The sequence below is a fragment of the Kitasatospora herbaricolor genome, assembly GCF_030813695.1.
Lineage (GTDB): Bacteria > Actinomycetota > Actinomycetes > Streptomycetales > Streptomycetaceae > Kitasatospora > Kitasatospora herbaricolor.
This window is the reverse complement of sequence record NZ_JAUSVA010000002.1, coordinates 7,573,226-7,685,361: the sequence shown is the minus strand read 5'-3', so window position 1 is coordinate 7,685,361 and position 112,136 is coordinate 7,573,226. Positions and strand designations below refer to the sequence as shown.

Annotated in this window: 103 protein-coding genes, 7 tRNA genes, 1 pseudogene and 1 riboswitch (2 of these 112 running past the window's edge); of the genes and pseudogenes, 31 read left to right on the top strand and 80 right to left on the bottom strand. The window is 73.8% G+C overall.

What is annotated here, in order from left to right; translation table 11 throughout:
- Together J2S46_RS33425 and pyrR are read right to left on the bottom strand one after the other, a co-directional pair.
- On the bottom strand, nt 1-42 hold the start of the coding sequence (locus J2S46_RS33425) for an aspartate carbamoyltransferase catalytic subunit (protein ID WP_191288216.1). Its footprint begins 960 nt before the window's first position; 42 of the gene's 1,002 nt are visible here — the first part of the coding sequence; its start codon is at nt 40-42; its stop codon lies beyond the left edge, outside the window.
- 4 nt (nt 43-46) lie between these two features.
- The gene (gene pyrR / locus J2S46_RS33420) at nt 47-679 is read right to left on the bottom strand and encodes a bifunctional pyr operon transcriptional regulator/uracil phosphoribosyltransferase PyrR (RefSeq protein WP_191288215.1); all 633 of its coding nucleotides are present in this window, start codon (nt 677-679) and stop codon (nt 47-49) included.
- A 374-nt stretch (nt 680-1,053) separates the two neighbouring features.
- Here pyrR and bldD point away from each other — a divergent pair, with 374 nt between their 5' ends.
- Nucleotides 1,054-1,557 (top strand): transcriptional regulator BldD, encoded by a 504-nt coding sequence (gene bldD, locus J2S46_RS33415; RefSeq protein WP_030056198.1) that lies wholly within the window; start codon nt 1,054-1,056, stop codon nt 1,555-1,557.
- 89 nt (nt 1,558-1,646) lie between these two features.
- Here the strand turns inward: bldD and J2S46_RS33410 are convergent, their stop codons facing one another.
- The 5 genes from J2S46_RS33410 to J2S46_RS33390 all read right to left on the bottom strand — a co-directional run bounded on the left by J2S46_RS33410 (nt 1,647) and on the right by J2S46_RS33390 (nt 6,064).
- Nucleotides 1,647-2,594: a DUF8829 domain-containing protein gene (locus tag J2S46_RS33410; RefSeq protein WP_191288214.1), complete on the bottom strand. Its 948-nt coding sequence runs from the start codon at nt 2,592-2,594 to the stop codon at nt 1,647-1,649.
- Nucleotides 2,595-2,880: 286 nt separating this feature from the next.
- Nucleotides 2,881-3,723 (bottom strand): thioesterase family protein, encoded by an 843-nt coding sequence (locus J2S46_RS33405; RefSeq protein WP_191288213.1) that lies wholly within the window; start codon nt 3,721-3,723, stop codon nt 2,881-2,883.
- A 138-nt stretch (nt 3,724-3,861) separates the two neighbouring features.
- Nucleotides 3,862-4,302: a transcription antitermination factor NusB gene (gene nusB / locus J2S46_RS33400; protein WP_190212449.1), complete on the bottom strand. Its 441-nt coding sequence runs from the start codon at nt 4,300-4,302 to the stop codon at nt 3,862-3,864.
- A 4-nt stretch (nt 4,303-4,306) separates the two neighbouring features.
- A complete protein-coding gene (gene efp / locus J2S46_RS33395) occupies nt 4,307-4,870 on the bottom strand; it encodes an elongation factor P (protein ID WP_073921457.1) in 564 nt (187 codons plus the stop codon).
- Between the two features lie 87 nt (nt 4,871-4,957).
- Nucleotides 4,958-6,064, bottom strand: a complete 1,107-nt coding sequence (locus tag J2S46_RS33390) for a M24 family metallopeptidase (protein ID WP_191288212.1) — start codon at nt 6,062-6,064, stop codon at nt 4,958-4,960.
- A 257-nt stretch (nt 6,065-6,321) separates the two neighbouring features.
- On the opposite strand from J2S46_RS33390, the gene rpmG reads away from it, so the two are divergent.
- Nucleotides 6,322-6,486: a 50S ribosomal protein L33 gene (rpmG, locus tag J2S46_RS33385; RefSeq protein ID WP_073921459.1), complete on the top strand. Its 165-nt coding sequence runs from the start codon at nt 6,322-6,324 to the stop codon at nt 6,484-6,486.
- A 96-nt stretch (nt 6,487-6,582) separates the two neighbouring features.
- Nucleotides 6,583-6,852, top strand: a complete 270-nt coding sequence (locus J2S46_RS33380; RefSeq protein ID WP_191288211.1) for a type B 50S ribosomal protein L31 — start codon at nt 6,583-6,585, stop codon at nt 6,850-6,852.
- A 70-nt stretch (nt 6,853-6,922) separates the two neighbouring features.
- Here J2S46_RS33380 and J2S46_RS33375 read toward each other — a convergent pair whose 3' ends face one another.
- Nucleotides 6,923-7,495, bottom strand: a complete 573-nt coding sequence (locus J2S46_RS33375; protein WP_191288210.1) for a helix-turn-helix domain-containing protein — start codon at nt 7,493-7,495, stop codon at nt 6,923-6,925.
- Between the two features lie 172 nt (nt 7,496-7,667).
- Between J2S46_RS33375 and J2S46_RS33370 the strand changes: the two genes are divergently transcribed.
- On the top strand, nt 7,668-8,522 hold the full coding sequence (locus J2S46_RS33370; RefSeq protein ID WP_191288209.1) for an EamA family transporter: 855 nt from the start codon (nt 7,668-7,670) through the stop codon (nt 8,520-8,522).
- 43 nt (nt 8,523-8,565) lie between these two features.
- Here J2S46_RS33370 and nicT read toward each other — a convergent pair whose 3' ends face one another.
- Entirely contained in the window at nt 8,566-9,684 is a 1,119-nt protein-coding gene (nicT, locus tag J2S46_RS33365) for a Nickel transporter NicT (RefSeq protein WP_191288208.1), read from the bottom strand.
- 28 nt (nt 9,685-9,712) lie between these two features.
- A riboswitch (cobalamin riboswitch) is annotated at nt 9,713-9,951 on the bottom strand.
- A gap of 86 nt (nt 9,952-10,037) precedes the next feature.
- Here nicT and J2S46_RS33360 point away from each other — a divergent pair.
- On the top strand, nt 10,038-10,421 hold the full coding sequence (locus tag J2S46_RS33360) for an ArsR/SmtB family transcription factor (protein WP_191288207.1): 384 nt from the start codon (nt 10,038-10,040) through the stop codon (nt 10,419-10,421).
- On the opposite strand, the gene J2S46_RS33355 is transcribed toward J2S46_RS33360, so the two are convergent.
- Nucleotides 10,414-11,343, bottom strand: coding sequence for a quinone oxidoreductase family protein (locus tag J2S46_RS33355; protein ID WP_191288206.1), 930 nt, complete (start codon nt 11,341-11,343; stop codon nt 10,414-10,416). The two genes, J2S46_RS33360 and J2S46_RS33355, sit on opposite strands and share 8 nt — an antisense overlap.
- A gap of 102 nt (nt 11,344-11,445) precedes the next feature.
- Between J2S46_RS33355 and J2S46_RS33350 the strand changes: the two genes are divergently transcribed.
- Entirely contained in the window at nt 11,446-11,886 is a 441-nt protein-coding gene (locus tag J2S46_RS33350) for a MarR family winged helix-turn-helix transcriptional regulator (protein ID WP_191288205.1), read from the top strand.
- 67 nt (nt 11,887-11,953) lie between these two features.
- On the opposite strand, the gene J2S46_RS33345 is transcribed toward J2S46_RS33350, so the two are convergent.
- From J2S46_RS33345 to J2S46_RS33285, 13 genes are all read right to left on the bottom strand, one after another.
- Nucleotides 11,954-12,763 carry an Fpg/Nei family DNA glycosylase gene (locus J2S46_RS33345; protein ID WP_191288204.1) on the bottom strand — a complete coding sequence of 270 codons (810 nt, stop codon included), beginning with the start codon at nt 12,761-12,763 and terminating at the stop codon, nt 11,954-11,956.
- A gap of 103 nt (nt 12,764-12,866) precedes the next feature.
- The gene (locus tag J2S46_RS33340; protein ID WP_329499814.1) at nt 12,867-13,679 is read right to left on the bottom strand and encodes an AAA family ATPase; all 813 of its coding nucleotides are present in this window, start codon (nt 13,677-13,679) and stop codon (nt 12,867-12,869) included.
- Between the two features lie 336 nt (nt 13,680-14,015).
- Nucleotides 14,016-14,444 (bottom strand): type II 3-dehydroquinate dehydratase, encoded by a 429-nt coding sequence (gene aroQ, locus J2S46_RS33335; RefSeq protein ID WP_191288334.1) that lies wholly within the window; start codon nt 14,442-14,444, stop codon nt 14,016-14,018.
- Nucleotides 14,445-14,452: 8 nt separating this feature from the next.
- Complete coding sequence (gene aroB / locus J2S46_RS33330) at nt 14,453-15,541, bottom strand: 3-dehydroquinate synthase (RefSeq protein WP_191288203.1); 1,089 nt, start codon at nt 15,539-15,541, stop codon at nt 14,453-14,455.
- A gap of 14 nt (nt 15,542-15,555) precedes the next feature.
- On the bottom strand, nt 15,556-16,071 hold the full coding sequence (locus J2S46_RS33325; RefSeq protein WP_191288202.1) for a shikimate kinase: 516 nt from the start codon (nt 16,069-16,071) through the stop codon (nt 15,556-15,558).
- Nucleotides 16,068-17,252 carry a chorismate synthase gene (gene aroC / locus J2S46_RS33320; RefSeq protein ID WP_191288201.1) on the bottom strand — a complete coding sequence of 395 codons (1,185 nt, stop codon included), beginning with the start codon at nt 17,250-17,252 and terminating at the stop codon, nt 16,068-16,070. The genes J2S46_RS33325 and aroC overlap by 4 nt, the downstream gene beginning before the upstream one ends.
- A 231-nt stretch (nt 17,253-17,483) precedes the next feature.
- The gene (locus J2S46_RS33315) at nt 17,484-18,314 is read right to left on the bottom strand and encodes a shikimate dehydrogenase (RefSeq protein WP_191288200.1); all 831 of its coding nucleotides are present in this window, start codon (nt 18,312-18,314) and stop codon (nt 17,484-17,486) included.
- Between the two features lie 46 nt (nt 18,315-18,360).
- Nucleotides 18,361-20,304, bottom strand: a complete 1,944-nt coding sequence (mltG, locus tag J2S46_RS33310) for an endolytic transglycosylase MltG (RefSeq protein WP_191288199.1) — start codon at nt 20,302-20,304, stop codon at nt 18,361-18,363.
- A gap of 152 nt (nt 20,305-20,456) precedes the next feature.
- Nucleotides 20,457-21,647, bottom strand: a complete 1,191-nt coding sequence (mltG, locus tag J2S46_RS33305; protein ID WP_191288198.1) for an endolytic transglycosylase MltG — start codon at nt 21,645-21,647, stop codon at nt 20,457-20,459.
- A 122-nt stretch (nt 21,648-21,769) separates the two neighbouring features.
- Complete coding sequence (ruvX, locus tag J2S46_RS33300; RefSeq protein WP_191288197.1) at nt 21,770-22,291, bottom strand: Holliday junction resolvase RuvX; 522 nt, start codon at nt 22,289-22,291, stop codon at nt 21,770-21,772.
- Nucleotides 22,291-24,960, bottom strand: coding sequence for an alanine--tRNA ligase (gene alaS / locus J2S46_RS33295; protein ID WP_191288196.1), 2,670 nt, complete (start codon nt 24,958-24,960; stop codon nt 22,291-22,293). The genes ruvX and alaS overlap by 1 nt, the downstream gene beginning before the upstream one ends.
- A complete protein-coding gene (locus tag J2S46_RS33290; RefSeq protein WP_191288195.1) occupies nt 24,960-25,382 on the bottom strand; it encodes a DUF6167 family protein in 423 nt (140 codons plus the stop codon). The genes alaS and J2S46_RS33290 overlap by 1 nt, the downstream gene beginning before the upstream one ends.
- 4 nt (nt 25,383-25,386) lie before the next feature.
- The gene (locus tag J2S46_RS33285) at nt 25,387-25,863 is read right to left on the bottom strand and encodes a DUF948 domain-containing protein (RefSeq protein WP_191288194.1); all 477 of its coding nucleotides are present in this window, start codon (nt 25,861-25,863) and stop codon (nt 25,387-25,389) included.
- 345 nt (nt 25,864-26,208) lie between these two features.
- Between J2S46_RS33285 and J2S46_RS33280 the strand changes: the two genes are divergently transcribed.
- Entirely contained in the window at nt 26,209-28,449 is a 2,241-nt protein-coding gene (locus J2S46_RS33280) for an ATP-binding protein (protein WP_229912092.1), read from the top strand.
- A 118-nt stretch (nt 28,450-28,567) separates the two neighbouring features.
- Entirely contained in the window at nt 28,568-28,897 is a 330-nt protein-coding gene (locus J2S46_RS33275) for a tetratricopeptide repeat protein (RefSeq protein ID WP_191288332.1), read from the top strand.
- 162 nt (nt 28,898-29,059) lie between these two features.
- Here the strand turns inward: J2S46_RS33275 and rpsD are convergent, their stop codons facing one another.
- The 3 genes from rpsD to ppk2 form a co-directional block, all read right to left on the bottom strand.
- Nucleotides 29,060-29,674, bottom strand: coding sequence for a 30S ribosomal protein S4 (gene rpsD, locus J2S46_RS33270; protein ID WP_190212468.1), 615 nt, complete (start codon nt 29,672-29,674; stop codon nt 29,060-29,062).
- 310 nt (nt 29,675-29,984) lie between these two features.
- Nucleotides 29,985-31,511 (bottom strand): replication-associated recombination protein A, encoded by a 1,527-nt coding sequence (locus tag J2S46_RS33265; protein WP_229912090.1) that lies wholly within the window; start codon nt 31,509-31,511, stop codon nt 29,985-29,987.
- 76 nt (nt 31,512-31,587) lie between these two features.
- Entirely contained in the window at nt 31,588-32,400 is an 813-nt protein-coding gene (ppk2, locus tag J2S46_RS33260) for a polyphosphate kinase 2 (protein WP_191288193.1), read from the bottom strand.
- Between the two features lie 412 nt (nt 32,401-32,812).
- On the opposite strand from ppk2, the gene J2S46_RS33255 reads away from it, so the two are divergent.
- On the top strand, nt 32,813-33,754 hold the full coding sequence (locus J2S46_RS33255; RefSeq protein ID WP_191288192.1) for a LysR family transcriptional regulator: 942 nt from the start codon (nt 32,813-32,815) through the stop codon (nt 33,752-33,754).
- Here the strand turns inward: J2S46_RS33255 and J2S46_RS33250 are convergent.
- The 4 genes from J2S46_RS33250 to J2S46_RS33235 form a co-directional block, all read right to left on the bottom strand.
- Entirely contained in the window at nt 33,727-34,233 is a 507-nt protein-coding gene (locus tag J2S46_RS33250) for a GNAT family N-acetyltransferase (RefSeq protein WP_073921480.1), read from the bottom strand. The two genes, J2S46_RS33255 and J2S46_RS33250, sit on opposite strands and share 28 nt — an antisense overlap.
- Before the next feature lie 100 nt (nt 34,234-34,333).
- Complete coding sequence (aspS, locus tag J2S46_RS33245; RefSeq protein WP_191288191.1) at nt 34,334-36,130, bottom strand: aspartate--tRNA ligase; 1,797 nt, start codon at nt 36,128-36,130, stop codon at nt 34,334-34,336.
- Entirely contained in the window at nt 36,127-37,389 is a 1,263-nt protein-coding gene (gene hisS, locus J2S46_RS33240) for a histidine--tRNA ligase (RefSeq protein WP_190212473.1), read from the bottom strand. Before hisS ends, aspS begins: the two co-directional genes overlap by 4 nt.
- A gap of 11 nt (nt 37,390-37,400) precedes the next feature.
- A complete protein-coding gene (locus J2S46_RS33235) occupies nt 37,401-38,108 on the bottom strand; it encodes an MBL fold metallo-hydrolase (RefSeq protein ID WP_191288190.1) in 708 nt (235 codons plus the stop codon).
- Nucleotides 38,109-38,418: 310 nt separating this feature from the next.
- On the opposite strand from J2S46_RS33235, the gene J2S46_RS33230 reads away from it, so the two are divergent.
- On the top strand, nt 38,419-39,237 hold the full coding sequence (locus J2S46_RS33230; protein WP_191288189.1) for a peptidylprolyl isomerase: 819 nt from the start codon (nt 38,419-38,421) through the stop codon (nt 39,235-39,237).
- Between the two features lie 262 nt (nt 39,238-39,499).
- Nucleotides 39,500-40,729 (top strand): DUF349 domain-containing protein, encoded by a 1,230-nt coding sequence (locus tag J2S46_RS33225; RefSeq protein ID WP_191288188.1) that lies wholly within the window; start codon nt 39,500-39,502, stop codon nt 40,727-40,729.
- A 65-nt stretch (nt 40,730-40,794) separates the two neighbouring features.
- Here the strand turns inward: J2S46_RS33225 and J2S46_RS33220 are convergent, their stop codons facing one another.
- From J2S46_RS33220 to pgsA, 16 genes are all read right to left on the bottom strand, one after another.
- Nucleotides 40,795-43,290 carry a RelA/SpoT family protein gene (locus J2S46_RS33220; protein WP_370882273.1) on the bottom strand — a complete coding sequence of 832 codons (2,496 nt, stop codon included), beginning with the start codon at nt 43,288-43,290 and terminating at the stop codon, nt 40,795-40,797.
- 119 nt (nt 43,291-43,409) lie between these two features.
- Nucleotides 43,410-43,961, bottom strand: coding sequence for an adenine phosphoribosyltransferase (locus tag J2S46_RS33215; RefSeq protein ID WP_191288186.1), 552 nt, complete (start codon nt 43,959-43,961; stop codon nt 43,410-43,412).
- A 25-nt stretch (nt 43,962-43,986) separates the two neighbouring features.
- The gene (gene secF / locus J2S46_RS33210; protein ID WP_191288185.1) at nt 43,987-45,099 is read right to left on the bottom strand and encodes a protein translocase subunit SecF; all 1,113 of its coding nucleotides are present in this window, start codon (nt 45,097-45,099) and stop codon (nt 43,987-43,989) included.
- A 4-nt stretch (nt 45,100-45,103) separates the two neighbouring features.
- A complete protein-coding gene (gene secD, locus J2S46_RS33205; RefSeq protein ID WP_370882272.1) occupies nt 45,104-46,930 on the bottom strand; it encodes a protein translocase subunit SecD in 1,827 nt (608 codons plus the stop codon).
- A 147-nt stretch (nt 46,931-47,077) separates the two neighbouring features.
- The gene (gene yajC, locus J2S46_RS33200) at nt 47,078-47,497 is read right to left on the bottom strand and encodes a preprotein translocase subunit YajC (protein WP_190212479.1); all 420 of its coding nucleotides are present in this window, start codon (nt 47,495-47,497) and stop codon (nt 47,078-47,080) included.
- A gap of 167 nt (nt 47,498-47,664) precedes the next feature.
- Complete coding sequence (gene ruvB / locus J2S46_RS33195) at nt 47,665-48,777, bottom strand: Holliday junction branch migration DNA helicase RuvB (protein WP_229912088.1); 1,113 nt, start codon at nt 48,775-48,777, stop codon at nt 47,665-47,667.
- 185 nt (nt 48,778-48,962) lie between these two features.
- On the bottom strand, nt 48,963-49,574 hold the full coding sequence (gene ruvA, locus J2S46_RS33190) for a Holliday junction branch migration protein RuvA (protein ID WP_191288184.1): 612 nt from the start codon (nt 49,572-49,574) through the stop codon (nt 48,963-48,965).
- On the bottom strand, nt 49,571-50,152 hold the full coding sequence (ruvC, locus tag J2S46_RS33185; protein WP_191288183.1) for a crossover junction endodeoxyribonuclease RuvC: 582 nt from the start codon (nt 50,150-50,152) through the stop codon (nt 49,571-49,573). Before ruvC ends, ruvA begins: the two co-directional genes overlap by 4 nt.
- A 144-nt stretch (nt 50,153-50,296) precedes the next feature.
- A complete protein-coding gene (locus J2S46_RS33180) occupies nt 50,297-51,055 on the bottom strand; it encodes a YebC/PmpR family DNA-binding transcriptional regulator (RefSeq protein WP_191288182.1) in 759 nt (252 codons plus the stop codon).
- Between the two features lie 79 nt (nt 51,056-51,134).
- Complete coding sequence (gene pdxT / locus J2S46_RS33175; protein ID WP_191288181.1) at nt 51,135-51,767, bottom strand: pyridoxal 5'-phosphate synthase glutaminase subunit PdxT; 633 nt, start codon at nt 51,765-51,767, stop codon at nt 51,135-51,137.
- Between the two features lie 89 nt (nt 51,768-51,856).
- Nucleotides 51,857-52,768 (bottom strand): pyridoxal 5'-phosphate synthase lyase subunit PdxS, encoded by a 912-nt coding sequence (gene pdxS / locus J2S46_RS33170; protein ID WP_073921495.1) that lies wholly within the window; start codon nt 52,766-52,768, stop codon nt 51,857-51,859.
- Between the two features lie 136 nt (nt 52,769-52,904).
- Nucleotides 52,905-53,405 carry a hypothetical protein gene (locus tag J2S46_RS33165; protein WP_073921496.1) on the bottom strand — a complete coding sequence of 167 codons (501 nt, stop codon included), beginning with the start codon at nt 53,403-53,405 and terminating at the stop codon, nt 52,905-52,907.
- Nucleotides 53,406-53,479: 74 nt separating this feature from the next.
- A complete protein-coding gene (locus tag J2S46_RS33160) occupies nt 53,480-53,848 on the bottom strand; it encodes a 5-carboxymethyl-2-hydroxymuconate Delta-isomerase (protein WP_191288180.1) in 369 nt (122 codons plus the stop codon).
- A 151-nt stretch (nt 53,849-53,999) separates the two neighbouring features.
- A complete protein-coding gene (locus J2S46_RS33155) occupies nt 54,000-55,187 on the bottom strand; it encodes a glycosyltransferase family 4 protein (protein ID WP_191288179.1) in 1,188 nt (395 codons plus the stop codon).
- A gap of 20 nt (nt 55,188-55,207) precedes the next feature.
- Nucleotides 55,208-56,164, bottom strand: coding sequence for a phosphatidylinositol mannoside acyltransferase (locus J2S46_RS33150; protein ID WP_191288330.1), 957 nt, complete (start codon nt 56,162-56,164; stop codon nt 55,208-55,210).
- Between the two features lie 8 nt (nt 56,165-56,172).
- Nucleotides 56,173-56,832: a phosphatidylinositol phosphate synthase gene (gene pgsA, locus J2S46_RS33145; protein WP_073921817.1), complete on the bottom strand. Its 660-nt coding sequence runs from the start codon at nt 56,830-56,832 to the stop codon at nt 56,173-56,175.
- Nucleotides 56,833-57,107: 275 nt separating this feature from the next.
- On the opposite strand from pgsA, the gene J2S46_RS33140 reads away from it, so the two are divergent.
- Together J2S46_RS33140 and J2S46_RS33135 are read left to right on the top strand one after the other, a co-directional pair.
- Entirely contained in the window at nt 57,108-59,171 is a 2,064-nt protein-coding gene (locus tag J2S46_RS33140) for an elongation factor G-like protein EF-G2 (protein WP_191288178.1), read from the top strand.
- Nucleotides 59,172-59,388: 217 nt separating this feature from the next.
- Nucleotides 59,389-60,165, top strand: a complete 777-nt coding sequence (locus J2S46_RS33135) for a hypothetical protein (RefSeq protein ID WP_191288177.1) — start codon at nt 59,389-59,391, stop codon at nt 60,163-60,165.
- A gap of 75 nt (nt 60,166-60,240) precedes the next feature.
- Here J2S46_RS33135 and J2S46_RS33130 read toward each other — a convergent pair whose 3' ends face one another.
- On the bottom strand, nt 60,241-60,678 hold the full coding sequence (locus tag J2S46_RS33130) for a thiol-disulfide oxidoreductase DCC family protein (protein ID WP_191288176.1): 438 nt from the start codon (nt 60,676-60,678) through the stop codon (nt 60,241-60,243).
- 195 nt (nt 60,679-60,873) lie between these two features.
- On the opposite strand from J2S46_RS33130, the gene J2S46_RS33125 reads away from it, so the two are divergent.
- Entirely contained in the window at nt 60,874-62,523 is a 1,650-nt protein-coding gene (locus J2S46_RS33125; protein ID WP_191288175.1) for an AbeC-like domain-containing protein, read from the top strand.
- 86 nt (nt 62,524-62,609) lie between these two features.
- Here J2S46_RS33125 and J2S46_RS33120 read toward each other — a convergent pair whose 3' ends face one another.
- The 4 genes from J2S46_RS33120 to J2S46_RS33105 all read right to left on the bottom strand — a co-directional run bounded on the left by J2S46_RS33120 (nt 62,610) and on the right by J2S46_RS33105 (nt 67,177).
- On the bottom strand, nt 62,610-63,170 hold the full coding sequence (locus J2S46_RS33120) for an HIT family protein (protein ID WP_073921501.1): 561 nt from the start codon (nt 63,168-63,170) through the stop codon (nt 62,610-62,612).
- A 91-nt stretch (nt 63,171-63,261) separates the two neighbouring features.
- On the bottom strand, nt 63,262-65,238 hold the full coding sequence (gene thrS / locus J2S46_RS33115; RefSeq protein ID WP_191288174.1) for a threonine--tRNA ligase: 1,977 nt from the start codon (nt 65,236-65,238) through the stop codon (nt 63,262-63,264).
- Nucleotides 65,239-65,394: 156 nt separating this feature from the next.
- Nucleotides 65,395-66,552: a hypothetical protein gene (locus J2S46_RS33110; RefSeq protein WP_229912085.1), complete on the bottom strand. Its 1,158-nt coding sequence runs from the start codon at nt 66,550-66,552 to the stop codon at nt 65,395-65,397.
- Between the two features lie 34 nt (nt 66,553-66,586).
- Nucleotides 66,587-67,177 carry a DUF4365 domain-containing protein gene (locus tag J2S46_RS33105; protein ID WP_229912084.1) on the bottom strand — a complete coding sequence of 197 codons (591 nt, stop codon included), beginning with the start codon at nt 67,175-67,177 and terminating at the stop codon, nt 66,587-66,589.
- 236 nt (nt 67,178-67,413) lie between these two features.
- Here J2S46_RS33105 and J2S46_RS33100 point away from each other — a divergent pair, with 236 nt between their 5' ends.
- Nucleotides 67,414-68,181: a 3'-5' exonuclease gene (locus J2S46_RS33100; protein WP_191288172.1), complete on the top strand. Its 768-nt coding sequence runs from the start codon at nt 67,414-67,416 to the stop codon at nt 68,179-68,181.
- Between the two features lie 126 nt (nt 68,182-68,307).
- Here the strand turns inward: J2S46_RS33100 and J2S46_RS33095 are convergent.
- The 3 genes from J2S46_RS33095 to J2S46_RS33085 form a co-directional block, all read right to left on the bottom strand.
- Nucleotides 68,308-68,379: transfer RNA gene (locus J2S46_RS33095), tRNA-Val, on the bottom strand.
- Nucleotides 68,380-68,589: 210 nt separating this feature from the next.
- Nucleotides 68,590-68,661: transfer RNA gene (locus J2S46_RS33090), tRNA-Val, on the bottom strand.
- A gap of 75 nt (nt 68,662-68,736) precedes the next feature.
- A complete protein-coding gene (locus J2S46_RS33085; RefSeq protein WP_191288171.1) occupies nt 68,737-69,237 on the bottom strand; it encodes a TIGR02611 family protein in 501 nt (166 codons plus the stop codon).
- Nucleotides 69,238-69,432: 195 nt separating this feature from the next.
- Between J2S46_RS33085 and J2S46_RS33080 the strand changes: the two genes are divergently transcribed.
- Nucleotides 69,433-69,846, top strand: a complete 414-nt coding sequence (locus J2S46_RS33080) for an SsgA family sporulation/cell division regulator (RefSeq protein ID WP_030056266.1) — start codon at nt 69,433-69,435, stop codon at nt 69,844-69,846.
- Nucleotides 69,847-70,196: 350 nt separating this feature from the next.
- Nucleotides 70,197-70,766, top strand: coding sequence for a CGNR zinc finger domain-containing protein (locus J2S46_RS33075; protein ID WP_191288170.1), 570 nt, complete (start codon nt 70,197-70,199; stop codon nt 70,764-70,766).
- 73 nt (nt 70,767-70,839) lie between these two features.
- Here the strand turns inward: J2S46_RS33075 and J2S46_RS33070 are convergent, their stop codons facing one another.
- On the bottom strand, nt 70,840-71,274 hold the full coding sequence (locus tag J2S46_RS33070) for a hypothetical protein (RefSeq protein WP_307352062.1): 435 nt from the start codon (nt 71,272-71,274) through the stop codon (nt 70,840-70,842).
- A 156-nt stretch (nt 71,275-71,430) separates the two neighbouring features.
- Between J2S46_RS33070 and J2S46_RS33065 the strand changes: the two genes are divergently transcribed.
- Nucleotides 71,431-71,931 carry a DsbA family protein gene (locus J2S46_RS33065; protein ID WP_191288168.1) on the top strand — a complete coding sequence of 167 codons (501 nt, stop codon included), beginning with the start codon at nt 71,431-71,433 and terminating at the stop codon, nt 71,929-71,931.
- 7 nt (nt 71,932-71,938) lie between these two features.
- Here J2S46_RS33065 and J2S46_RS33060 read toward each other — a convergent pair whose 3' ends face one another.
- From J2S46_RS33060 to J2S46_RS33050, 3 genes are all read right to left on the bottom strand, one after another.
- Nucleotides 71,939-72,781 (bottom strand): GNAT family N-acetyltransferase, encoded by an 843-nt coding sequence (locus J2S46_RS33060; RefSeq protein ID WP_191288167.1) that lies wholly within the window; start codon nt 72,779-72,781, stop codon nt 71,939-71,941.
- Between the two features lie 120 nt (nt 72,782-72,901).
- Nucleotides 72,902-73,717, bottom strand: a complete 816-nt coding sequence (locus J2S46_RS33055; protein ID WP_191288166.1) for an aminotransferase class IV — start codon at nt 73,715-73,717, stop codon at nt 72,902-72,904.
- A gap of 191 nt (nt 73,718-73,908) precedes the next feature.
- The gene (locus tag J2S46_RS33050) at nt 73,909-74,958 is read right to left on the bottom strand and encodes a chorismate-binding protein (RefSeq protein ID WP_191288165.1); all 1,050 of its coding nucleotides are present in this window, start codon (nt 74,956-74,958) and stop codon (nt 73,909-73,911) included.
- 318 nt (nt 74,959-75,276) lie between these two features.
- Here J2S46_RS33050 and J2S46_RS33045 point away from each other — a divergent pair.
- From J2S46_RS33045 to J2S46_RS33025, 5 genes are all read left to right on the top strand, one after another.
- A tRNA-Gly gene (locus tag J2S46_RS33045) sits at nt 75,277-75,349 on the top strand.
- A 40-nt stretch (nt 75,350-75,389) separates the two neighbouring features.
- A tRNA-Cys gene (locus J2S46_RS33040) sits at nt 75,390-75,463 on the top strand.
- A gap of 33 nt (nt 75,464-75,496) precedes the next feature.
- Nucleotides 75,497-75,568: transfer RNA gene (locus J2S46_RS33035), tRNA-Val, on the top strand.
- 40 nt (nt 75,569-75,608) lie between these two features.
- Nucleotides 75,609-75,680: transfer RNA gene (locus tag J2S46_RS33030), tRNA-Val, on the top strand.
- Nucleotides 75,681-75,720: 40 nt separating this feature from the next.
- A tRNA-Val gene (locus tag J2S46_RS33025) sits at nt 75,721-75,792 on the top strand.
- A gap of 245 nt (nt 75,793-76,037) precedes the next feature.
- Here J2S46_RS33025 and J2S46_RS33020 read toward each other — a convergent pair.
- Nucleotides 76,038-76,229 carry a hypothetical protein gene (locus J2S46_RS33020; RefSeq protein ID WP_073921511.1) on the bottom strand — a complete coding sequence of 64 codons (192 nt, stop codon included), beginning with the start codon at nt 76,227-76,229 and terminating at the stop codon, nt 76,038-76,040.
- Between the two features lie 641 nt (nt 76,230-76,870).
- Here J2S46_RS33020 and J2S46_RS33015 point away from each other — a divergent pair.
- Nucleotides 76,871-78,082 (top strand): annotated as a pseudogene (locus J2S46_RS33015) (serine/threonine-protein kinase); the annotation flags it as partial.
- A 742-nt stretch (nt 78,083-78,824) separates the two neighbouring features.
- On the opposite strand, the gene J2S46_RS33010 reads toward J2S46_RS33015, so the two are convergent.
- Nucleotides 78,825-79,631: a TrmH family RNA methyltransferase gene (locus tag J2S46_RS33010; RefSeq protein ID WP_191288164.1), complete on the bottom strand. Its 807-nt coding sequence runs from the start codon at nt 79,629-79,631 to the stop codon at nt 78,825-78,827.
- Nucleotides 79,632-79,863: 232 nt separating this feature from the next.
- Here J2S46_RS33010 and J2S46_RS33005 point away from each other — a divergent pair, with 232 nt between their 5' ends.
- Nucleotides 79,864-82,638, top strand: a complete 2,775-nt coding sequence (locus tag J2S46_RS33005) for a SpoIIE family protein phosphatase (protein WP_191288163.1) — start codon at nt 79,864-79,866, stop codon at nt 82,636-82,638.
- A gap of 38 nt (nt 82,639-82,676) precedes the next feature.
- On the opposite strand, the gene cobA is transcribed toward J2S46_RS33005, so the two are convergent.
- The 16 genes from cobA to argC form a co-directional block, all read right to left on the bottom strand.
- The gene (gene cobA / locus J2S46_RS33000; protein ID WP_191288162.1) at nt 82,677-83,933 is read right to left on the bottom strand and encodes a uroporphyrinogen-III C-methyltransferase; all 1,257 of its coding nucleotides are present in this window, start codon (nt 83,931-83,933) and stop codon (nt 82,677-82,679) included.
- A 97-nt stretch (nt 83,934-84,030) separates the two neighbouring features.
- Nucleotides 84,031-87,891 carry a nicotinate-nucleotide--dimethylbenzimidazole phosphoribosyltransferase gene (gene cobT, locus J2S46_RS32995; protein WP_191288161.1) on the bottom strand — a complete coding sequence of 1,287 codons (3,861 nt, stop codon included), beginning with the start codon at nt 87,889-87,891 and terminating at the stop codon, nt 84,031-84,033.
- 461 nt (nt 87,892-88,352) lie between these two features.
- Nucleotides 88,353-89,714: a precorrin-6y C5,15-methyltransferase (decarboxylating) subunit CbiE gene (gene cbiE / locus J2S46_RS32990; RefSeq protein ID WP_191288160.1), complete on the bottom strand. Its 1,362-nt coding sequence runs from the start codon at nt 89,712-89,714 to the stop codon at nt 88,353-88,355.
- Between the two features lie 162 nt (nt 89,715-89,876).
- A complete protein-coding gene (locus J2S46_RS32985; protein ID WP_191288159.1) occupies nt 89,877-90,587 on the bottom strand; it encodes a GNAT family N-acetyltransferase in 711 nt (236 codons plus the stop codon).
- A 197-nt stretch (nt 90,588-90,784) separates the two neighbouring features.
- Entirely contained in the window at nt 90,785-91,621 is an 837-nt protein-coding gene (locus J2S46_RS32980; RefSeq protein ID WP_191288158.1) for a MetQ/NlpA family ABC transporter substrate-binding protein, read from the bottom strand.
- A 100-nt stretch (nt 91,622-91,721) separates the two neighbouring features.
- Nucleotides 91,722-92,456 carry a methionine ABC transporter permease gene (locus J2S46_RS32975; protein ID WP_191288328.1) on the bottom strand — a complete coding sequence of 245 codons (735 nt, stop codon included), beginning with the start codon at nt 92,454-92,456 and terminating at the stop codon, nt 91,722-91,724.
- Between the two features lie 8 nt (nt 92,457-92,464).
- Complete coding sequence (locus J2S46_RS32970; protein ID WP_073921517.1) at nt 92,465-93,490, bottom strand: methionine ABC transporter ATP-binding protein; 1,026 nt, start codon at nt 93,488-93,490, stop codon at nt 92,465-92,467.
- Between the two features lie 527 nt (nt 93,491-94,017).
- Nucleotides 94,018-94,518 (bottom strand): GNAT family N-acetyltransferase, encoded by a 501-nt coding sequence (locus tag J2S46_RS32965; RefSeq protein ID WP_191288327.1) that lies wholly within the window; start codon nt 94,516-94,518, stop codon nt 94,018-94,020.
- Nucleotides 94,519-94,792: 274 nt separating this feature from the next.
- Nucleotides 94,793-95,269, bottom strand: coding sequence for an RNA polymerase sigma factor (locus J2S46_RS32960; RefSeq protein ID WP_191288157.1), 477 nt, complete (start codon nt 95,267-95,269; stop codon nt 94,793-94,795).
- A 294-nt stretch (nt 95,270-95,563) separates the two neighbouring features.
- Nucleotides 95,564-96,988, bottom strand: a complete 1,425-nt coding sequence (argH, locus tag J2S46_RS32955) for an argininosuccinate lyase (RefSeq protein WP_191288156.1) — start codon at nt 96,986-96,988, stop codon at nt 95,564-95,566.
- Nucleotides 96,989-97,075: 87 nt separating this feature from the next.
- Entirely contained in the window at nt 97,076-98,269 is a 1,194-nt protein-coding gene (locus tag J2S46_RS32950; RefSeq protein ID WP_191288155.1) for an argininosuccinate synthase, read from the bottom strand.
- A gap of 258 nt (nt 98,270-98,527) precedes the next feature.
- Nucleotides 98,528-99,076, bottom strand: a complete 549-nt coding sequence (locus tag J2S46_RS32945; RefSeq protein ID WP_073921522.1) for an arginine repressor — start codon at nt 99,074-99,076, stop codon at nt 98,528-98,530.
- A gap of 18 nt (nt 99,077-99,094) precedes the next feature.
- Complete coding sequence (locus tag J2S46_RS32940) at nt 99,095-100,303, bottom strand: acetylornithine transaminase (protein WP_191288154.1); 1,209 nt, start codon at nt 100,301-100,303, stop codon at nt 99,095-99,097.
- A complete protein-coding gene (gene argB / locus J2S46_RS32935; RefSeq protein WP_191288153.1) occupies nt 100,300-101,232 on the bottom strand; it encodes an acetylglutamate kinase in 933 nt (310 codons plus the stop codon). The genes J2S46_RS32940 and argB overlap by 4 nt, the downstream gene beginning before the upstream one ends.
- Nucleotides 101,233-101,303: 71 nt before the next feature.
- Complete coding sequence (gene argJ, locus J2S46_RS32930; RefSeq protein ID WP_191288326.1) at nt 101,304-102,458, bottom strand: bifunctional glutamate N-acetyltransferase/amino-acid acetyltransferase ArgJ; 1,155 nt, start codon at nt 102,456-102,458, stop codon at nt 101,304-101,306.
- A gap of 14 nt (nt 102,459-102,472) precedes the next feature.
- Nucleotides 102,473-103,501 (bottom strand): N-acetyl-gamma-glutamyl-phosphate reductase, encoded by a 1,029-nt coding sequence (gene argC / locus J2S46_RS32925; protein WP_073921524.1) that lies wholly within the window; start codon nt 103,499-103,501, stop codon nt 102,473-102,475.
- A 284-nt stretch (nt 103,502-103,785) separates the two neighbouring features.
- On the opposite strand from argC, the gene J2S46_RS32920 reads away from it, so the two are divergent.
- Entirely contained in the window at nt 103,786-104,157 is a 372-nt protein-coding gene (locus J2S46_RS32920) for a VOC family protein (protein WP_191288152.1), read from the top strand.
- On the opposite strand, the gene J2S46_RS32915 is transcribed toward J2S46_RS32920, so the two are convergent.
- Nucleotides 104,144-105,133, bottom strand: coding sequence for an ADP-ribosylglycohydrolase family protein (locus J2S46_RS32915; protein WP_191288151.1), 990 nt, complete (start codon nt 105,131-105,133; stop codon nt 104,144-104,146). The genes J2S46_RS32920 and J2S46_RS32915 overlap by 14 nt on opposite strands.
- A gap of 126 nt (nt 105,134-105,259) precedes the next feature.
- Between J2S46_RS32915 and J2S46_RS32910 the strand changes: the two genes are divergently transcribed.
- Nucleotides 105,260-105,631, top strand: coding sequence for an RNA-binding S4 domain-containing protein (locus J2S46_RS32910; protein WP_191288150.1), 372 nt, complete (start codon nt 105,260-105,262; stop codon nt 105,629-105,631).
- Nucleotides 105,632-105,659: 28 nt separating this feature from the next.
- Here J2S46_RS32910 and J2S46_RS32905 read toward each other — a convergent pair whose 3' ends face one another.
- Together J2S46_RS32905 and J2S46_RS32900 are read right to left on the bottom strand one after the other, a co-directional pair.
- Entirely contained in the window at nt 105,660-106,169 is a 510-nt protein-coding gene (locus J2S46_RS32905) for an FBP domain-containing protein (protein ID WP_191288149.1), read from the bottom strand.
- 155 nt (nt 106,170-106,324) lie between these two features.
- Nucleotides 106,325-107,260, bottom strand: coding sequence for an SAM-dependent methyltransferase (locus J2S46_RS32900; RefSeq protein WP_191288148.1), 936 nt, complete (start codon nt 107,258-107,260; stop codon nt 106,325-106,327).
- Between the two features lie 129 nt (nt 107,261-107,389).
- Between J2S46_RS32900 and J2S46_RS32895 the strand changes: the two genes are divergently transcribed.
- Both J2S46_RS32895 and J2S46_RS32890 read left to right on the top strand, forming a co-directional pair.
- Nucleotides 107,390-108,271, top strand: a complete 882-nt coding sequence (locus tag J2S46_RS32895; RefSeq protein ID WP_191288147.1) for a polysaccharide deacetylase family protein — start codon at nt 107,390-107,392, stop codon at nt 108,269-108,271.
- A gap of 73 nt (nt 108,272-108,344) precedes the next feature.
- Nucleotides 108,345-109,364 carry a ketopantoate reductase family protein gene (locus J2S46_RS32890; protein WP_191288146.1) on the top strand — a complete coding sequence of 340 codons (1,020 nt, stop codon included), beginning with the start codon at nt 108,345-108,347 and terminating at the stop codon, nt 109,362-109,364.
- Nucleotides 109,365-109,460: 96 nt separating this feature from the next.
- Here the strand turns inward: J2S46_RS32890 and J2S46_RS32885 are convergent, their stop codons facing one another.
- A complete protein-coding gene (locus tag J2S46_RS32885) occupies nt 109,461-110,279 on the bottom strand; it encodes an SDR family NAD(P)-dependent oxidoreductase (protein ID WP_191288145.1) in 819 nt (272 codons plus the stop codon).
- Between the two features lie 232 nt (nt 110,280-110,511).
- On the opposite strand from J2S46_RS32885, the gene J2S46_RS32880 reads away from it, so the two are divergent.
- Complete coding sequence (locus tag J2S46_RS32880) at nt 110,512-111,381, top strand: 3-hydroxybutyryl-CoA dehydrogenase (protein ID WP_073921531.1); 870 nt, start codon at nt 110,512-110,514, stop codon at nt 111,379-111,381.
- A 222-nt stretch (nt 111,382-111,603) separates the two neighbouring features.
- Nucleotides 111,604-112,136, top strand: partial view of a TSUP family transporter gene (locus J2S46_RS32875; RefSeq protein ID WP_307352040.1) — the 5' portion only. Its footprint extends 205 nt past the window's final position; 533 of the gene's 738 nt are visible here — the first part of the coding sequence; it begins with the start codon at nt 111,604-111,606; its stop codon lies off the right edge, out of view.

Here is a 112,136-nt window from a genome sequence, read left to right as displayed (position 1 = left end):
GTCGCGGGTGAGGTCGGCGGCGGAGACGAGGTGGCGCTTCACGCGATTACTCCGGGAGGGGCTGGTCGGCGGGCGGCTGGGCGGCGAGGGCCTGCGAGGAGCGGGCCGCGTAGTCGCGGTCGCCGACCAGGACGGCGTCCCGGCCGTCGGTGTCGGACAGCTGGACCTGGACGGCCTCGCGCAGCGAGGTGGGCAGGTTCTTGCCCACGTAGTCGGCGCGGATGGGCAGCTCGCGGTGGCCACGGTCGACCAGGACGGCCAGCTGGACGGCGCGCGGGCGGCCGATGTCGCTGAGCGCGTCGAGCGCGGCGCGGATGGTGCGGCCGGAGAAGAGCACGTCGTCGACCAGGATGACGAGCTTGCCGTCGATGCCGCCGCCCGGGATCTCGGTGTGCTCCAGGGCGCGGGCGGGCTTCAGCCGCAGGTCGTCCCGGTACATCGTGATGTCCAGGGTGCCGAGCGGGATCTCGCGCCCGGTGATCTGGGTGAGCTTGGCGTGCAGCCGGCGGGCCAGGTGGACGCCGCGGGTGTGGATGCCGAGCAGGACGACGTCCTCGGCGCCCTTCGCGCGCTCCACGATCTCGTGGGCGATCCGGGTCACCACCCGGGCGATGTCGGTGGCGTCGAGCACCTGGTGCGGCGGGCGCGGTGCGGAGGATGAATCTCTCACTGTGGTCATGCCGAAGCCGACCTCCTTCCCCGCCTCACAGGACGGGCCATTAAAGGATGTCTGGTAGGGCCTCCCCGGTCGCGGCGGAAGCCTGGGCCATCCTAACAGCGTGTTCGGCTGCGATCCGGTGGTGGTTCGCTCCGCTTCGCGACACCGCAGGTCAACCACGGCGCACCGGCGTGGTTCATGCTCCGGACGCGAGCCATTCGCACGACTGCCCCATTCGGCTTGACGCAGCTACCTCACTCTACGTAACCTCACAGTGAGTTACGAGACGCACGTCGAACCCACCGGTAGGGCGTGCCGGGCAGTTGTCGGCCGCACAGCCGGCGGCCGGTCGTGGCTCACCACTCAACGCGAAGCAATCTCGTCCGGGGAGACCAATGTCCAGCGACTACGCGAAGCAACTCGGGGGCAAGCTCCGAGCGATCCGCACTCAGCAGGGTCTCTCCCTGCACGGTGTCGAGGAGAAGTCCCAGGGGCGCTGGAAGGCAGTCGTCGTCGGTTCGTACGAGCGCGGCGACCGCGCGGTCACCGTGCAGCGGCTGGCCGAGCTGGCGGAGTTCTACGGCGTCCCGGTCCAGGAGCTGCTGCCCGGAGGGACTCCGGGCGGCGCGGCCGAGCCGCCGCCGCGCCTGGTCCTCGACCTGGAGAGACTGACCCAGGTGCCGTCCGAGAAGGCCGGTCCGCTGCAGCGCTACGCGGCGACCATCCAGAGCCAGCGCGGCGACTACAACGGCAAGGTGCTCTCGATCCGCCAGGACGACCTGCGCACGCTGGCCGTGATCTACGACCAGTCGCCGTCGATCCTCACCGAGCAGCTGATCTCCTGGGGCGTGCTGAACCCCGACGCGCGCCGGGCGGTGCGCGAGGAGGACGCGAGCTGACGCTCCCCGCCTGCAGAAACGTCACGGCGTGGCACTCCCGGTCCTCCGGGGGAGCCGCGCCGTCGGCGTTCCCCGGGCCGGGCCGGGCCTCAGCACACCGTGCCGAGGCTGAAGCCCGGCGCCGCCGCGATGCCGGACAGCACGGCCCCGCCGGCGGCCGGCGTCCAGTCCTGGCCGCCGCTCGCCCAGGCCCAGGCCACCTCCCGGTACTCCCCGCAGTCGGCGGCCGCCCCCTGCGAGCCGTGCAGCAGCGCGGCGCCCGGCAGCTCGCGGGCCAGCCCCGCGCAGAGCACGGCGCAGACCAGGTCCAGGTCCTCGTCGTTGATCCGCACCACTCCGTCCTCCCAGTGCAGGACCCGGGCCGCCGCCTCCAGCCGCCCGCCCGGTGCGTCCACCGTGCAGCGGAACTCGTACACCCCGAAGCCGGCGCCGACCAGGATCCGGCGCAGCACCTCCGCGCCCCGCTGGTAGGCGTCCCGGACCGCACGCTGCTCCCGGCCGTAGAGGCCGCCGTCCAGCAGCAGGTCGACATGGCGCAGCGTCAGGCCGCTCTCGCGGGCCCGGACCAGGCGCGGGACGAAGTCCCCCGCGAGGTCCTCGCCCTGGTAGGGCAGCAGCTGGGTCTGCAGCGGCGGGTTCACCAGGTAGCGGTCCCGGGCGGCGGGTTCGGCCGGGTCGAGCCGGTGCAGCAGGCAGAACTCCTCGAAGTCGACCGGGTGGAACATCCTGGCCCGGACCACCTCGAAGGTGCGGTGCGCCTCGGTGAGCAGGGCCGCGGTGTCCAGCAGGTAGCCGTCGTAGTCGTCGGCGTCGGCCACACCCCAGGCGCGGGCCCGCTCGAAGTCCTCACGGCTGGTCAGGATGCCGGTGATGAAGGCCTGTTCGCTGCGCCGCCCCGACTCCGGCGCGCCCCCCGGGCGCGGGACCAGGCCGGCGGGCAGGTCCTGGTCCGCGGTGCGGGCGGCCGGCAGGTGCCCCCGGGCCGGCAGCCGGCAGGAGGGGGGTGCGGTGCGGCGGGGGCGGCCGTTGCGGGGCATCGGGGGCTCCTGGGGGCGGGGGAATCGGGGGCGGCGGGGGTGCCGACACCCTCTTCCTCCCCACCCTCAGGAGTCGCACACGCACGGCGTGTCACAGCCCTGTAACCAACAGTGAGCCGTCGGCCACGCCCGGCGTCCGGCGCTCCGCACCGGGGCACGCCGACCCGCCCGCTCCGGTGCGGCCGGCCCGCACGCGGGCGCGCGGGGCGAGGCACCGGAGCGGGCGGACAGGCCGGGCAGCGACCCACGGCGTGCGAGGGGCCGGGTCGCGCGGGCGTACGGCGGGTCAGGCGGGGCGCGGGGCCCGGGCGAGCTGCCGGGACTGCGCCACCAGGCGACCGGACTCGTCCCAGATCTCGGCGTCCTCCTCGAAGTGGCCGCCGGCCAGGTTGCGGGTGGAGTGGACGACCCGCAGCCAGCCGGGGACGGGTCTGGCCCGCAGGTGGACGGTCAGCTCGATGGTCGGCGCCCAGCCGGGCAGCCCCAGGTCGAAGGTGACCGGCGGCAGCGCGTCGGCGACCAGCAGGAGCAGCAGCGGGTCGGGATCGCGGCCGTCGGCGAGTCTGAACCAGCCCTGGATCCGGCCGTTCTTCGACGGCTGTCCGAGCGCCCAGCCGACCGTGGCCGGGTCGAGCCGCAGGTCGAACCGCTCCAGCAGGGCGGCCTGTTCGATCAGCTGCGGGGGCGCGTGCTCCATCCCGATGCACTGGTCCGGCGGCGGCAGCCGCGGCGGCTCGGCGCTGGTGCGCACCTCGCCCTCGGCCGCGCCGAGGTCGCCGAAGCTGGCGAGCACCCGGAGCCGCTCGACGGAGCGGCCCCGCTCGTCGGTCTGGCTCAGCGAGGCGGTGCCGGTGGAGAGGCTGCGGCCGCCGCGGATCACCTCGGCGCTGACGGTGGCCGGGCCGGGCCGCGAGGCGGAGAGGTAGTACCCGCTGATGGACATCGGGTCCGGGTGCTCGGGATGCTGCAGGGACAGCGCGTGGCCGGCCACCGCGAGCAGCAGCCCGCCGTTGATGCCGCCGCCGATCTGCCAGCCGGCGCCGAGCTCACCGTCGTACAGGCCGGGCCCGCCGGGGCGCGGGGTCAGGGCGATGCCCTGGTCGAACTCGCTGCGAATCGCCGTGGTCATGAGTGGTGCGCCCTCCGCTGATGAGTGGCCCGGTCGGCGAGTTACTCGCCGGTAGCAGACCCTACTCCACCACTGTGAACGCGCGAAGGCCGCCGGACAGGTGTCCGGCGGCCTTCGCGGGGTTCGCGGTCGACTGCGTCAGTCGCGGCGGATCGTGGGCTTCAGCTCCATGAACCGCGCGAGCAGGCCGTTGACGAACGCCGGGGAGTCGTCGGTGGAGAACTCCTTGGCGATCTCGACGGCCTCGTCCAGGACGACGGCGTCCGGGACACCGTCCTCCCAGATCAGCTCGTAGGCGCCGAGCCGCAGGACGTTGCGGTCCGCGATCGGCATCCGGTCGAGGGTCCAGCCCACCGAGTAGGTGGAGATGAGCTCGTCGATGCGACGCGCGTGCTGGACGTACCCCTCGATCAGCTGCATGGTGTACTCGCCGATCTGCGGGGTGCCCTCGTCCGGCTTGGGCTCCCGGGCGCGGGCCACCCAGTCGGCGAGGACGCGCTGCGGGTCGACGTCCCGGTGGTCGGCCTCGAAGAGGATCTGGAAGGCTCGCGTACGGGCCTTGCTACGGGCGGCCGACACGGACTTACTTCACCCGGCCGAGGTAGCTGCCGTCGCGGGTGTCGACCTTGATCTTCTCGCCGGTGACGATGAAGAGCGGGACGGCGATCTCGGCGCCGGTCTCCAGCGTGGCCGGCTTGGAGCCACCGGTGGAGCGGTCGCCCTGGACGCCCGGCTCGGTGTGCTGGATGAGCAGCTCGACCGAGGCCGGGAGCTCGATGTAGAGCGGGGAGCCCTCGTACATCGCCACGACGGCCTCGAAGCCCTCGAGCAGGTACTTGGCGGCGTCGCCGACGACGGCGGGCTCGATGATCACCTGGTCGTAGGTGTCCGTGTCCATGAACACGAAGTTCGAGCCGTCCTTGTACGAGAACTGCATGCCGCGCTTGTCGACGCTGGCGGTCTCGACCTTGGTGCCCGCGTTGAAGGTCTTGTCCACGACCTTGCCGGTCAGGACCTCCTTGAGCTTGGTGCGCACGAAGGCGGGGCCCTTGCCCGGCTTGACGTGCTGGAACTCTACGACGGACCAGAGCTTGCCACCGTCGAGCTTGAGGACCATGCCGTTCTTGAGATCGTTCGTGGAAGCCACGGGCGCACTTACTCCTGGATATAGCTGTCAAGGAACCAAGGGGGCGCGTCCTGGCCCCCGCCGCGTCAAGGCGACGCGGCGACGGGACTACAGGGCGAGGAGCTCCTTGGTGGTGATGGTGAGCAGCTCGGGCCCGCCCTCTTCGAGGGGGCGTACCACGAGCGTGTCCTCGATCCGGACCCCGCCCTTTCCCGGGAGATGAACCCCGGGGCCGACGGTGACCGGCACGCGATTGTCCAGTTTACCCATGTCTGCGGGACCGAGACGCGGCGCCTCCCGGATCTCCAGCCCGATGCCGTGCCCGACGGGGTGCGGCGAGGCCTCGGAATGACCGGCGGCCTGCAGGATCTCCCGCGCCGCCAGGTCGGGTACGCAGCTTTCGACCCCCGGGCCGAGCGCCTCCCGGCCGGCCCGCTGGGCTCGGAAGACCAGCCGGTGGAGCTCCACCTGCCAGGGCGCCGGGGAGGCGCCGATGACGAAGGTCCGGGCGGTGGAGACGCCGTAGCCGCGGTACTGGGCGCCGAGCACGACGGTCAGGAAGTCCCCCTCCTCCACCCGCCGGTCGGTGGGCCGGTGGTTCTCCTGCCCGGAGTGGCTGCCGGTGCCGACGGAGACCGGGAAGGCCGCCTTGTCCGCCCCGTGGTCGATCATGCGGCGCTCCAGCTCCATCGCCAGGTGTCGTTCGGTCCGCCCGACCAGGATCGATTCGAGCAGTTCGCTCAGGGCCTGGTCGGCGATCTCGGCGGCGATCCGCAGGTCGGCGATCTCGTGCTCGTCCTTGACCACCCGCATCCGCTCGACCGCCCGACCCAGGTCCGCCAGGCGTACGCCCTCGGCGAGGCCGGACACCGCGCGGTGCCGGGCGACGGTCAGGTCGTGCTCCTCGACCACCAGATCGCCTACCCGCAGCTGGGCTGCGGCCTCGGCGGCCGCGAACGCGGTGTCGACGCCGGCCGTCACCAGCAGCTGACTGAGGTCCTCGCCGAGCAGGTGCTCACCGGTGTCGTCCGGCGGCAGGTCGTCCGGCAGCGCCAGCAGCGCGCGCTCCCGGGTGAGCAGCAGGGTGGCACCGCACGGGCCGCAGCCGGTGAGGTAGCGGACGTTCGACGGCCGGGTGATCAGCGCCGCGTCCGCCCCCTTCGCGCTGCAGTTCTCCCTCAGACGCTCCCGCCGGCCCGCGTACGCATCAGACATGGGTCGAGCGTACGGAGAGCGGCGGCGGTTCGCCCGGCGAGCGATCCGGACGGCGGCACCCGGCGGTCTCCGGGCCGGGCGGGGGCGGCACGGAGAACGGCACGGAAGGCGGCCGGGAACGCGCCGGGGCGCCGGGGAATGCACCGGCGGGCGGACGTGTTGGAGGAGTCACTGGTGGAAATGACATCCATTTCACCACCTGCTCCACCTGCTCGACGCGCTCCACCGCACCGCCCGCGACACCGAAGGAGAGTCCCATGGCCCGCAACGAACTGCGCCCGGTCGTCCGACTGCGCTCCACGGCCGGCACCGGCTACACGTACGTGACCCGGCTGAACCGGCGCAACGACCCCGACCGGATGGCGCTGCGCAAGTACGACCCGGTCGCGCGGCAGCACGTGCTGTTCCGCGAGGAGCGCTGACACCTCCCGCACCGACACCGCCCGCCGCCGCGACAGCGCCGGCGAACCCCCGGACCGGCACCCGGCCCGCGCCCGACACCCCCGAGGAGTACTCCGATGCAGACCGGCATCCACCCCGCGTACCGCCCCGTCGTCTTCCGCGACCGCAGCGGCGACCTGGCCTTCCTCACCCGATCGACCATCGGCACCGGCACCGGCACCGGCACCGGGCGGACCGTCGAGTGGGAGGACGGCAACAGCTACCCCGTGGTCGACGTCGAGGTCTCCTCGGCGAGCCACCCCTTCCACACCGGTCGGGCCCGGGTGCTGGACGGCGCCGGCCGGGTCGAGGCCTTCCACCGCCGCTACGGCAGGCGGCACGGCTGACCGGACGGGTCCGGCCGGGGCGGCGCCACCCCTGGACGGGCGGCGCCGCCCCGGTGCGTCCGGGCGGCCCTCAGCGCGGCGGCGGCACCGACACGACCATGGTCAGCCGTACCGGCACGGCGCCGTCGTTGCGGTAGCCGTGCGACTCGGAGGCCTCGAAGGAGGCGGTGCTGCCGGCCGGCACCGCATGGTCGCGGTCGCCGTGCGAGAGGGTCAGCTCGCCGGTCTCCACCCGGACGATCTCGACCGTGCCGGCCGGGTGCGCCTCGGAGCTGTAGCCCTCGCCGGGTTCGAGGCGCCAGGCCCAGAGTTCCAGCGGCCCGGGCGCCTCCACGCCGCTGAGCAGCGTGCCGCTGCCGCCGGCCGGGCCGCTCCAGAGCGGGACGGCCTGGTCGGCGGTGACGATCCGCACCGCGGCGCTCTCGTCGTAGTCGAGCAGCCGGGCGATCGAGGCGCCGAGCGCATCGGCGAGCCGCACCACCGAGGCGACGCTGGGATTGGTCCGCGCCTGCTCGATCTGCACGATCATCCCCCGGCTGACGCCGGCCCGGGCGGCCAGGGCGTCCAGGGTGTAGCCGCGCTCGGTGCGCAGCCGTTTGAGGTTCCGGGCGAGCGCCTGGGTGACGAGATCGGGATCCGGCACGGGACAGTCCAATGAATTGATTCGGATAGTTCACTATGTTGCACTACGCTGCGGTCCGGACAAGAAGTCCACCCGACTGTACTGCGGAGGCCACTGTGCTGTCCCACGTTCACCCGCCGGCCGGGCGCGCGCCCGCCCCGCACACCCCCGCCGGCCAGCCGGCCGCCTCCCGATGAGCGCCCTGCTCGCGCTCAGCGCCAGCCTGCTCTGGGGCCTGGCCGACTTCGGCGGCGGAGCCCTCACCCGGCGGCTGCCGGCCCTGTCGGTGGTGGTCGCCTCCCAGCTGGCGGCCGCCGTGGTGCTGGTGGTCGCCGTGCTCGCCACCGGCGGCCTCGCGGACGCCTCCCCGATGCTCTGGTACGCCGTCGCGGCCGGCGTGATCGGCCCGTTCGCGATGCTGGCCTTCTACCGGGCACTGGCACTGGGCCCGATGGGGGTGGTCTCGCCGCTGGCCACCGTCGGGGTGGCCGTCCCGGTCGGCGTCGGGCTGGTGCTCGGCGAGCGCCCCGGTCTCCTCCAGGCGGCCGGGATCGCGGTGGCGGTGGTCGGCGTCGCCCTGGCCGGCGGCCCGGAGCGCGGCGGGCGGTCCGCCGGCCGGACGGTCCTGCTGCTCACCCTGGGCGCAGCCTTCGGCTTCGGCGCCGTGATGGCCCTGGTCGCGCATGCCTCCGGCGAGGGCAGGCTGCTGCTGACCCTCTGCGTGCAGCGGCTCTGCAACATCGCCGTCGGCGGCGCCGCGCTCGCCCCGATGCTGCGCCCGGCCGGAGCCCGCCGGGCCCTCGGCCGGGAGCTGCGCGGGCGGATGCCCGCACTGACCGCGATCGGCGTGGCCGACGTGGCGGCGAACGGCACCTACGCGACGGCCTCGCACAGCGGGTCGGCGGCCGCGGCCGCCGTGCTCGCCTCGCTCTTCCCGGTGGTCACCGCCTTGATGGCGCGCGGCCTGCTGAAGGAGCGGCTGCGCCCCGTCCAGGTGCTGGGCGCCGGCCTGGCGGTGGCCGGGACCTTGCTGCTCGCCGCCGCCTGAGCCCGGCCGGCCCCGCCCGCGCGCCGACCCGGGGCGGGGCCGGTCAGGGGCGGGCGGCCCAGCGCTGCTCGACCCGGCCCAGTCGCCAGTACGCGATCGCCGCCGCCCAGACCACCACGAACAGGCCGACGATCACGTACCCGACGTTGTCGAGCGAGAGGCCGGCGATCCAGCCGCTGACCGGGTCGGTCAGGTCCAGCTTCTCGTGCAGCACGCCGACCAGTTCGATGGTGCCGATGATGAAGGCGACCGCGATCGACAGCCCGGTGATGGTCAGGTTGTAGTACACCTTGCGCACCGGGTTGGAGAACGCCCACTGGTAGGCGAAGTTCATGAACGTCCCGTCCAGCGTGTCGAACAGGCTCATCCCGGCGGCGAACAGCAGCGGCAGGCAGACGATCGCGTACCAGGGCAGGCCCGCCGCGGCGCCGCTGCCGGCCATCACCATCAGGGTCACCTCGGTCGCGGTGTCGAAGCCGAGGCCCAGCACCATGCCGACCGGGAACATCTGGCCGGGCCGGGTGATCGAGCGGGTGGCCCGGCTCAGCACCCGGTTGAACAGGCCCCGGGAGTTGAGGTGCTCCTCCAGCTCCGCCTCGTCGTAGCGCCCGTCCCGCATCGCCCGGAAGACCCGAAGGATGCCGAAGAGCGCGGCCAGGTTGAGCGCGCCGATCAGGTAGAGGAAGGCCCCGGACGCGCTGGTGCCCAGCACCCCGAGCCACTGGTGGGTGACCGAGTCCTCGTCCATCAGGGTGTTGGCCAGCTGGGCGCCGCCCGCCACCAGGGCCGCCATCAGCACGACCATCGAGGAGTGCCCGAGCGCGAACCAGAAGCCCACCGACACCGGGCGCCGGCCGTCCGCCATCAGCTTGCGGGTGGTGTTGTCGATCACCGCGATGTGGTCGGCGTCGAAGGCGTGCCGCATCCCCAGGGTGTAGGCGGTGATGCCCAGGCCAACCCCGAAGACCTGGGTACCGACCGCGTACTCGTGCGGTGCGACCAGGAAGAACAGCGTCCCGAACGCCAGCACGTGCATGGCCAGGATCACCACCATCAGCCCGGCCGTCCGTACGGTGTCCTCGCGCCGCCAGCGGAAGGCGGGGAGCGCGGGATCGACCGCGGGCGCCGCCGTTCGGGCAGCACCGATTTCGGGCAGGGTCATCCGGTCACGCTCCAGCACCTCGTGGATCACTTCGTGAGATGCCGTGGCCGGTCTCCTGGCTTCGGGGCACACCCGGCCGCGAAGCGGCGGTGGGTGCTGCGCGACCGCACCAGGCCTTCCCGGACGCCTCGGCGTCCAGTGACCACCCGCCCGGGGGGCGGGTACGGTGCGGAGACTTCCCGTTCACAGTGGCGAGGGCCGCTCCGGAATGGGACCTCTGAAGGTCCGTCACCGGTCTTCCCGAACACCACGGCGGGCCACACCGTACGGGGCGTCAGGTCACTTGTGCAAGGCTGCGCACCTGCGCAGGTGTTCAGGATCACAGTCAGTCCCCCGGCTGCGACAATGCCCGCATGCATCTCGTACCGGCCGAGCGCGCGGACCACCGGACCATCGACGGGCACCGGGTCTGCGAGGCCATCGCCGCCATCGGCGACACCGCCCGGGTGCGCGCCTGGGCCGAGCGCTTCTCGCTGCTCGCCGACCCCGGCCGGCTCGCGCTGCTGGTCGCCCTGCACCGGGCCGGGCCGCTCGCCGTCAGCGACCTCGCGGTGGCCACCGGCATGCGCGACCCGGCCGTCTCGCAGGCGCTCCGGCTGCTGCGCACCGCCGGCGTGGTGGCCGGGGAGCGGGACGGCCGGGTGGTGCGCTACCGGGTCGTCGACCAGGAGCTCGGCGCCCTGCTGGGCCCCTGCGCGGCGGCCGAGCACGTGGGCCCGGAGCCGGCCGTCAGCTGATCCGCAGGACCACCTTGCCGAGGTTGGCCCGGCGCTCCAGCAGGCCGAACGCCTCGGCCGCCGCGGTGACCGGGAACTCCGTGCAGACCGGCCGGAGCGCTCCCCGCCCGAGCAGCTCCCAGAGCTCCTGGCGCCACTCGTCGAGCAGCCCGGGGCGGTGCCGGGCCAGCACGGCCATCGACAGACCGGTCACCGTCCGCATCCCGCCCAGCAGTTCGCCGGCGTCGAGCGTGCCGCCCGCGCCGCCGAGGGCGACCAGCCGGCCGAACGGCGCCAGCGCGTCGAGCGCCCTGGGCAGCACCTCGCCCCCGACACCGTCCAGGACGAGGTCCACCGGCGCGCCCCAGCTTCCGTCCTGGTAGCGGAACACCTCGTCCGCGCCGAGCCCCCGCACGAAGCCGGCCTTCTCCCCGGCGCCCACGGCCGCGATCACCCGGCCCGCGCCGAGCGCCCGGGCCAGCTGGACGGCCAGGTGTCCCACCCCGCCGCCCGCCGCCGTGACCAGGACCGACTCGCCGGCCCGCAGGCCGCCCACCCGCAGCGCGCCGAGGGCGACCAGCCCGCTGCGCAGCACCGCCAGCGCGTCACCGGCGGCCGGCGCACCGGGCACGGCGACGGCGAGCCCCGCCGGGGCGGCCACCAGCTCGGCGTGCACCGCCGGGGCGATCCCGCCGACCCGGTCGCCGGGCGCGAAGCCGGTGACGCCCTCGCCGGCCGCGACCACCCGGCCGAGGTACTCGCCGCCCGGGCCGGCCGGGGCCTGCGGGGCTCCTCGCCCCCGCAACTGCCTGAGCGCGGGCAGCGTGACGCCGGCCAGCTCCGGCCGGACCAGCAGCTCCCCCGGGCCGGCCACGGGCTCGGCCACCTCGTCGAGCCGGAGCGCCGCCGGGCCGTCGTACGTGTGGAACCTGAGTGCGCGCACGGGCGTCCCCCTTCTCCCCCAGCGGAGGGATTTCATTGGATACCCCAACGGTAGGGACGAATTCATGGGGATGTCCAACGAATATCCGGATAGACTGCCCCCATGTCCGAGACCCCGCTCGCCCACCTGCAGACCCTGCCAAGCTGGCTGCTCGGACGGGCCTCCGCCCTCGGGCACCGCCTGGTGGCCGATCAGTTCGCGCGTGAGGGCGTCCGTCTGCCGCACCACGCGGTGCTCTGCGGCGTGGCCGAGCACGGTCCGCTCGCCCAGGCGGACCTCGCCAGGATCGTGCGGATCGACCCCAAGGACCTGGTCGCCGTCCTCGACGACCTCCAGTCCAGGGAGTTCGTGACCCGCGCACCGGACCCGAAGGACCGACGGAAGAACACCGTCGCGCTCTCCCCCGCCGGCCACGACCTGCTGGCCCGGCTGCGGATCCTCGGCGACCGGGCAAACGCCGCGCTGCTGGCGCCGCTCGACCCCGAGGAGCGCACCCGGCTGGTGGAGCTGCTCGCCCGGGTCGTCGCCGCCCCGCGGGACTGAGGCCCGGTCGTCGCCGCCCCGCGGAACTGAGGCCCGGGGCCCGGCCCGGCGCCCGGCCCGGGCCGCCTCAGGCCTGCTGGCAGGAGGGGCACCAGAAGAGGTTGCGGGCGGCGTGCTCCTCGGTGCGGACGTCCGTCCCGCAGACCAGGCAGGGCATCGCCGCACGGCGGTAGACGTAGACCTCGCCGCCGTGGTCGTCCACCCGCGGCGGGCGGCCCATCGCCTCCGGGGTGTGCTCGGGGCGGACGGTGTCGATCCGGCCCGCGCCGACGCCCTCGTGCATCAGGCCCACCAGATCGGCCCAGACGGCGTCCCACTCGGCGCGGGTGAGGTCCCGGCCCGCCCGGTGCGGGCTGATGCCGAGCCGGAACAGCACCTCGGCGCGGTAGACGTTGCCGACCCCGGCCAGCACCTTCTGGTCCATCAGCAGCGCGGCGACCGTCGTCCGGCTGGCGGAGATCCGCCGCCAGGCCAGGTCGGGGTCGGCGTCCGCGCGCAGCGGGTCGGGGCCGAGGCGGGCGTGCACGGCGGCCTTCTCGGCGGCGGTCAGCAGCTCGCAGGTGGTGGGGCCGCGCAGATCCGCGTACGCGTCGTCGTTCTCCAGGCGCAGCCGCACCACGCCGACCGGCGCGGGGGCCCGGCCCTCGCCGAAGGTGAAGCCGCCGTAGAGGCCGAGGTGGACGTGCAGCCAGGCGCCCTCCTCGAAGCCGAGGAAGAGGTGCTTGCCGGTGGCCTCGGCGGTGGCCAGCAGCTGCCCGTCGATCAGCTTGGCGCCGTCGGCGAACCGCCCCTGCGGGCTGGAGACCCGGACGGGGCGGCCGCCGAAGGTCTTGAGGTTCTCGGCGGCGAGGCGGTGGATGATGTGGCCTTCGGGCACGGACTCGGCTCCCCCGGTGGATCAGCAGGACGGGTCCATCATCCCAGCCGGCACTGACAGCCGGCAGGGACGCCGGACGCCGGCCTGACCCGGAAAGGCGTGGTCAGCGCACCGGCCGGCCCAGCAGCCGGGCCAGGATGACCTGGTCCAGGGCGGCGGCGGTGGCCGCGACGTCCAGCTGCGAGTTGTCGATGATCGGCAGCCCGGAGTTGTACCAGCCGGCCATCCGGCCGTGGATCCGGGCGACCTCCTCGTCGCTGAGGCGACGGTTGCCGCTGCGGCGGGCGTTGCGGGCGAGGACGGAGTCCAGGCCGGGGAGCAGCACCACAGGGATCATGCCGGGGCCGATGTGGCGCTTCCAGCCGCCGAGGCCGATCGCCGGGCGGTCGGGGAAGACCGCGTCGTCGATGATGCAGGAGATGCCGTTGGCGAGGTAGTTGCGGCAGGCGAAGCCGCAGGTGCGGCGGGCCAGCCGGTACTGGGCCTCGGAGGCGTTGTTCCAGCCGGACTGCGGGTTGGCGAAGCCGGACTGCACCCACTCGCGGACGTCGTCCAGGCTGATGTGCGCGGTCGGGGACGGGCGGCGCTCGGCCCAGTGCCGGGCGACGGTCGTCTTGCCGGCGCCGGCCGGGCCGATCAGCAGGACGGCGATGGGGCCGGTGGGGGCGTGCTGCTGCGGGTGCGCCGGGAGCTGCACGGGCGCGCCGGACGGCAGCAGGAAGTGCCCGGTCGCACCGGCGGGAACCGGCCGGCCCGGCGGGCCGGGGGCTCCGTGCGCGCGCAGGGCCGGGTTCCCGTACGGGTGCTGGGGGGCGGGGTGGCCGGGGGGCGGTCCCGCGGCGCTGCCGCTGACGAAGAGCGGGGTCGCGGTCATGGCGGCCGGCGCGGGGGCGGCGGCCGCGGGCACCACCGGCATGAGGGGGACGGTGGGCGGGCCCGGTTCGGCGGGTGCCGGCGGGTGAGCGGCGGGTGCGGCCGGGGGCCCTGCGGGTGCCGGGCCGGCGGGCGCGGGCGGCCCGGGGGCGGCGACGGCGGGGCCGGTGGGCACGGGGCCGGTGGCCGTGGGGCCGCTGCCCGTGAGACCCGTGACCATGGAACCGGCGGGCGCGGCCGGCGGGACCACCGGCCGGGGCGGCAGCTGACCTCCCCCTGTGTACTGCGTCACGGTCACCTCCCGACACCGTCTCCGACGGGGACACTACACGTCGGCCCGGTGGCGGGCACAGTCCGCCACCGGGCCGATGATCTTGCGTCAGCGTGTGGTGAGCTGCTCCGCCAGGGCGCGCAGGGCCAGCTCGTACGAGCCGAGGCCGAAGCCCGCGACGGTGCCGGAGGCCACCGCGGCGATCACCGAGTTGTGCCGGAACTCCTCGCGCGCGTACGGGTTGGAGATGTGCACCTCGATCAGCGGCGCCGTCCGCTGGGCGGCGGCGTCGCGCATCGCGTACGAGTAGTGCGTGAAGGCACCCGGGTTGATCACCACCGGCACCTGGCCGTCGGCCGCCTCGTGCAGCCACTCGACCATCTGCTGCTCGGAGTTGGTCTCGTGCACATCGACCTCGAAGCCGAACTCCTTGCCCAGCGCGGTGCAGCGCTCGACCAGTCCGGCGTACGACGTGGCGCCGTAGACGTCGGGCTCCCGGCTGCCGAGCCGGCCGAGGTTGGGGCCGTTGAGGACCATCACCCTGGTCACGCGGAGACCTCCGCGTAGGCGGCGACCAGCAGCGACGGGTCGGGGCCCTCCAGCACGGAGGTCTTGGCCAGGCCGTCGAGGACGATGAAGCGCAGCAGGTCGCCGCGCGACTTCTTGTCGATCTTCATGGCGTCCAGCAGCTTGGGCCAGGCGTCGCCGCGGTAGGTGAGCGGCAGGCCGACCGAGGCCAGCACGGTGCGGTGCCGGTCGGCCGTCTCGTCGTCCAACCGCCCGGCGAGCCGGCCGAGTTCGGCGGCGAAGACCATGCCGACCGAGACCGCCGCGCCGTGCCGCCACTTGTAGCGCTCGTTGCGCTCGATGGCGTGCGCGAGGGTGTGCCCGTAGTTGAGGATCTCGCGGCGGCCGCTCTCCTTGAGGTCGCCGGACACCACGTCGGCCTTGACCTGGATGGCCCGCCGGATCAGCTCCAGGGTGTGCGGGCCGGCCGGGGTCCTGGCCCCCTCGGGGTCGGCCTCCACCAGGTCGAGGATGGCCGGGTCGGCGATGAAGCCGGCCTTGATGACCTCGGCGAGACCGGAGATGTAGTCGTGCTTCGGCACCGTCTCCAGGGTGTCCAGGTCGGCGAGCACGCCGGCCGGGGGGTGGAAGGCCCCGACCATGTTCTTGCCCTCGGCGATGTTGATGCCGGTCTTGCCGCCCACGGCCGCGTCGACCATACCGAGCAGCGTGGTGGGCATGGAGACCCAGCGCACCCCGCGCAGCCAGGTGGCGGCGACGAAGCCGGCCAGGTCGGTGGTGGCACCGCCGCCGAGGCCGACGATCACGTCGCTGCGGGTGAACCCGGTCTGGCCGAGCACCGACCAGCAGTAGGCGGCGACCTCGGCGCTCTTGGCGTCCTCGGCGTTGGGCACCTGGAGGGCGATCGCCTCGTAGCCCTCGGCCGCGAGGTCCTCGCGGATCGCGTCGCCGGTGGCCTCCAGGGCCTCCGGGTGGATGATCGCGACCCGGCGCGCCTTGGTGCCGATCAGCTTGCCCAGCTCGCCCAGCAGCTGGCGGCCGATCAGCACGTCGTACGGGTCGTGGCCGGCGCTGCCACCGACGTGGATGGTCACGGTGTCAGTCATGCGCCCCTGCTCGTTCATTTCGGCTGCAGCTCCAGTGCTTCGAGTACGGCGTCGGCGACCTGCTCCGGGGTGAGCCCCTCGGTGGCGACGACGGCGGTCGCGACCTCCAGGTACAGCGGACGCCGGGCCTCCATCAGGTCGCGCCAGCTGGCCCGCGGGTTGACCGCGAGCAGCGGGCGCGGCGCGTCCAGGCCGACCCGCTTGACGGCGTCGGCCAGGGCGACCTCCAGGAACACCACGGGGAGGTCCGCCAGCAGGGCGCGGGTGGCCTCGGCCAGCACCGCGCCGCCGCCGAGGGCGAGCACGCCGGGGTGGCCGGCGGTGGCGGCGCGGACGGCGGCCACCTCCAGCTCCCGGAAGTGCGGTTCGCCCTCGTCGATGAAGATCTCCGGGATCGGCTTGCCGGCCAGCGCCTCGATGTCGGCGTCGGTGTCGCGGAAGCCGACCCCGAGCCGCGCGGCCAGCTCCCGCCCGACGGTGGTCTTGCCACTGCCGGGCGGGCCGACCAGCACGAGGACCGGTGCGGTCATCGGACGATCAGGTTGTCGAGGTAGCCCCGCACGTTGCGGCGGGTCTCGGAGACGTTGTCGCCGCCGAACTTCTCGCTCACCGCGTCGGCCAGCACCAGCGCCACCATCGCCTCGGCCACGATGCCCGCGGCCGGCACGGCACAGACGTCGGACCGCTGGTGGTGCGCCTTGGCCGGCTCGCCGGTGCGCACGTCCAGGGTCTGCAGGGCGCGGGGCACGGTGGCGATCGGCTTCATCGCGGCGCGCACGCGCAGCAGCTCGCCGGTGGACAGGCCGCCCTCGGTGCCCCCCGAACGGCCGGAGGTGCGGCGGACGCCCTCCGGGGTCGGGACGATCTCGTCGTGCGCCTGCGAGCCCGGGATCCGGGCCAGCTCGAAGCCGTCGCCGACCTCGACGCCCTTGATCGCCTGGATGCCCATCAGCGCGGCGGCCAGCCTGGCGTCCAGCCGGCGGTCCCAGTGGACGTGCGAGCCGAGGCCCGGCGGCAGGCCGTAGGCGAGCACCTCGACCACACCACCGAGGGTGTCGCCGTCCTTGTGGGCCTGGTCGATCTCGGCGACCATCCGCTTGGAGGCGTCGGCGTCCAGGCAGCGCACCGGGTCCTCGTCGAGGCGGGCCTCGTCCGAGGGCAGCGGCAGCACGCCGGCCGGGGCCTTGGCGGCGGCCAGCTCCACGACGTGCGAGACCAGCTCGATGCCGCAGGTCTCCTTGAGGTACGAACGGGCGACCGCGCCCAGCGCCACCCGGGCGGCCGTCTCGCGGGCGCTGGCGCGCTCCAGGATCGGCCGGGCCTCGTCGATGGAGTACTTCTGCATGCCCGCCAGGTCGGCGTGGCCGGGGCGGGGGCGGGTGAGCGCCTCGTTGCGGGCCAGGCCGGCCAGGATCTCCGGGTCGACCGGGTCGGCCGACATGACCTGCTCCCACTTGGGCCACTCGGTGTTGCCGACCATGACCGCCACCGGGCTGCCCATGGTCAGACCGTGCCGCACGCCGCCGAGGAAGGTCACCTCGTCCTGCTCGAACTTCATCCGGGCACCGCGGCCGTAGCCGAGCCGGCGGCGGGCCAGCGCGTCGGCGACGAGCTCGGTGGTCACCGGTACGCCGGCGGGCAGGCCCTCCAGCGTCGCGACGAGTGCGGGGCCGTGCGACTCCCCCGCGGTCAGCCAGCGCAACGTACCCAACGGAGCTCCTTCGTCAGCGGACCGGCCGCTGCGCGCACCGCGCGGGCCGACCGGGCATTCCTTCCGCGGGCCCCAGGTCGTACCGGTCCCGCGTCTCTCCCCCGAATCCTTTCATGCCCGGGCGGCCACCGGACGCACGGTCCGCGTTGCGGACAGTGGCCGCCACCGACCGAGACGCACCGGCCGGGTGGTGGCCCGGCCGCCCGCGCCGCGCCGGGCGGCGGCCGCGGCTCAGCCGCCGGCGAGGGCCGCCTCGCCGGCCTCGCGCATCGCCGCCAGCGGCCCGGGGGTGATCCCGGTGAACGCCTCGCTCTGCAGCACCGCCTGGTGCACCAGCAGGTCCAGCCCGCCCAGCACGGTGGCGCCGCGCTCCGCGCAGGCCGCGACCAGCTTGGTCGGCCACGGGTGGTAGAGCACGTCGAAGAGCGCGCCGGGCCCGGCGGGCAGCCCGTCGGCGAACCCGTCGGTGGCCCCGGCCGGGGTGGTGGAGACGGTCAGCGGACGCTCCAGCGCCTCGGCCCCGCGCTCCCAGTCGGCGGTGCGCAGGTCCAGCCCGAGCCGCTCGCCCAGCTCGGCCATCTCGCGGGCCCGCTCGGCGCTGCGGACGTAGACCGTCACCTCACCGGTGCAGATCTGGGCCAGCGCGGCCAGCGCGGAGGAGGCGGTGGCCCCGGCGCCGAGCACGGCGGCGGCCGGGACGCTCTCGACGCCCCGCTCGCGCAGCGCGTTCACCAGGCCGGGGACGTCGGTGTTGTCGCCGGTCCGGCGCCCGTCCGGGTGGAACAGCACCGTGTTGACGGCGTCCACCGACCGGGCGGTGGCGCTGACCTCGTCCAGCAGCGGGATGATCGCCCGCTTGAGCGGCATGGTGAGGGAGAGCCCGGCCCACTCGGCCTCGTCCAGCCCGGCGACGAGGCCGGGCAGCCCGGCCTCGTCCACCTCGAAGCGCTGATAGCTCCACCGCGCCAGGCCGAGCGCCCGGAACGCCGCCCGGTGCAGCACGGGTGAGAGCGAGTGCGCGATCGGCGAGCCGAGCACGGCCGCCCTGTGCTTGCTGTCCACGTTCCTTCGTCCTGCTCGTCCCGGATGTCGGTGCCCGGTGCCGCGGCTACTTGGTGACGCAGTGGCCGCGGGCCTTGTCGAAGCCCTGACCCGCCGCGGTGCAGTACTCCTGCACGTTGACCAGGTGCTGGGCGTAGGTGTCGGCGAACCGGGTCTCGGTCGGGGACATGGCGATGAAGAACAGCCACTTCCCCTCCGGCGGGTTGAGCACCGCCTTCAGCGCGTCCGCGCCGGGGTTGGCGATCGGCGTCGGAGGCAGGCCCGCGTTCAGGTAGGTGTTGTACTTGTTGGACGCGTCGTCCATCTCCTTCTCGGTCAGGTTCTTGCGACCGAGGGAGTACTGGAGCGTGGTGTCCATGCCGAGGCGGTGCTGCGTCTGCGCCTCGTCGGCCAGGCGGTTCTGGATGGTGCGGGCCATCTTGCCGAAGTCCGCCGCGTTGTTGCCCTCCTTCTGGAGGATGCTCGCCTCGATGACCACCTCGTAGGCGTTCTTCAGCCCGATCTTCTGCGCTCCCGCGTCCAGGTTCAGGGCCTGGTACTGCTCGGTCGCCTTGGCGACCATCTGCTTGAGCAGTTCCACCGGCTTCATGTCCTTGGCGATGGCGTACCGGGTCGGGAAGAGGAATCCCTCCGGGTTGCCGCCCGCGAAGGCGGGCAGGCCGAGCTCGGCGACCTGGGCCTTGGCGACGCCGGCCGTGGTGCCCTTGGGCTGCTTCAGCTTGTCGTCGATCTTGGCGTAGATCTCCGCCGCGCTGAGGCCCTCCTGGAGGATCAGGTTCTCGCCGCCCGCCGAGTCGATCAGGATCTTCAGCGCGGCCGCGGCCGACATCTCGCGCTTGAGGGTGAAGAAGCCGGGCTGGATGCCCTGGGACTTCGGGTCCTTGCCGAAGGCGTCGGTGAAGGCCTCGACGCTCTTGACGACGCCCGCCGCCTTGAGCGCCTGGCCCATCTGGCCGCCCGAGGAGCCCAGCTTGATCTCGACCTGGACGGTCGTGGTGCCGTCGCCCGCGAAGTCGGCGGGCGGCCCGAAGTGGCTCTGGTAGAAGCCGTAACCCCACCAGCCGCCGCCGGCCACGCCGCCGAGCAGCACCAGGGCCACCAGCAGGCAGGCGCCGCCGTTGCGGCGGCCGGACTTCTTGCCCTTCTCCTTGCGCTTGCGCTTGGCCTCGCGGGAGTCGTCCAGGTCGCCGAGGAAGGAGCCCTGCTCCTCCTCCTGCTCGTCCTGGAGCTCGTCCTGCGGGCCGTCCCACTGCTCGGCGTCCGGCTCGGCCTCGGCCGGGGCGGCGCCCGATTCCAGCGCCGCGGCCTCCGCCTCCCAGTCGATGCCGTCCGGGCCGGGGCCGGCCGGCTCGGCCGGCTGCGCGCGGCGGCCCTGCTGGACCGGCCGCGACTGCTGGCCGAACGGCGGCTGCTGCCGGCCGGGGAAGTTCTGCTGCTGCTGGCCCTGCTGCTGGCCGTGCTGCTGGCCCTGCTGCTGGCCCTGCTGGGGCGGCAGCTGGCCCGGCGCCTGCGGTCCGCCCTGCTGCTGGTAGCCCTGCTGGCCGAACTGCTGCTGGCCCTGGACGTACTGCTGGCCCTGCTGCATCGGGTTCGGCTGCATCGGGTTCGGCTGCTGCTGGTAGCCCTGCTGGCCGAACTGCTGCTGGCCCTGGACGTACTGCTGGCCCTGCTGCATCGGGTTCGGCTGCATCGGGTTCGGCTGCTGCTGGTAGCCCTGCTGCCCGTACTGCGCCTGCTGGCCGTACCCCTGCTGGCCGTACTGCTGCTGGCCCTGGAACGGATCCTGCTGCTGGTGCGACTGCTGGGGGTAGCCCTGCTGGCCGTACTGCTGCTGGCCCTGACCGAACGGATCGGGCTGCTGGACCGGGTTCTGCTGCCAGCCGCCGTCCTCCTGGCCGGGGACCGGCTGCTGCTGACCGCCGTACACCGGATCACCGGGGCGCCACGGCTCGGAGCCCTGGGAGCCGTAGCCCCGACCCAGATCAGTCATCGATCCCCTTATGCCGACGGAGACGACCGACGGATCCGACCGGTCGTCCGGGACGGCGTCCCGGCAAGTAACTCGAACCGGCGTGCTACCGCAACGCCTGAAGGGAGACGTTACCGTACCGCAGAACACCGATCGGCTCCCGGCGGACCTCCTCAGTGCTTGTCCGCCCCCGGCGACGGACTCCCCTGGGCGGCCCGCAGTGCGTTGAACTCGGCCACGTTGCGGCCGTGTTGCTCAAGGCTGTCGGTGAACCGGGTGTCGCCGGGCTTGACCGTGACGAAGTAGAGCCAGTCCCCCGCCGCAGGCTCCGCGGCGGCCCGGATCGCCTGCCGTCCCGGGTTGGAGATCGGCGTCGGCGGCAACCCCTGGTGCAGGTAGGTGTTGTAGGGGGAGTCGAGCTTGGTGTCGGTGACGGTGGTGTCGAGGGTGCTCCGCCCGAGCGCGTAGTTGATGGTCGAGTCCAGCTGCAGCGGCATCTTCTGGGCCAGCCGGTTGTAGATCACCCGGGCCACCTTGGCCATGTCCTCCGAGTTGTCCGCCTCGCCCTGGACGAGGCTGGCGACCGTCAGCACTCCGTAAGGGGTCTGGCCCATGGTGGCCGCGACCGTCTCGACGTCCTCGCTGGCGAAGTCCTTGCCGGCCTGCTGGACCATCTGCTTGAGCAGGTCGATCGGCTTGGTGTCCCCGGTGACGCTGTAGGTCGCGGGGAAGAGATAGCCCTCCGGCCGGCCGTTGGTGATCTCGGGCAGGCCCAGCTCGGCGACCTGGTCCTGGGCGGCGCGCTCGGTGGTGCCCTTCGGCAGTTTGAGCTTCTCGTCGATCGCCGCGTAGACCTGGCTGCCGCGCCAGCCCTCCGGGATGGTCAGGCCGTTGGCGTTCGCCGGGTCGATCAGGACGGCCAGCGCCGAGGCCGCCGACATCCTCAGACGCAGCGTGTAGGTGCCCGCCTGGATCCGCCCGGCCGCCGACCCGCTGCCCGCCGCCGCCTTGGTGAAGGCCTGCGAGCTGGCCACCACGCCCTTGCGCACCAGCGTGCCGGCGATCTGGATCAGGCCCGCGCCCTGCGGGACGGAGATCTCCACCACGCCGGTCCCGCTGCCGGCGAAATCGGCGGTCGGGTGCTTGCGCTGGCCCTGCCACCACGAGTAGCCGGTCAGGCCGGCCCCGCCGATCAGCACGACCAGGGCCAGCGCGGTCAGCGCGCAGGCGAGGCGGGTGCGCAGCCGCTCGGGGTCCGGCGGCTCGTGCAGCGGGCCCTGGCCGGGCGGGCGGCCCTCCGGCTCGTTCGGCGGCGCCCCGAGGTGCCCGGGGGTGAGCCCGGGGGTGAAGTCCTGATCGGTCATGGCGGTGCCCCCTCGGCTGTCCCGGACGAGCTTGGAGGTGCCCGAACGCGCTGGGAATGGAGGAGGGGCCCGTGCGGACGCGTCCGCACGGGCCCCTCGTCAGGGACGTTAGTCCAAGCCGATCAGATGACCGGTTCGACGCTCTCACCAGGAGGTCTGCCGCTCACCCGTTCGGCCTCCAGGGCACTCTGCAGGATCACCACGGCGGCGGCCTGGTCGACCACCGAACGGCCCTTCTTGGCCTTCACGCCCGAGGCGCGCAGCCCGTGCGTCGCCGTCACGGTGGACATCCGCTCGTCCACCAGCCGCACCGGCACCGGCGCGAGCCTGACCGCCAGCTGCCCGGCGTACAGCCGGACCTTGGCGGCCGCCGGGCCCTCCTTGCCGCTGAGCGAGCGCGGCAGGCCGACGATCACCTCGATCGCGTCGTACTCCTCCGCGATGGCGAGGATCCTGGCCTGCGAACGCCCGCCGGCCGGGACGGTCTCCACGGGCGTCGCGATCATCCCGTCGGGGTCGCAGGACGCGACCCCGATCCGGGCGTCACCGACGTCGACGGCGATCCGCCGACCCCGGCGCCAGGCCGGGCGGCCGTCCGACTGCGGCTCGCCCTCGTGCGAAACGTCCCTGTCCCGGTCGTTCATCAGGAGGCGCGCTCCGCGACCAGGGCGCGGACCGCGGCGATCGCCTCGTCCACGGCGGACGGGTCGGTGCCGCCGCCCTGGGCGACGTCGTCCTTGCCGCCACCGCCGCCGCCGAGGGTCTTGGCCGCCGTGCGGACCAGCTCGCCGGCCTTCACGCCGCAGGCGCGGGCGTCCTCGTTGGTGGCGATCACGGTCAGCGGGCGGCCGTTCGCCACGGTGAAGGCCGCGACCACGGCCGGGCGCGAGCCGAGCCGGTTGCGGACGTCCAGCACCAGCTTGCGCAACTCGTCCGCGCCCACGCCGTCGCTGACCCGGGCGGCGACCAGGGCGACGCCCCGGACGTCCTCGGCGGCGTCCGCCAGACCGGAGGCGGCGGCCAGCACCTTCTCGGCGCGGAACCGCTCGATCTCCTTCTCGGCGTCCTTGAGCTTGGCGAGCATGCCGGAGATCTTCTCCGGCAGCTCCTCCGGGCGGCCCTTGACCAGCTCGGTGAGCTGGGCGACCACCGTGTGCTCACGGGCCAGGAACTTGTAGGCGTCCACGCCGACCAGCGCCTCGACCCGGCGCACGCCGGAGCCGATCGAGGACTCGCCGAGCAGCTTCACCAGGCCCAGCTGGGCGGTGTTGCCGACGTGGGTGCCGCCGCACAGCTCCTTGGAGAAGTCGCCGATGGTGACGACCCGGACGGCGTCGCCGTACTTCTCGCCGAACATCGCGATGGCGCCGGCCTTGCGGGCCTGGTCCATCGTCATGACCTCGGCGGTGACGTCCAGTTCGCGGACCAGCACCTCGTTGATCTTCTGCTCGACGTCGGTCAGCACGCTGCCGGGCACGGCGGCGGGCGAGCCGAAGTCGAAGCGGAAGCGGCCCGGCGCGTTCTCGGAGCCGGCCTGGGCGGCCGTCGGGCCGAGCGCGTCGCGCAGCGCCTGGTGGGTCAGGTGGGTGGCCGAGTGGGCGCGCGAGACGGCCCGGCGGCGGTCCACGTCGATGCTGGCGTACGCCGAGGCACCGAGCACGACCTCGCCGAACAGCACCCCGCCGGAGTGCACGGTCACGCCCGGCACCGGCTGCTGCACGTCGCGGATCTCGACGACCGCGCCGGAGTCCAGCCGGATCCGGCCGTGGTCGGCGAGCTGGCCGCCGCCCTCGGCGTAGAACGGCGTGCGGTCGAGGATGATCTCGACCTCGTCGCCCTCGGTCGCGGCCGGCGCCGGCACGCCGTCCACCAGCAGGCCCACCACGGTGGCCTCGCCCTCGGTGGCGGTGTAGCCGGTGAAGACGGACGCGCCGGCCTGGTCGGCGACCTCGCGGTACGCGGCGACGTCGGCGTGGCCCATCTTCTTGGCCTTGGCGTCCGCCTTGGCGCGGTCCCGCTGCTCCTGCATCAGACGGCGGAAGCCGGCCTCGTCGACCTGGAGCCCCTGCTCCTCGGCCATCTCCAGGGTCAGGTCGATCGGGAAGCCGTAGGTGTCGTGCAGCTTGAACGCCTGGTCGCCGGAGAGCACGGCGCCGCCGGACTGCTTGGTCTCGGTGACCGCCGCGTCCAGCAGGTTCGTGCCGCTGCGCAGGGTCTGCAGGAAGGCGGTCTCCTCGGCCACCACGACCGTCTCGATCCGCTTGCGGTCGCTCTCCAGTTCGGCGTACTGCGGGGCCATCGCCTTGATGGTGATGTCCGTCAGCTCCTTGGCCACCGTCCCGGTGGCGCCGAGCAGGCGCATGTTGCGGATGGCGCGGCGCAGGATGCGGCGCAGCACGTAGCCGCGGCCCTCGTTGCCGGGGGTGACGCCGTCGCCGACCAGCATGACCGCGGTGCGGAAGTGGTCGGTGACCACGCGCAGCGAGACGTCCGACTTGTGGTCGGCGCCGTAGGTGTGGCCGGTGAGCTCGGCGGCGCGGTCCAGGATCAGCCGGCTGGTGTCGATCTCGAAGAGGTTGTCGACGTCCTGCAGGATCGCGGCGAGGCGCTCCAGGCCGAGACCGGTGTCGATGTTCTTGCTCGGCAGGTCGCCGAGGATCTCGAAGCCGTCCTTGCCGTCGCCGTGGCCGCGCTCGTACTGCATGAAGACCAGGTTCCAGATCTCCAGGTAGCGCTCGCCGTTGACGGCCGGGCCGCCCTCCTCGCCGTACGCGGGGCCGCGGTCGTAGTTGATCTCCGAGCACGGGCCGCACGGGCCGGGGACGCCCATCGACCAGAAGTTGTCCTTCATGCCGAGGCGCTGGATGCGCTCGGACGGCACGCCGATGACGTCACGCCAGATCTGCTCGGCCTCGTCGTCGTCCTTGTAGACGGTGATCCAGAGCTTCTCCTTCTCCAGGCCGTAGCCGCCGTCCGCGACGGAGCTGGTGAGCAGCTCCCACGCGAACTTGATGGCCCCTTCCTTGAAGTAGTCGCCGAAGGAGAAGTTGCCGCACATCTGGAAGAACGAGCCGTGCCGGGTGGTCTTGCCGACCTCTTCGATGTCCAGCGTGCGCACGCACTTCTGGACGCTGGTGGCACGCGAGTACTGCGGCTTCACCTCGCCGAGGAAGTACGGCTTGAAGGGCACCATGCCGGCGTTGACCAGCAGCAGGGTGGGGTCGTCGGCGACCAGGGACGCCGACGGAACGACGGTGTGACCGCGCTCCTCGAAGAAGCGCAGCCAGCGGCGGCGGATCTCTGCCGACTCCATTATTGGTCCTTCCGGTTCGGGGTACTGCCCCGCGGCGAAAGCGGCCGGCGGGGCGTCGGTTCGATGGCTCTGGGGGTGGGACGGGCACTGCTGGACGGAGGCAGGGCGGCGGCCGGACTGCCGGGCGCCGCCGAGATAGCTCGGTACTCGGGCTCGCCGCGCAGCGCCCGGTGCCGCCGGGGCTCGACCACGGCGGTGCCGTCCAGGCCCAGCTCGGCGCGCAGTTGCTCCTCGCGCTCGGCCATGCCGGCGCGGACGTCGCCGGCGAAGCGCTTCGCCGCGTCGCCCAGGTGCAGCGCGCCGCGGGCGGCGGTGCCCGAAAGACTGTCAGGGGTGAGCCGGTGGACGGCCTCGTTGGCCTTGTTCATGGCCCAGACGGTGGCGCCGGCGCCGACCGCCATCCAGAAGATGCGCCGAACCATGCCGTCAGCCCCTCACCGCGCGCCGGACCCTGGCGAGCAGGCCGCCGCGCGGCGCCGTCGCGGCGCGCACCTCGGCCCGGACCAGCCGGGCCAGTGCCTCGCGCTCGCCCGGCTGCTGCGGCAGGCCCGCGGTGCCGTTCTGTTTGGCGACCGCCTTGCGGACGCCGTAGCTGAAGGCCGCGACCTTGACCAGCGGGCCGCCGAAGGTGGCGGCGACCGTGGAGGAGAGGGCGTTGGCGTTGGCGGCGGCGTCCTGCACGTTGGCGGTGATCTCGTCCACCCGGGCCAGCTGCTCGTTGGCGCTGCGCACCGCGCTGCCCGCGTCGACCAGCAGCGGGACGGCCTGCTCGGTGACGGCGGACACCAGCGCCGCGGCCTCCCTGAGCACCCGTGAGAGCCGTACCAGGACGACCGCGAGCAGGGTGACCAGCACCGCCCAGAACACGGCGACGAGCAGGCCGGCCAGCTCTCCCACGGACACCTTGCGCGCTCCCTCGCCTTGTCGGGTTCCCCCTCAGGGGGAACCCTATCGCGACCGCGGCCGGTTTCCGGACCGGGTTACGGGCAGCCGCGCGGCGCCCCACCTGCGGGCACGGTCGCCCCCGGGCCGTCCGGCGGCGGACCGGGCCGGGCCCGGGGCGGCCGCCGGCGACAGGGGTGTCCGACGCCGTCCGCGCGTAACCTACCCGCCGGTCACCTCGTTGGGCCGGTGGGCCGGTCGCGCCGGCCCGCGCGGGCGCCCGGCCGGTTGGGCGCGCGGGCCACCGGGCGCGGGCCGCAAGGACGCGGACCGTGCGGCGCGGACCACGGAACGGGGAGCGGCGGGTTGTCCAGCGAGTCAGCAGCAGGGCGGCGGGGGGCGGCGGCCGGCGGCCTCCCGGCCGAGGTGACCAGCTTCGTCGGCCGACGGGAGGAGCTGACGGCGCTGGCCGGACTGCTGGCCCGGGCCCGCCTGGTGACGGTGACAGGACCGGGCGGGGTCGGCAAGAGCCGGCTGGCCGTCCGCGCGGCGGCGCGGGCGGCCCGGAGCTTCCCGGACGGCGTCCGACTGGTCGAGGTGGCCGAGGTGCAGGACGCGCTCCTGCTGGGCCACGCCGTGCTGGAGGCGCTGGGGCTGACCGACTCGACGGCCCGGCCGCCGCTGGACGTCCTGGTCGAGCAGCTGGCCGGGTGCCGGCTGCTGCTGGTGCTGGACGGCTGCGAACACCTGGTGGCCGCCTGCGCCGAACTGGTGGACGCGCTGCTGCGGGCGCTGCCGGGCCTGCGGGTGCTGGCGACCAGCCGGGAGTCCCTGCAGTCGACCGGCGAGCACCTGCTGGCGGTCGCGCCGCTGCCGGTGGCGTCCGGCCCGGCCGGACTCCCCGACGCGGTGCAGCTGTTCGCCGACCGGGCCCGGGCGGTGCTGCCCGGCTTCACCCTCGGCCCCGCCGACGAGCCCGATATCACCCAGCTCTGCCGTCGCCTGGACGGCATCCCGCTGGCGGTGGAGCTGGCCGCGGGACGGTTGCGCGCGCTGTCGGTGGAGCAGATCGCCGCCCGGCTGGACGACCGCTTCAAGCTGCTCACCGGCGGCTCTCGCGGCGCCCTGCCGCGCCATCAGACCCTGCGGACGACCATCGGCTGGAGTCATGAACTCTGCACGGTGCAGGAACGTTTACTCTGGGCCCGCCTCTCGGTCTTCGCGGGGAGCTTCGAGCTGGAGGCCGCCGAGTACGTCTGCGCCGGTGACGGCATCGAGGCCGACGAGATGCTCGACCTGATCGGCGACCTGATCAACAAGTCCGTGCTGCTGCGGGTGTCCGAGCCCGCCGGCCGGCCGGGCGGGCCGCGCCGGCCGGCCCGGTGGAGCAGCGGCGCCGGAGCCGTGCGGTACCGGATGCTCGACACCCTGCGCGAGTACGGCGGCCAGTGGCTGCGTGCCACCGGCGACGAGCAGCGGCTGCTGCGCCGCCACCGCGACTGGTACCTGGGGGTGGCCACCTGGGGCGAGGTGGAGTGGTTCGGCCCGCGACAGGCGGAGACCGCCGAGCGCACCGAGCTGGCGCACCCCAACCTCCGGGCGGCGCTGGAGTTCTGCCTGGCCGAGCCGGGCGAGGAGCAGATCGCGCTGCTGATGGCCGGCACCCTCTGGTTCTACTGGGTCGGCTGCGGACACCTGGGCGAGGGCCGGCACTGGCTGGACCGCGCCCTCGCGCTCGCCCCCGAACCGACCGAGGCCCGGGCGAAGGCCCTCTGGGTCACCGGCTACATGGCCACCCTGCAGGGGGACCTGCACCGGGCGGCGCCCGCCCTGGAGGAGTGCCGGCGCCAGGCACTGGCCACCGGGGACGACCGCGCCCTCGCCTACGCCCTGCACCGGCAGGGCTGCGCGGCGCTGATCGGCGACGAGCCGGGCCGGGCCACCGAGCTGTTCGAGGAGGCGCTCTGGCACTACAACACCATCGGCGAGCTCAACAGCAACGTGCTGATGGCGATGTTCGAGCTGGGCGTCGCCCACCTCTTCCAGGGCGACCGGGAGACCGGCGAACTCTGGTTCGGCCGGGTCCGCGAGCTCTGCGAGGAGCACGGTGAGCAGTGGGCGTACGCCTACGGGCTCTACGCGATGGCGTACGCGCAGTGGCTGGCCGGGGACGTCCGGCTGGCGCGGGCGTACGCGCGCGAGTGCGTCCGGCTCAACTACCTCTTCCGGGACCTGCTGGGGATCGTGCTGGGGGTGGAGGTGCTCGCGCTGCTGGAGACCGAGCCGGCGGGGCCCGGCGAGGACTGCGACCTGGTCGAGGCACGGGTGCTGCAGGGCGCGGCGCACCGGATCTGGCAGGGCGTGGGCAAGCCGTTCTTCGGCTCGCGGATCTTCAACGGCGCGCACCAGGAGTGCGAGGCGCGGGCCCGGGCCGGGCTGACCGAGCAGGAGTTCCTGGAGGCCTTCGAGCTGGGCGCCGTCCTGGACCTGGACGCGGCGGTCGGCCGGGCGCTCGGGGACGAGGAGCGGCCCGGCGGGCCGGGACGGCTGCCGGGGCCCCGGCCGTCACCGCGCTCGCCGTCGCCCTCGCCGGTGCGCAACCCGTGAGGCGGAGCGGCGGGACGCGGGCGTCGGGGGCCGCGGAATAGTTGAAGCTTCATCATTGCTGTGGCCGGCGGCAACCGCGAGAGGAGCACCCGCCATGACATCCGCGACGACCCCGGTCATGACCACCGGCCACGACAGCTCCAGGGAGTACGCCCTGGCGCGGTTCCACTTCGACGCGAAGGCGTACACCGACGCCGCCCGCCTGCTGGAGGGCGTGCTGGCCGAGGAGCCGGGCAACCTCTCCGTCCGGCTGCTGCTCGCCCGCAGCCTGTACCACTCCGCGCAGCTCTCCCGGGCCGCCGACGAGCTGCGCCGGATCCTGGAGCAGGACCCGGCGGAGGACTACGCCCGGCTGATGCTCGGCCGTACCCTCCAGCGCCAGGGCCGCCCCGACGAGGCCCGGGTCCACCTGCGGCTGGCGGCCGCGATGGGCACCGGGACGGTCTGACGGCACCGGGCCGCCCGACGGCCCGACGGAGAAGGCCGGCGCCGCACAGCAGAACACCGGCGCCGACGCCGGACAAGAGAACGAGCCCCCACCGCCTCGAAGGGCGGTGGGGGCTCGTCCGGGTCCTGCTGCCGGCGACGCGGGGACGCCGACGCTCGCGGGTCAGCGCGAGTAGTACTCGACGACCAGCTGCTCGTCGCAGATCACGGGGATCTCACGACGCTGCGGGGCGCGGTCCAGGCGGAAGGCCAGGGCCTTGAGGTTGACCTCGAGGTACTTCGGGGTCTGGCCCTCACCCGCGTAGCCACCCTCACGGGCGACCTGGAACGGGACCTTCTCCTTGCTACGGTCGCGAACGGTCACGACGTAGCCCGGCTTCAGCTGGAACGAGGGCTTGTTGACCTTGCGGCCGTTGACCTCGATGTGGCCGTGAACGACCATCTGGCGAGCCTGGTAGATGGTGCGGGCGATGCCCGAACGCAGCACCAGGGAGTCGAGGCGCACCTCCAGGTCGGCGACGAGCGCCTCACCGGTCTTGCCCTCGGCCTTCTTCGCGCGGTCGAACGCGCGGGCCATCTGGGTCTCGCTCAGGTCGTACTGCGCGCGCAGACGCTGCTTCTCGAGCAGACGGACCTTGTAGTCCGAGTTCTGCTTGCGGCCGCGGCCGTGCTGGCCGGGCGGGTACGGGCGGGCCTCGAAGTACTTGACGGACTTCGGGGTCAGCGGGATACCCAGCGCACGGGCAATCTTGACCTTGGGACGCTTCTGGTTCGCCATGAACCAAACCTTCCTTGCTCTTCCAATACGGCTTCACCAGGTGTTGACGGAGGTCGCTCCTCGCGACCCGGAGAAAAACCACCCCGAGGGGTGATCAGCCGCTCTCCGGAGCCGGGCACGGAAGTGCTTGCACACGAGTGGCCCACCGACGCGTACGTGGTGGGCTGCCCGCGACACCGAAACGGTGCGCGACGCTCCTGGAGGCCCCGTGAGGAGCCTCGGGCCGATGCCCCGCTGGTGCGGCCGGTCAATCAGGGTCACCCCTGCTGCCGTCCCGGGACATGGCACTCCGACCGAGTATACCCGGCGATCACTCGCCCTTTTCCCCGGTGCCCTTTCCCGCCGTACCGCCCTCGGCGCCGCTCCCCTGCTCGGCGCCGCCGTCGGCGTCCCCCGCCGCCGCTGCCGGTGCAGGCGCGGGCGCGGGCGCGACGGCCGGGCCCTTCCGCACCGGCTCCCGGGGGCCCTTCTCACGGGCCGGACCGGCCGGTGCGCCGGCCAGCCGGCCCCTGGTCCACTCCACCACGTCGGCGTAGCGGGCCTCGCCGCCGTGCCGGGTCGGCCGGTAGTAGACCTTGCCGTGCACCGAGTCCGGCGCGTACTGCTGGGCGGCGATGCCGCCGGGCAGGTCGTGCGGGTACTGGTACCCCTGGCCGTGGCCGAGCTTCCCCGCGCCGCCGTAGTGCGCGTCCCGCAGGTGCGGCGGCACGGCGCCGGCCAGACCCTGCCGGACGTCCGCGAGGGCCGCGTCGATGGCCAGGTAGGCGGCGTTCGACTTGGCCGCCAGGGCCAGTGCGATGGCCGCCTGGGAGAGGATGATCCGCGCCTCCGGGAAGCCGATCAGCGCCACCGCCTGGGCGGCCGCCACGGCCGTCTGCAGGGCGGTCGGGTCGGCCAGGCCGATGTCCTCGCTGGCGGAGATCATCAGCCGGCGGGCGATGAACCGCGGGTCCTCCCCCGCCTCGATCATCCTGGCCAGGTAGTGCAGGGTGGCGTCCACGTCGCTGCCGCGGATCGACTTGATCAGCGCGCTGGCGACGTCGTAGTGCTGGTCGCCGTCCTTGTCGTAGCGCACCGCCGCCTTGTTGACGGCCGTCTCGGTGGTCGCCAGGGTGATGGCCGGCTCGGACTTCTCCAGTGCCGCCCCGGCCGCGGCCTCCAGCGTGGTGAGCGCCCGCCGGGCGTCCCCGCCGGCCAGCCGGACGAGGTGGTCCTCGGCCTCCGCGGTGAGCTCCAGCGCCCCGCCGAGCCCGCGCTCGTCGGCCACCGCCCGGTGCAGCAGGGCCCGGACGTCGTCGTCGGTGAGCGACTCCAGGGTGAGCAGCAGCGAGCGGGAGAGCAGCGGGGAGATCACCGAGAAGTACGGGTTCTCGGTGGTGGCGGCGATCAGAGTGACCCAGCGGTTCTCGACGGCCGGCAGCAGCGAGTCCTGCTGCGCCTTGGAGAAGCGGTGGATCTCGTCCAGGAAGAGCACCGTCTCCTTGCCGCTCATGCCGACGGCCCGGCGGGCCCCCTCGATGACGGCCCGGACCTCCTTGACGCCGGCGGTGATCGCGGACAGCTCGACGAAGCGGCCCTCCACGGCCTGGCTGATCACGTGCGCCAGGGTGGTCTTGCCCGTCCCGGGCGGCCCCCAGAGGATCACCGAGCTGGTCGCGGCCGGGCCGCGCGAGCCGCTGACCAGGCGGCGCAGCGGTGAGCCGTCCTTGAGCAGCTGGCGCTGGCCGGCGACCTCGTCCAGGGTGCGCGGGCGCATCCGCACGGCGAGCGGGGCCCGCCCGGGCTCCTTGGCCTGGCGTTCCTCGGCGGCTGCGGTGAAGAGGTCCGGTTCGTCCACACCGGCAGCCTATGCGAGGGCGCCGACAGCCCGGCGCCGGCGACCGGGCGGGGACGGCAGGGGCCGGGCCCCGGGGTCAGCCCTCCAGGGTGGCCGCGTGGTCGGGGACGTACTTCTGCAGGTCGCGCGGCGGGCGGCGGTAGCCCTCGGACGGCGGGCGGGCCGGCAGCCCGATCTCGGGCCGGACCACGTCGCGGTACGGGACGACCGACAGCAGGTGGGCGATCATGTTGATCCGGGCCCGGCGCTTGTCGTCGCTCTCCACCACGTGCCAGGGCGACTCGGGGGTGTCGGTGTGGACGAACATCGCGTCCTTGGCCCGGGAGTACTCCTCCCACCGGGTGATCGACTCGGTGTCCATCGGGGAGAGCTTCCAGCGCCGCATCGGGTCCTCCAGACGGCCCCGGAACCGGCGCTCCTGCTCGGTGTCGCTGACCGAGAACCAGTACTTGCGCAGCAGGATGCCCGACTCGATCAGCATCCGCTCGAAGGTCGGGCACTGGTTCAGGAACTGCCAGTACTCCTCCTCGGTGCAGAAGCCCATCACCTTCTCCACGCCGGCCCGGTTGTACCAGCTGCGGTCGAACAGCACGATCTCGCCGGCGGCCGGCAGGTGCTCGACGTACCGCTGGAAGTACCACTGGGTGCGCTGGCGCTCGGTCGGGGTGGGGAGGGCGGCGACCCGGGCGATGCGGGGGTTCAGGTACTCGGTGACCCGCTTGATCGCGCCGCCCTTGCCGGCGGCGTCGCGGCCCTCGAAGACGACCACCAGCCGGGCACCCTCGGCGCGCACCCACTCCTGGAGCTTCACCAGCTCGGCCTGCAGGCGCAGCAGCTCCCGCTCGTAGGGCTTCCTCGCGAGGCGTTCGTCTCCGGACCTGCCTGCCATCTGGGTGCCCTCCCGCGCGAAGTCCCGCCCGGGGAGGTCCGGGAGGTGCCGACGAGGACTCACGCTAGGCCGGATCGGGGGCGGGCGCAGGTCATGTCCGGTGTCGACGGCGTGGCGCGGGCCCGCGGAGCGTCGCGGGCGGGCCGCACGGGCGGTCGCCTCCGGTGGGCCGGAGGCCCAGGGGCCTCGGGCCCGGTGGGGGTGGGGGCGGGGCGGACCGGGCGTTGGAAACCGGCCCCCCGTCCGACTCCCAACGCCACCGCCCCCGTTCGCCCGGTGCAAGCCCCCCACGGCGCGCCGGGCAGCCGGCAGGCGGCCCGGATCCCCCCTGGCCGCCGTCCCCCGTCCGGCTGGCCAACTCTGGCCCAGACCCGCCCGACGGGTCCAATTCCTCGTTCCATAACCTGGCGGCATGGACATCGACACCCGCCTGCTGCGCTCCTTCGCCGTGGTCTGCGAAGAGGGGCAGCTCACCGCGGCCGCGGCCCGGCTGCGGGTGTCCCAGCCGGCGCTCACCAAGCAGATCCGGCAGTTGGAGGAGCGGGTCGGCGCTGAGCTGTTCCGGCGTTCGCGGGCCGGGATGACCCCGACGGCCGCCGGCAACGCGCTGGCCGCGCACGCGGGCGAGCTGCTCGGCTCCTGGGACGACGCGCTGCGGGCCACCCGGGACGCGGCGGCACAGGGCGGGGCCACGCTCCGGGTGGGCTTCGAGGGCGGCACGATCAACCTGATCGGCCGGCAGACCGTGACGGACTTCACCACCAGGATGCCGGGCTGGCAGGTCGAGATACGGCAGAACAGCTGGTTCGACCCGGCCGCCGGGCTCACCGCCGGCGAGGTGGACCTCGCGCTGTGGCACGCGCCGCCGTGGATGGCCGAGCGCTACGCCACCAGCCTGCTGGGGACGGACCGGCGGTGCATCGCCCTGGCGGCCGGCCACCGGCTGGCCGGCGAGACCCTGATCGACTTCGCCGAGCTGCTGGAGGAGCCGTTCGTGGCGATGCCCGCCGAGGCCGGCCACTGGCGGGAGTACTGGCTGGGGGCGCAGGAGCGCGGCGGGCGGCCGGCCCGGATCGGGGCGGTCGCGCACAACGCGGACGAGTGGCTGGCGGCGGTGGCCTGCGGCCAGGGCATCGGCATCGCGCCGGAGACCATCAGCCGGCTGAGCACCCGGCCCGGCGTGGTGTACCGGCCGGTCCGGGGGCTCGGCCCGGGGCAGGTCGGGCTGTACTGGCCCCGGGAGCGGCCGTGCACGCCGGCGATGACCGCCTTCATCCGCAGCTGCCGCGCGACGGTGGAGATCGGCGGCCCGGCCGCCGCCGGGCCTCAGACCGAGTCGAAGGGCTCCGGGTAGCGACAGAGCCCGCGCGGGCCGCCGTCGTACGCGGAGAGGGTGAGTGCCTGGAAGTAGCTGTCCGGCACCTCGAACGGGCCGGTCAGATCGTGCTCGACGGCCGGGGCGAACCCGAACCGGCCGTAGTAGTCGGGGTCGCCCAGCACCACCACCACCCGCTCCCCCGCCTCGTCGGCGGCGGTCAGCGCGGCCCGCACCACCAGCTCGCCGACGCCCTTGCGCTGCCACTCGGGCGCCACCGCGACCGGGGCGAGCGCCAGGCCGTCCCCGTCGCCGACCCGGAGCCGGGTCAGCAGTGCGTGGCCGATCACGAGTCCGCCCTTGTCGACCGCCACCAGGGACAGTTCGGGCAGCCAGGCCGGGTCGCGGCGCAGCGCGTCGACGAGGTCCGCCTCGTCCGGCCCGGGGAAGGCCGCCATGTGGACCCGCCGGGTGGCCGGGGCGTCCTCAGGGGTCTCAACTCTCGTACGCAGGGTCATTCCCCGCTCCTTCGGTGTCGCACGCCATTGTGGACCGGCCCCGGCCCGGACGCGTCGTCCGCGTCCGTTCCGGGGCCGTGAAGGTATACCAGACCGGGCGTCAGGCCTGCTGCTCGGTCTCGCCCTTGGGCTTCGCTTCCTCACGAACCTTGGGCTGCGCGTCGACGCCCGCCTCGCGGCGCTGCGCCGGGGTGATCGCCGTGGGGGCACCGGTCAGCGGGTCACCGCCGGTGGACGTCTTCGGGAACGCGATGACGTCCCGGATGGTGTCGTACCCGCCCAGCAGCGTGACGATGCGGTCCAGGCCGAAGGCGACCCCGCCGTGCGGCGGCGGGCCGTAGTTGAAGGCGTCGAGCAGGAAGCCGAACTGCGACTGCGCCTCCTCCTCGGAGAGGCCGATCGCGTCGAACGCCCGCTTCTGCACGTCGCGCTGGTGGATACGGATCGAACCGCCGCCCAGCTCCGAGCCGTTGAGCACCAGGTCGTACGCGTTGGAGAGCGCGCTGCCCGGGTCGGTGTCGAAGGTGGCGAGCGACTCGGCGGTCGGCGCGGTGAAGGGGTGGTGGACGGCGTGCCAGCCCTGGAACTGCCCCTTGTCGTCCTCGATCGGCTCGAACATCGGGAAGTCGACCACCCAGAGGAAGGCCCACTGCGACTCGTCGATCAGGTCGCAGCGGCGGCCGATCTCCAGGCGGGCCGCGCCGAGCAGCTCCTGCGAGGCGGTCTTCCTGCCGGCCGCGAAGAAGATCGCGTCACCGTTCTTCGCCCCGGCGGCGGCGGCGAGGCCGGCCAGGTGCTCCTCGCTGAGGTTCTTGGCGACCGGGCCGCGCAGCTCGCCGGTCTCGGCGTCGATGACGACGTACGCGAGACCGCGGGCGCCGCGCGCCTTGGCCCAGTCCTGCCAGGCGTCGAGCTGCTTGCGCGGCTGCGAGGCGCCGCCGGGCATGACGACCGCGCCGACGTACGGGGCCTGGAAGACCCGGAACTCGGTGCCCTTGAAGTACTCGGTGAGGTCGGTGAGTTCCTGGCCGAAGCGGACGTCCGGCTTGTCGGAGCCGTAGCGGTTCATGGCGTCCGCGTAGGTCATCCGGGGCAGCGGGTTCGGGATCTCGTACCCGTGCACCTCGCGCCAGATGGCGGCGACGGTCTTCTCGCCCAGGGCCAGGATGTCCTCCTGGTCGACGAAGGAGGCCTCGATGTCCAGCTGGGTGAACTCCGGCTGCCGGTCGGCGCGGAAGTCCTCGTCCCGGAAGCAGCGGGCGATCTGGTAGTACTTCTCCATCCCGGCCACCATCAGCAGCTGCTTGAACAGCTGCGGCGACTGCGGCAGGGCGTACCAGTGCCCCGGCTGCAGGCGGACCGGGACGAGGAAGTCGCGGGCGCCCTCGGGGGTGGAGCGGGTGAGGTACGGCGTCTCGATGTCGAGGAAGCCGTTCTCCTCCATCACCGTGCGGATGACGTGGTTGACCTTGGAGCGCAGGCGCAGCGCGCGGGCCGGGCCCTCGCGGCGCAGGTCCAGGTAGCGGTACCGGAGGCGGACCTCCTCGTTGACCGTGCCCGGCTCGTACTCGGCGACCGGGAAGGGCAGCGGGGCGGCCTCGGAGAGCACCTCGATCTCGCTGACGACGACCTCGACGGCGCCGGTCGCGATCTCGGTGTTCTCGTTGCCCTCGGGGCGGATCCGGACGTCGCCGGTGACCTTGACGCAGTACTCGGCGCGCAGGCCGTGCACGGAGTCCAGGTCGCGCACCACGATCTGCACGGTGCCGGAGGCGTCGCGCAGGTCGATGAAGGCGACGCCGCCGTGGTCGCGGCGGCGGGCGACCCAGCCGGCCAGGGTGATGGTGGTGCCGGCGTGCTCCGCGCGGAGCGTGCCCGCGTCGTGCGTGCGGATCACTGCTGCTTCTCCTTCAGGGTGGTGACGAGTGCGTCCAGGGCGACGGGGTTCTGCTCGCCGGTGGTCATGTCCTTGAGCTGGACGACGCCTTCGGCGAGGTCGCGGTCGCCCGCGATCAGTGCGAAGCGGGCGCCGGAGCGGTCGGCGGACTTCATGGCGTTCTTGATGCCCTTGACGCCGAACGCCAGGTCGGTGGCGACGCCGGCCCGGCGCAGCTCGACGACCTTGGCGAACAGGACGTTCTTGGCCTCCTCGCCGAGCGCGACGGCGTAGACGGAGGTGGTGGCGGGCAGGTCGAGGACGATGCCCTCGGCCTCCATCGCCAGGAAGGTGCGGTCCACGCCGAGGCCCCAGCCGACGGACGGCAGCGCGGGGCCGCCGAGCATCTCGGAGAGGCCGTCGTAGCGGCCGCCGCCGCCGATCGCGGACTGGGCGCCGAGGCCGTTGTGCACGAACTCGAAGGTGGTGCGGGTGTAGTAGTCCAGGCCGCGGACCAGCTTGGGGTCGTCCACGAAGGCGACGCCGGCGGCGGTGAGCAGCTCGCGGACCTGCTCGTCGTAGGCCTTGCAGTCCTCGCAGAGGAAGTCGCGCAGCTTGGGCGCGTCGGTCAGCTGGGCCTGCACGCTCTCGCGCTTGTCGTCCAGCACGCGCAGCGGGTTGATGCCGGCCCGGCGGCGGGTGTCCTCGTCGAGGTCCAGGCCGTCCAGGAACTCGACCAGGGCGGCGCGGTAGACCGGGCGGCACTGCTTGTCGCCGAGGCTGTTGAGCAGCAGCGAGTAGTCGCGCAGGCCGAGCGAGCGGAAGGCGTCGTCGGCGAGGATGATCACCTCGGCGTCGAGCGCCGGGTCCTCGGTGCCGATCGCCTCGGCGCCGATCTGGGCGAACTGGCGGTAGCGGCCCTTCTGGGCCCGCTCGTAGCGGTAGAAGGAGCCGGAGTACCAGAGCTTGACCGGCAGGTTGCCGAGCTTGTGCAGGTTGGCCTGGAGGGCCGCCCGGACGACGGAGGCGGTGCCCTCGGGGCGCAGCGCGAGCTCGTCGCCGCCCTTGGTGGTGAGGGTGTACATCTCCTTGTTGACGATGTCGGTGGACTCGCCGACACCGCGGGAGAAGAGCTTGACGTCCTCGAAGACCGGGGTCTCGATGTAGCCGTAGCCGGCCCGGCGCAGCGGCGCGGAGAGGCGCTCGCGGATCGCCAGGTAGGTCGCGGAGCTCGGCGGCAGCAGGTCGTAGGTGCCCTTGGGGGCGGTGAAGGTGCTCAACTTCTCTTCCGTCACATTCCTCGTCGCGGGAAGCCGGGCGCGCCCTGCGCACCGGCTGCCTGCTGGAGGTAGGGGTTGGTGGCGCGCTCGCGGCCGATGGTGGTCTGGGTGCCGTGGCCGGAGAGGACCACGGTGGCGTCGTCGAGGGGCAGGCAGACCCGGGCCAGCGAGCGCATGATCGCGTCGCCGTCGCCGCCCGGGAGGTCCGTGCGCCCGATGGAGCCGGCGAAGAGCAGGTCGCCCGAGAACAGCACCGGAGGGAGGTCCGCTGCCGCCGGCGTCCTGAAGGTCACCGACCCCTTGGTAAGGCCCGGGGCGTGGTCGACGGTGAGCTGCAGCCCGGCCAGGTCGAGGACGCTGCCGTCCTTGAGCTCGCGGACGTCGTCGGGCTCGCCGACGGTGATGGAGCCCATCAGCTGCTGTCCGAGCGAACGGCCGAGCGCCCGCTCCGGGTCCGCCAGCATGTAGCGGTCCTCGGGGTGGATCCAGGCCGGGACGCCGCGGGCGCCGCAGACCGGGACCACGGAGGCGACGTGGTCGATGTGCCCGTGGGTGAGGACGACCGCGACCGGCTTCAGCCGGTGCTCGCGGATGAGGTCCTCGACGCCCTGGGTGGCCTCGTGGCCCGGGTCGACGATCACGCACTCCTCACCGGGAGCGGGCGCGACCAGGTAGCAGTTGGTGCCCCAGGCTCCCGCGGGGAATCCGGCGATGAACACGCGAGTCCTCTGTGGTCGGCCGTCGGTCGGATGGCGCTTCTGTACAAGTCTCCATGCAGCCTACCGGCGCCGCGGCACCGGTTGCGAACCAGATAGGCGCCGCCGCCCCGGCTCGTCCACGGACCACCCGGGCCGCGCCGACGGGGCGGGCGGCGGCGCCTCACCTCCGTCTTACACGCGAGGTCCCTACACTTGGCCGCCAATGGGTGCGATGATCCGCAGGCGGCACCCTCAGCCACAGCAACCCAGAGTCCCTCCTCGTCCGCCAGTGGGCGGGGGGCCCACAGCGCATATGTAGGAGACACGGCCGGTGGTCACCAGCGAACAGCGGCGGCGGCAGCTCGCCCGCGAGAAGTACGAGCGTCAGGCCGAGCGCCGGGCCGAGGCCCAGAAGAAGGCCCGTCGTCGCAACACCGTCGTCGGCGCCGCGCTCGCGGTCGTCGTGCTCGCCGGCGGCGGCGCCGTGATCGGCGGGGCGTTCGACTCGGGCGACAAGAAGGACAAGACGGCCCAGGCCGCCCCCACCCCGACCGTCGCCGACCCGACGGCCGCGCCGACCCGCAAGCCCGTCGAGGGCTGCGCCGCCCCGGCGGACGGCAAGCCGGGCGGCAAGCAGTGGACGGCCGAGCCGGCCCTGACGGTCGACACCAAGGCCGCGTACACCGCGACCCTGGACACCAACTGCGGCAAGGTGACGATCGCGCTGGACGCCGCCAAGGCGCCGCACACCGTCAACTCCTTCGCGTTCCTCTCCGGGGAGCAGTACTTCGACCACGTGAAGTGCCACCGGCTCACCACCGACGGCATCTTCGTGCTGCAGTGCGGCGACCCGACCGGCAGCGGATCCGGCGGCCCGGGCTACAAGTTCGCCGACGAGAACCTGACCGGCGCCACCTACCCGGCGGGCACCGTGGCGATGGCCAACGCCGGCGCGGGGACCAACGGCAGCCAGTTCTTCCTGGTCTACAAGGACACCCAGCTGCCGCCGAACTACACCCCGTTCGGCAAGATCACCGGCGGCCTGGACACCCTCCAGAAGATCGCCGCGGCGGGCACCCTGGACGGTGGCTCGGACGGCGCGCCGATGGCCGACGTCACCCTCAACTCGGTGGTCACCGCGAAGGGTTGATCCATTGCGTGCCGCGCGGCCGGTACCCTGCGGGGACCGCCGCGCGGCGCGTGGACGAAATCGCCCGGCCGGGTATGCGGACAGCACCCGCCCCGGTCGCCTATGTTGGCGTTGTATAGGGTGCCCAGACCCGTCGGCCGTCACCCTCGGCATCAGTACACGACGGACGGGACGGCGGACTCATCGGTCCGCCGCACATCAACTGTGGACGACGGACGCGTGCCGCCCCGGCGCGGGCGCGACGTCATGTGGAGGACGCGCTATGAGCAGCGACCCGTGGGGCCGTGTCGACGAGCAGGGGACCGTCTATGTCAGGACGGCGGACGGCGAACGCGTCGTCGGCTCCTGGCAGGCCGGCTCCCCCGAGGAGGCCCTCGCCTACTTCGAGCGCAAGTACCAGGGCATCGCCGTGGAGATCGGCCTGCTGGAGAAGCGGGTACGGACCACCGACCTTGCGGCCAAGGACGCCCAGGCGGCCCTGGAGCACCTGCGTGCCCAGGTCGTCGAGGCGCACGCGGTGGGTGACCTGGACGCGCTGGCCAAGCGCCTGGACGCGCTGGGTGCCGACATCGAGACCCGCCGTGAGGAGCGCAAGGCCGCCCGTGCCAAGGCACAGGACGAGACCCGCGCCGCCAAGGACAAGCTGGTCGCCGAGGCCGAGCAGCTCGCCGAGTCCACCCAGTGGCGGGAGGCCGGCGACCGGCTGCGCGCCCTGGTGGACACCTGGAAGGCGCTGCCGCGCCTGGACCGCAAGAGCGACGACGAGCTGTGGCACCGCTTCTCGCACGCCCGGTCGGTCTTCTCCAAGCACCGCAAGGCGCACTTCGCGACCCTGGACGCCGAGCGTGACCACGCCCGCGCGGCCAAGGAGAAGCTGGTCGCCGAGGCCGAGGCGCTCTCCGGCTCGACCGAGTGGGGCGACACCGCGGCCAAGTACCGCGACCTGATGACCCGCTGGAAGGCCGCCGGCCGCGCCCAGCGCGACATCGAGGACGAGCTGTGGGCGCGGTTCCGCGGCGCGCAGGACGTCTTCTTCCAGGCCCGCTCCGCCGTGTTCAGCGAGCGCGACGCCGAGCAGGTCGAGAACCAGAAGCTCAAGGAGGTCCTCGCGACCGAGGCGGAGACGCTGCTGCCGATCGGTGACCTCAAGGCGGCCAAGGCGGCGCTGCGCGACATCAGCGAGCGCTGGGAGGCCATCGGCCACGTCCCGCGCGACGCCCGCCCGAAGCTGGACGGCCGTCTGGGCGCGGTCGAGCGGGCGATCCGCGAGGCCGAGGACGCCGAGTGGCAGCGCTCCAACCCGGAGGCCAAGGCCCGCGCGGCCGGCATGGCCGGTCTGCTCCAGGGCAAGGCCGACAAGCTGAACGCCGACCTGGAGAAGGCCCGCGCGGCCGGCAACGCCTCCCGGGTGGCCAAGCTGGAGGGCGAGCTGGCGGGCCTGCAGACGCTGCTCGACCAGGCCCAGAAGAGCCTGGAGGAGTTCAGCGGCTGATCCGCCGCGCTCCGCGCAGGAGGGGCCCCACCGCCGCGGCGGTGGGGCCCCTCCTGCGTCGCCGCCTACTTGTTGCGGGCCGAGGTGACCCGGTAGACGTCGTAGACGCCCTCGACGCCGCGGACGGCCTTCAGCACGTGCCCCAGGTGCTTGGGGTCACCCATCTCGAAGGTGAAGCGGCTCATCGCCACCCGGTCGCGGGAGGTCTGCACCGCCGCCGACAGGATGTTGACGTGCTGGTCGGACAGCACCCGGGTGACGTCCGAGAGCAGCCGCGAGCGGTCCAGCGCCTCGACCTGGATGGCGACCAGGAACACCGAGGACTGGGTGGCCGCCCACTCGACCTCGATCATCCGCTCGGGCTGCTGGCTCAGCGACTCCACGTTGACGCAGTCCGCGCGGTGCACCGAGACGCCGTTGCCCCGGGTCACGAAGCCGACGATCGGGTCGCCGGGCACCGGGGTGCAGCAGCGCGCGAGCTTGACCCAGAGGTCCTCCACGCCCTTCACGATGATGCCCGGGTCGCCCTTGGCCCGGCGCCGCATGGTGCGGCCGCCGTCGTGCGTCGGGGTGGCCGTCTCGGCGAGGTCCTCGGTGGCGCCCTCCTCGCCGCCGAGCGCCTGCACCAGCTTCTGGACGATGTTCTGGGCCGAGACGTGGCCCTCGCCGATCGCCGCGTACAGCGAGGAGATGTCGGGGTAGCGCATCTCGTGCGCCAGCGTGACCAGCGAGTCCCCGGTGAGGATCCGCTGGATCGGCAGCCCCTGCTTGCGCATCGCGCGGGCGATGGCCTCCTTGCCCTGCTCGATCGCCTCCTCGCGGCGCTCCTTGGAGAACCAGGCCTTGATCTTGTTGCGGGCGCGCGGGGACTTGACGAAGCCCAGCCAGTCCCGGGAGGGTCCGGCGTTCTCCGCCTTGGAGGTGAACACCTCGACGGTGTCACCGTTCTCCAGGGTGGACTCCAGCGGCACCAGCCGGCCGTTGACCCGGGCCCCTATGCAGCGGTACCCGACCTCGGTGTGCACCGCGAAGGCGAAGTCCACCGGCGTGGCCTGCGCGGGCAGCGCTATCACGTCGCCCTTGGGGGTGAAGACGAAGACCTCGTTGTTGGAGAGGTCGAAGCGCAGCGACTCCAGGAACTCGCTCGGGTCCTCGGTCTCCTTCTGCCAGTCCAGCAGCTGACGCAGCCAGGCCATCTCGTTGACGGCGCCGGCCTTGTCGTCCTTGCGGGTCTGCGAGGGCGTGTCGGTGCGCACCTTGGAGGCGCCGGCCACCGCGCGCTGCTTGTACTTCCAGTGCGCCGCGATGCCGTACTCGGCCCGCCGGTGCATGTCGAAGGTCCGGATCTGCAGCTCGACGGGCTTGCCGCCGGGGCCGATCACCGTGGTGTGCAGCGACTGGTACATGTTGAACTTGGGCATCGCGATGTAGTCCTTGAACCGCCCCGGCACCGGGTTCCACCGCGCGTGGATGGTGCCCAGCGCCGCGTAGCAGTCGCGGACGGTGTCGACCAGGACCCGGATGCCCACCAGGTCGTAGATCTCGGCGAAGTCGCGGCCCCGCACGATCATCTTCTGGTAGACCGAGTAGTAGTGCTTCGGCCGGCCGGTGACGGAGGCGGTGATCCGCGCGCCGCGCAGGTCGCCCTGCACCTGGTCGATGACGGTGGCCAGGTACTCGTCCCGCTTGGGGGCGCGCTCGGCGACCAGCCGCACGATCTCGTCGTACATCTTGGGGTAGAGGATCGCGAAGGCGAGGTCCTCCAGCTCCCACTTGATGGTGTTCATGCCCAGGCGGTGCGCCAGCGGGGCGTAGATCTCCAGCGTCTCGCGGGCCTTCGCCTCCTGCTTCTCCCGCTTGAGGTAGCGCATGGTGCGCATGTTGTGCAGCCGGTCGGCGAGCTTGATCACCAGGACCCGCGGGTCCTTGGCCATCGCCACGACCATCTTGCGGACCGTCTCGGCCTGCGCGGCCTCGCCGAACTTCACCCGGTCGAGCTTGGTGACGCCGTCGACCAGCAGGGCCACCGAGTCGCCGAAGTCCTTGCGCAGGGTCTCCAGGCCGTAGTCGGTGTCCTCGACGGTGTCGTGCAGCAGCCCGGCCATCAGCGTCGCGGCGTCCATGCCCAGCTCGGCCAGGATGGTGGAGACGGCCAGCGGGTGGGTGATGTACGGGTCGCCGCTCTTGCGCTTCTGCCCGCGGTGCCACTTCTCGGCCACCGCGTAGGCCCGCTCGATGTCCCGCAGCAGGGCCGGGTCGGCCTTCGGGTCGTTGGCCCGGATGCTGCGGAAGAGCGGCTCCAGCACCGGGTTGAGCACCGTGCTGCGCTGGCCGCCGAGCCGGGCCAGCCGGGCCCGCATGCCGCTCGCCGAGGTCGGGCGGGCGGCCGGCGCCACCGGTCGAGGCGAGGGTGCGGCCGGGCGTGCCGGGGCGGCCCCCGCGGGCGCGGGCTCGTTCTCGGGGGCGGCCGGTGCGGCCGTGGGCACAACCTCGTCGGGCAAGGACACTCCTCGGGGCGCGGGGGCCGACCCCTCGCACGAGCGGCAAGGGTGAATCTTCATGGTACCGAGCCTGGCGGGCCGGTGTTCCGCCGCGCCCCCGCACGTGTCGGCCCCGGCACGCGCCGAGGGCGGTGGCCGCGACCGCGACCACCGCCCTCGACTGCTGACGCAGGTGACTCTCAGACCACGACCAGCGTCTCCAGCGGAGCGCCGTCGAGGTGCGCCGCCAGGCGCTCCCGGCCGTCCAGGAAGCCCAGCTCCATCAGGACGACCACACCGGCGAGCTCGGCACCGGCCCGCCGGACGAGGTCCAGCGAGGCCCCGATGGTGCCACCGGTCGCCAGTACGTCGTCGACCACCAGCACCCGCTCACCCGGGGTGAAGGCGTCGCACTGGACCTCCAGCGTCGCCGAGCCGTACTCCAGGTCGTAGGACTGCGCGTGCACCTCGCCGGGCAGCTTGCCCTTCTTGCGGATCGGCACGAAGCCGAGCCCGGCCGCGAAGGCCGCCGGGGCCGCCAGCACGAAGCCGCGCGCCTCCAGGCCCACCACCTTGGTCGCCCCGAGCGCCGTGGCCCGCTCCGCCAGCGCCCGGGTGAGGGCCGCGAAGGCCTCGGCGTCGGCGAGCAGCGGCGCGATGTCCTTGAACAGCACGCCGGGCTTCGGGTAGTCCGGAACATCGCGGATCCTGCTGCTCAGCAGGCCGGCGAGGTCGGTGGCGGGGGAGGTCACGAGCAGTCCTTACGACGGGGAGGGGTCAGCGCTTGCCGGTCGGGCGGCCCTTGGCGCGGGAGCGCCCGGGTGCCTGGCCACGCTGACCGACCATACCGGCCGGCAGGTCCTCGTCGGCGAACTCCTCGCCCTCGGGGGTGCCCTCGCCGGCCGCCTCGGCGGCGGCCTTGGCCTCCGAGGCGCGCCGCTGCGCGACCCGCTTGGCCAGCGCCTTCATCTCGGGCTGCTCCTCCTTGAGCTGCGCGAGCAGCGGGGTGGCGACGCAGATCGAGGAGTAGGCACCGGCGGCGAGGCCGATGAAGAGCGCGAGCGAGATGTCGTTCAGGGTGCCGGCGCCCAGCAGGCCGCCGCCGATGAAGAGCAGCGCGGCGACCGGCAGCAGGGCGACCACGGTGGTGTTGATGGACCGCACCAGGGTCTGGTTGAGGCCCGCGTTGGCCGCCTCGCTGTAGGTGAGCTTGCTCTGCTTGGTGAGCCCCTTGGTGTTCTCCTTCACGGTGTCGAAGACGACGACCGTGTCGTAGAGCGAGTAACCGAGGATGGTCAGGAAGCCGATCACCGTACCGGGGGTGACCTCGAAGCCCACCAGGGCGTAGACGCCGATGGTGATCAGGAGGTCGTGGATGAGGGCGACCAGGGCGGCCACCGCCATCCGCCACTCGAAGGCGATGGCCATGTAGACCGTCACCAGGACCATGAAGATGACCAGGCCGAGCAGCGCCTTGTGGGAGATCTGCTCACCCCAGCTGGGGCCGATCACCTGGCTGTCGATCTCGGCGACCGGAACGCTCAGCTCCTTGGCGAGACCGCTGCGGATGCTGTCCGGGGACTGCTCGACCTCGGAGCTGATCTGGATCCGGACCTTGCCGTTGTCCGTGGACTGCACCAGTGCGGTGGTGCCGTGGGTCACGTCGTTGACGGCGGTCTGCGCCTGGGAGACGGTCAGGCCGGACTTCTGGACGGTGTAGACCGAGCCGCCCTTGAACTCGATGCCCAGGTGCAGGCCCATGGCCAGACCGATGGCCGCGACCAGCACGATGACGCCGGAGATGCTGTACCAGAGCTTGCGGCGCCCGACGAAGTCGAAGCTGACCTCGCCCTGGTAGAGCCGGTGGCCCAGATTGGAGAAGCGTGACATTGCGTCAGGCCTCCTTCGTGGCGGCGGGAGCGGAGTTCCGGCGACGGGTGCCGCGGATCGGCGGGCGGGCGCCCAGGCGCTTCGGGTCCAGGCCGGACCACGGGTGGCCGTCCGAGAAGAACTTCTTCCGGGCGAGCAGCGTGATCAGCGGCTTGGTGAAGAGGAAGATCACCACGACGTCGAGGGCGGTGGTCAGGCCGAGGGTGAAGGCGAAGCCCTGCACCTTGCCGACCGAGACCAGGTAGAGCACCGCGGCGCAGAGGAAGGAGACGAAGTCGGACACCAGGATGGTGCGCCGGGCCCGCGGCCAGGCCCGCTGGACGGCCGGGCGCAGCGGCGCGCCCTCGCGGACCTCGTCGCGGATGCGCTCGAAGTACACGATGAAGGAGTCCGCGGTGATGCCGATCGCGACGATCGCTCCGCAGACCGCCGGGAGGTTCAGCGCGAAGCCGATCCCGGCGCCCAGCAGGCTCATGATCGAGTAGGTCAGCGCGGCCGAGACCAGCAGACCGGCGATCGAGACCAGGCCGAGGCCGCGGTAGTAGACCAGCGAGTAGAGGATCACCAGGATCATGCCGATCAGGCCGGCGATCAGGCCCGCCTTCAGCTGGTCCCCGCCGAGCTGCGGCGAGACGGTGACCACGTCGCTCTGCGCGAAGCTGAGCGGCAGGGCGCCGAAGTTCAGGACGTTGGCGAGGCCCTGGGCCTCGTCCTGGGTGAAGCTGCCGGAGATGACGGCGGAGCCGCCCGGGATCGACTCGCGGACCTGCGGGTGGGAGACCACGCCGCCGTCCAGGACGACCGCGAACTGGTTGGCCGGCGGGGCCTGGGTGGCGAGCTGGCCGGTGGTGGTCGCGAAGGCCTTCGACCCGTTGTCGTTGAACTGCAGCTGGACCTGCCAGCCGGCGGCGTTCTGGGTGTCGATGGTGGCCTGGGCCTTGGAGATGTCCGAGCCGTTCACCTGGACGGGGCCGAGGGCGAACTTGTTGTAGTAGCCCTGCTCCTTGTCGGAGCTGCAGGCGACCGTCGGCTTGGTGAGGTCGGCCGTCTGGTAGTCCTTGCGCTGCGCGTCGACCGAGCAGTCCAGGGCCGCGAACTGCGCCTGCAGGTCGGCCGGGACGGTGCCCTGGGTCAGCGCGGCGGAGAGGTCGGCGGCGGACGGCGCGGTGGCGGCGGCGCTGGGCGCCGCGGCCGGGGCGCTCGCGGCCGGGGCGCTCGCGGCCGGGGAGGCGGCCGGCGCGGTGGCCGTCGGGGACGGCGACGCGGCGTCGGCGGTCAGGGCCTCACCGAGGGCGCGGCCGGCCTTGGTGCCGCTCGCGGAGGGCGTCGGGGCGGCGGTGGAGCCGCCGGTGGCCGTCGCGCTCGCGGTGGGCGCCGGGGCCGCGCTGCCGGAGGCCGAGGCGCTCGGGCTCGCGGTCGGCGCCTGGGCCTGCACGCCGCTGGGGGCGTAGGCCAGGACCGGGCGGAAGAAGAGCTTCGCAGTCGTGCCGACCTGGTCGGCCGCAGACTCCTTGTCCCCACCCTTGGGGATGTTGACGACAATGTTCTTGTCGCCCTCGGTCTGCACCTCGGCCTCGGAGACACCCATCGCGTTGACACGCTTCTGGATGATCGCGACAGCGATGTTCATGTTGGACTTGTTGATCGCCTTGGGGTCGTCCGACTCGGCGGTCAGCGTGATGCTGGTGCCGCCGGCGAGGTCGATCCCGAGGCGGGGCTTGGTGTTGCCCGTCCCGAACATGAGGGCGACCAGTCCGACGGTGACCACCAGGATGAGGGCCAGGGCCCGTCCCGGGTAACCGTCGCGCGGACGCGACTTGGGTGTTGCCACCTTGCTCGTTTCTCCCTGTCCATGCCAGCGCCCGCCGGGCCCCCGTCCGGCGTGGGGCGGGACGGGGGGAAGACGTGACGAGCGAAGGCCCTGAGGTCCTGTGGGCGCGCGGCGGAGTGCCGCGGCGGCCGGATGAGCCCGACCGTACTACTTGCTCGCGGGAGCCCCGCCGTCGGCGTCGCCCTTGTCCGCGCCGTCCTTCGAGAGCGAGAGCGGCTTGTCGCCCTCCTCGGCCGACCCGGCCTCGTCCGCCTCGACGGACTCGGCCAGCTCGGCGAGCTCGTCCTCGAGCGGGCGGCCGTTGATGATCGCGTCGTACTCCTGCGGGTCCAGCACCGCGGCGATCGCGCCCTTGGTGAAGTGGCTGACCACGCCGGGCGCGATCTCCAGCTCGACGGTCTCGTCGTTGACCGCCTTCACCTGGGCGTACAGGCCGCCGATGGTGCGCACTCCGGCTCCCGGCTCCAGCGAGGTCTGCATCGACTGCTGCTGCTGCTGGCGCTTCTTCTGCGACCGGAACATCAGGACGATCGCGATAATCGGGAGGAGAAGGATGATGAGGTTCACTGCAGCCAGGGTCCTTTACGGGCCGCCGCCCGGCGGCCTGTGGTGATGGTCGGCCCGTCAGGTGAGAGGGGCGGTCCGGCGGAGTCTAGGCGACCCGAACTGATCGGACAACGCCAAGCATCGCATCCTGCCGCCGAAAGTGGCGACCCTCCGCATGCACAGATTCCTCAGGCTTCCTCCACGGCCCCGAACAGGTCGGACTGCGCGGGCACCGGCCCGCGCGGGCCCTGGCCGGACGCCGCCCGGGAAGGACCGGTCTGGACCGGTGGGGTGAGCCCGAGGTGCTGCCAGGCCGCGGGGGTGGCGATCCGGCCGCGAGGGGTGCGGGCCAGCAGTCCCTCGCGGACCAGGAACGGCTCGGCGACCTCCTCGACCGTCTCGGCCTCCTCACCCACCGCGACCGCGAGTGTCGACAAACCGACCGGTCCGCCGCCGAACAGCCGGAGCAGGGCGCCCAGCACCGCGCGGTCCAGCCGGTCCAGCCCACGGGCGTCCACCTCGTAGACCTGCAGGGCCTGCGCGGCGATCGCCCGGTCGACCACGCCGTCGTGCTTGACCTGGGCGTAGTCCCGGACCCGGCGCAGCAGCCGGTTGGCGATCCGGGGCGTGCCCCGGGAGCGGCCGGCGATCTCGGCGGCGCCGGCCGGGTCGATCTCCACGTCCAGCAGCGCGGCCGAGCGGTGCACCACCCGCTCCAGCTCGGCGGGGGCGTAGAACTCCATGTGGCCGGTGAAGCCGAAGCGGTCGCGCAGCGGGGGCGGCAGCAGCCCGGCCCTGGTGGTGGCGCCGACCAGGGTGAAGGGCGGCAGTTCCAGCGGGATGGCGGTGGCGCCCGGGCCCTTGCCGACGATCACGTCGACCCGGTAGTCCTCCATCGCCATGTAGAGCATCTCCTCGGCCGGCCGGGACATCCGGTGGATCTCGTCGAGGAAGAGCACCTCGCCCTCGGTGAGCGAGGACAGGATGGCCGCGAGGTCGCCGGCGTGCTGGATGGCCGGGCCCGAGGTGATCCGGATCGGGGCGTTCAGCTCGGCCGCGATGATCATCGACAGGGTGGTCTTGCCCAGCCCGGGCGGGCCGCTGAGCAGGACGTGGTCCGGTGCGGCGCCGCGCTGGCGGGCGGCCTGCAGGACCAGCGAGAGCTGCTCGCGGACCCGCTCCTGCCCGATGAACTCGTCCAGCAGCTTGGGGCGCAGCGCCGCCTCGACCGCCTGGTCCTCGCCGTCGGCGGCGGCGGCGGTCACCAGCCGGTCCGCCGGTTCGGAGTCGTACGGGGTCATCGGGGCGGGCTCCAGTCTCGGCGGGTCGGCGGATCAGCGGGTCGGTGGATCAGCGGGTCGGGCGGTCGGGCGGTGCTCGGCCTGCGGTCGGGCGGTCGGGCGGTCAGGTCACCGGTCGGGCGGCCCGACCGGAAAGGTCGACACGTCGACCGGGCCGGCGGCCCGGGAACGGTCGGCGGACGGGTTCACCTGGTCCGGTTCAAGGTCCGCAGCGCGGCCTTGAGCAGGGCGCCGATGTCCGGCGAGGACTGCGCCTCGGCCTCCGGGGTGACGGCCGCCACCGCGTCCTCGGCCTCCCGCGGAGCGTAGCCGAGGCCGACCAGGGCGGCCTGCAGCTGCTCGCTCCACGGCGCCGGGCCGGCCGCGAGCGGCTTCTGCGCCGGGACGCTGCCGTGCGGGGCCCCGAGCTTGTCCTTGTACTCCAGGAGCAGCTTCTGCGCGCCGCGCTTGCCGATCCCGGGCACCGCCATCAGCGCCTTCTCGTCCCCGGTGGCCACCGCCAGGCGCAGCGCGTCAGGGCTGTGCACGCCGAGCATGGCCTGGGCCAGCCGGGGGCCGACGCCGCTGGCGTTCTGCAGCAGTTCGAAGGTGGCGCGCTCGTCCTCGTCGGCGAAGCCGTAGAGGGTGAGGGAGTCCTCACGGACCACGAGCGAGGTGGAGAGCCGGGCCGGCTCGCCGAGCCGCAGCGCGGCGAGCGTGGTGGGGGTGCACTGGAGGGCGAGGCCGACCCCGCCGACCTCGACCACGGCGGTGCCCGTGGAGAGGGCCGCGACCTGGCCCTGGACGAACGCGATCACGGGCGGTGCTCCTGTCGGACGGCGGGGCGGGCGTCGGCCCGGACGACGGCGGCGGCGGACCGCGCGGGCGGGGCCTTGGCCACCGCGGCGGCGATCCGGCCGGCGGCGGCGCCGCGCCAGATGTGGCAGATGGCGAGCGCCAGGGCGTCGGCGGCGTCGGCGGGCTTGGGCGGGGCGTCCAGCCGCAGCAGGCGGGTGACCATGGCGGTGACCTGGGCCTTGTCGGCGCGGCCGGAGCCGGTGACGGCCGCCTTGACCTCGCTGGGGGTGTGCAGGGTGACCGGGATGCCGCGCCTGGTCGCGCAGAGCATGGCGACGGCGCTGGCCTGGGCGGTGCCCATCACCGTCCGGACGTTGTGCTGGGCGAAGACCCGCTCGACAGCGACCATGTCCGGCCGGTACTCCTCCAGCCAGGCCTCTATGCCCTGCTCGACGAGCAGCAACCGGGGCCCGATCTCGGCGTCGGCCGGGGTGCGCACCACCCCGACGCCGGCCATCTTCAGCGGGCGGCCCGGCGCGCCGTCGACCACGCCGACCCCGCACCTGGTCAGCCCGGGGTCCACTCCCAGTACCCGCACGTCGCGCCCGCCTCTCCAAGACCACCCGAAGGGTATCGGGCACCGCTGACAACGAACCGGCCGAACACACCCGGGGCCGGCCGGGACGCACTGCGCCCGGTGGTCCCACGGACCACCGGGCGCAGTGATGCGGGGCCTTCGGCCCTACTCGGCGTCGAGCTCGGCGCCCACGGCGTCCGGGATGTCGAAGTTGGCGAAGACGTTCTGCACGTCGTCGCTGTCCTCCAGCGCGTCGATCAGCTTGAAAATCTTGCGGGCGCCGTCGGCGTCCAGCTCGACCTGCACGCTGGGCACGAAGTTGGCGTCGGCCGAGTCGTAGTCGATCCCGGCGTCCACCAGCGCGGTGCGGACCGCGACCATGTCGGTGGCCGCGCTGATCACCTCGTAGGTGTCACCGAGGTCGTTGACCTCCTCGGCGCCGGCCTCCAGGACGACCTCGAAGACCTTGTCCTCGTCCACGCCGTCGGCCTTGGGGACGATGACGACGCCCTTGCGGGTGAACATGTACGACACCGAGCCCGGGTCGGCCATGTTGCCGCCGTTGCGGGTCATCGCGACGCGGACGTCGGAGGCGGCTCGGTTGCGGTTGTCGGTGAGGCACTCGATGAGCACCGCGACGCCGTTGGGACCGTAGCCCTCGTACATGATGGTCGAGTAGTCGGCCCCGCCGGCCTCGGCACCGTCGCCGCGCTTGACGGCGCGGTTGATGTTGTCGATCGGGACCGAGCTCTTCTTCGCCTTCTGGATGGCGTCGTACAGCGTCGGGTTGCCCGCCGGGTCGCTGCCGCCGGTGCGCGCCGCCACCTCGATGTTCTTGATCATCTTGGCGAAGAGCTTGCCGCGCTTGGCGTCGATCACGGCCTTCTTGTGCTTGGTGGTAGCCCACTTAGAGTGGCCGGACATCGCCAGCTCCTTTACGTCGCCAAAAGGGAAATGAACAGGAGAGATCTTACCGGTGCCGCAGTGCGGCGGGGGCACCGGTTCAGCGCGCGGCGGCTTCGACCATCCGCACGAAGTACTCGTGCACCCGGTGGTCGCCGGTCAGCTCGGGGTGGAACGAGGTTGCCAGCAGGTTGCCCTGACGGACCGCCACGATCCGGCTCTCCGGACCGTCCGCCGCCGACAGCTCGGCCAGCACCTCGACGCCCGCGCCCACGGCCTCGACCCAGGGGGCGCGGATGAAGACGCCGTGCACGGCCTCGCCGGCCGGGCCCTGGCCCTCGATGCCCTTGAACTCGATCGCGGACTCGAAGGACTCGTTCTGGCGGCCGAAGGCGTTGCGCCGCACCGTCATGTCGATGCCGCCGACCGTCTCCTGGTCGTCCCGGCCGTCGAGGATCTTGTCGGCGAGCATGATCATGCCGGCGCAGGAGCCGTAGACCGGCATCCCGGCGGCGACCCGCTCGCGCAGCGGCGCCATCATCCCGAAGGCGAGCGCCAGCTTGGACATGGTGGTGGACTCGCCACCGGGGATCACCAGCGCGTCGACCTCGGCGAGCTCCTCGGGGCGGCGCACCGGGCGCGCCAGCGCGTCGGCCTCGGCAAGCGCGATCAGGTGCTCGCGGACGTCGCCCTGCAGGGCCAGGACGCCGATGACTGGAGTACGGCTCGACACGGTTGCTACCTCTTCAGAATTCTCGTACGGACGACGCACGACGGCCCGCCGCGCTCCGTGAATCCGCGCGGCGGGCCGTCGGGCAGGGACTACCAGCCGCGGTTGGCGTACCGCTCGGCCTCGGGGAGGGTGTCGCAGTTGATGCCGACCATGGCCTCGCCCAGGCCGCGCGAGACGTCCGCGATGACCTTCGGGTCGTCGAAGAAGGTGGTGGCCTTCACGACGGCGGCGGCGCGCTTGGCCGGGTCGCCGGACTTGAAGATGCCCGAGCCGACGAAGACGCCCTCGGCGCCGAGCTGCATCATCAGGGCCGCGTCGGCCGGGGTGGCCACGCCACCGGCGGAGAACAGCACGACCGGGAGCTTGCCCAGCTGCGCGACCTCCTTGACCAGCTCGTACGGCGCCTGGAGGTTCTTGGCGGCGACGAAGAGCTCGGTCTCGTCGAGGGTGGTGAGGCGCTTGATGTCGGCGCGGATCTGGCGCATGTGGCGGACGGCCTCGACCACGTTGCCGGTACCGGCCTCGCCCTTGGAGCGGATCATGGCCGCACCCTCGGCGATGCGGCGCAGCGCCTCGCCCAGGTTGGTGGCGCCACAGACGAAGGGGGTGGTGAACGCCCACTTGTCGGAGTGGTTGACCTCGTCGGCCGGGGTCAGCACCTCGGACTCGTCGATGTAGTCCACGCCGAGCGCCTGCAGGACCTGGGCCTCGACGAAGTGGCCGATCCGGGACTTGGCCATCACCGGGATGGACACGGCGTTGATGATGCCGTCGATCATGTCCGGGTCGGACATCCGGGCCACGCCGCCGTCCTTGCGGATGTCGGCGGGGACCCGCTCCAGGGCCATGACGGCCACGGCGCCGGCGTCTTCAGCGATCTTCGCCTGCTCGGCGTTGACCACGTCCATGATCACACCGCCCTTGAGCTGCTCGGCCATGCCGCGCTTGACCCGGGCGGTACCGATCTGCGGCTGGTCTGCGGTGATGGGGGTGGTGGACACGTGAGACCTCACTCGAAGATGAAAGTGCTATCGCCTTATGTTAGGCGGACATGGGCTCGGCCCCATGCGCCACCAAGTCCATGCGGGCTTCCGGGATACGACAAACAGGCCGAAGCCAGGCGGGCCCCGCGGGCCCCTAGGCCGGGGCTCCCTCGGGGGTCAGCGCGAGCGGAGGGGCGTCGTCCATCTCGAAGGCCATCGGGAACGGCGCCTTCCCCGCAAGGCGGAAGTAGCGCACCAGCCGGTGCTCGCGCACCGCGCGGGCGGCCCGGACGGCGTCGTTGTGGAACCGCCTGGCCATCGGCACGCGGCGGACGGCGGCCGTCAGATCCTTCACAGCTTCTTCACCGCCGGGGGCCGCGACCAGCACCGCGAGCTGCTCCGGCTCGGCGAACACCGCGCGCAGCGCCAGGCTCAGCTCGCTCTCCGCCACCTCGCGGTGCTCGTCCTCGGACTGCCGGGCCGAGTGCGAGGCCTCGTAGAGCAGCAGCGAGGCCGCCGGGTCCAGCAGGCCCGAGGTCGCCAGCTCCAGCGTCACCGAGGCCCGCCGGACCAACTGGGCGTCCAGCGCCGCGCGGGCCGCGTCGATCCGGGCGTGCAGCCGGTCGAGGCGCCCGGCCGTCCAACTCAGGTACATCCCGCACAACACCACGGCCACGGCCGCCCAGATCCAGGTAGTCACGGGGCGCAACGCTACCGGGTGCCCGCCGGTCAGCCGTCGAGCGTGGTGCCCCGGTAGCTGTCGCTGTCCATGTCGACCACCTTCACCGCGGTGTGCAGGCGCCGGCCCGGCGCCGCCGGCAGGTGCTCGGCCAGCAGCGCGAGCACGGCCTCGGTGAGCCCCGCCTTCGCCTCCGGGGTGCGCCCGGGGAAGATCTGGAAGTCCACCAGGACCAGGTCCTGGCCCTCCGCCCGCTCCCCCACCACGACGGTCTCATCGGCCCGGCGGAAGCGCGTCTTGCACCCGTCCGGGGCGACGGTGAGGAACTTCACGGCGAGCTGGTTCAGGGCCAGGCCGAGGGCCCGGCGGTCGAAGGCGTCCGCCAGGTTCGCGGAGTAGTCGACGGAGATCTGCGGCATCTGGGCCTCCGGGCTCGGACGGGCGTCGGTGACGGCGCCCGCCGTCCTGGCGGGCCCCCGGGACACCCTAACCAGCGCGTGGGCCGGAGCGGACCGGGGCCCGGGCCGCCGGGGCCCGCCACCGCCGCCGGGTCAGGCCCGCCAGGCGCGCTCAGTCCCGGGCCAGCCCCAGCCGGCCGCGCCAGCCCGTCCGCTCGTCCTCCACCCGCACCGCCGCGGGCGCACCGTCGGTGACCGTCTCGTACACCGCCAGGATGTCCGCGCCGACCGTCGACCAGTCGAAGCGCCGGACGTGCCGCGAGGCCGCCTTGCGCAGTTCCTCCAGCCGGCCCGGGTCGCCCAGCAGCCGCAGCGCCGCGACCGCCAGCGCGTCGGCGTCCTCGACCGGGAACAGCTCCCCCGCGTCACCGCCGTCCAGCACCTGCTTGAACGCGTCCAGGTCGCTGGCCAGCACCGGCGCACCCGCCGACATCGCCTCCACCAGGATGATCCCGAAGCTCTCGCCGCCGGTGTTCGGCGCCACGTACAGGTCGACGCTGCGCAGCAGCCGGGCCTTCTCCCGGTCGCTGACCATGCCGAGGAACTCCACCTGGGCGCGGACCTCGGGAGCCAGGCCGGCCACGGCCTCCTCCTCGTCGCCCTTGCCCGCCACCAGCAGCCGCACCCCGGGGCGCTGCGCCAGGATCTTCGGCAGGGCCGCCAGCAGGGTCGGCAGACCCTTGCGCGGCTCGTTGATCCGGCCGATGAAGCCGATCGTGCCCGGTTCGCCGTCCGCCGCGCCGCCCGTCCAGCGGTCGTCCGGCTCGGCCTCGGCGAAGAAGCCGACGTCGACGCCGTTGGGGATGACCACCGCGTCGCCGCCCAGGTGCTCGACCAGGGTGCGCCGGGCGTACTCGCTGACCGCGATCCGGGCCCGCATCTTCTCCAGGCCGGGCTGCAGGATCGGCGAGGCCGCGATCATCGCCCGCGAGCGCGGGTTGGAGGTGTGGAAGGTCCCCACCATCGGGCCCGTCGCCGACCAGGCCGCCAGCATCGACAGGCTCGGCGAGGCCGGCTCGTGCACGTGCAGGATGTCGAAGCGCCCGTCGTTCAGCCAGCGCCGCACCCGGGCCGCCGACAGGATGCCGAAGCTGAGCCGGGCCACCGAGCCGTTGTACGGCACGGCCACCGCGCGCCCGGCCGAGACCACGTACGGGGGCAGCGCCTCGTCGTCCTCGGCCGGCGCCAGCACCGAGACCTGGTGGCCCAGCGCGATCAGGTGCTCGGCGAGGTCCCGGATGTGGAACTGCACGCCACCGGGGACGTCCCAGTCGTACGGGCAGACGATGCCGATCTTCACCAGGTTCCTCTCACGCTGCTTCAGGGCCCGGCCGGCTCGGCGGCCGGCTCGGTACCGGGTGCGGGCACCGGCGCGGCCGGCTCGGCGGCGGCCGGCTCGCGGACCCGCAGGTCAGCCAGCCACAGCCGCTGCAGCATGTGCCAGTCCTCGGGGTGCTCGCGGATGCCCTCGGCCCACACGTCGGCCATCGACTGGACCATCGCCGCGGTGCGCGCCTTCGGGTCGTCGCCGGCCGGCGGCAGCACCTCGGGGTGGATCCGGGCCCGCATCACCGGGCCGTCGTACCAGAGCGTCACCGGCAGCAGCGCGGCCCCCGTGCGCAGGCACAGCGCGGCCGGGCCGGCCGGCATCCGGGTGGCCTCCCCGAAGAAGGTCACCTCCACGCCGGCCTCCGAGAGGTCCCGGTCGCCGACCAGGCAGACCAGCTTGCCGGCCCGCAGGCGCCGGGCCAGCGTGCCGACCACCGACACGTCGCTGCCGGTCAGCGGCAGCACCTCCATGCCGAGGCTCTCCCGGTACGCCACGAAGCGCTCGAACAGCCGCTCCGGCTCCAGCCGCTCGGCGACGGTGGTGAAGGGGTACCCCTCGTGCGAGGCGACCCAGGCGCCGGCCAGGTCCCAGTTGCCCATGTGCGGCAGCGCTATCACCGACCCGCGCCCGGACTCCATCGCCCCGGTGAGGTGCTCCAGGCCCTCCACGGCCACGCTCCGGGCGATCCGCTCCCGGCTCCAGACCGGCAGCCGGAACGACTCCATCCAGTACCGCAGGTAGGAGCGCATGCCGGCCCGGGAGAGCTCCCGCAGCCGGGCCTCGTCCGCGTCCGGGCGCACCCGCAGCAGGTTGGCCTCCAGTTGCAGCACCCGCTTTCCCCGCTTGCGCCAGGCCGCGTCCGCGATCTGGTCGAACAGCCCTTCGGCCGCCCGCTCGGGCAGATGCTTCAGTGCCGCCCAGCCCAGCGCGTACGCCGAGTAGACCATCCGGTCCTTCACGCCGTCCCCCGACTCCCCGCCTCCAGGCGGTCCGCCTCGAACGCCTCCCGGCGCACGGTCAGCATCCGCTGGAACACCGTCACCAGGCTCCCCGCGGCCACCACCCAGAGCGCGAACGGCAGCAGCCACTCGACGTACGGGACCCCGAAGGTGTGCAGGCCCGCGACCCCGGCCGCGACCAGGCTGATCACCAGCCGCTCGGCCCGTTCCACCAGCCCCGAGACGTCACAGGGCAGGCCCTGGCTCTCCGCCCGGGCCTTGGTGTAGGAGACCACCAGGCCGCTCGCCAGGCAGAAGATCGCCACCGCGCAGAGCAGGTTGTTGTCGCCCTTGCCCGCGTACCACATGGCCAGTCCGCCGAAGATCGCCGCGTCCGCGACCCGGTCGAGCGTCGAGTCCAGGAAAGCGCCCCACTTGCTGGTACGGCCCAGCTGGCGCGCCATGTTCCCGTCGACCAGGTCGGAGAAGATGAACAGGGTGATCGTGATGGTGCCCCAGAAGAACTCCCCGCGGGGGAAGAACACCAGCGCGCCGGCGACCGATCCGGCCGTCCCGATCAGCGTCACGGCGTCCGGGCTCACGCCCAGGCGGATCAGAAAGGCGGCGAACGGGGTCAGGACACGTGTGAAGAAGGCACGCGCGTATTTGTTGAGCATGGCCTTCCGGACCGCTCCGATCTCACCGGTGTCCGCCGAGGGCCGCGATCCGCGGCAGGCGGCCGAGTGGATCAGCCCACCCGGCTGACCCATGGTATCCACGCCCGCCACGCACTCCCGCGCACCGCACCGGCAAGCAGGCTTTCGGCCCAACTGTCAACTACTCAAAGCACATCCGCGCGCACACCGGGTGATCGCCGGGCGCCACCGCAAGCCGGTGCCCCGGTCCCGGACCTAGACTTGGAGCCGTCCGTCGCCACGGGAGGAGAACCCCGATGCCCGACCGCGCCACGGTACGAACAGGGCAGGCCCCGCCGGTGGAGCGCCCCCAGCAGCTGCGCAACGTCGTCCTGATCGGCTGCAGCGGTGCCGGCAAGACCACCCTCGCGGAGTCCCTCGCCCTCACCGCCGGTGCCGTCACCCGGGCCGGCCGGGTCCCCGACGGCAACACCGTCTCCGACCACGAGGAGATCGAGCACAAGCAGCAGCGCTCGGTGCAGCTCGCCGTCCTCCCGCTGGAATGGCGGGACACCAAGATCAACCTGCTGGACCCGCCCGGCCACCCCGACTTCGTCGCCGAACTGCGCGCCGCCCTGCACGCCGCCGACGGCGCCGTCTTCGTGGTCTCCGCCACCGACCCGGTCACCGCCCCCACCCGCGCCCTGTGGCGCGAGTGCGCCGCCGCCGGCATCCCCCGGGCCGTCGCCGTCGCCAAGTTCGACATCGCCCGCAGCGGCTTCGACGAGATCCTGACCGCCTGCCACGACGCCTTCGGCCTTGGCCCCGACACCCTGCGCCCGCGCTACCTCCCGCTGCACCACGACGGCCGCCCCACCGGCTCCCTGGACCTGCTCACCGGCCGCGGCTACGGCGACGACGGCCCCGCCCCCGACCCGACCCCGGAGAGCGCCGCCGCCCGGGAGAGCCTGGTCGAGGCCATCTCCGGCCAGGACGACACCCTCATGGAGCGCTACCTCGCCGGCGAGGAGCTGGACGCCGACGCGCTCGCCGACGGGCTGCGCCGGGAGGTGCTCGACTGCGCCCTGCACCCCGCGCTCGCCACCACCGAGAACGGCCTGGGCGCCGCGGAGCTCCTCGACCTCATCGCCACCGCCTTCCCCGACCCCACCCACCGCCGCCCGCCCGCCCCCGACTGCGACCCCGACGCGCCCCTCGCCGCCCAGGTGATCCGGATCACCGGCGACGCCTACGTCGGCCGGATCAGCCTGGTCCGGATGCTCGCCGGCACCCTGCGCCCCGACACCCACGTGGAGATCACCGGCCCGGACGGCCGCGAACCCACCGAGGAACGCGTCACCACCCTCACCAGCCCGTTCGGCAAACAGCACCATCCCGTCCCGCACGCCCTGCCCGGCGACCTCGTCTGCATCGCCAAGCTCGGCTCCGCCCGGGCCGGCGACACCCTGAACGACCCCGGCCACGCCGCGCCGCTCGACCCGTGGCCGCTCGCCGAGCCGCTGCTGCCGATCGCCGTCGAGGCGCACAGCAAGGCCGACGACGACAAGCTCTCCCAGGCCCTCACCCGGCTCACCGCCGAGGACCCGGCGCTGCGGCTGGAGCAGAACGCCGACACCCACCAGCTGGTCCTGTGGTGCACCGGCGAGGCGCACGCCGAGGTCGTCCTCGACCGGCTGCGGGGCCGGCACGGCGTGCACGTCGACACCGTCCCGCACCGGGTGGCCCTGCGCGAGACCTTCGGCACCGCCGCCGCCGGCCACGGCCGCCTGGTCAAGCAGTCCGGCGGCCACGGCCAGTACGCCATCTGCGACCTGGAGGTGGAACCGCTGCCGACCGGCTCCGGCTTCGAGTTCCAGGACCGGGTGGTCGGCGGCAGCGTCCCCAAGCACTTCATCCCCTCCGTCGAGAAGGGCGTCCGGGCGCAGCTCGCCAAGGGCGTCACCACCGGGCACCCGCTCACCGACGTCCGGGTCACCCTGGTCGACGGCAAGGCCCACTCGGTGGACTCCTCCGACTCCGCCTTCCAGAGCGCCGCCGCCCTCGCCCTGCGCGACGCCGCCGGGAACGCGGTGATCCGGCTGCTCGAACCGGTCGCCACCGTCAGCGTCCTGCTGCCCGACGACTACCTGGGCGCCGTCCTCGGCGACCTCTCCGCCCGCCGCGGCCGGGTCCTGGGCACCGAGATCGGCGGCCCCGGCCTGACCCTGCTGCGCGCCGAGGTCCCCGAACTGGAACTGGCCCGGTACCCCGTGGACCTGCGTTCGCTCACCCACGGCACCGCCGAGTTCTCCCGGGCCCACCTGCGGCACGAACCCATGCCCGCCGCGCTCGCGGCCCAGATCACCGCCGCCGAGTCCTAGCCGGGCGAAGGCCGGGCGGTCGTTCCGGCGGGGCGGCGGGCCTGCCGGGGCGGCGCAGTACCGGCGGCGGCCGTGGCGCGGCCCGTTCAGCGAAACGTTATGTCAGGAGTGTGACGCCCGGGACGGCTGTGGCGCTGAAGGACAGTGAGACGGCCCCGGGCCGGTCCCACCGGACCGGTCCGGCCCTCGCCCCCACTCCTGACAGCGAACGGTGACCATGCGCGCTTCCCTCACCACCCGCGCCGCCTTCACGGCGGCGGCAGCTGGCCTCATCCTCCTCCCCACGGCGCCGTCGGCCCTCGCGGCCGTCGGCACCACCTACACCGTCCCCGTCCACCAGGACCTTCCCGTCACGGCCGCCGGGTTCGGCGAGCACGAGACGAAGTGCGGGACGATCGGCACCGACCAGGACGGCTGGCACTTCGTGCTTCCCGGCAACTCGACGGACTTCGTCAAGCTGACGGTCGCCTTCGACAACGGCACCCCGCAGGTCGTCACCGTGTTCGGGCCGCCCACCACCAAGCACGCCTACGTCGCCTCGGCCCCGGGCGCCAAGCTCACCTCGGCCAGCGCCGAGGTGAAGGGCGGTGAGGTGAAGTGGTTCAACCTCTCGCACACCTGCCCGGCCGTCAGCTCCTCCCCCAGCCCCAAGCCGTCCACGCCCGCGCCGTCCGGCTCCACGTCGCCCGCGGCCACGTCGCCCGCGGCGACCGTGTCCCCGAGCGCCACGGCCTCGGTGACGCCCTCGGGCTCCGCCTCCGCCTCCACCGGCGTCCCGTCCGGCCCGGCGGCCACCCCCACCCCCTCGACCGGCTCGACGGTCGACGCGGCCGCCGGCGGGTCGCCCTCGCCCAGCGCGTCCACGGAGGCGACCGGTTCGGGCAGCCTGGCCTCGACCGGAGCGAACATCGGCCTGACCGTGCTCGCCGCGCTCGGGCTGGTCGGCGCGGGCTCCGTCCTGGTCATGCGCCGCCGTCAGGCGGGCCGGCACTGACCTGATCGCACCCGGCGGTGCCGGCGGGGGCCGATCGGCTCCCGCCGGCACCGCCGGGGGCCGCCGTCCGGGTGCTCAGTGTCCGGGCCCGCCCCGCGGCAGCGCGCAGGCCGGCGTCCCGCCCGGCATCAGGCCGCGGTTCGCCGCCACCCAGCGGTACACCGCGGCCGCCACCGGCCGCACCGGCGCCAGGGCCAGCACACCGCCCAGGTACGCCCACGCCCCGCCCGAGCGCATCAGCAGCCGCGCCACCGCCTGCGCGCCGGCGTACACCCGCCCGTCCGGCGTCACCCAGAGCACCTCCCGCTCGGCCCGCTCCCGGGTCACCTCGCCGCGCCCGCCGGCCCGGGCGTCCAGCTCCGCGAGATCGGCGAACTGGAACGGCACGGCCTCCCAGCCGCCCGAGGCCAGGGTCTGCCGCGGATAGCGCTCCGCCGCGTTCACGCAGGTCGTGCAGAAGGCGCAGTCCCCGTCGAAGACCAGCACCGGATCCCTCGTCACCGCTCGGCTCATGTACCGATCGTCCCCCATCCGGCCGCAGCCGGGGCACCGGAACCGCCGCCCGAGGATCGAAGCGGCCCGATCCGGGGAAACATGCCGGAACGGCCGGTACCCGACGTCGCGTGACAAGTGTTCAGACGATCACCCGCGCGACGGCACCGGGGCACGGTAACCTGCCGCTGACAAGGGGAGGAGGGCACACCACCCGTGACCAAACTCGACATGACCCCGGGCGCGCAGATACCCCGTACGGACGCGGGCCCGCAGACGGCGGTCACCCAGGCGCTCTCCTCGGTCGCCTACCGCGACTCGGACCTCAAGGCCTTCGAGGACGTCCAGCCCGGCAAGATCAAGGGCGGCCGGTTCAAGCTGCTGCGGCCCAACCTGGGCGAGGCCTTCAGCAAGGCCGTCATCGCCCGCACCCTCGGCGCCAAGCGCAACCCGCTGGTGCCCTCCTTCGGCGTCGACGCCCGGATGGTCGTCCAGCACTGCATGGCCGCCCAGGAGCTGCGCGACGCCCGCGACCGCAAGCTCATGATCGTGACGCTGGTCAGCGGCCTGCTCTTCCTGCCCGGCACCCTGCTCTGGCTGGCCGCCTTCCAGATCCGGGCCTGGCTCAAGAAGGACTCCTCCGGCCGCCAGGACATCTACGGCACCCTGGTGCTGGTCGGCGTCGGCCTGATCGCCGTGCTGCTCGCCGTCCGGCCCCCGGTCACCGGCGTGTGGGCGCTGTACTTCCGGGTGATGGCGCTCGCCCCCGTGGCCGGCTGGTTCATCGCCAAGCGGATCGTGCTGCGCAGCACCGAGGACCTCCGGTCCCGCTGGCTCGGGCTGGTCGAGGGCAACGGGCCCGCCGCGACCGTCCCCAAGGCGGTGCCGCGCGACGACATGGACAAGAAGGCCGCCACCCTCAAGGCCCAGCTGGGCCGGCTGGAGGCCGAGCAGGAGACCAACGTCCACCACTACGCCGGGCCGAAGGGCCTGCTCGGGGCCGGACGGCGCTGGGGCTCCTGGGACGTCAGCGCCGAGCTGAAGCCCGCCGAGGGCCACCCGGACTTCCGGACCTTCCACACCTGGGACCTCGCCCGCAAGATCGGCGAGCGGCTGGGCGGGCTGGGCCGCAGCGAGGTGGCGAACGGCGGCATGCCGGCCTACTCGGTGAACCACTGGGTGATCCAGCACATCCCGGAGGGCGCCGACGAGATCGGCCGTCCCGGCGGCGCCAGCATGGACGGCGACGGTTTCGTGATGCGCGACCACGCCGTCCAGGAGATCGCCAACAAGCAGACTTTCGGCCAGAGCGGCCCGCGCCACGCGGTGGCCACCCAGTTCGTGCTGCACCAGGGGCAGCTGATCTCGACCGTGCTGGTGGAGATCGTCGTACTGTCCAACATCCTGCAGATCACCGTCTCCGGGTACGCCCTGGGTCCGGTGCACGGCATCTTCACCGGCAAGCCCAAGCCCAAGGAGCTGACCCGCCAGAAGACCGGCAAGTTCTGGGAGGAGGAGACCGTCCAGCTGCCGCTCATCGACAACGACGAGGTCATCCGCCAGGCCCTGCGGGCGCCCTTCATGCGGGCTCCCGTGCTGCTCGGCTGGCTGGGCGGCGGGATGGGCCTGCCGGAGCCGTTCGGGCTGCGCTCGGCCTGGGTGACCAAGACCTGGGCGAGCCGGGACAAGAGCGACGACGTGCTCCGCAGCGCCACCCCGGTGGTCTCGGCGGTCACCGCCGCGCTGGTCGACTTCCTGGACGAGCACGACATCGACACCAGCCGGTTCAGCAACCGGGTGGGCATCCTGAAGTCCGAGCTGCAGAGCGTGCGGCCGTTCCTGTTCGACGAGTACCCGGCGGGCTGAGCCCGCACCACGGCGGGGCCCGTACCGGTGCGACCGGTACGGGCCCCGCCCTGGTGTCCGGCCGCAGGCCGGCGGCCGGGGCCGGGTCAGCCCTGCGGCCAGGCCTCGGCCAGCATCTTGCGGGTGTCGGCGAGCAGCTGCGGCAGCACCTTGGTGTGGCCCACCACCGGCATGAAGTTGGTGTCCCCGCCCCAGCGCGGCACCACGTGCTGGTGCAGGTGCGCGGCGATGCCGGCACCCGCGGCCGTGCCCTGGTTCATCCCGATGTTGAAGCCGTGCGCCCCCGAGGCGGCGCGCAGCGCGGTCATCGCCTTCTTGGTGAAGACCGCGAGCTCGTCGGTCTCGGCGGCGTCCAGCTCGGTGTAGTCGGCCACGTGCCGGTACGGGACGACCATCAAGTGGCCGCCGTTGTACGGGTACAGGTTGAGCACCGCGAACACCGCGGTGCCGCGGGCGACGACCAGCCCCTCCTCGTCGCTCAGCGAGGGGATCGAGCAGAACGGGCAACCGTCGTCCGGAGCCGGGCCGGTGGGCTTGTTCTCGCCCTGGATGTAGGCCATCCGATGGGGGGTCCACAGGCGGCGGAAGCCGTCCGGCTCCCCGACGCCCCGCTGCAGTTCCGGCTCACTCGTCATGCTGATCAGCATATTCGCCGAGGGCGGCTTGCAAAGCGGTGCGGGGCAGACTCGTGGAGTCTGCCCCGCACCGTTCACCGCTCCGGTGTCACCACCGAGGGCCTCACACCTGGATGCGACGCTCCACGGCGTCCACGATCTCGGCGATGGCCTCGGCGACCGGCACGCCGTTCTTCTGCTCACCGTTGCGGTAGCGGAAGGAGACGGCGCCGGCCTCGATGTCCTCGTTGCCCGCGATCAGCATGAACGGGAACTTCTGCTTCTGGGCGTTGCGGATCTTCTTCTGCATCCGGTCGTCCGAGGCGTCCACCTCGACCCGGATCCCGCGCTTCTTCAGCTCGGCCGCGACCTCCTGGAGGTACGGCACGTGCTCGTCGGTGATCGGGATGCCGACCACGGTGACCGGGGCGAGCCACGGCGGCATGGCGCCGGCGTAGTGCTCCAGCAGCACCGCGAAGAACCGCTCGATGGAGCCGAACAGGGCGCGGTGGATCATGACCGGGCGCTGGCGCGAGCCGTCCGCCGCGGTGTACTCGAGGTCGAAGCGCTCCGGCAGGTTGAAGTCCAGCTGGATGGTGGACATCTGCCAGGTGCGGCCGATCGCGTCCTTGGCCTGGACGGAGATCTTCGGGCCGTAGAAGGCCGCGCCGCCCGGGTCCGGCACCAGCGGCAGGCCCTGCTTCTCGGCCACCTTGCGGAGGACCTCGGTGGCCTCCTCCCACGCCTCGTCCGAGCCGACGAACTTCTCCGGGTCCTTGGTGGAGAGTTCGAGGTAGAAGTCGGTGAGGCCGTAGTCGCGCAGCAGGCCCAGGACGAAGGTCAGCGTCGAGTCGAGCTCGTCCGCCATCTGGTCCCGGGTGCAGTAGATGTGCGCGTCGTCCTGGGTGAAGCCGCGGGCCCGGGTCAGGCCGTGCACCACGCCGGACTTCTCGTACCGGTACACGGTGCCGAACTCGAAGAGGCGCAGCGGCAGTTCGCGGTAGGAGCGGCCGCGCGCGTCGAAGATCAGGTTGTGCATCGGGCAGTTCATCGGCTTGAGGTAGTAGTCCACGCCCTCGTCGAGCTGCATGGGCGGGTACATGCCGTCCGCGTACCAGTCCAGGTGGCCGCTCTTCTCGAAGAGCTTCCCCTTGGTGGCGTGCGGGGTGTAGACGAACTCGTAGCCCTCCTGCTCGTGCCGGCGGCGCGAGTAGTCCTCCATGGTGCGGCGGATGATGCCGCCCTTGGGGTGGAACACGGCGAGGCCGGAGCCGATGTCCTCGGGGATGGAGAAGAGGTCCAGCTCGTTGCCGAGCTTGCGGTGGTCGCGCTTCTCGGCCTCGACCAGGAAGTCCAGGTGCGCCTTCAGCTCGTCCTTGGACGGCCAGGCGGTGCCGTAGATCCGCTGCAGCATCGGGTTCTTCTCGCTGCCGCGCCAGTAGGCGGCCGCGTTGCGCATCAGCTTGAACGCCGGGATGTGCCGGGTGCTCGGCAGGTGCGGGCCGCGGCAGAGGTCGCCCCAGCACAGGTCGCCGGTCTTGGCGTCCACGTTGTCGTAGATGGTCAGCTCGGCGCCGCCCACCTCGACGTCGGAGCCGTCCTCGGCGGAGGCGGAGCCCTTGAGGCCGATCAGCTCCAGCTTGTACGGCTCGGCGGCCAGCTCCTCGCGGGCGGCGTCGTCGGCGACCACCCGGCGGGAGAACTTCTGCCCCCGCTTGATGATCTCCTGCATCTTCTTCTCGATGGCCTTGAGGTCATCGGGGTGGAACGGCTTCTCGACGTCGAAGTCGTAGTAGAAGCCGTCCTTCACCGGCGGGCCGATGCCGAGCTTGGCCTCGGGGAAGAGCTGCTGCACGGCCTGCGCCATCACGTGCGCGGTGGAGTGGCGCAGGATGTCCAGGCCGTCCTTGCTGCCGATCTCGACGGGCTCGACCTCGTCGCCGTCCTGGACGGCGTACGCGAGGTCCTTGAGCGCGCCGGCGACCCGGGCAGCGATGATCGAGCGGTCGTCGGCGAAGAGCTCGGCGGCCGTCGTGCCCGTGGTCACCACGCGCTCTTCCCGATCGGGTTCGCGGTTGATGATTACCCGGACGTCCGTCACCGGTCTCTCCTGACGTGCTGGAAGCGTGAGGCGCAGCACTTCGCTGCGCGTTCACGATGGTACCGAGAGCGGCGACCGCCTCGCGCACCCATATACCCGTTCCGGTGCCCGCGGCGGTCGCGGGTGCCGGGCGGCGCGGCTCCGGGGGCCGGCCGGTCAGTCCGGGTCGCCCTCCCCCAGGGTCTTGAGCAGCCGCTCGCGCTCGGCGTCCTCCAGCCGGACGAGTTCCAGGTCGTGCGGCCGGGCGAGCTTGCGGAACCCCCCGCGCCGCTCCAGCCGGCCGGCGACCCGGACCGGGGCCCCGGTCAGGTGCGCCTCGGCGGCCAGCCGGTAGCCGCGGTCGTCCAGCCGGACCTTCACCTCGGCGACCTCGGCGCCGCTGAGCACCCGCAACCGCACCGAGCCGGGGCCGGCCGGGCCGCCGCGCTTCAGCCGCACCACGACGCCGACCACCGTGACCGCCACCGCGGGCTCGATCCGCTCCAGCAGTTCGGCGGCCTCCTCCAGGGCGGGCAGGTCGCCGGGGGAGAACTCCAGCGCGATCCGCCGGTCGCCGAAACCGCCCGGGGTGCCGACGGCGGCCGACCAGGCCACCGAGACCTGCGCGGCGGTCGCGCCGCGCACCAGTTGCTGGACGGCCTCCACCAGTTCGCGGCTGACGCCGCTCTGCACCGCGTTCTCGAAGGCCTCCAGGCCGCCGCTGACCCGCCGGTAGTCGACCGCGTCGCGCATCGCCTCCAGGGCACGGACCAGCGTGGTGACGGCCCCCCGGCCCTCCGGGGCGGGGGTGTAGGCGGTGAGGCCGCCGGCCGCGGCCGGCCCGACCACCAGGGCGCGCTGCACGAAGTCCCCGGCCCAGCCGTCCAGCCGGGCGCCGAAGTAGGCGGCCCTGGTGCGGGCGGCCTTGGCGGCGGCGGAGAGCATCGCCCGGGCCGACTCGTGCAGCCGCTCCTCCCCCTCCCAGGTCACCGCACCGGGCACGCCGGGCTGCTCGCGGCGCCACTGGATCTCGTCGCCGGGCACGGTGAGCGCCAGCAGGATCGAGCGGGCGGAGGGGGTGTGCGAACGGGAGAGGGCGGTCACCGCGTCGGCGAGCAGGTCCACCGCGTCGTCGAAGCCGCCGCCGGCCGGCACCAGCACGCTGGTGCCGGGGTCGCTGTCGCCCGGCGGGGTCCACCGTCCGTAGCGGGCCGTCGGGCCGCCGCGCCGCACCCAGCCGTGCCGGGCGAGCAGGGTGGCCAGCACCGCCGGGTCGACCGCAGCGGGGTCCGGCAGCGCCGGCGCCCCGTCCTCGGACATCCGGGTACCCGTCATGTGTCCGCTCCTCCCAGCCGGGGGCGCCGGCCGGTCACGGGCTGCCGCCCGCGCCGACCCTCGCCATGATCTCGCACAGTGCGCGGTCGTCGAAGACCTTGGCCACCGGGACCCGCACGTTGGTCCGCCGCTGCCCGGTGACGGGGTGGCCGGCCAGGTTGACCCAGTAGCAGCAGTGCCGCAGTTCCAGGGCGTCCGACCGGGCCTGCAGCCACTGGTCGACCTGGCGCGGCAGCAGCATCACCACCAGGATCTTGGGCACCGCGACCTGCGCGCGGGCCAGTTTGCGCAGGTGGGCGTTGTCGAGCGTGAAGCTGAAGTGCGGCCCGGCCGGGGCCGCGGCGATCTGCTGGGTGGCCTTCAGCTGGATCTTGACGGTGACCTCGTCGTCGACCGTGTGGGCCGGCGAGCCGTGGCTGACCTGCCAGTCGATCCCGTTGTCGGGGAAGGGCTGGGAGAGCGAGCAGCCGGCCGCGGCGGCGACCGCGTGCAGGTAGGCCACCTGCAGGGTCTCCATGCAGGCGGTGGTGGCCAGGTTGCCGCGCGGCACGGCCGGTGTCCCCTCGGGTCGGGCCGTGCTGCCGGACTGCGTCGTGTCCCCGGACTGCGGTTGCGTCAGCGCCACGGCTCCCGCCTCCCCACCTCGGCGCGCGGCGCCCGCCCCCGTTCGAACAGACCGCCACCGGGAGCATCCCCGACGGTTCCGGTGCCAAACGGTTGAGGTCCCGTCAGAACGGGGTATCACCTGGACAGGACGAGACCGGGCGGGTGCACCGCCGGTCCTCGGCGGCGCACCCGCCCGGTCTCCCCGGCTCCGGTTGAGAGTCCGCATCTCCTGAGGGCAGTACCTGAGGGGCAGTCATGCAGCAGCAATGGTTCACGGGCCCGCTCGCCTCCTTCGACACCGAGACCACCGGCGTGGACGTCGAGACCGATCGCATCGTCTCCGCCGCCCTGGTCGTCCAACTCGCGCCCGGCGCCGTGCCGCAGGCCGCGACCTGGCTGGCCGACCCCGGCGTGCCGATCCCGGACGGCGCCCGCGCGGTGCACGGCATCACCGACGAGCGGGTCCGCGCCGAGGGCCGGCCGGCGCGGACCGTGGTGGCCGAGATCGCCCGTGCGCTGGGCGAGCAGGCGCGGGCCGGGACGCCGGTGGTGGTGATGAACGCGCCGTACGACCTGACGCTGCTGGACCGCGAGTTGCGCCGGCACCGGGGGATCACGCTGGCCGACTGCCTGGGGCCGGCCGAGCTGGTGATACTGGATCCGCGGGTGCTCGACAAGCATGTCGACCGGTACCGCAAGGGCCGGCGCACGCTGACCGACCTGTGCGCCCACTACGGGGTGGAGTTGGCGGGCGCGCACGACGCCGCGGCCGACGCGACGGCGGCGATGGGGCTGGTCCGTGCCCTGGGCGCCCGCTACCCCGGGGCGCTCGGCGCGCTCGGTCCGGCCGACCTGCACCTGCGGCAGCGGGTCTGGCACGCGGCGCAGGCCCGTGGCCTGCAGAACTGGTTCGACCGCTCGGGCACCCCGGAACGGGTGGACCTGTCCTGGCCGTTGCGTCCGCTGCGGTGCGCCTGCGGCCGGCGGCTGTCGCCCGAGCACAGCTGCGAGGCGGCCGCGTGACGGCGTGACCGTCGAGCGGCGGCGGCTCGGCGGCCCGTGGTGGTGCCGCCTCATGCGACAGGCCCCGATCGGAGAACCGATCGGGGCCTGTGCACTGCCGGTTGTCTGACAACCGTGCTGTCCGGGTGGGCGATACTGGGATCGAACCAGTGACCCCTTCGGTGTGAACGAAGTGCTCTCCCGCTGAGCTAATCGCCCGGGCAACGAGAAGAAGACTAGCACCATTCGAGGGCCGCCTCGCAACCCGCCCGCCCCGGTCAGCTGGCGGACCCGCAGAAGTCGGGCGCCGCAGGGAAGATGACTGCGCCTCAGTCGGATTCGGCGTCGCCGGCGCGGGATTAACGGAAAAAGACGTGGAGCCCCGGCCATTTAATGGCCGGGGCTCCACGTCTCACCAATGCATTCCGGTGGGCGATACTGGGATCGAACCAGTGACCCCTTCGGTGTGAACGAAGTGCTCTCCCGCTGAGCTAATCGCCCGGGTGCAGGGAAAACATTACCGCATCCCGAAGGCTGCTCCGAACACCCCTCGGCCGGGCCCGCCGGCCGGCCGGCTCAGGTCACGTTCCAGGGCATGGTCAGCCCGTACTTCCAGAGGTACCAGCCGCCGAGCCCGGCGATCACGACCAGGCCGACGGCCGTCAGCGTGAGGTTGCGGCGCCGGACCCTGGGGTCCATCGCCTTCTGCGCGGCCTCGGCCACCTTGCGCCTGGTCCAGCGAAGGGCCAGCTGGGCCCAGACGAACTCGGTCGCCCAGATGCCCATGCCCAGGAAGATGACCACCCAGCCCGGTCCGGGGAGCGGCAGCATGACCACGCCGAGCACCACCACCGCGAGGCCGACCAGGAAGATCACCACCTGCCAGCTCAGGTGCAGCGGCCTCGACCGCCGGATGAAGTGCGGCGCCCTGGATCCCAGCGGCCGGCCCCCGTCCTGCCCGTCCGGCGCGCCCGGTCCGGCCCCCGGCGCGTCCTGCCCGTCCGGCCTCTCCTGCCCGGCCCCCGTCCCGTCCTGCACGGCCTCACCCGTTCCCGTGTTGTCGCTTCGTACAGCCATGCCAGGAAACTAGCCGAGATGCCGGGCCGGTAATCGGTCGCCCTCCGCACCGGGCCGATTCCGCAATGCGCCGGAAGGGGTACGACTCGCCCTCGAATCGGGACAGAGGGGTTTACATCGGTCTTGGAGGTGGGATGGTCCGTTCGCCGACGTGCGATTCCCCGAGCGCACACTGAGCGAAAGGCCATGGCGCTTATGAACACCACGGTCAGCTGCGAGCTGCACCTGCGCCTCATCGTGTCCAGCGAGTCCTCGCTGCCCGTCCCCGCGGGCCTGCGCTACGACACCGCCGACCCCTATGCCGTGCACGCCACCTTCCACACCGGTGCCGACGAGACCGTGGAGTGGGTGTTCGCCCGAGATCTCCTTGCGGAGGGGCTGCACCGACCCACCGGTACCGGCGACGTCCGGGTCTGGCCCTCGCGCAGTCACGGGCAGGGAGTGGTCTGCATCGCCCTGAGCTCTCCGGAAGGAGAAGCCCTGCTGGAGGCCCCGGCCCGGGCGCTTGAGAGCTTTCTCAAGCGCACGGACGCCGCCGTGCCCCCCGGCACCGAACACCGTCACTTCGACCTCGACCGGGAGCTGTCGCACATCCTCGCCGAAAGCTGACCCCGCCGCAGGGCGCCACCCCGCCGCAGCGCGAGGTGACACCCCCCTGCCGTACCGCGGCCGTCCTACTCGGGGGCACGGCCGCACATCCCGCCGCGCACGACGCGGCCTCGGGGCCGGATCCCCGGTCCGTTCCCTTCCAGGGGCGGACCGGGGCTCCGGAAGCACCCGGCACCGGTGCCGGCCGCCCTCGCGGGTGGCCGGCCTGTCTGCCGGGTGCCCGGGCGTCCGGGCGCGTCACGGCCGCCGCCCGCCCCGCGGGAGCTCCCCCGCCGGGGCCGGGGCCCGGTAAGGTCTGGGGTGACAGTCGACGCGGGTGGTCTGCCGCCCGCCGCGCGAGGAGCCCCCACGTGCTGATCACCCATGACACCGAGTGCGCGCTGAGCATTCTGGTCGAGCTCCTCAACACCTCGCCGGACGCCTGCGGCAGCGAGCTGCTGACGGACGTGGCCGCGCTCGACTCCTTCGTGGTGAGCCAGGAGATCAGCGAGATCGACTCGCTCACGCCCGGCGACCTGCGCGCCGTCCAGCAGCTGCGCGCCCGGCTGCGCGAGGTGTTCTCGGCCGGCTCCACCGACGAGGCCGCCGAGCTGGTGAACGCCGTGGTCGCGGCCGCGGGGACGACGCCCCGGCTGACCAACCACGACCACCACGGCTGGCACATCCACTACTTCGCGCCGCACGCCGCCCTGGGCGACCACCTGGCGGCCGAGCTCGGGATGGCCCTCGCGTTCATCGTGATGGCCGGCGAGCGGGAGCGGCTGCGCAACTGCGAGGCGCCGGACTGCGCGCGGGTCTTCGTCGACCTCTCCCGCAACCGCTCGCGCCGCTACTGCGACAGCCGTACCTGCGGGAACCGCCTGCACGTCGCCGCCTACCGGGCCCGGCAGCGCTCGGCCGAGACGGTGCCCAGCGCCTGAGCCGGCACCGGCCGCGCACGCGCCCCGGGGCCACCGGGGCCGGATTCCCGTTCGCCGAGGCCCGGCCGGCCGCTCAGATCCCGCGCTTGCGGAGGATCTCCTCGATGTCGGCGAAGTCGCCGAGGCCGTCGTCCGCGGGCGCGGCCTGCTTGGGACGCCCCGGTGCCTTCGCGCTCCCGGCCGCCGGGGCCCGGGAGCCGGAGACCGCCGGACGGGACGGTGCGCCGCCCGCCGCCGGCGCGCCGGACGCGGGGGCGGCCGCCTTGCGCCGGCGGTGGGACACCCGGCCGCTGCCGATCAACAGGACGGTGGAGAGGGCGAGCAGCCCGATCCCGATCCACACCCGGGGGTCGAGGACCAGCTGCGTCGCCCAGTCGGCGATCTCGCCGCCGATCGTCCGGGCCACCGGGAAGAGCCCGGTCAGGTAGAGCCCGGCCGGCAGCAGCGCCACCGCGAACCACCGGGTGGCCGCGAGGTACCGGCGCCGGTACGCGGTCAGGCCCGCCACGGCCACTCCCGCCGCCGTCAACGTGAAGGCCACCGCCGCGGTCAGCACGGCTGCCCGGTCGCGCGCTCGTCGGTCCTGGACATGCGGGCCTCCCGTCGGCGTCGCCCGGCGCGCACCGCTCCCTGGCGGGGCGCCCACTAGTGGAACACTGGGGGAATGATCGATGGTTCCCTCCCCCGGCTGGAGTTCTGGTGCGAACTCCAGTGCCCGGACTGCCGCACCGCCCTGGACGACATCCGCGCCCTGCGCGCCGAGTACGGCGACGCCCTCCCGGTGGAGCTGCGGCACTTCCCGCTGGAGAAGCACAAGCACGCGTACGCCGCCGCCCAGGCCGCCGAGGAGGCGTTCGCCCAGGGCCTCGGCTGGCCGTACGTGGAGGCCCTGCTCGCCCGGGTCGACGAGCTGGGCACCCGCGGCGAGGCACTGCTGGTCGAGGTGGCCCGCGAGGCCGGCCTGGACGCCGAGGAGGTCGAGCTGGCGCTGATCGACGGCCGGCACACCCTGATCGTGGACGCCGACCAGGCCGAGGGCAAGGCGATCGGGGTGAGCGGCACCCCGACCTACGTGATCGCCGGGCAGCGCCTGGACGGCGGCGCGAGCCAGGACGGCCTGCGTGCCAGGATCGTCGAGATCATCGGACGGCGGCAGGCCTCCTGACCCGCCGTCAGCAGAGCGGCTTGCCGAACACCCGGTTGGTGACGGCGTAGCCGAGCGAGGTGTACAGGCCGACCGCCACCTCGTTGCTGCTGAAGACGTTGAGGCCCAGGTCTCGGACCCCCGCGGCCAGGCACTCCCGCTCGGCCAGCAGCATCAGGCTGCGCCCGTGGCCCCGGCCCCGGTGGTCCGGGTCGACCTCCACGGTCATCACCCAGGCCAGCGGCCGGCCGTCCGGCAGGTCGCGCTGACGCAGGGCCACCCAGAGGCTGCCGAGCAGCCCGCCGTCGGCGTCGTACAGCTGCCGCAGGACCACCCCGGGGGTCGCGTGGCCCTGCGGCAGCAGGTACGCGTGATCGGCGTCGGACTTGGCCCGGGCCTGCTCCTCGGTGAGCCCGGAGGCGCACAGGTCGTGCAGGTACCCGGCCTTGGCCTCGGCCAGCCAGGCCGGGTAGCCCGCGGCGTCGACCGGACGCGCGGTGAGGCCCGGCGGGAGCCCGGCCCCGGCGGACAGGCCCTTGGCCATGTTGCGCATCCGCTCGGTGTAGCCGAGCGCCTCGGCCAGCCGGCGGGCCGCCGTTGCCGCCTCCGGGATGTCGGCGTCGACCCTGCTGCAGCCCCAGCCGCGGAGCACCTCCTCGGCCGCGAGCGCGCCGACGGTGGCGCGCCCGCGCCGGTGCCCCTCCCGGACCTCCAGCTCGGAGATGTTCCCCCAGTGCTGGTCTCCGCGCGGGGTCGCGGTGGTGCGCAGGGCACCGACCGGCCGGCCGTTGGCGCAGATCTGCCAGCGCCGGGTGCGGCCGCCCCCCGGGGCCGGGGCTTCGGGGCTCTCCGGACGCAGCGTGGTGGTCATGCCGAGGTCCCTTCCCCGCGGTTCGGTGGTTCTACCCCGCGCGGCGCGCCGAGAACGCCGGACCGGGGCCGACGGCGCGCGGCCGGGGCCCGGCGGCGCCCACCCGGCGGCCGGGGGCGCTCAGGGGTCGAGGTCGTCTGCGCTGCGCTCGGCGAACCTGATCATGGCCTTGGCGGTGACCGGGCCGGGGCCGGGCAGCTCCCGGCCGTCGATCCGGGTGACGGCCTGGACGTCGCGCAGGGTCGAGGTCAGGAAGACCTCCTCGGCCTGCGCCAGCACGGACAGCGGGAGGTCCACCTCCTCCGCGTCGCACCACTCGACGACGAGCCGGCGGGTGATGCCCGCCAGGCAGCCGGCGGCGAGGGTGGGCGTGAGCAGCCGGCCGCCGAGGACGACGAAGACGTTGGAGCCGGTGCCCTCGCAGAGCTGCCCGGCGGTGTTGGCGAACAGCGCCTCGGTGGCGCCCGCGCGGTGCGCGGCGGCCAGGGCCACGACGTTCTCGGCGTACGAGGTGGTCTTCAGGCCGGCCACGGCGCTGTGCTCGTTGCGCCGCCACGGGACGGTGACCACGGCGGTGGTGTCGGCGCGGCGGGCGGCGGTGCCCAGCGCGACCACCAGGCTGGTGCCCTGGTCGCCGCGCTCCGAGCCGAGCGGGGAGGTGCCGCCGGTGTAGGTGATCCGGAGCCGGCCGAGCGGCATCGGGTCGGCGGCCACCACCTGCTCGCAGGCCTCACGGACCAGGTCGTGGTCGGGGTCGGGCAGCCCGAGGCCGCGGGCGGAGCGGGTGAGGCGCTCCAGGTGGCGGGTGAGGGCGAAGAGCCGGCCGTCTTCGGCCTTGACGGTCTCGAAGACGCCGTCGCCGACGGTGAGGCCGTGGTCGAGCACGGAGACGGTGGCGGCGTCGTTGGCGACCAGTGAGCCGTTGACCCAGATCATCGGTGGCTGCTCCTCGGGGAGGACGGGTGGGGACGGTCGCGCTGCGGGACCTTCCGCACTGGGACTTCACTGCGGGACTGCTACGGCGGGACTGCTCGCTCCGTGGACCCCCGGACGAGGGGCGGCGCGCCGCCGGGCGGGGCTCCCCGTCCGGCCGGGGTCAGCCGACCGGGGTCGGCCGCCGGCCGGGATCAGGGAGTGCCCTGGCCAGACGCTATCGCGACCAGTCGGGCGGCCTTGAGCTCGGTCTCCGCCCACTCCCGGGCGGGGTCCGACTCCCAGGTGATGCCGGCACCGGTGCCGAAGCGCAGGACCGGCACCGCGGGGTCGCTCCGGTCGATCCAGAACGTGCGGATGCCGACCGCGAGTTCGCCCTCGCCGCGGTCCGCGTCCACCCAGCCGACGGCCCCGCAGTAGGGCCCGCGCGGGGCCCGTTCCAGGGCTTCGATGATCCGCAGGGCGCTGGACTTGGGGGCACCGGTGACCGACCCGGGCGGGAAGGTGGCGTCGAACAGCTCGGGCCAGCCCGCACCCTCGCGCAGGCTGCCCTCGACGGTGGACACCAGGTGGACCAGCCCGGGGTGCTTCTCCACCGCGCACAGGTCGGGGACGGTGACGGTGCCCGTCGCGCAGACCCGGCCGAGGTCGTTGCGGACCAGGTCCACGATCATCACGTTCTCGGCGTGGTCCTTCTCCAGCAGATCGTGCTCCGTGCGGCCGGTGCCCTTGATCGGCCCGGAGGAGACGGTGCGGCCGGCGCGGCGCAGGTAGAGCTCCGGCGAGGCGGTGGCTATCTCGACGCCGTGGGCGGGCAGCCGCAGGGTGCCGGCGTAGGGGGCCGGGTTGCCGTGGGCGAGCAGCCCGGTGAGGGCGTCGACGTCGCTGCGGCCCGGGTCGGGCAGCGGCGCGGAGAGCACCCGGCAGAGGTTGGCCTGGTAGACCTCGCCCGCCGCGATGTGCTCGCGGATCCGGCGCACGCCGGCCGTGTAGGCGTCCCGGTCCAGCGAGCTGTGCCAGCTGTCGGGGCCCGGGCCGTGCCAGCCCTCGGTGCGGGGCGGGGCGGGGGCCGGGCGGACGTCCTCGAAGCGGGCGCAGGTGAGGCGGCCCTCGAAGTCGTACGCGACGGCCCAGAAGCCGGCGGAGTCGAGTGCGGCCGGGTCCGAGGTGACGTCACGCAGCCCGGTCGCGAGGCGGCCGCCGAAGCGGGCGAGCGGGCTGGGGGGAAGGGCTGGGCCGGACACGGTGCTCCTGCGCGGATTCGGTGCTGTGCCGCGCGGTGGTGGGGCGCGACGAAGAGGTGGTCTGCGGTGCCTGAAGTGTAGGTCGGGGGGCGCGCGGGGCGCGGGTGCGCCCGGCGGACGGGCGCCGGGCGCTCTGCGGCGCGAGCGGGCGCGGGCATCGGCCCGGAGGGTCCGGGCGGGCTGACGGAGCACCACCTGGGGAGCATCCCCGCGGCACGCTGCGGGAACGGATTTTTAGCTGGCCCGGGAATCCGCTAGAGTTCAACACGTCGCCAGGGAGCGCAGCCGAAGAAAAGCGGTGAAGCCCCCGGGAGACAGGCGGACGTGGCTCAGTTGGTAGAGCATCACCTTGCCAAGGTGAGGGTCGCGAGTTCGAATCTCGTCGTCCGCTCGATGAAGGACAGTGTAAGATCGTCCTTCGAGTGTTGCCTGGTGGAGTGGCCGAGAGGCGAGGCAACGGCCTGCAAAGCCGTCTACACGGGTTCAAATCCCGTCTCCACCTCCAAGAGGTGCCCCTGGTTCGCCGGGAGCCCTCCCCGCGCGATTAGCTCAGCGGGAGAGCACTACCTTGACACGGTAGGGGTCACTGGTTCAATCCCAGTATCGCGCACTCGGACCTCTCGGGGTTCGCCGTAGTACCGCCTCACCAGGCGCGATTAGCTCAGCGGGAGAGCACTACCTTGACACGGTAGGGGTCACTGGTTCAATCCCAGTATCGCGCACTCGATCCCCTCGGGGTTCGCCGTAGTACCGCCTCACCAGGCGCGATTAGCTCAGCGGGAGAGCACTACCTTGACACGGTAGGGGTCACTGGTTCAATCCCAGTATCGCGCACAGTTCAGCCGAAGGCCGTGGTCCGTGAGGATCACGGCCTTCGTCGTGTCCCGGCCTCCCGCAGCAGGAGGGGCACCCCCGGAAGAAGCGGGCCCCGGACATGGGAGAGCCGCGTACGGGCGCCCTCACCGGCGTCCGTACGCGGCAACTCCGTCTGCCGAGGCGCTCCGCGCTCCGCTCCCGCCCGTCCGCGTGTCAACGCGGGCGCGGCGCCTCGGCCGGCACCGACTCCCCTCCCCAGGGGATCAGTGCCCGATCAGGTCGGCGACGGCCTGGGCCTGGGTCGCCATCTGCTCCCAGCCGCCGAACAGCATGACCAGCAGCACCGCGCAGGGCAGCGCCATCGCCAGGGCCACCGCGGGGTGCCTGGTCTGGGCGCCCGGGCGTCGGGCCGGAGAAGGCCGGCGACGGGTTGGTCCGGTGACCTGCGGTGCCATCTGCCCTGCTCCTACCCGTTCCGGTGGTCGGTCTCTGCTGTGCCGTGCGTGCTGTTCGCGCTGTGCTGTTCGCGCTGTGCTGTTCGTGCTGTGCTGTTCGTGCTGTGCTCGGCCGGACGGACCGGCCTGCCGCCGGTGCTGGGCTCCGGGTGCTCCCGGTGCTGCGTACGTGCCGCCTGTGCGGGCGGCGGGCTGGCGCGGTGGACGGTCTACCTCGGGGGACGAGTCTCGCGCCCACCGCTAAAGGCAACGCTATGGCGCAGGGGGGTGGCCGCGCGTCATGCCCGCGTACGGTTCGCCGGGCATCCCGGAGGATGACGACCGGCGCGGCGGCCTACTACCGAAGGGGGAGATGACGGGGATCACATCCCCGAGGGAACCCTGAGAGCGACCCCGAGGGAGCGCGCGGGAAGGCCCGGGAGCGGACCGCGGGAGGTGCTCGGGAGATCATCACGAAATCGCTCCCGCGGCTGGTCAGCACGGGTGCGGCGGCCCCTCGCAGGGGAAGATCGGACAATCCCACGGGCCGTTGGGGTGTTGCGTATCAGCACACCGCAGCAGGCAGTCCGTAAGCTGTGCCGGACAGGATCTGACGATGCCCCAACCGACGGGGTCTCACCCACGGGCTGACGGGAACGAAGATGGCGATGATGCGGCTGAGGCGTGAGGACCCCCGCATCGTCGGACCGTACCGCCTGCACCGGCGGCTGGGGGCCGGCGGCATGGGCGTGGTCTTCCTCGGCTCCGACCGCCGGGGGCAGCGGGTCGCGCTCAAGCTGATCCGCGCCGAGCTGGCGGAGGACGCCGAGTTCCGGACCCGCTTCGCGCGCGAGATCGCGGCGGCCTCCCGGATCCGGGGCGGCTGCACGGCTCGGGTGATGGGCTCGGACATCGAGGCGGACCGGCCCTGGCTGGCCACCGCGTACGTCCCCGGGCCCTCGCTGTACAAGCGGGTCGGCGACGAGGGGCCGCTGGGCTGGCCGGAGGCGGCCCGGATCGGCGCCGCGCTGGCGGACGGGCTGGTCAAGGTGCACGAGGCCGGGGTGGTGCACCGCGACCTCAAGCCGTCCAACATCCTGCTCTCCCCCAAGGGCCCGCGCATCATCGACTTCGGCATCGCCTGGTCCCGCGGCGCCAGCACGCTCACCCACGTCGGCACCGCCGTCGGATCGCCCGGCTTCCTGGCGCCCGAGCAGGTGCGCGGGGCCGCGGTCACGCCCGCCACCGACGTCTTCGCCTTCGGCGCGACCCTCGCCTACGCGCTCACCGGGGATTCCCCGTTCGGCTCCGGCGCCTCCTCCGAGGTGATGCTCTACCGGGTCGTGCACGAGGAGCCCGACCTCTCGGCCGTACCGCCGCAGCTGGCGCCGCTGGTGAAGGCCTGCCTGGCCAAGGAGCCCACCGAGCGGCCCGGCGCCGCCGCGCTGCACGAGCGGCTCAGCGAGCTGGCCGCCCGGGGCGCCGCCGCGACCGGCGGCGGCCGCACCTCGCCGGCCCCCCGCACGGTCGCTCCCCCGCCGCAGGCCGTACCCGCCCCCGGCCGGGCCCCCGGGCCGGCCGTCGGGGCGCGGGTGCGGGCCGGCGCGGAGCGCCCGGCGCCCGGACGGCGGCCCTACGGCCAGCCGGACACCTCACCGCTGCCCCGCGCCGACGCCGCGCAGCGCACCCGGCCCTTGAGGCCGCGCCAGCAGACCCCGCCGCCCGGCCGCGCCGGCGAGCGGCGGGACCGCCAGCACACGCCCGCCCCCGGCCGTCCGAGCGGCTCCCGGCGCCGGCTGCTGCGGCAGCGGGTGATCGTCTTCGTCACGGTGACCGTCGGCGTGGCGCTGGCCATCGCCGCGGCCCAGGGCTGCGAGAACCGCGCCGACCAGAGCCTCGGCCGGCCCGGCGCGGTGCCGGCGGCCGCCTCCGCGCCGGCCGTCGCGGGCGGGCTCTCGGTGGACGTGGCGGCCACCCAGCCGGCCGGCGGCGCACCGTCCGCCGCCGTACCGGCGCCCCCGCCGGCCGCGGCGCAGTCGCCCGCCGCGCAGTCCACCGCGGCGCTGGCCGCGGCGGCACGCGGCAACCCGCCGGGCCCCGACGCCGGGCTCGGCCCGGCCGTCGGCGCCCTGCCCGCGGTGGACTGGCCCAACCGCAGCTTCCCCGACCCGGCGGGCGGCGGCGGCATCCGGCTGCGCGACGGCCGCTCGGCCGGCGAGGGCCCGCAGGTGGCGCTCAGCGCCGTGCTGCCGGCCCAGTACCGGGGCGCGGCGGCGGCGCTGGTGGTGCTCCGGCGGGCCGAGGGCTCGGTGCCGGTCGACCTGGTGCAGCTCTTCGGTTTCAGCGGTGGCGCGCCCGTGGCGCTGGCCTCCCGCTCCTCGGCCGCGAACCCGCAGGCGGTGGCGAGCTGGCGGCTCGACAGCGGCTCGCTGGTGCGCGAGGAGCGGGTCTCGCAGACCGGCGCGGTCTCGTCCACCCGCTACACCGTGCGCGGTGACGGCACCTGGGAGGAGTCCTGGCCGGGCGCCGGCGTCTCGGGCGGTACGGGCGGCTGAGCCGCCCCGCGACCACCCCGCGTCCGGAGCGGCCGGGCACCGCCCCGGACGGACCGGTGGGTCAGCCCGCCGTGACGGTGTAGAAGGCCACCGCCGCCGCCGCGCCGACGTTCAGCGAGTCGATGCCGTGCGCCATCGGGATCCGCACCTGGTGGTCGGCCGCCTCCAGGGCCCGGCGGGTCAGCCCGTCCCCCTCGGCGCCCAGCATCAGGGCGGCCTTGGGCAGCCGGCGCGGCGCGGCGTCCGCCAGCGGGAGCGCCGACTCGGCCGGGGTGAGCGCGAGCAGCTGGAACCCCGCCTGCCGGACGCTCTGCAGGGCCGCCGGCCAGGGTTCGAGCCGGGCGTAGGGGACGGCGAACACGGCGCCCATCGAGACCTTGACGGCCCGCCGGTAGAGCGGGTCGGCGCAGTCCGGGGAGAGCAGCACGGCGTCCATGCCGAGGGCCGCGGCGCTGCGGAAGATCGCGCCGAGGTTGGTGTGGTCGACCAGGCCCTCCAGCACGGCGACCCGGCGGGCCCCGGCCAGCACCTCGGCGGCCGGCGGCAGCGGCCTGCGCTCCATCGAGGCGAGCGCGCCGCGGTGCACGTGGTAGCCCGTGACCTGCTCGGCGAGCGCGGCCTCGACCACGTGCACGGGTGCGTCGGTGCCGGCGATCAGGTCGCCCATCACCTCCAGCCACTTCGGGGTCAGCAGCATCGACCGCATCCGGTAGCCGGCGGCCAGCGCTCGGCGGATGACCTTCTCGCCCTCGGCGATGAAGAGGCCCTCGGCGGGCTCGCGGCGGCGGCGCAGCTCCACGTCGGTCAGACCGGTGTAGTCGGCGAGGCGCGGGTCGGCGGGGTCGGTGACGGTGCTGGGTTCGGACACCCTGCGATCTTGCCCGGTCACGGTGGCGAAGGCCAAACGGGCGACCGGCGGGGGCTTCCGGGGTTGGTCGGGCGGCCCGGGCGGGCACGCACGGTGACCGGTGGGGCGGCCGCCGGGCCGGGCACGGGCGGGCCCCGGGTCCGCGGGCGCACAGGGCGTCACCGGTGATTGCGCGGACCGGCGCGCCGCGGCTCCCTTGGCCTGCTCGCCGAAGGCAGTGTAGACATGGCGTATGGCCCGAATTCCGGGCCGGTCCGGGGTGCGCCCGGCCGCTGGCCCGGCCGGCGGCAACCCGTCGGGTCGGCCTGAGCAGCCGCGCGCGTCGCGCGATTCCTCGGGACGCCCGGGCCGGACGGCTCCGATCCGGGCGACCAGGCGCTGGATCCGGTCGGCCCCGTCCCGGCTCAGCGTGGCCGGCCAGGTGTTCGCCCTCCAGGTGCTGGTGGTGCTGCTGCTGGTGGCGGCGGCCGTGGTCGCGCTGGTGGTGCAGTCCAACCGGGACAGCGTCGAGGAGGCCAAGAACCGCTCGGTGGCCGTCGCACAGACTTTCGCGAACTCACCGGGCATCGTCGCGGCGCTGCAGAGCCCCGACCCGACCGCGATCCTCCAGCCGAAGGCGCAGTCCGTCCGGATCCAGACCGGGGTGGACTTCGTCGTGGTGCTGAACACGGACGGCATCCGCTACACCCACCCGCTGCCGGACCGGATCGGCAAGAAGTTCGTCGGCAACATCGAGCCGGCGCTGGGCGGCGGGGTGGTGGTCGAGCAGATCACCGGCACGATCGGCCCGCTGGTGCAGGCGATCGTCCCGGTCCGGGCGCCCAGCGGACAGGTGGTCGGCCTGGTGTCGGCCGGCATCACCATCGACCGGGTGGTCAGCGCCTCGGACCGGCAGCTGCCGATCGTCCTCGGCGCCGCGGCGGGCGCCCTGCTGCTGGCCACCGGCGGGACGGCGCTGGTCAGCCGGCGGCTGCGGCGCCAGACCCACGGCCTGGACCCGGGCGAGATGACCCGGATGTACGAGCACCACGACGCGGTGCTGCACGCCGTCCGCGAGGGCGTGCTGATCTTCAGCGGCAGCGGGCGGCTGCTGCTGGCCAACGACGAGGCCCGCCGGCTGCTCGGCCTGCCGGCGGACGCGGAGGGGAGGCCGGTCGGCGAGATCGGCCTGGACCCGGCGATGGCCGCCCTGTTCGCCTCCGGCCGGATGGTCACGGACGACGTGGTGCCGGCCGGCGAGCGGCTGATCGCGGTCAACGTCCGGCCGACCGACCGCGACGGCGGGCCGCCCGGCAGCGTGGCGACCCTGCGGGACTCGACCGAGCTGCTCGGCCTGGCCGGTCGGGCGGACGTGGCCCGGCGCCGGCTGCGGCTGCTCTACGACGCCGGGGTGACCGTGGGCACGACGCTGGACGTGACCCGGACCGCCGAGGAGCTGGCCCGGGTGCTGGTCCCCCGGTTCGCCGACTTCGTCAGCGTCGACCTGGCGGAGCAGGTGCTGGACGGTGACGAGCCGCCGGCCGGCATCAGCCGGATGCGCCGGGCCGCGCTCGGCGCGGTGAACGCGGACGCGCCGTTCAAGCCGGTGGGCGCGCTGTTCGACGTGGTGCCGGACACCCCGCTGGCCGCCAGCCTCAGCGGCGGGCTGGCCGTGCTGGAGCCCGACCTGGCCGGGGCCGACCACTGGCGGACGCAGGACCCGGAGGGGGCCGCCCGGATCGTCGAGTACGGGGTGCGCTCGCTGATCAGGGTGCCGCTGCGGGCCCGGGGCGTGCTGCTCGGCGTGGTGCGGTTCTGGCGCCTGGAGCAGACCGAGACCTTCGAGGGGGACGACCTCTCGCTGGCCGAGGAGCTGGTCGCGCACGCCGCCGTCTGCATCGACAACGCCCGGCGGTACACCCGGGAGCACGCGATGGCCGTCACCCTGCAGCACAGCCTGCTCCCCCGCTCGCTGCCGCCGCAGAACGCGCTGGAGGTGGCACACCGCTACCTGCCCGCCCAGGCGGGGGTCGGCGGGGACTGGTTCGACGTGATCCCGCTGGCCGGCACCCGGGTCGCGCTGGTGGTCGGCGACGTGGTCGGCCACGGTCTGCACGCGGCCGCGACGATGGGGCGGCTGCGGACCGCGATCCACAACTTCTCCGCGCTGGAGCTGCCGCCCGACGAGCTGCTCGGGCACCTGGACGAGCTGGTCAACCGGATCGACCAGGACGAGGCGGCCAACCTCGGCGACTCCGCGGTCACCGGCGCGACCTGCCTGTACGCGGTCTACGACCCGGTCTCCCGCCGCTGCACGCTGGCCCGGGCCGGCCACCCGCCGCCCGCCGTGGTGCACCCGGACGGCACGGTGGAATTCCCCACCCTGCCCGCCGGGCCGCCGCTCGGCCTGGCCGGGATGCCCTTCGAGACGGCCGAGCTGGAGCTGGCCGAGGGCAGCCTGTTGGTGCTGTACACCGACGGGCTGGTCGAGGACCGCAGCCGGGACATCGACGTCGGCCTCGACCTGCTGCGCGCCGCGCTGGCCCACCCCGGCCGCACCCCCGAGGAGACCTGCACGAAGGTGCTGGACGCGATGCTGCCCAGCCACCCCACCGACGACATCGCGCTGCTGGTGGCCCGGACCAGGGTGCTGGCCGAGGACCACGTGGCCGAGTGGGAGGTGCCCTCGGACCCGGCGGCGGTGTCGGGGGTGCGGGCGGCCGTGAGCGGACAGCTGGCCGACTGGGGTCTGGAGGAGGCGGCGTTCGTCACCGAGCTGATCCTGAGCGAGCTGATCACCAACGCGATCCGCTACGCCACCGGCCCGATCAAGGTCCGGCTGCTCCGCGACCGCACGCTGATCTGCGAGGTCTCGGACACCAGCAGCACCTCGCCGCACCTGCGGTACGCGGCCACCACGGACGAGGGCGGCCGCGGGCTCTTCCTGGTGGCGCAGTTCGCCGAGCGCTGGGGCACCAGGTACACGGGCTCCGGCAAGGTCATCTGGACCGAGCAGCCGCTGGCGTAGCGCCCGCCCCGGCCCCGCGCGGGGCCGGGGCGTCGCGGTCAGAGCCGGAAGGCGTCCGCGAGGACGCCGACCACCTCGCCGATCACGATCACGGCGGGCGGGCGGACCTGCTCCGCGAGGACGGTCTCGGCGACCGTGCCGAGCGTGGCGTCGATCCGCCGCTGGCCGGCGGTGGTGCCCTCCTGGACGACCGCGACCGGGGTGTCGGCCGAGCGGCCGGCCCCGATCAGCCGGGCGGCGATCGCGCCGATCTTGTCCACGGCCATCAGCAGCACCACGGTGCCGGTCATCCCGGCGACGGCGTCCCAGTTGGTCAGCGAGCGCTCGTCCGGGCCGACGTGGCCGGAGATCACGGTGAACTCGTGGGTCATCCCGCGGTGGGTGACCGGGATGCCGGCGGCCGCCGGGACGCTGATCGAGCTGGAGATGCCGGGGACGACGGTGACCGGCAGGCCGGCCTCCGCGCAGGCCAGCAGCTCCTCGCCGCCGCGGCCGAAGACGTACGGGTCGCCGCCCTTGAGGCGGACCACGAACTTGCCGGCCTTGGCGTGCTCGATCAGCGTCCGGTTGATCGCCTCCTGGGCCATGTAGCGGCCGTAGGGGATCTTGGAGGCGTCGATGACCTCGACGTGCGGGGCCAGCTCGGCGAGCAGCTCGCGCGGGGCCAGGCGGTCGGCGACCACCACGTCCGCGTCGGCGAGCAGCCTGCGGCCGCGCACGGTGATCAGGTCCGGGTCGCCCGGGCCGCCGCCGACCAGGGCCACCCCGGGGAGGCGCTCGCGGTACTGGCGGGCGGCCAGCGAACCGTCCCGCAGGCCGTCCACGATCGCGTTGCGCAGGGCGGCGGAGTGGCGGGGGTCGCCGGTGAGGACCGCGACGGTCGCACCGCCGTCGTGGCCGGAGGCCGGGGTCCACGCGGTGGCGGCGGCGGCGTCGTCGCTGCGGGCGCAGAACACCCGCAGCCGCTCGGCCTCGGCGCTGACCGCGGCGTTCACGGCGGGGTCGTCGGTGGCGACCAGCACGTACCAGGTGTCGGCCAGGTCGCCCTCCGCGTACGGGCGGGCGTGCCAGGTCAGCTCACCGGCGTCGGCCATCGCCTGCACGGCGGGGGTGGTGGTAGGCGATATCAGCTGGATGTCCGCACCGGCGGCGATCAGGGCGGGCAGCCGGCGCTGGGCCACCTGGCCACCGCCGACCACGACCACCCGGCGGCGGTCGAGGAGCAGGCCGACGGGGTACGGGGTGCGGCCCTCGGTGCCGGGGTGCGGGTTGGGCGCTGGGGTGGGCGCGGTCATGGGCGGGGCTCCTGGGTGGGAGGGAGGGTTTTCGGGTACGGCGGCGGGCCCCGTACCCGGCGCGCCCTCGGGCCGGGTACGGGGGACTACGTCCGGGTCAGGCCTTCTCGGTGACCCCGGCGGAGTCGAACGTGGCTACATCGTGCATCGAACGGGCCGCACTCTGCACCAGCGGGAGCGCGAGCAGCGCGCCGGTGCCCTCGCCGAGGCGCAGGTCCAGGTCGATCAGCGGACGCAGGCCGAGCTTGGCCAGCGCGGCCTGGTGGCCGGGCTCGGCGGACCGGTGGCCGGCGATGCAGGCCGCCAGCACCTCGGGGGCGATCGCCTTGGCGGCGAGCGCCGCCGAGCCCGCGATGACGCCGTCCAGGACGACCGGGGTGCGCAGCGAGGCGGCGCCGAGCATGAACCCGGCCAGGGCCGCGTGCTCCAGGCCGCCGACGGCCGCCAGGACGCCGATCGGGTCGCTCGGGTCGGGCTGGTGCAGGGCCAGCGCGGCGCGGATCACCTCGATCTTGTGGGCGTGCATCGCGTCGTCGATGCCGGTGCCGCGACCGGTCACCTCGGCCGGGTCGAGACCGGCGAAGACCGAGATCAGGGCCGCCGAGGCGGTGGTGTTGCCGATCCCCATGTCGCCGGTGATCAGCACCTTGTTGCCGGCGGCGACCAGGTCGCGGGCGGTCTCGATGCCGACCTCGATCGCCTTCAGCGCCTCCTCCCGGCTCATCGCCGGGCCCTGGGTCATGTCGTCCGTGCCGGGCTTGACCTTGCGCGGCAGCAGGCCGGTGGTGCGGCCGGACTGGATCGCGTCCGGCAGGTCGCTCTTCACGCCGACGTCGACGACGACGACCTCGGTGCCGATCTGCTTGGCGAAGGAGTTGATCACCGCGCCGCCGGCCAGGAAGTTGGCCACCATCTGGGCGGTGACCTCCTGCGGCCAGGGGCTGACGCCCTGGGCGTGCACCCCGTGGTCGGCCGCGAAGATCGCCACGCAGCCGGGCTCGGGGATCGGCGGCGGGCACTTGCGGGACAGGCCGCAGAGCTGGGCCGAGATGATCTCCAGCATGCCGAGCGAGCCGGCCGGCTTGGTCATCCGCTTCTGGCGGTCCCAGGCCTCGCCGAGCGCCTTGGCGTCCAGCGGCCGGATGCCGCGCAGGGTGTCGGCGAGCAGGCTGTGCGGCTCCTCGCCGGGCAGCGCCCGGTTGCCGTACTGCTCCTCGTGCACCACCCAGGAGAGCGGGCGCTTCTTCGCCCAGCCCTGCTGCTGCAGCTCCGGCTCCTCCGGGAAGGAGTCGACGTACCCCACGCACAGGTACGCGACGACCTCCAGGTGCTCGGGCAGGCCGAGCTCGCGGACCATCTCGTCCTCGTCGAAGAAGCTCACCCAGCCCACGCCCAGGCCCTCGGCCCGGGCGGCCAGCCAGAGGTTCTCCACCGCCAGCGCGGCCGAGTACGGTGCCATCTGCGGCTGGGTGTGCCGGCCCAGCGTGTGCCGGCCGCCACGGGTGCGGTCGGCGGTGACCACGATGTTCACCGGGGTGTCGAGGATGGCCTCGATCTTGATTTCCTTGAACTGCTTGGCCCGGCCCTTGGGGAGCGAGTCGGCGTAGGCCACCCGCTGGCGCTCCGCCAGCTCGTGCATCCTGCGGCGGGTCTTCGCCGAGCGGATGACCACGAAGTCCCAGGGCTGGGAGTAGCCGACGCTCGGCGCGGTGTGGGCCGCCTCCAGGACGCGGATCAGCACCTCGTGCGGGATCGGGTCCGGGCGGAAGCCGTTGCGGATGTCGCGGCGCTCCCGGATCACCTGGTGCACGGCGGCCCGGCCGGCGTCGTCGAAGCCCTGGGCCGCCGGCGGGCGCGGGACCGCGGGGGCCTCCGGCTGCGGCTCGGCCACGGCCGGGGCGGCTGCCACGTCGTCGGCGGCGACGGCGGGGCCGGTGGTGGGGTCGACCACGGGGGCGGCGGGGTCGGTGCGGTCGGCGATGGCGGTGCCCTCCTCGGGCTCAGGGACGGCCTCGGCCCGGGGCTGCTCCGGGGTCTGCTGCTCGTGCTGACCCTGCGGGTCGGTGGACTCCTCGGGCCCGGCCTGCGGCTGCTCCTGGGAAGGTCCGGGCTGCTCGGCCGGGGCCTGCTCGTGGAGCTGCACCTGGGCCGGGTCGGCGTCGGCATCCGGCGCGGACGCGGCGTCGGCGGCCTGCGGGTCGGCGGCGGGGGCGTCGACCGGGCGACCGGACGGCATGTCGCCGGTACCGGCGGCCGTCTCGGGGGCGGCAGTCCCGGGGGCTGCCGCCTCGGGCTGCGCGGCGGTCCCGGCGCCCTCGGCGCTCTCGACCGCCGGCTGCGGCTGCCCGGCCTCGGCCTGCGCGGGCTGCCCGGACTGACCCTGCGCGGCCTCGGCGGGCTCGACCTGCTCGGCCGGCCCTGCGAGGACCGGCTGCTCCACGGCCGCCGGCTGCTCCACGGCGGACTGCTCCATGCCGGCCTGCTCCATGCCGGCCTGCTCGGCCGCGGGCTGCTCGGCGACGGGCTCCGCCGGAGCGGCCTGCTCGGGAACGGCCTGCTCGGGGACGGCCTGCTCCGGCGCGGGCTGCTCCGGCGCGGGCTGCTCGGGGGCGGCCTGCTGCTGGAGGACCGGCTCGGCCGCCACCGGTTCGGCCACCGGCTGGGCCTCGACGGTGGGCAGGCCGTGCGGGGTCGGCGCGGCCAGGAAGGCAGAGATCCGGCCCCGCGGCTGCGCGGGAGCCGTCACCGGCTGGGGCTGCGGCAGCACGGCCGGCGCGGCCTCGGCGACCGGCTCGGACGCGGCCACCGGCTGCGCCTCGGCGACCGGCTGAGCCTCCGCGGCCTGCTGGACCTCGACGACCGGCGGTGCCTCCGCGACGGGCTGACCCTCGGCCGGCACCGGCTCGACCGGCTCGACCGGCTGCGGGCCGACGGCCTCGGCCACGGCCTGCGGGGCGTCCGGCTCCGGCCGGGCCGGCTGCTCCGGCGCCGGGGCAGGAGCCTCCACGACGGGCGCCTCCGGGGCGAGGGCCTCCGGGGCGGGTGCCGCCGTGACAGGCGCATCCGGAACGGAGGGCTCGGCCACGGGCGCCTCCGCCACCGGGGCGGCCTGCGCCACCGGCGGCTGCTGGGCCGCCACGACGGCCGGCGGCTGCTGCTGCTCGGCCGGGGCGACGAGCCGCACGCCGTGCGCCGGGGTGCTGCCCTGGGACGGGCCCCGGTCGGCGAGCGAACGGACCGGCACGTGGCCGGTCATCAGCGAGGGGTCCGGGATCGGCGGGCCCGCGTGCAGGGGCCGGCGCGGCTGCTGAACCGCCGTCAGCTGGTCCTGGGCCTGGAGGGGCGCGGCGGCGGGCGCGGCCTGGGCCGGCTCCACGACCGGCTCGGCCCCGGCGAGGGCGGGGCCGGCCTGGGCGGCGGCCACCAGCGCGGGCGCGGGGAGGTCCTGGGCCGCGGCCATCACCGGCGGCGCCAGCGGCGGCCAGGAGGGCTCGACCGGAGTCCCGGCGGGTGTCCCGGCCGGCTCGGCGGCGGGCTCCTGCTGCTCCCCGAGGGGCCGCAGGGCGACCGTGTCCACCCCGGCGGGGGCCTCGGCGGCAAGCGTCGGCGGTTCGGCCGGAATGTGCGCGAGGGGCTCGCCCCAGGAGCCCTGGGGGCCCGGCATCAGCAGCACGTCGTCCTCGTCGTCGAGCCCGTCCTGCGGGTCGGGCTGGTCCAGGAAGGTGAATCCCGGACGCTGGAGCAGGCCCTCGCCGCCGGGCGGGACCGCGCCGTGCAGCGTCGCGCCGTGCGCGTGCGCCGGGGCCGCCTGGACGGGGAAGCCGGGGATGCCCTGGTCCGCCGCTCCCGGTGCCGGGGCGACGGGTACCGCGACGCCCTCCGGCCGGCCGGCCGGGTGGGACCCGGCGAGCAGGTGCTCCGGCAGTCCCTCGCTGGGGACGTGGCCGCCATCGGTCATGTCAAAGCTCCTTCCAGGCCGCTGCCGCGCCCTTGGCGACGCGATCACCGACCGCAGCGCCCACATCCGCTCACGAGCCGGGCCAGGTTCCGGCCCGCCCCTCAACCACTCGCGGCCGCCGCGCCTGGGGCGCTGCGGCCGTTGATCCTCCGGCGCGCTGCGGCACCCCGGCCCGCGCCCCACCCGTCAGGAGTGGTGCGCCATCTGAAATAACGACAACCCTGGGCAACCGGCACGATCGCACCGGACCCTACGGCATTCTCCCGGTCCGGCACGCGACCCGTCGAATTGCCCACACTTCGAGCCACAGCGGGTTGCACCACGTCAAAAAGGCGACAAACGCACCAGATCGGGCATGGTGCGACTGCCTCAGCCACCCAGGACGCCACACTACCGGCCTGGGGCGGCCACCTCTCGAATCCGTGTCCGGATGCGACCGGGATCACCGCCGCCCGGCCGGATCACGCCCCCTGCTCGCCCCAGAGGAGCACCGTCTGCGCCCCCGCGGAGAGCACCAGCCCGGCGCCCGTGCCGGCCTGCTCCCGCGCCAGCAACGGTCCGGTCGGGGCCGAACGGGGTGGGGCGGGCACGAACGAGCCGCTCCTGGCAACGTCCGGCCGGACCGGCGTCGACTGCGAGGGCATCCACTGCAGCGGCGTCGACTGGAGCAGCGCGCCCTCCGCCCGGTAGCCGGCGCCGGCGATCGCCTCCCGGATCTCCTCCGCCTCGGCGAAGGTCCGGGCGACCGCGACGATCCGCTCCGGGCGACGGGCCAGCACCGCCCGCACCGCCTCCGCTCCCCCGCTCTCGACCACCGCGGCGTCCGGTTCCGGCAGACCGCCCAGTGCCTGCGGGCCCGAGCCGTGCACCGTCTCCACCTCGACGCCGAAGCGGCGGGCGTTGACCGCGATCCGCGCGCAGGCGGAACTGTCCGCCTCCAGCGCGACGACGGCCGCACCGAAGCGCGCCACCTCCACGGCCAGCGCCCCGCTGCCGGCGCCCACGGCCCAGACCAGGTCGCCCGGGCCGGCGCCCAGCCGCGCCAGCACCAGCGCACGGACGTGCGCGGGGAGTGCGTCCGGGTCGCTCCCGCCCTCCCCCGCGCGCCCGGCGCCCGCGTAGGCGTCGGCGGGCAGCGCCCAGCCGCGTTCCGCGCCGGGGAATCCCACCGGGCGCCCGGCCAGCCAGCCGGCCGCCTCGCCGGCCCCGGCCTGCGGGCCGTTGCCGCCGATCACCAGCACCACGTTCGGGTCCCGCCAGAGGCGGTCGGCGACCCGGTCGGAGGTGAGCACGGTGACGTCCTCGTCGGAGGTGCCGAGCCCCTCGCAGACCACGAAGGTGCGGTGCACGCCGCGCAGCATCAGGGCCAGCTCGCTGGGCCCGGCGCCGGCGGCGGTGAGCACCGCGACCTTGGGGTGGGCCCGGCAGATGTTGGCGGCCCGGCGCAGCCGGCCGCCGTGCGCGCTGACCACCTGGGCGTCCTCCCAGGGCATGCCGGCGCGGGCGAAGGCGGTGGCGACCGAGGAGACGGCGGGCAGCACCTCCAGTTCGAGCCCGTACTCGGGGCGGCGCAGGGTGCGGACGACGCCGAAGAACCCGGGGTCGCCCTCCGCGACCACGACGGCCGCGCCCCGGTGCTCGGCGATCCGACGGGCCGCCAGCTGCACGCTGCCGAGGGCGATCCGCTCGGCGCCGGGCGGCACCGGCAGGGCGTTGAGCTGGTAGGGCGCGCCGGCCACCAGGGTCGCCGCCGCGAGGGCCGCGCCGGCGGCCTCGGTCAGCGGTGTGCCGTCCCACCCGATGACCGTGATCCGGTCAGCCATCTGCGGCTGCTCTCCTCGACTCTGCGCACTGCGCGGAACGGGGTGGCCCGCGGACCACCGGGACCCGGCCGGGTCCGTCCAGGAGCAGAGGCTACCCGGTGCGCCGACCCCGCCGGCGACAACTCGTACGGACGGCCCCCGCGAGGGGGCGCCCGGCGTGGGTCAGTCCCGCAGGACGTACCGCCCGGCCCGCGGGTCGGGCAGCGGCGGGACCTCCTCCATGTCCTCGGGGAGCAGGCTCCAGAGGATGAGGTCACTGCGGCTCTCGCCGGCGGCCGCGGTGCGGCCTTCTCCGGTCAGGGGCCCGTCGGTGCGGGGTCCGGTGGTGACGGGACGGTCGGTGACGGGACGGTCGGTGACGGGTTCGCTCTCGCGCACTATCCAGGCGCTGCGGAGCACGCCCTCGCTGATGCAGCCGACCTTCTGCGCGACCTGCTGGGCGGCGGTGTTCCCGGCCGCCGTCCGCATCTCCAGGCGAAGGAAGCCGCGGTCCTCGAAGAGCCACTGGGCGACGCCGAGCACGGCCTCCCCCGCGTAGCCCTCGCCGCGCGCCCAGGGGGCGGTGACGTAACAGATCTCGGTGGCGCGCAGCCGCCAGTCGGTGTGGCGCAGCTCGACCAGGCCGACCACCCGCTGGGTGAGGTGTTCGGTGACGGTGAAGCGGATGCCGTGCCCCTCGGCCCGGTGGGCGGGGGCGAGGGCGGTGGCCCACCGGACGGCGAGGTCCTCGGTGAAGGGCTGCGGGAAGTCCGTCCAGGCGTGCACCAGCTCGTCGGCCATCAGCTCGGCCAGGGCGGGGGCGTCGCCGACCTCAAGGGGGCGCAGCAGCAGCCGTTCGGTGCTGATGGCGGTCTCGGGGAAGCTCGCTGCCATGCCGTCTCTCCTCGCCGGGTCGTGGACACACCGTACGCCCCACCGGGTCCCGGGTGTCACGCGGTGCACGGACCGCACGACGGTACGTCAGAAACGCCGTCCGTCACACCGTCACCCCCCGATACTGCCCGACCGGGCCCCTGCCGAGGTGCGGCGGGGGCCCGGTCGGGCAGTGCGGGGAAACCGCGTCGGGCCGGTCAGAAGGCCGGGGTGACGGAGCCCTGGAAGGTGTCGTCGATGTACTTCTTGACCTCGGCGGAGTGCAGCAGCTCGGCCAGCTTCTTGACCCGCGGGTCGGCCTCGTTGCCCTTCTTGACGGCAAGGATGTTGGCGTACGGGTTGCCCGCGGCCTTCTCCAGCAGGATGGCGTCGGTGGCGGGCTTGAGGCCCGAGTCGAGGGCGTAGTTGCCGTTGATGATGCCGGCGTCCAGGTCGTCCAGGGCGCGCGGCAGCTGGGCCGCCTCCAGCTCCTTGAACTTGAGGTTCTTGGGGTTGGTGGCGATGTCCTGGACGGTGGCGGCGGTGCCGGCGCCGGCCTTGAGGGTGATGACGTTGTTGTCGGCGAGCAGCTTGAGCGCCCGGCCCTCGTTGGTGGCGTCGTTGGGCACGCCGACCTGGGCGCCGTCCTTGAGGTCGGCGACGGCCTTGACCTTCTTGGAGTAGACGCCGAGGGGCTCCAGGTGGACCGTCTCGACCGGGACGATGCTGGTGCCGTTCTTCTGGTTGAAGTCGTCCAGGTACGGCACGTGCTGGAAGTAGTTGGCGTCCGCGGAGCCGTCCTGGACCGCCGTGTTCGGGGTCACGTAGTCGCTGACCACCTTGATGTCCAGCTTGAGGCCCGCCTTCTCGGCGAGGTTGTCCTTCACGTACTGGAGGATCTGGGCGTGCGGGGTGGGGCTGGCGACGACGGTCAGCGTCTTGTTCGGGTCGGCCGAGGCGCCGGCCGGCGAGGAGCCGGAGCTGCCGCAGGCGGCGAGCGAGAGGGCGAGGCCGGCGGTGGCGAGGACGGTGGTGGTCTTCAGGACGTTACGCACGAAAAGTGCCTTTCTGCGGGGTTGCGGTCGGCCGTCCGGGCCGTTGGTGACGGACGTGCGGCCGGTTCTCGCCGGGCCCTGGGTCGGGCCGCCGGCGGGGTCAGTGGGCGACGAGTTCGTCGTCGTCGGCGCCGCGGCGGCGGGAGCCGAAGAGCAGGCCGAGCGGGCTGGGGTAGGAGCCGCGGTGGGAGAGGCGGCGGGCGATCCGGTCGCCGATCAGCTGGAGGACCGTGACGATGACGACCAGCTCGGCGACGATCACCCACATGAAGGTGGTCTGGAAGCGCAGGTACCCGTAGCGGTACGCCAGGTCGCCGAGCCCGCCGCCGCCGACGGTGCCGGCCATCGCGGAGTAGCCGATCAGGGCGATCACCGTGGTGGTGACGGAGGCGACCAGCGCGGGAAGGGCCTCCGGCAGCAGGGTCTTGCGGACGATCGTCCAGGTCGAGCCGCCCATCGACTGGACGGCCTCGACGAGGCCGCCGTCGACCTCGCGGACGGAGGTCTCGACCAGGCGGGCGAAGAACGGGATGGCGCCGACGGCCAGCGGCACGGCGGCGGCCTGCCAGCCGAGCGAGGTGCCCACCACCCATCGGGTGAACGGGATCAGCGCCACGATCAGGATGATGAACGGGATCGAGCGGCCGACGTTCACGATCACGCCGAGCACCCGGGCGACGGGCACGTTCTGCAGCAGGCCGCCCTTGTCGGTGAGCACCAGGAACAGGCCGACGGGCAGCCCGATCACGATGGTGGCGGCGGTGGCGATGCCGACCATGCCGAGGGTCTCCCAGGTGGCGGGCCACATCAGGTCCTGCATCTGGTCCCAGGTCAGGGTGCTGCTCATGCCACCGCTCCGTTCGCCGCGTCGAGCACGTCCACCTGCAGGCCCTGCTCGCGCAGGAAGCCGATCGGCACCACGTTGTCCTGGTGGGAGCCGGACAGTTCGACCCGCATCCGGCCGACCATCCGGCCGGCGATGGTCTCGACGGCCGCGCCGAGGATGTTGATGTCGATCTGGTAGGTGCGGGCGAGCTGCGAGACGAAGGGGCGGGCGGAGGTGTCGCCCTGGAAGGTGATCTCCAGCACGGTCCGGCCGGGGTGGCCGGAGCCGAACTCGCTCAGCGGGAAGAGTTCCCGGGCGAGTTCCGAGCCGGGGGTGGCGAGCAGGTCGGTGAGTTCGCCGGACTCGACCACCCGGCCGCCGCGCATCAGGGCCGCCGAGTCGCAGACGGACTTGATGACGTCCATCTCGTGGGTGATCAGCAGCACGGTGAGCCCGAGCTGCTGGTTGAGGTCGCGCAGCAGCTTGAGGATGGAGCGGGTGGTCTCGGGGTCGAGGGCGGAGGTCGCCTCGTCGGAGAGCAGCACCTTGGGGTCGCCGGCCAGGGCGCGGGCGATGCCGACGCGCTGCTTCTGGCCGCCGGAGAGCTGGCTGGGGTAGCTGCGGGCCTTGTCGGCGAGGCCGACCAGGTCGAGCAGTTCGGCGGCCTTGCGGCGGCGCTGGGCGCGGTCCAGGCCGATGATCTCCAGCGGGAGCTCGACGTTCTCCTGGGCGGTCCGCGAGGCGAGCAGGTTGAAGTGCTGGAAGACCATGCCGATCCGCCGGCGGGCCTCGCGCAGGGCGCTGCCGGCGCGCTGCTCGTGGCCGCCGAGGGCGGTAAGGTCCAGGCCGTCGACGGTGACCGTGCCGGAGCTGGGCCGCTCCAGCATGTTCACGCAGCGGATGAGCGTGCTCTTGCCCGCACCGCTGGTGCCGACGACGCCGTAGACCTCGCCCTCGCGGACGTGCAGGTCGACGCCGGCGAGGGCGGTCACCTCGCGGCCTTGCGAGCGGTAGACCTTCGTGAGGTCCGTGGTGGTGATCACAGCTGCTTCCGTGGGTCGGGGGCGGACGTCGTCGGGCCACCTGGCCGGATCTCGGCCGGGGACGGGCGGCGACGCGCCGATGAAGGTGTTTCCGGACCTGCCATCCCTTGATCCTTGCGGCTGGGCCGACGGCCCGCGCGGGGGCGTGACCCGCACGGGTCAACGGCAGCAGGGCTCCCGCCCTGGCGGGCGGTGGGAGGGGCGGGCACGGCGGCGCTCCGCGACGGGAGCGGCCGGGGTTCTCGCTTCGGGGCGCGAGGAGGGGGCTACCACCGGCCGGAGGCCGGGGAGGACAGTGGCCCTCAGCGGTGACACATTCGACGGCACATGGCACTCTCACCTGCCGGCATGGTGCCGGTGGGGGTCCAGTTCGTCGTCGCAGTCATGAGAGCCAGTAAATCAGATCAACCGAATTAGTCCCAGATATCAGGACTCCAAGTCCGAAATGCGGACACAACCCTTTGCTGCCAAGCACAGCGGCGCCCGGATCCATCACGCACGTGACGGATCCGGGCGCCGGGGAGACCTCAGGCGGAGGCGGCCAGCTCGCTGTGCACCGGCTTCTCCAGCGCGACGAAGCTCAGCTCGCCGCTGACCGCCTCGACGCCGGTCTGCCGGTAGCCCTGCCGGGCGTAGAGGCGCAGGTTGCCGAGGCTGCGGTGGCCGGTGAAGAGCCGGAAGACCTGCACCGACCCGTCCTCCAGCAGGCGCCGCTCCATCGCGTCCAGCAGCCGGCCGCCCAGGCCGTGGCGCTGCATCCGGGGGTGGACCACCAGACGCCCTATCCGGCCGACACCGCCCTCGTCGACCCGGCCGCGGACGGTGCCGACGACCTCGTCGCCGAGCCGGGCGACCAGCACGTGCCGCTCGGCCAGCTCGGTGCGCAGGCTCTCCAGGGTCTGCGTCAGGGGCTCGATGCCCCAGTCGCCGTACAGCTCGGCCTCGCTCTGGTAGCCGAGGTACTGGAGCTTGAGGATCTGCTCCGCGTCTTCCTTGTCCGCCACCGAGATGATCACACTCATGCCCATGTACAGGGGCCTCCCCATCGTTGTTCTCCGGCGCGCGGGTTCGAGGGTGTCGCACCGGATGCTCTGCCGGAGATGTACCCGGCCGGGGATCGGTCCTGACCGGGGTATGGCGCACGAACGTACCAGCCCGGCAGGATGCACCACAGCCCGCCGGGCCGGGCCGCGCTCACGCTCAGTATCCGTGTGATCGCGTCACCGTCAAGAGGTGCGTTCGCCACCGCTCTACCCCAGCGTCAGCTCCTCTCAACCTCCCGGACGCCCGACGTGTCGAGCATCACGTCCGCAGGCCGTGCAGCAGGGTGCGCAGACAGGACAGGCAGCGCGAGCGGGTCGGGCCGATGCTGCCGCGCGGCATCCCGAGCAGACCCGCCAGGTCACCGTAGGTGAGCCCGGGCGCGTCGGCGAGCGCGGCCAGCAGGACGGGGCAGCGGCCGGGCAGGGCGGCGACGGAGGCCCACAGGGCGTGCCGGCCCCGTTCGGCGAGCACCTGCGCCTCCGCCGAGGGGACCGGCGAGGGGCGGGTCGCACGCTCCGCCGCGAGGCGCTCCCGGTCGGCCGTCCGGGTGAGGCGAAGGCACTCGCGCAGGGCCAGCGAGCGCAGCCAGGAGCGGGCGTCGGCGGGCAGCGGGCCGGCGGCGGCGCGCTCGCAGGCCCGCAGCCAGACCGACTGCTCCAGGTCCTCGGCCTCCAGTCCGTGGCGGTCGGCCAGTGCGGCGACGAGCGGGGCGACGGCGGGGCGCAGCCCGGCCACCGGCAGCGCGACGGGGCGGGGCGGACCGGGCGCGGGACGGCACGGCGGGGCAGGAGGACCCGGACGGCGGGGGACCGGTGGAGGCGCAGGACCGCGTGGGGGCGCGGGCGGGCGGCCCGCGCGGGGCGCGACCGGGGGCGTGGACGGACGGGTGACGGCGGGTCGGTCGGTGTACACACCGGGTACTACCGGCGGCGGGGCCGTCCGGACACGGCCCGGCCGGCCCGCGACCGGGCCGGGAACAGCACGGAGGGGGCGCGACGGTCACCCGTCGCGCCCCCTCCGGCCGGGACGTCAGCCCTGGACCCACTCCTGCTGGAGGGCCAGGTCGGCCTTGAGCTCGGCCAGCTGGACCGCGACGGCGGACGGGGCGGTGCCGCCCCGGCCGTTGCGGGAGGCGATCGCACCGTGCACGTTGAGCACCGAGCGGACCTCGGGCGTCAGGTGCTCGGAGATGGCGGCGAACTGCTCGTCCGTCAGGTCGGACAGCTCGATGCCCTGGCCCTCGCAGACCTTGACGCAGGCGCCGGCGACCTCGTGCGCGACCCGGAACGGCACGCCCTGCTTGACCAGCCACTCGGCGATGTCGGTGGCCAGCGAGAACCCGGCGGGCGCCAGCTCCTCCAGGCGCTCCCGGTGCACGGTGAGGGTGGCCATCATGCCGGTGAAGGCCGGCAGCAGGACCTCAAGGGTGTCGCAGGAGTCGAAGACCGGCTCCTTGTCCTCCTGGAGGTCCCGGTTGTAGGCCAGCGGCAGCGCCTTCAGGGTGGCGAGCAGCCCGGTCAGGTTGCCGATCAGGCGGCCGGACTTGCCGCGCGCCAGCTCGGCGATGTCCGGGTTCTTCTTCTGCGGCATGATCGAGGAGCCGGTGGAGAAGGCGTCGTGCAGCGTGATGAAGCCGAACTCCTTGGTGTTCCAGATGATCACCTCCTCCGCGATCCGGGAGAGGTTGATGCCGATCATCGCCGTCACGAAGGCGAACTCGGCGACGAAGTCGCGCGAGGCCGTGCCGTCGATCGAGTTGCCGACCGAACCGCGCTCGAAGCCCAGCTCGGCGGCGACGGCCTGCGGGTCCAGCCCGAGCGAGGAGCCGGCCAGCGCGCCGGAGCCGTACGGGGAGACCGCGGTGCGGGTGTCCCACTGGCGCAGCCGCTCGGCGTCCCGGCCGAGCGCCTGGACGTGGGCGAGCACGTGGTGCGCGAAGAGCACCGGCTGCGCGTGCTGCAGGTGGGTGCGGCCCGGCATCGCGGTGTCGGGGTGCGCCTCGGCGAGGCCGACCAGGGCGTGCTGGAGGTCCAGCACCAGGCCACCGATGATCTTCGCGTGGTCGCGCAGGTACATCCGGAACAGCGTGGCGATCTGGTCGTTGCGCGAGCGGCCGGCCCGCAGCTTGCCGCCGAGGTCGGCCCCGAGCCGCTCCAGCAGCCCGCGCTCCAGGGCGGTGTGCACGTCCTCGTCGGCGACGGTGCCGGTGAACGCGCCGGACTCGACGTCGGCCAGCAGCGTGTCCAGGCCGGCCAGCATGCCGGCCAGTTCCTCGTCGCCCAGCAGCCCGGCCTTGTGCAGGACCCGGGCGTGCGCCTTGGAGCCGGCGATGTCGTACGGCGCGAGCCGCCAGTCGAAGTGCACCGAGGCGGAGAGCTTGGCCAGCGCCTCGGAGGGGCCGTCGGCGAAGCGCGCGCCCCAGAGTCGGACGTCTGCGGTGGGATCGGACGACATCGCGTGGGCTCCTTGCCGGGCTTACGGGGTGGGGGTAGCGGGAGGTCCCGGCTGCGGGGCGCAGCCGGGACCGTACGAGCGGGTCGCTCAGGCGAGGTCGCGGCGGGCGGCGATCTTCGACGAGAGGCCGAAGATCTCGATGAAGCCCTTGGACATCGACTGGTCGAAGGTGTCGCCGGTGTCGTAGGTCGCCAGGTTGAAGTCGTACAGCGACTGGTCCGACTTGCGGCCGTTGACGACGGCCCGGCCGCCGTGCAGGACGAGCCGGATCTCGCCGGAGACGTGCTGGTTGGCCTCGTTGATGAAGCCGTCCAGGGCGCGCTTGAGCGGGGAGAACCACAGGCCGTCGTAGACCAGCTCGGCCCAGCGCTGCTCGACCTGCCGCTTGTAGCGGGCCAGCTCGCGCTCGACGGTGACGTTCTCCAGGGCCTGGTGCGCGGTGATCAGGGCGATCGCGCCAGGGGCTTCGTAGATCTCGCGGGACTTGATGCCGACCAGGCGGTCCTCGACCATGTCGAGCCGGCCCACGCCCTGGGCGCCGGCGCGCTTGTTGAGCTCCTCGATGGCCTGCAGCACCGTCACCTTGCGGCCGTCGACGGCGACCGGGACGCCCGCCTCGAAGGTGATGACGACGGTGTCGGCCTCGCGCGGGGCGGCCGGGTCCTGGGTGTACTCGTAGACGTCCTCGACCGGGGCGTTCCAGATGTCCTCCAGGAAGCCGGTCTCGACGGCGCGCCCGAAGACGTTCTGGTCGATCGAGTACGGGTTCTTCTTGGTGGTGACGATCGGGAGGTTCTTCGCCTCGGCGAAGGCGATCGCCTTGTCGCGGGTCATCGCGTAGTCGCGGACCGGGGCGATGCACTTCAGCTCGGGGGCCAGCGACTGGATGCCGACCTCGAAGCGGACCTGGTCGTTGCCCTTGCCGGTGCAGCCGTGGGCGACGGTGGTGGCGCCGTGCTTCTGCGCGGCGGCGACCAGGTGCTTGACGATGGCCGGCCGCGACAGCGCGGAGACCAGCGGGTACTGGCCCTGGTAGAGGGCGTTGGCCTTGAGGGCGGGGAGGCAGTACTCGTCCGCGAACTCGTCGCGGGCGTCGGCCACCTCGGCCTCGACGGCGCCGCAGTCCAGCGCCCGCTGGCGGATCGCCTCCAGGTCCTCGCCACCCTGGCCGACGTCGACCGCGACGGCGATGACCTCGGCGCCGGTCTCCTCGGCGATCCAGCCGATGCAGACGGACGTGTCCAGACCGCCCGAATAGGCGAGTACGACGCGCTCGGTCACGGCTTTCTCCTTCACAACTGTGCGAACGGGGTGTGCGGTACGCGGGGTGCGCCGGCGGACTCCACTGAGCGGGTCCACCGGGGGCCGGTCCCATGCGGTGCTAGGCATAAGTATGCATGAGTCCGTATGGATTTCAAAACACCGGCCGGAGGCCGGCGCCACTGAGGTCCGGGACGGGGTGACGGCGGGGCGCCCGCCCCGCACGCCGTCGCGCGGGGCGGGCCCCGGAGGACCGCGGTGCGGGCGCGCGGGGCGCCGCTACTGCGCCTTTGCCTGGGCCAGCTGCATCAGATGGTCGGCCAGCGCCTGGCCGCCGGCCGGGTCGCGACTGATCAGCAGCACGGTGTCGTCGCCGGCGATGGTGCCGATGATCTCGAACACCTCGGCCTGGTCGATCGCCGAGGCGAGGAACTGCGCCGCCCCGGGCGGGGTGCGCAGCACCACGAGGTTGCCCGAGGCGGTCGCCGAGACCATCAGCTCGCCGGCCAGCCGGGCCATCCGGCCCTCGCTGGCCGACTCCCCCATCGGCGCCCGCGGCGTGCGGTCGCCGCCCTCGGCCGGGACGGCGTAGATGAGCGCGCCGTCCCGGTTGCGGATCTTCACCGCGCCCAGCTCGTCCAGGTCCCGCGAGAGGGTGGCCTGGGTGACCACCAGTCCGTCGTCGGCGAGCAGCTTGGCGAGCTGGCTCTGCGAGCGCACGGGCTGACGGGTCAACAGGTCCACGATCCGCCGGTGGCGCGCGGCACGGGTCTGCGGGACCTGTGACGTCGGCCCGGCGGCAGGCTGGCCGGAGTGGGGTGCGGTCATATGAATGATTCTCCCGGACTACGCGCGGCCGTCGGCGGGCGGGGCGCTCTCGTGCACCGAGCGCAGGATCGCGGGCAGTGCGGCGAGGAACGCGTCGGCGTCCTGCTCGGTGAGCACCAGCGGCGGGGCGAGGCGCACCGCGTCCGGCACCGCCGCGTTCACCAGGAACCCGGCCTCCTGCGCGGCGGCCTGGATGCCGGCCGACACCGGCTCGGTGAGCACGATGCCGAGCAGCAGGCCGGCGCCCCGCACGTGCGAGACCAGCGGGTCCCCGATCGCCTCGACGCCCGTGCGCAGCCGGTCGCCCAGCTTGCGCACGTGCTCCAGCAGACCCTCGGACTCGATGGTGTCCAGGACGGCCAGCGCGGCCGCGCAGACCACCGGGTTCCCGCCGAAGGTGGTGCCGTGGTTGCCGGGCTGCAGCAGGTCGGCGGCCGGGCCGAAGGCGAGGGTCGCGCCGATCGGCAGGCCGCCGCCGAGGCCCTTGGCCAGGGTGACCACGTCCGGCTCGACACCCTCGAAGGCCTGGTGGGCGAACCAGTGGCCGGTCCGGCCGATGCCGGTCTGGATCTCGTCCAGGATCAGCAGGGTGCCGGTGGCGCGGGTGATCTCGCGGGCGGCCCGGAGGTAGCCGTCCGGCAGCGGGACGGCGCCGTTCTCGCCCTGGACCGGCTCCAGGAACACCGCGGCCGTCTCGGTGGTGACGGCGGCGCGCAGCGCCTCGACGTCACCGAACGGGACGTGGGTGACGTCGCCGGGCAGCGGGCGGAACGGGTCCTGCTTGGCGGGCTGGGCCGTGAGCGCGAGGGCGCCCATCGTCCGGCCGTGGAAGGCGCCCTGCAGGGAGACCAGGTGGGTGCGCCCGGTCAGCCGGCTGATCTTGAACGCGGCCTCGTTGGCCTCGGCCCCGGAGTTCGAGAAGAACACCCGCCCGTCCCGGCCGGAGAGCTCGATCAGCCGCTCGGCGAGCTTCACCGTGGGCTCGGCGAGGAAGAGGTTGGAGATGTGGCCGAGCGAGGAGATCTGCTCGGTCACGGCCGCCACGATCGCCGGGTGGGCGGTGCCGAGGGCGTTGACGGCGATGCCGCCGATGAAGTCGGTGTACTGCTTGCCGTCGGCGTCCCAGAGCTTGGCGCCCTCACCGCGCACCAGCGGGATCCGCGGGGTGCCGTAGTTGTTCATCAGGGCGTGCTGCCACCGCCCGGTCAGCTGCTCGTTGCCGCTCATGCCAGTCCCCCGGTCACCATCATGTCGTCGTCCGGCACGACCATCGTGCCGATGCCCTCATCGGTAAAGATCTCAAGCAGCAGCGAGTGCTGCACCCTGCCGTCCAGCACGCGGGCGGTGCCGACCCCGGAACGGACGGCGTTCAGGCAGCCCTCCATCTTGGGGAGCATGCCGCTGGCGAGCTCCGGGAGCAGGGCCTCCAGCTCGGTCGCGCTGAGCTGGCTGATCACGTCGTCGGAGTTCGGCCAGTCGGCGTAGAGGCCCTCGACGTCGGTCAGCACGACCAGCATCTCGGCGCCCAGCGCCACCGCCAGGGCGGAGGCCGCGGTGTCCGCGTTGATGTTGTAGACGTGGCCGTCGGTGCCGCGGGCGATCGAGGAGATGACCGGGATGCGGCCGTCCCCGATCAGCGCCTTCACCGCGCCGGCCTCGATGTTGACGATGTCGCCGACCAGGCCGATGTCGACGTGCTCGCCGTCGACCAGGGCGTAGCGCTTGACCGCCGTCATGGTGTGCGCGTCCTCGCCGGTCATGCCGACCGCGAACGGGCCGTGGTCGTTGAGCAGCCCGACCAGCTCGCGCTGGACCTGGCCGGCCAGCACCATCCGGACCACGTCCATGGTCTCCGGGGTGGTCACCCGCAGGCCGTTGGTGAAGCTGGACTCCAGTCCCAGCTTGTCCAGTTGGGCGCTGATCTGCGGGCCGCCGCCGTGCACGACCACCGGGTGCAGGCCCGCGTAGCGCAGGAACACCACGTCCTGCGCGAAGGCCGCCTTGAGCTCCTCGTCGACCATGGCGTTGCCGCCGAACTTGATGACGACGGTCTTGCCGTGGAAGCGCTCCAGCCAGGGGAGCGCCTCGATGAGGGTGAGGGCCTTGGGCAACGCGGTGTTGTTGCGGGCCTGTTCACCCTTGGGTGCGATCTGCACGGTGTACGTCTCCGGCTCGGTGGTGGGTTCGGGCGGGGGCGGCGCGGGACCGCCCCCGGGGACCGGCGGGCTCAGGTCGAGTAGGCGCTGTTCTCGTGCACGTAGTCGGCGGTGAGGTCGTTGGTCCACACCGTGGCCGAGGCCTGGCCGGCGTTGAGGTCGGCGGTGATGACCACGTCGCGGCCGCTCATGTCCACCAGGTCGCGGTCCTCGCCGACGCTGCCGTCCTTGCAGACCCAGATCCCGTTGATGGCGACGTCCAGGCGGTCCGGGTCGAAGGCCGCCGAGGTGGTGCCGATGGCGGCCAGCACCCGGCCCCAGTTCGGGTCCTCGCCGTGGATGGCGCACTTCAGCAGGTTGTTGCGGGCCACCACCCGGGCGACCGAGACGGCCTCGTCCTCGGTGGCCGCGCCGGTGATGTCGATCCGGATGTCCTTGCTCGCGCCCTCGGCGTCGCCGATCAGCTGCCGGGCCAGGTCGGCGCAGACCGCGCGGACGGCCTCGTCGAACTCGGCCGCGTCCGGGGCCGCTCCGGCGGCGCCGGAGGCCAGCAGCAGCACGGTGTCGTTGGTGGACATGCAGCCGTCGGAGTCCACCCGGTCGAAGGTGGTGCGGGTGGCGGCGCGCAGCGCGGTGTCCAGGCCGGCGCTGTCGACGTCGGCGTCCGTGGTGAGGACGACCAGCATGGTCGCCAGGCCCGGCGCCAGCATGCCCGCGCCCTTGGCCATGCCGCCCACCGTCCAGCCGGCCGGGCTGGTGACCTGGGCGGTCTTGTGCACGCTGTCGGTGGTCTTGATGGCGATGGCGGCGGCCTCGCCGCCGCCATCGCTCAGCGCCCGGGCGGCCTGCTCGACGCCCGGGAGCAGCAGGTCCATCGGCAGTCGCAGGCCGATCAGGCCGGTGGACGCGACCGCCACCTCGCCGGCGTTGACCTTGAGCTCCTCGGCGACCTTCTCGGCGGTGGCGTGGGTGTCCTGGAAGCCCAGCGGGCCGGTGCAGGCGTTGGCGCCACCGGAGTTGAGCACCACGGCGGACAGCCGGCCGCCCTTGAGGACCTGCTCCGACCAGAGCACCGGCGCGGCCTTGACCCGGTTGGAGGTGAAGACCCCGGCGGCGGCCAGCGACGGTCCGTCGTTGACCACGAGGGCGAGGTCCGGCGTGCCGGAGGCCTTGATCCCGGCGGTGACGCCGGCGGCGCGGAACCCCTTGGCCGCCGTGACGCCGATGGTGGGGTTGTTCGTCACGGTGCGACTCCGTTCAGGGGCAGGCCCAGCTCTTCCGGCAGGCCGAGGGCGATGTTCATGCTCTGCACCGCGCCGCCTGCGGTGCCCTTCACCAGGTTGTCGATCGCGCTGATCGCGATGACGCGCCCGGCGTGCTCGTCCAGGGCGACCTGCACCAGCGCGGCGTTGGAGCCGTAGACCGAACTGGTCTGCGGCCAGCTCCCCTCGGGCAGCAGGTGCACGAAGGGCTCGTCCGCGAAGGCCTCGGCGTACGCGGCGCGGACGGCCTCGGCCGTCACGCCGGGCTTCGCCTTGGCGCTGCAGGTGGCGAGGATGCCCCGGGGCATCGGGACGAGGGTCGGCGTGAAGGAGACGGTGACCGGCTCGCCCGCGACCGGGGTGAGGTTCTGCGACATCTCGGGGGTGTGCCGGTGGGCGCCGCCGACGCCGTACGCGCTGACGTTGCCCATCACCTCGCTGCCGAGCAGGTGCGTCTTGGCGGCCTTGCCCGCGCCGGAGGTGCCGGAGGCCGCGACGATGACCGCCTCGGGCTCGACCAGCTGCGCGGCGTACGCCGGGAACAGCGCCAGCGAGACGGCCGTCGGGTAGCAGCCGGGGACGGCGATCCGGTTGCTGCCCTTGAGGGCGGCCCGGTGGCCGGGCAGCTCGGGCAGCCCGTACGGCCAGGTGCCGGCGTGCGCGGAGCCGTAGAACTGCTCCCAGTCCGCCGCGGCCTTCAGGCGGAAGTCGGCGCCGCAGTCGACCACCAGGACGTCCTCGCCCAGTGCCTGGGCGACGGCGGCGGACTGGCCGTGCGGCAGGCCGAGGAAGACCACGTCGTGCCCCGCCAGCACCTCGGGCGTGGTGGGCTCCAGCACGCGGTCGGCCAGCGGCAGCAGGTGCGGCTGCAGGAGTCCGAGCTTCGTCCCGGCGTTGGAGCCGCCGGTCAGCGCACCGATCTCGACCTCGGGGTGGCCGAGCAGCAGGCGCAGGACCTCGCCGCCCGCATAACCACTCGCTCCGGCGACGGCGACTCGCAATGCCATGACGTTCCCTCCTAGGACTTGGCATGAATATACGCAGCACGGAACATTCATGCAAGGAGCCTGTCCGGCGCCTCTCCCCGGTGATCACGCTCCCGTCCCCAGGCTACGGGCCGCGGGCCCGACGCCAGAACCGCGCTCACCGGCCCCGGGACCCGCCCGGACCGCCGCCCGCCGGGCGGACCCGCCGGACTGCGCGACCACCCCCGCGGGCAGACCATGGAGGGACAGGCCGACGCCCGGTCCGCCGACCGCGTCACGGGCCGGGCCCGACGAGGAGTGGACCCATGTTCGGTCGGAGCAAGGCGTTCAGCGGCTTCGCCGTGGACGACATCGACAAGGCCAGGACCTTCTACGGCGAGACCCTGGGCGTCGACCTCACCGAGGCCGACGGGCTGCTGCGCCTCCATCTCGGCAGCGGCGCCGACGTGCTGATCTATCCCAAACCGGAACACACCCCGGCCACCTTCACCGTGCTCAACTTCCCGGTGGACGACATCGAGGCGGCGGTCGACGAACTCGTCCGGCGCGGCGTCCGGTTCGAGCGCTACCCCGGGCTGGAGGCGGACGAGCGGGGCATCCACCGCGAGGCGGGTCCCGACATCGCCTGGTTCACCGACCCGGCCGGGAACATCCTCTCGGTGATCAAGGAGAACTGACCCCCGGCCCCGGGCGACAACGGCCGCCGGCCCACCGCGCGGGCGGCCCCTCCCGCAGGCGTTCCGCCAGGGCGAGCAGCTCGGGCAGCCGCAGCACGCGCCCGCCGGCGCCCGGCAGAGGCACGTGCAGCGGCTCCGTCCAGTGCGCCGGGATCGCCTCGAACCCGTAGCGGGCGCCCGCGAGGGCACCGGTCACCGCGGCGACCGTGTCGGTGTCCCCGCCGACGTCCACCGCGGCGCGCAGCGCGTCCGGGAAGGAGGAGGTGCCGCGCAGGGCCCAGACGGCGGAGCCGAGGCAGGGCCACACCGCGCCGTTGAACTCGGTGGCCAGGCCCGGGTGCCAGTCCGGGGCGAGCACGGCGGCGTACCGCCCCCGGTGCTCGGCGTCCACCAGCCCGAGGGTCTGCGGCAGCGCTTCGAGCGGGTCGCCGCCGGCCAGGGCCACCCGGAGGAGTTCGTGCAGGACGGCGGTGCCCTCCCAGGCCGCGCGGTCGCCGTGGGTGAGAGCCGCGATCCGGCGGGCCGCGTCCATCGTGGCGGCCCGCCCCGCCGGCGCGAAGTACACGGCGGAGCCGGCCGCCCGCATCAGCGAACCGTTGCCCGCCGCGCGGAGGTTGACCTGGAAGTGCACGGCGGCGGCCTGGTCCCAGGGCATGCCGTTGGTGAGGACGTCCTCGGTCTGCAGACCGATGTCCTTGGGATCGTCGGCCGCCCAGCGCCGGAAACGGGCGAAGACGTCCGGCAGATCGAGCCCGCCGCACTCCAGCAGGGACTCGGCGAGGTGCACGGCCATCTGCGTGTCGTCGGTGGCCTCACCGGCCTCCCAACCGCCGCCGGCCCGCATCCCGCCGGGCCCGGCCGCCGGCGGGAACCGCTCGGAGAAGGCCCCGGCGGGCCCGAACTCGTAGGGGGCGCCCAGCGCGTCACCGACCGCCGAGCCGACGACCGCTCCGGCCGCGCGCTGTGTCCGGTTCATCCCGGCAGGCTACCGGCCGCCGTCGGAGGAGCGTCCGGCCCGCCCCTCCCGCAGGCCGGGCCGGACCCGGAGCACCCCCGCCGGCGCCCCGCCCGGAAGGGTGCCGGGCCGCAATAGAGTGGTGCCATGGCTCCTGACGAGGGGAGCGTACGGGTGGACAGCTGGGTCTGGTCCGTGCGGCTCACCAAGACGCGATCACTGGCGGCGGCCGCCTGCCGGGCCGGGCACGTACGGGTGAACGGCGAGCGGGTCAAACCGGCGCACGCCGTCCGGGCCGGGGACGAGGTGCGGCTGCGCCAGGACGGCCGTGAGCGGGTCGTGGTGGTCTCGCAGGTGGTCCGCAAGCGGGTCGGGGCGCCGGTGGCGGCCGAGTGCTTCGTCGACAACAGCCCGCCCGCGCCGCCGCAGAGCGGGGCGCCGACGGGCGAGCGGGACCGCGGCACCGGGCGGCCGACCAAGCGCGACCGGCGGGACATCGAGCAGCTGCGCGGCTGGTGACCGGCACCGGGCCGGGCGGCCGGGCGGCTCAGACGGGGACGCCGGCGTCGAGGACCTGGTCCAGGAAGCGGTCCACGTTGGTGACCGTCCGGGCGATCTGCTCCTCCAGCGTGAGCGACTCCTCGGTCCGGCTGACCAGAGCCGACCTCTTGAGACCGCGCAGGTGGAGCGAGCAGGCCAGGTCGGCGCACATGTAGGTGCCGACCGAGTTGCCCTGCCGGCCGGCCGCGCCGGCCCGCCGGGCGGTGAGCAGCGCGACGCCGGAGCCCGCGTGCGTGGAGATGCAGAACGAGCAGACGTTGGTCCTGGTCAGGCTCCGGCGGACGTCGGGGACGCGCAGCGTGACACCGACCGGCCGCCCGTCCCGCTCGGCGACCAGATAGCCGCGGTCCGGTGCGCCCGGGTCGCGCCAGCCCAGGAAGTCCAGGGCGTCCCAGGGCAGTTCGGCCAGGCCCTTGGGGAGATTGAGCCTGCGGGCCTCGCCCTTGGAGCAGTTGACGAAGGACGTGCGGATCTCGGTCTCGTCCAGCGGGTTCATGGTTCCGGAAACTAGCACGCGGACGAACCGCTGTCGCCGCAGTTTCTCCCCGCCCGGGGGCCGTCCCGGGCCCGGCGGGACCCATCGGGAACCACCGGGAACGGCCGGAGCCGCCCACCGTCGGGGGCCTGGACGGCCCCGGACCGCCCACCGGTTCAGACCTTGACGGCCACGCCCGCGTACGCCGAGACCTGCTGCCAGCCCTCCGGCAGCCCGTCCTGGTCCGCGCGCCACAGCGGCAGCTGCACCAGACCGGGCTCGGCCTGCTCGAAGTCGCCGAAGAAGCTCTCCACCCGGGCCCGCTCGCGCAGCACCAGCGGGGCGCTGGCCCGGCTGTAGACCCGGGCGCCGGCGTCCGCCATCTCCCGGGGCACGAAGTCCGGGCTGCCGTGCGAGAGGATCAGCACGCTGCCGGGGGCGAGCGCGTCGCGCAGGGTGGCCACGATCTCGTCCACCCCCTCCTCGTCCCGGACGAAGTGCAGGACGGCGACCAGCATCAGCGCCACCGGCTCGGCGAGGTCGACGGCCTGCTTCAGCCCGGGGTCGCCGAGGATCGCGGCCGGGTCCCGGAGGTCGGCCTGCAGCACCGTGGTGTGGCCGGCCCGGTGGCCCGCCAGCAGCGCCCGGGCGTGGGTGGCCACGATCGGGTCGTTGTCCACGTAGACCACCCGGGCGTCCGGGGCGACCCGGTGGGCGACCTCGGTGGTGGAGCCGACGGCCGGGATGCCGGTGCCGATGTCGAGGAACTGGCGGATGCCGAGGCCGGCGGCGAAGGTGACCGCCCGGCCGAGGAAGGCGCGGTTGGTGCGGGCCAGCAGCGGCAGCGCCGGGTAGGCCGTGATGGCCGCCTCGGCGGCCCGGCGGTCGGCCTCGAAGTTGTCCTTGCCGCCCAGGTAGTAGTCGTACATCCGGGCCGGGTGCGGCACCTCGGTGTTCAGCTCGGTCGGGGGCTGCCAGTCCTCGGAGCGCGCCCACTGCCAGCCGCTCCCGGTGGCCGCTCCCCACTCGCCGCCGCCGTCCCGGGCCGGCCCGCCGGAAGGCTCGTACGCCGTGTCGTCCCCCGCCGTGCCCCGTGCCACGTCCTCACTCATTCCGTACGCCCCCTAGCGGTCCGAACCCCGTGTCGCCGCGATGCTATCCAATGCGCGGGAGCCGGCACACCGGGACGGCCGAGGCTCCCGAATCGCCCCGATAATCCGTCATACCTATGCTGGTGCCCGATGACTGCCGACCGACGCACCCTGCTGCGCACCACCGCGAGACTCGCCGCCCTGACCGCCTTCGGGGCGACGCTGACCGCGTGCGGAAGCGCCCACGCCACCCGGCGCTCGGACCCGGCCGACCTCGCCGTCCGGGCCGACGGCCCGCCCTCGGCCGGCCCGGTCGACCCGCCCCTGGACCCGGTGGCCTCCGCCGCGCCCACCCCGCCGGAGCCGGCCGGCCCCGCCACGCCGCCGCCCGTGGCGCCCTCCCCGCCCGCGCCGCCGCCGCTGGCCCCCGGCACCCCGGTGGAGGTGGTCAACGGTCCTCGGGACCGCCGGCAGGTCGCGCTGACCTTCCACGGCGCGGGTGACCCCAGGCTCGCCACCGCGGTGCTGGAGATCGCCGAGCAGCGCGGCGTACGGCTGACCGTGATGGCCGTCGGCAGCTGGCTCGACCAGCAGCCGCAGATGGCCCGGCGGGTGCTGGACGGCGGCCACGAGCTCGGCAACCACACCCAGAACCACCAGAACATCACCGCCATGAGCCCCGACCAGGCGCACGCCGAGATCGCCGAGTGCGCCGACCGGCTGCAGCGGCTGACCGGCTCGATCGGGCGCTGGTTCCGGCCCTCGGCCGCCCAGTACGCCTCCCCCATGGTGCGCGAGCAGGCCCGGCTGGTCGGGTACGAGCACGTGCTCTCCTTCGACGTGGACCCGCGCGACTACAACGACCCCAGCGCGGACACCCTGCAACGGCGGGTGCTCACCGCCGTGCGGCCCGGCTCGGTGGTGGCGCTGCACATGGGGCACCAGTGCACCATCGAGGCGCTGCCCACCATCCTGGACGGCCTGGGCAAGGCCGGACTGAGCCCGGTGACGGCCAGCCGGCTCTGCGCGTAGCCGGGCGGCCGCCGGGCGCCCCCGGGGCGGGCCCCCGGTCCGCCGGGCCGGGCCGGCGTGCCATGCTCGGCCCATGCGCTACGTCATCATCGGGGCAGGGGCCGTCGGCGGCACGATCGGCGCCCGGCTGTTCGAGAGCGGTCACGAGGTCGTCCTGGTCGCCCGCGGGGCGCATCTGGCGGCGCTGCGCGCCGAGGGCCTGAGCTTCACCACCCCGGAGGGCACCCGGACCCTCGCCGTCCCGGCCGTGGACGGCCCGTCCGGCGTCGAGCTGCGGCCCGGCGACGTCCTGGTGCTCGCGGTCAAGACCCAGGACACCGCCGCGGCGCTGGCCGCCTGGGCACCCCGGCCGGTCGAGGGCGGCGGCACCGCCGCCGAACGGCTCCCGCTGGTCTGCGCGCAGAACGGGGTGGAGAACGAGCGGCTCGCCCTGCGGCTGTTCCGGCACGTCCAGGCGATGTGCGTCTGGCTGCCCGCCACCCATCTGGAGCCCGGCCGGGTGAGCTGCCTCGGCGCGCCGCTCAGCGGGGTCCTGCGGCTGGGCCGCTACCCGTCGGGCGCCGACGGGACCACCCGGGCGATCGCGGCCGACCTGGAGAAGTCGCTCTTCGGGGCACCGGTCAGCACGGACGTGATGCGCTGGAAGTACGCCAAGCTGCTCGGGAACCTCGCCAACGCGCTCACCGCCGTGGCCGGGCCCGGGGCGGACGGCCCGCGGTCGGCCGTCCTGGCGCAGGTGGTCGCCGAGGGCCGGGCCGCGCTGGCCGCCGCCGGCATCGGCCACGAGGACCCGCGGGAGCAGGCCCGGGCCAACGAGGAGCTGGTCCGTCAGGTGCCGGTGGAGGGCGTCCGGACCACCGGCGGCTCGTCCTGGCAGAGCCTGGCCCGGGGCACCGGCTCGATCGAGACCGACTACCTGAGCGGCGAGATCGTCCTGCTGGCCCGGCTGCACGGGATCCCGGCGCCGGCCAACGAGGCCCTGCAGCGGCTCGCGGCGGAGTTCGCCCGTACCGGCCGCGCCGCCGGCAGCCTGACCGACGGGGAACTGGCGGAGCTGCTGGCCGTCGCGACCGGCCGAGCGCCGATCGGCTGACGGCCGACCGGCTGACGGCCGACCGGCTGACCCGCTGATCCGCTGATCCGCTGACGCGCGGGCGGCGCGGGCGGCGCGGGAACGCCCGCCCGGACCTCAGGCGACCGGGTCGTCCGGGCCGTACGGGCGCAGCCGCAGCGTCCGGGCGTCCGACTCGCGGATCGCCTCGGCCCGGGCCACCAGCTCCTCCAGGTTGTCCCGCCCCACGTGGATGAACCGGCCGTGCAAGGCGTCGAACCGCCCGCGCGCCGCGTCGACCGTGACGGCCACCATGTACGGGATGCTCCCCCAGGTCTTCATGTCCTTGAACATGGGCATCCCGGCGGTCATGTCGGTGGCCACCGCCCCGGGGCTGATGTCCAGCACCACCACCTGGTGGGCCGCGAGCGAGTCGGCGATGTTGTCGGAGAGCTGCAGCAGCGCGCCCTTGGAGGTCGCGTAGGCGGTGTAGTTGCCGTCCGGGCGCAGCGCGAACCCGGAGTTGAGGTTCAGCACCCGGCCGCGCCGGCGCTCGACCATGCCGGGCAGGACACCGCGCAGCATGTTGAAGGGCCCGCGCAGGTTGGTCTCCACCACCTGCCACCACTGGGTGGGGTCGGCCTCCCAGACCGGCACCTCGGCGCGGTCGACCTGGCCGGCGTTGTTGATCAGCAGGTCGATCGGCCCGAGGTCGCGTTCCACCACCCGGACGGCCTCGCGGACCGAGCCGAACCTGGTGACGTCCGCGGTCACCGCGACGCCCCGGGCGCCGTGCCGCGCGCACTCCTTGAGGGTGTCGATCAGGGTCTGCTGGGTGCGGCCGAGCAGGCCCACCGACATGCCCTCCGCCGCCAGGCCGACGGCGAGTTCCCGGCCGATGCCCCGGCCGGCCCCCGTGATCAGCGCGACCTGGCCCACCAGCGATCCCGTCGGCATCCCTGCTCCCTCCTCGGCGTCACCGCATTGTGCCGCCACGGCCCGCGGCACACGGCCAGCCACCCGGTCGGACGTGATCCATCTCATCCGATCGGCCCAGTGCCGGAGCGGGTGGCTCACGTGCCCGTTCGGGGTAGTACCGTCGTCGGGGCGGCGCACCGGACCACAACACCCGGTGGGCGGCCCGCTGAACAGGACGCTGGGCACCCCAGCACCACCGAAGGGCAAGTGAGTGAGCGACATCGCGCGCGTCGGAGTGATCGGCTGCGGTCTCATGGGTTCGGGCATCGCCGAGGTGTTCGCCCGGGCCGGGCTGGACGTCCTGGTCGCGGAGGCGGGCAACGAGGCCCTGGAGCTCGGCCGGACCAGGCTGACCAACTCCCTGGACACGGCGGTCACCCGCGGGAAGCTGACCGCCGAGCAGCGCGACGACGCCCTCGCCCGGCTGGCGTTCACCACCGACCTGGCCGACTTCGCCGACCGCGACCTGGTGGTCGAGGCCGTCGCGGAGCGCGAGGACATCAAGGTCAAGATCTTCCAGACGCTGGACCAGGTGGTCGAGCGCCGGGACGCCATCCTCGCCTCCAACACCTCGTCCATCCCGATCGTGAAGCTGGCCGCCAGCACCTCGCGCCCGGAGCAGGTCATCGGCCTGCACTTCTTCAACCCGGCGCCGGTGCAGAAGCTGGTCGAGGTCATCCCGACCCTGACCACCTCCACCGAGACCACCGCCCGCGCCGAGGCCTTCGCCGTCCAGGTGCTCGGCAAGGAGCCGATCCGGGCCCGCGACAGGGCCGGTTTCGTGGTGAACGCCCTGCTGGTGCCGTACCTGCTGTCCGCGGTGCGGATGTTCGAGTCCGGGGTGGCCACCGCCTCCGACATCGACAAGGGCATGGAGGCCGGCTGCGCCCACCCGATGGGGCCGCTGCGCCTGTGCGACCTGATCGGCCTGGACACCATCGTCTCGATCGCCGAGTCGATGTACGACGAGTACAAGGAGCCGCTGTACGCCGCTCCCCCGCTGCTCTCCCGGATGGTCGACGCGGGCCTGCTGGGCCGCAAGTCCGGCCGTGGCTTCTACGACTACACCGCGAGCGCCTGACCTTCGCCCGGATCCACCGCCTCCGCGCGGACGCGAGCGGCCCGGCCGGACCGACGAGGTCCGGCCGGGCCGCTTCGACGTTCCGTCGACCGGCCACCGGGGAGCGGGCATGGAGGTCCTCCCCCGGCCGGGCCCCGGACCCGCCGAAACCCGTTGCACGGCGCGGCGTCCGGGGTGAAGGCTGTCCGAAGCCTTCCTGGGACCGTCTGCGAGGAGCCGTCCGTGACGAGCGAATGGGCCGGAAGCCTCCTGCTGGGAGCGGTCGTCCTGTCCGGTGCGACGGTGCAGCGGCTGACCGGGCTGGGATTCGCACTGGTCGCCGCACCGGCGCTGGTGCTGCTGCTGGGGCCTGCCGACGGCGTGGTGCTCTCGAACTGCGCCGCCGGGGCGATCAGCGCGGTCGGGCTCGTCGACGGTTGGCGGGCGGTCCGGCCGGGCGCGATGCTGCCGTTGGTCGGCGCGGCCGCCGTCACCGTGCCGGCCGGCTCGTGGGTGGCCGGCCGGCTGCCCGAGCCGGTGCTGCTGGTGGGCATCGGGGTGCTGGTCGGCGCCGCCGTCCTGCTGGTGCTGCGGGGCGTGCGGGCGAACGCCCTGCGGGGCGCCGGAGGGGCGGTCGCCGCCGGCGCCGCGAGCGGCTTCATGAACGCCTCGGCGGGGGTAGGCGGCCCCGCGCTCTCGCTGTACGCGGTGAACGCGGGCTGGACCATGCGGGAGTTCGTGCCCAACGCCCAGTTCTACGGCGTCGTGGTGAACGC

Excerpts from the sequence above, each read along its gene's own strand:
- pyrR (WP_191288215.1), bottom strand. The coding sequence starts at position 679 with ATGACCACAGTGAGAGATTCATCCTCCGCACCGCGCCCGCCGCACCAG.
- bldD (WP_030056198.1), top strand. The coding sequence starts at position 1,054 with ATGTCCAGCGACTACGCGAAGCAACTCGGGGGCAAGCTCCGAGCGATC.
- J2S46_RS33410 (WP_191288214.1), bottom strand. The coding sequence starts at position 2,594 with ATGCCCCGCAACGGCCGCCCCCGCCGCACCGCACCCCCCTCCTGCCGG.
- J2S46_RS33405 (WP_191288213.1), bottom strand. The coding sequence starts at position 3,723 with ATGACCACGGCGATTCGCAGCGAGTTCGACCAGGGCATCGCCCTGACC.
- J2S46_RS33390 (WP_191288212.1), bottom strand. The coding sequence starts at position 6,064 with ATGTCTGATGCGTACGCGGGCCGGCGGGAGCGTCTGAGGGAGAACTGC.
- rpmG (WP_073921459.1), top strand. The coding sequence starts at position 6,322 with ATGGCCCGCAACGAACTGCGCCCGGTCGTCCGACTGCGCTCCACGGCC.
- J2S46_RS33380 (WP_191288211.1), top strand. The coding sequence starts at position 6,583 with ATGCAGACCGGCATCCACCCCGCGTACCGCCCCGTCGTCTTCCGCGAC.
- J2S46_RS33370 (WP_191288209.1), top strand. The coding sequence starts at position 7,668 with ATGAGCGCCCTGCTCGCGCTCAGCGCCAGCCTGCTCTGGGGCCTGGCC.
- nicT (WP_191288208.1), bottom strand. The coding sequence starts at position 9,684 with ATGACCCTGCCCGAAATCGGTGCTGCCCGAACGGCGGCGCCCGCGGTC.
- J2S46_RS33360 (WP_191288207.1), top strand. The coding sequence starts at position 10,038 with ATGCATCTCGTACCGGCCGAGCGCGCGGACCACCGGACCATCGACGGG.
- J2S46_RS33350 (WP_191288205.1), top strand. The coding sequence starts at position 11,446 with ATGTCCGAGACCCCGCTCGCCCACCTGCAGACCCTGCCAAGCTGGCTG.
- J2S46_RS33340 (WP_329499814.1), bottom strand. The coding sequence starts at position 13,679 with ATGCCGGTGGTGCCCGCGGCCGCCGCCCCCGCGCCGGCCGCCATGACC.
- aroQ (WP_191288334.1), bottom strand. The coding sequence starts at position 14,444 with ATGGTCCTCAACGGCCCCAACCTCGGCCGGCTCGGCAGCCGGGAGCCC.
- aroB (WP_191288203.1), bottom strand. The coding sequence starts at position 15,541 with ATGACTGACACCGTGACCATCCACGTCGGTGGCAGCGCCGGCCACGAC.
- J2S46_RS33325 (WP_191288202.1), bottom strand. The coding sequence starts at position 16,071 with ATGACCGCACCGGTCCTCGTGCTGGTCGGCCCGCCCGGCAGTGGCAAG.
- mltG (WP_191288199.1), bottom strand. The coding sequence starts at position 20,304 with ATGACTGATCTGGGTCGGGGCTACGGCTCCCAGGGCTCCGAGCCGTGG.
- mltG (WP_191288198.1), bottom strand. The coding sequence starts at position 21,647 with ATGACCGATCAGGACTTCACCCCCGGGCTCACCCCCGGGCACCTCGGG.
- ruvX (WP_191288197.1), bottom strand. The coding sequence starts at position 22,291 with ATGAACGACCGGGACAGGGACGTTTCGCACGAGGGCGAGCCGCAGTCG.
- alaS (WP_191288196.1), bottom strand. The coding sequence starts at position 24,960 with ATGGAGTCGGCAGAGATCCGCCGCCGCTGGCTGCGCTTCTTCGAGGAG.
- J2S46_RS33290 (WP_191288195.1), bottom strand. The coding sequence starts at position 25,382 with ATGGTTCGGCGCATCTTCTGGATGGCGGTCGGCGCCGGCGCCACCGTC.
- J2S46_RS33275 (WP_191288332.1), top strand. The coding sequence starts at position 28,568 with ATGACCACCGGCCACGACAGCTCCAGGGAGTACGCCCTGGCGCGGTTC.
- rpsD (WP_190212468.1), bottom strand. The coding sequence starts at position 29,674 with ATGGCGAACCAGAAGCGTCCCAAGGTCAAGATTGCCCGTGCGCTGGGT.
- ppk2 (WP_191288193.1), bottom strand. The coding sequence starts at position 32,400 with ATGGCAGGCAGGTCCGGAGACGAACGCCTCGCGAGGAAGCCCTACGAG.
- J2S46_RS33255 (WP_191288192.1), top strand. The coding sequence starts at position 32,813 with ATGGACATCGACACCCGCCTGCTGCGCTCCTTCGCCGTGGTCTGCGAA.
- J2S46_RS33250 (WP_073921480.1), bottom strand. The coding sequence starts at position 34,233 with ATGACCCTGCGTACGAGAGTTGAGACCCCTGAGGACGCCCCGGCCACC.
- J2S46_RS33225 (WP_191288188.1), top strand. The coding sequence starts at position 39,500 with ATGAGCAGCGACCCGTGGGGCCGTGTCGACGAGCAGGGGACCGTCTAT.
- J2S46_RS33220 (WP_370882273.1), bottom strand. The coding sequence starts at position 43,290 with ATGAAGATTCACCCTTGCCGCTCGTGCGAGGGGTCGGCCCCCGCGCCC.
- secF (WP_191288185.1), bottom strand. The coding sequence starts at position 45,099 with ATGTCACGCTTCTCCAATCTGGGCCACCGGCTCTACCAGGGCGAGGTC.
- ruvB (WP_229912088.1), bottom strand. The coding sequence starts at position 48,777 with ATGACCCCGTACGACTCCGAACCGGCGGACCGGCTGGTGACCGCCGCC.
- J2S46_RS33180 (WP_191288182.1), bottom strand. The coding sequence starts at position 51,055 with ATGTCCGGCCACTCTAAGTGGGCTACCACCAAGCACAAGAAGGCCGTG.
- J2S46_RS33165 (WP_073921496.1), bottom strand. The coding sequence starts at position 53,405 with ATGTACCTGAGTTGGACGGCCGGGCGCCTCGACCGGCTGCACGCCCGG.
- J2S46_RS33160 (WP_191288180.1), bottom strand. The coding sequence starts at position 53,848 with ATGCCGCAGATCTCCGTCGACTACTCCGCGAACCTGGCGGACGCCTTC.
- J2S46_RS33150 (WP_191288330.1), bottom strand. The coding sequence starts at position 56,164 with ATGGTCTACTCGGCGTACGCGCTGGGCTGGGCGGCACTGAAGCATCTG.
- pgsA (WP_073921817.1), bottom strand. The coding sequence starts at position 56,832 with ATGCTCAACAAATACGCGCGTGCCTTCTTCACACGTGTCCTGACCCCG.
- J2S46_RS33140 (WP_191288178.1), top strand. The coding sequence starts at position 57,108 with ATGCCCGACCGCGCCACGGTACGAACAGGGCAGGCCCCGCCGGTGGAG.
- J2S46_RS33135 (WP_191288177.1), top strand. The coding sequence starts at position 59,389 with ATGCGCGCTTCCCTCACCACCCGCGCCGCCTTCACGGCGGCGGCAGCT.
- J2S46_RS33130 (WP_191288176.1), bottom strand. The coding sequence starts at position 60,678 with ATGAGCCGAGCGGTGACGAGGGATCCGGTGCTGGTCTTCGACGGGGAC.
- J2S46_RS33120 (WP_073921501.1), bottom strand. The coding sequence starts at position 63,170 with ATGCTGATCAGCATGACGAGTGAGCCGGAACTGCAGCGGGGCGTCGGG.
- J2S46_RS33110 (WP_229912085.1), bottom strand. The coding sequence starts at position 66,552 with ATGACGGGTACCCGGATGTCCGAGGACGGGGCGCCGGCGCTGCCGGAC.
- J2S46_RS33100 (WP_191288172.1), top strand. The coding sequence starts at position 67,414 with ATGCAGCAGCAATGGTTCACGGGCCCGCTCGCCTCCTTCGACACCGAG.
- J2S46_RS33085 (WP_191288171.1), bottom strand. The coding sequence starts at position 69,237 with ATGGCTGTACGAAGCGACAACACGGGAACGGGTGAGGCCGTGCAGGAC.
- J2S46_RS33080 (WP_030056266.1), top strand. The coding sequence starts at position 69,433 with ATGAACACCACGGTCAGCTGCGAGCTGCACCTGCGCCTCATCGTGTCC.
- J2S46_RS33065 (WP_191288168.1), top strand. The coding sequence starts at position 71,431 with ATGATCGATGGTTCCCTCCCCCGGCTGGAGTTCTGGTGCGAACTCCAG.
- J2S46_RS33060 (WP_191288167.1), bottom strand. The coding sequence starts at position 72,781 with ATGACCACCACGCTGCGTCCGGAGAGCCCCGAAGCCCCGGCCCCGGGG.
- J2S46_RS33055 (WP_191288166.1), bottom strand. The coding sequence starts at position 73,717 with ATGATCTGGGTCAACGGCTCACTGGTCGCCAACGACGCCGCCACCGTC.
- J2S46_RS33020 (WP_073921511.1), bottom strand. The coding sequence starts at position 76,229 with ATGGCACCGCAGGTCACCGGACCAACCCGTCGCCGGCCTTCTCCGGCC.
- J2S46_RS33005 (WP_191288163.1), top strand. The coding sequence starts at position 79,864 with ATGGCCCGAATTCCGGGCCGGTCCGGGGTGCGCCCGGCCGCTGGCCCG.
- cobA (WP_191288162.1), bottom strand. The coding sequence starts at position 83,933 with ATGACCGCGCCCACCCCAGCGCCCAACCCGCACCCCGGCACCGAGGGC.
- cobT (WP_191288161.1), bottom strand. The coding sequence starts at position 87,891 with ATGACCGATGGCGGCCACGTCCCCAGCGAGGGACTGCCGGAGCACCTG.
- cbiE (WP_191288160.1), bottom strand. The coding sequence starts at position 89,714 with ATGGCTGACCGGATCACGGTCATCGGGTGGGACGGCACACCGCTGACC.
- J2S46_RS32985 (WP_191288159.1), bottom strand. The coding sequence starts at position 90,587 with ATGGCAGCGAGCTTCCCCGAGACCGCCATCAGCACCGAACGGCTGCTG.
- J2S46_RS32965 (WP_191288327.1), bottom strand. The coding sequence starts at position 94,518 with ATGGGCATGAGTGTGATCATCTCGGTGGCGGACAAGGAAGACGCGGAG.
- argH (WP_191288156.1), bottom strand. The coding sequence starts at position 96,988 with ATGTCGTCCGATCCCACCGCAGACGTCCGACTCTGGGGCGCGCGCTTC.
- J2S46_RS32945 (WP_073921522.1), bottom strand. The coding sequence starts at position 99,076 with ATGACCGCACCCCACTCCGGCCAGCCTGCCGCCGGGCCGACGTCACAG.
- J2S46_RS32940 (WP_191288154.1), bottom strand. The coding sequence starts at position 100,303 with ATGAGCGGCAACGAGCAGCTGACCGGGCGGTGGCAGCACGCCCTGATG.
- argC (WP_073921524.1), bottom strand. The coding sequence starts at position 103,501 with ATGGCATTGCGAGTCGCCGTCGCCGGAGCGAGTGGTTATGCGGGCGGC.
- J2S46_RS32920 (WP_191288152.1), top strand. The coding sequence starts at position 103,786 with ATGTTCGGTCGGAGCAAGGCGTTCAGCGGCTTCGCCGTGGACGACATC.
- J2S46_RS32915 (WP_191288151.1), bottom strand. The coding sequence starts at position 105,133 with ATGAACCGGACACAGCGCGCGGCCGGAGCGGTCGTCGGCTCGGCGGTC.
- J2S46_RS32910 (WP_191288150.1), top strand. The coding sequence starts at position 105,260 with ATGGCTCCTGACGAGGGGAGCGTACGGGTGGACAGCTGGGTCTGGTCC.
- J2S46_RS32905 (WP_191288149.1), bottom strand. The coding sequence starts at position 106,169 with ATGAACCCGCTGGACGAGACCGAGATCCGCACGTCCTTCGTCAACTGC.
- J2S46_RS32900 (WP_191288148.1), bottom strand. The coding sequence starts at position 107,260 with ATGAGTGAGGACGTGGCACGGGGCACGGCGGGGGACGACACGGCGTAC.
- J2S46_RS32895 (WP_191288147.1), top strand. The coding sequence starts at position 107,390 with ATGACTGCCGACCGACGCACCCTGCTGCGCACCACCGCGAGACTCGCC.
- J2S46_RS32890 (WP_191288146.1), top strand. The coding sequence starts at position 108,345 with ATGCGCTACGTCATCATCGGGGCAGGGGCCGTCGGCGGCACGATCGGC.
- J2S46_RS32885 (WP_191288145.1), bottom strand. The coding sequence starts at position 110,279 with ATGCCGACGGGATCGCTGGTGGGCCAGGTCGCGCTGATCACGGGGGCC.